The 115,343-nt window shown below is 46.0% G+C and carries 102 protein-coding genes (2 of these 102 cut by a window edge); 101 read left to right on the top strand and 1 reads right to left on the bottom strand.

The features are described 5' to 3' along the window. The 55 genes from fliE to ACWQXP_RS02665 form a co-directional block, all read left to right on the top strand. Positions 1-17, top strand: the 3' portion of a protein-coding gene (gene fliE / locus ACWQXP_RS02395) for a flagellar hook-basal body complex protein FliE (RefSeq protein ID WP_454061239.1). The gene continues 289 nt to the left of window position 1, outside the view; 17 of the gene's 306 nt are visible here — the last part of the coding sequence; its start codon lies off the left edge, out of view; it ends in the stop codon at positions 15-17. Between the two features lie 155 nt (positions 18-172). Further along, positions 173-1,801: a flagellar basal-body MS-ring/collar protein FliF gene (fliF, locus tag ACWQXP_RS02400; RefSeq protein WP_454061240.1), complete on the top strand. Its 1,629-nt coding sequence runs from the start codon at positions 173-175 to the stop codon at positions 1,799-1,801. A 1-nt stretch (position 1,802) separates the two neighbouring features. Beyond that, positions 1,803-2,798 (top strand): flagellar motor switch protein FliG, encoded by a 996-nt coding sequence (gene fliG, locus ACWQXP_RS02405; protein ID WP_454061241.1) that lies wholly within the window; start codon positions 1,803-1,805, stop codon positions 2,796-2,798. Beyond that, positions 2,779-3,483, top strand: a complete 705-nt coding sequence (locus tag ACWQXP_RS02410) for a FliH/SctL family protein (RefSeq protein ID WP_454061242.1) — start codon at positions 2,779-2,781, stop codon at positions 3,481-3,483. The genes fliG and ACWQXP_RS02410 overlap by 20 nt, the downstream gene beginning before the upstream one ends. Continuing rightward, a complete protein-coding gene (locus ACWQXP_RS02415; RefSeq protein ID WP_454061243.1) occupies positions 3,452-4,804 on the top strand; it encodes a FliI/YscN family ATPase in 1,353 nt (450 codons plus the stop codon). Before ACWQXP_RS02410 ends, ACWQXP_RS02415 begins: the two co-directional genes overlap by 32 nt. After that, on the top strand, positions 4,801-5,244 hold the full coding sequence (locus tag ACWQXP_RS02420) for a flagellar FliJ family protein (protein WP_454061244.1): 444 nt from the start codon (positions 4,801-4,803) through the stop codon (positions 5,242-5,244). Before ACWQXP_RS02415 ends, ACWQXP_RS02420 begins: the two co-directional genes overlap by 4 nt. Positions 5,245-5,773: 529 nt before the next feature. Then, positions 5,774-6,385, top strand: coding sequence for a hypothetical protein (locus ACWQXP_RS02425; RefSeq protein WP_454061245.1), 612 nt, complete (start codon positions 5,774-5,776; stop codon positions 6,383-6,385). Between the two features lie 38 nt (positions 6,386-6,423). After that, positions 6,424-7,845 (top strand): hypothetical protein, encoded by a 1,422-nt coding sequence (locus ACWQXP_RS02430; RefSeq protein WP_454061246.1) that lies wholly within the window; start codon positions 6,424-6,426, stop codon positions 7,843-7,845. 61 nt (positions 7,846-7,906) lie between these two features. Then, positions 7,907-8,581, top strand: a complete 675-nt coding sequence (locus tag ACWQXP_RS02435; RefSeq protein WP_454061247.1) for a flagellar hook assembly protein FlgD — start codon at positions 7,907-7,909, stop codon at positions 8,579-8,581. A 53-nt stretch (positions 8,582-8,634) separates the two neighbouring features. Continuing rightward, positions 8,635-9,969 carry a flagellar hook protein FlgE gene (locus tag ACWQXP_RS02440; protein WP_454061248.1) on the top strand — a complete coding sequence of 445 codons (1,335 nt, stop codon included), beginning with the start codon at positions 8,635-8,637 and terminating at the stop codon, positions 9,967-9,969. Between the two features lie 856 nt (positions 9,970-10,825). Then, entirely contained in the window at positions 10,826-11,329 is a 504-nt protein-coding gene (locus tag ACWQXP_RS02445) for a flagellar basal body-associated FliL family protein (protein ID WP_454061249.1), read from the top strand. A 97-nt stretch (positions 11,330-11,426) separates the two neighbouring features. After that, the gene (gene fliM / locus ACWQXP_RS02450) at positions 11,427-12,410 is read left to right on the top strand and encodes a flagellar motor switch protein FliM (protein WP_454061250.1); all 984 of its coding nucleotides are present in this window, start codon (positions 11,427-11,429) and stop codon (positions 12,408-12,410) included. A gap of 48 nt (positions 12,411-12,458) precedes the next feature. Continuing rightward, complete coding sequence (fliN, locus tag ACWQXP_RS02455; protein WP_454061251.1) at positions 12,459-12,887, top strand: flagellar motor switch protein FliN; 429 nt, start codon at positions 12,459-12,461, stop codon at positions 12,885-12,887. Between the two features lie 90 nt (positions 12,888-12,977). Next, positions 12,978-13,385, top strand: coding sequence for a flagellar biosynthetic protein FliO (locus ACWQXP_RS02460; RefSeq protein WP_454061252.1), 408 nt, complete (start codon positions 12,978-12,980; stop codon positions 13,383-13,385). A gap of 19 nt (positions 13,386-13,404) precedes the next feature. After that, positions 13,405-14,199, top strand: coding sequence for a flagellar type III secretion system pore protein FliP (gene fliP, locus ACWQXP_RS02465; RefSeq protein ID WP_454061253.1), 795 nt, complete (start codon positions 13,405-13,407; stop codon positions 14,197-14,199). Between the two features lie 87 nt (positions 14,200-14,286). After that, positions 14,287-14,556 carry a flagellar biosynthesis protein FliQ gene (fliQ, locus tag ACWQXP_RS02470; protein WP_454061254.1) on the top strand — a complete coding sequence of 90 codons (270 nt, stop codon included), beginning with the start codon at positions 14,287-14,289 and terminating at the stop codon, positions 14,554-14,556. A 142-nt stretch (positions 14,557-14,698) separates the two neighbouring features. Next, positions 14,699-15,484, top strand: a complete 786-nt coding sequence (gene fliR, locus ACWQXP_RS02475; protein WP_454061255.1) for a flagellar biosynthetic protein FliR — start codon at positions 14,699-14,701, stop codon at positions 15,482-15,484. Further along, positions 15,477-16,556 (top strand): flagellar biosynthesis protein FlhB, encoded by a 1,080-nt coding sequence (gene flhB / locus ACWQXP_RS02480; RefSeq protein ID WP_454061256.1) that lies wholly within the window; start codon positions 15,477-15,479, stop codon positions 16,554-16,556. Before fliR ends, flhB begins: the two co-directional genes overlap by 8 nt. A 44-nt stretch (positions 16,557-16,600) precedes the next feature. Further along, the gene (gene flhA / locus ACWQXP_RS02485) at positions 16,601-18,673 is read left to right on the top strand and encodes a flagellar biosynthesis protein FlhA (protein ID WP_454061257.1); all 2,073 of its coding nucleotides are present in this window, start codon (positions 16,601-16,603) and stop codon (positions 18,671-18,673) included. Next, positions 18,654-19,994, top strand: a complete 1,341-nt coding sequence (flhF, locus tag ACWQXP_RS02490; protein WP_454061258.1) for a flagellar biosynthesis protein FlhF — start codon at positions 18,654-18,656, stop codon at positions 19,992-19,994. The genes flhA and flhF overlap by 20 nt, the downstream gene beginning before the upstream one ends. Then, positions 19,991-20,932 (top strand): MinD/ParA family protein, encoded by a 942-nt coding sequence (locus ACWQXP_RS02495; RefSeq protein WP_454061259.1) that lies wholly within the window; start codon positions 19,991-19,993, stop codon positions 20,930-20,932. The genes flhF and ACWQXP_RS02495 overlap by 4 nt, the downstream gene beginning before the upstream one ends. Further along, a complete protein-coding gene (locus ACWQXP_RS02500) occupies positions 20,929-21,708 on the top strand; it encodes a sigma-70 family RNA polymerase sigma factor (protein WP_454061260.1) in 780 nt (259 codons plus the stop codon). Before ACWQXP_RS02495 ends, ACWQXP_RS02500 begins: the two co-directional genes overlap by 4 nt. 209 nt (positions 21,709-21,917) lie before the next feature. Next, on the top strand, positions 21,918-23,144 hold the full coding sequence (locus ACWQXP_RS02505; RefSeq protein WP_454061261.1) for a PP2C family protein-serine/threonine phosphatase: 1,227 nt from the start codon (positions 21,918-21,920) through the stop codon (positions 23,142-23,144). 142 nt (positions 23,145-23,286) lie between these two features. Then, positions 23,287-24,234 carry a response regulator gene (locus ACWQXP_RS02510; RefSeq protein ID WP_454061262.1) on the top strand — a complete coding sequence of 316 codons (948 nt, stop codon included), beginning with the start codon at positions 23,287-23,289 and terminating at the stop codon, positions 24,232-24,234. A 172-nt stretch (positions 24,235-24,406) separates the two neighbouring features. Beyond that, positions 24,407-26,695, top strand: a complete 2,289-nt coding sequence (locus tag ACWQXP_RS02515) for a sensor histidine kinase (RefSeq protein ID WP_454061263.1) — start codon at positions 24,407-24,409, stop codon at positions 26,693-26,695. Positions 26,696-26,970: 275 nt separating this feature from the next. Further along, positions 26,971-27,255 carry an STAS domain-containing protein gene (locus ACWQXP_RS02520; protein WP_454061264.1) on the top strand — a complete coding sequence of 95 codons (285 nt, stop codon included), beginning with the start codon at positions 26,971-26,973 and terminating at the stop codon, positions 27,253-27,255. Between the two features lie 110 nt (positions 27,256-27,365). Beyond that, positions 27,366-28,508 (top strand): methyl-accepting chemotaxis protein, encoded by a 1,143-nt coding sequence (locus ACWQXP_RS02525; protein ID WP_454061265.1) that lies wholly within the window; start codon positions 27,366-27,368, stop codon positions 28,506-28,508. A gap of 110 nt (positions 28,509-28,618) precedes the next feature. Further along, positions 28,619-28,990 (top strand): response regulator, encoded by a 372-nt coding sequence (locus tag ACWQXP_RS02530; protein ID WP_454061266.1) that lies wholly within the window; start codon positions 28,619-28,621, stop codon positions 28,988-28,990. 363 nt (positions 28,991-29,353) lie between these two features. Next, entirely contained in the window at positions 29,354-31,459 is a 2,106-nt protein-coding gene (locus tag ACWQXP_RS02535) for a chemotaxis protein CheA (RefSeq protein ID WP_454061267.1), read from the top strand. Between the two features lie 105 nt (positions 31,460-31,564). After that, positions 31,565-32,086 carry a chemotaxis protein CheW gene (locus tag ACWQXP_RS02540; RefSeq protein ID WP_454061268.1) on the top strand — a complete coding sequence of 174 codons (522 nt, stop codon included), beginning with the start codon at positions 31,565-31,567 and terminating at the stop codon, positions 32,084-32,086. Between the two features lie 9 nt (positions 32,087-32,095). Further along, the gene (locus ACWQXP_RS02545) at positions 32,096-35,083 is read left to right on the top strand and encodes a methyl-accepting chemotaxis protein (RefSeq protein ID WP_454061269.1); all 2,988 of its coding nucleotides are present in this window, start codon (positions 32,096-32,098) and stop codon (positions 35,081-35,083) included. Between the two features lie 95 nt (positions 35,084-35,178). Further along, positions 35,179-35,754 carry a c-type heme family protein gene (locus tag ACWQXP_RS02550; protein ID WP_454061270.1) on the top strand — a complete coding sequence of 192 codons (576 nt, stop codon included), beginning with the start codon at positions 35,179-35,181 and terminating at the stop codon, positions 35,752-35,754. A gap of 347 nt (positions 35,755-36,101) precedes the next feature. Next, a complete protein-coding gene (locus ACWQXP_RS02555; protein ID WP_454061271.1) occupies positions 36,102-36,641 on the top strand; it encodes a c-type heme family protein in 540 nt (179 codons plus the stop codon). 531 nt (positions 36,642-37,172) lie between these two features. After that, entirely contained in the window at positions 37,173-37,664 is a 492-nt protein-coding gene (locus ACWQXP_RS02560) for a DUF420 domain-containing protein (RefSeq protein ID WP_454061272.1), read from the top strand. A 94-nt stretch (positions 37,665-37,758) separates the two neighbouring features. Then, entirely contained in the window at positions 37,759-38,577 is an 819-nt protein-coding gene (locus ACWQXP_RS02565) for a CheR family methyltransferase (RefSeq protein WP_454061273.1), read from the top strand. 133 nt (positions 38,578-38,710) lie between these two features. Next, the gene (cheD, locus tag ACWQXP_RS02570; RefSeq protein WP_454061274.1) at positions 38,711-39,319 is read left to right on the top strand and encodes a chemoreceptor glutamine deamidase CheD; all 609 of its coding nucleotides are present in this window, start codon (positions 38,711-38,713) and stop codon (positions 39,317-39,319) included. A gap of 88 nt (positions 39,320-39,407) precedes the next feature. Beyond that, positions 39,408-40,469 carry a protein-glutamate methylesterase/protein-glutamine glutaminase gene (locus ACWQXP_RS02575; protein ID WP_454061275.1) on the top strand — a complete coding sequence of 354 codons (1,062 nt, stop codon included), beginning with the start codon at positions 39,408-39,410 and terminating at the stop codon, positions 40,467-40,469. A 972-nt stretch (positions 40,470-41,441) separates the two neighbouring features. After that, a complete protein-coding gene (locus ACWQXP_RS02580; protein WP_454061276.1) occupies positions 41,442-44,252 on the top strand; it encodes a chemotaxis protein CheW in 2,811 nt (936 codons plus the stop codon). After that, positions 44,253-44,705 (top strand): chemotaxis protein CheW, encoded by a 453-nt coding sequence (locus tag ACWQXP_RS02585; protein ID WP_454061277.1) that lies wholly within the window; start codon positions 44,253-44,255, stop codon positions 44,703-44,705. Between the two features lie 121 nt (positions 44,706-44,826). Next, entirely contained in the window at positions 44,827-47,313 is a 2,487-nt protein-coding gene (locus tag ACWQXP_RS02590) for a methyl-accepting chemotaxis protein (RefSeq protein ID WP_454061278.1), read from the top strand. Positions 47,314-47,388: 75 nt separating this feature from the next. Next, entirely contained in the window at positions 47,389-47,754 is a 366-nt protein-coding gene (locus ACWQXP_RS02595; RefSeq protein WP_454061279.1) for a response regulator, read from the top strand. 88 nt (positions 47,755-47,842) lie between these two features. Further along, positions 47,843-48,955, top strand: coding sequence for a protein-glutamate methylesterase/protein-glutamine glutaminase (locus tag ACWQXP_RS02600; RefSeq protein WP_454061280.1), 1,113 nt, complete (start codon positions 47,843-47,845; stop codon positions 48,953-48,955). Positions 48,956-48,986: 31 nt separating this feature from the next. Beyond that, positions 48,987-49,817 (top strand): CheR family methyltransferase, encoded by an 831-nt coding sequence (locus ACWQXP_RS02605; RefSeq protein ID WP_454061281.1) that lies wholly within the window; start codon positions 48,987-48,989, stop codon positions 49,815-49,817. Between the two features lie 159 nt (positions 49,818-49,976). Next, entirely contained in the window at positions 49,977-50,366 is a 390-nt protein-coding gene (locus tag ACWQXP_RS02610) for a PilZ domain-containing protein (RefSeq protein ID WP_454061282.1), read from the top strand. Between the two features lie 206 nt (positions 50,367-50,572). Continuing rightward, positions 50,573-50,929, top strand: a complete 357-nt coding sequence (locus ACWQXP_RS02615; RefSeq protein ID WP_454061283.1) for an STAS domain-containing protein — start codon at positions 50,573-50,575, stop codon at positions 50,927-50,929. 78 nt (positions 50,930-51,007) lie between these two features. Continuing rightward, on the top strand, positions 51,008-52,309 hold the full coding sequence (locus ACWQXP_RS02620; RefSeq protein ID WP_454061284.1) for an HD-GYP domain-containing protein: 1,302 nt from the start codon (positions 51,008-51,010) through the stop codon (positions 52,307-52,309). Positions 52,310-52,321: 12 nt separating this feature from the next. After that, positions 52,322-55,285, top strand: coding sequence for an ATP-binding protein (locus ACWQXP_RS02625; protein ID WP_454061285.1), 2,964 nt, complete (start codon positions 52,322-52,324; stop codon positions 55,283-55,285). Positions 55,286-55,359: 74 nt separating this feature from the next. After that, positions 55,360-56,280, top strand: a complete 921-nt coding sequence (locus tag ACWQXP_RS02630) for a response regulator (protein ID WP_454061286.1) — start codon at positions 55,360-55,362, stop codon at positions 56,278-56,280. A gap of 102 nt (positions 56,281-56,382) precedes the next feature. Continuing rightward, entirely contained in the window at positions 56,383-56,607 is a 225-nt protein-coding gene (locus ACWQXP_RS02635; protein WP_454061287.1) for a helix-turn-helix domain-containing protein, read from the top strand. A 797-nt stretch (positions 56,608-57,404) separates the two neighbouring features. Further along, entirely contained in the window at positions 57,405-57,791 is a 387-nt protein-coding gene (locus ACWQXP_RS02640) for a chemotaxis response regulator CheY (protein WP_454061288.1), read from the top strand. Between the two features lie 57 nt (positions 57,792-57,848). Further along, complete coding sequence (locus tag ACWQXP_RS02645; protein ID WP_454061289.1) at positions 57,849-58,466, top strand: protein phosphatase CheZ; 618 nt, start codon at positions 57,849-57,851, stop codon at positions 58,464-58,466. 102 nt (positions 58,467-58,568) lie between these two features. Continuing rightward, positions 58,569-60,497 (top strand): chemotaxis protein CheA, encoded by a 1,929-nt coding sequence (locus ACWQXP_RS02650; protein ID WP_454061290.1) that lies wholly within the window; start codon positions 58,569-58,571, stop codon positions 60,495-60,497. Positions 60,498-60,622: 125 nt separating this feature from the next. Continuing rightward, complete coding sequence (locus ACWQXP_RS02655; RefSeq protein WP_454061291.1) at positions 60,623-61,564, top strand: chemotaxis protein; 942 nt, start codon at positions 60,623-60,625, stop codon at positions 61,562-61,564. 32 nt (positions 61,565-61,596) lie between these two features. After that, a complete protein-coding gene (locus ACWQXP_RS02660) occupies positions 61,597-63,708 on the top strand; it encodes a methyl-accepting chemotaxis protein (protein WP_454061292.1) in 2,112 nt (703 codons plus the stop codon). Positions 63,709-63,757: 49 nt separating this feature from the next. After that, entirely contained in the window at positions 63,758-65,422 is a 1,665-nt protein-coding gene (locus tag ACWQXP_RS02665) for a methyl-accepting chemotaxis protein (protein ID WP_454061293.1), read from the top strand. Between the two features lie 47 nt (positions 65,423-65,469). On the opposite strand, the gene ACWQXP_RS02670 is transcribed toward ACWQXP_RS02665, so the two are convergent. Next, positions 65,470-65,739 carry a hypothetical protein gene (locus tag ACWQXP_RS02670; RefSeq protein WP_454061294.1) on the bottom strand — a complete coding sequence of 90 codons (270 nt, stop codon included), beginning with the start codon at positions 65,737-65,739 and terminating at the stop codon, positions 65,470-65,472. Positions 65,740-65,894: 155 nt separating this feature from the next. Here ACWQXP_RS02670 and ACWQXP_RS02675 point away from each other — a divergent pair, with 155 nt between their 5' ends. The 46 genes from ACWQXP_RS02675 to ACWQXP_RS02900 form a co-directional block, all read left to right on the top strand. Then, positions 65,895-67,055 (top strand): protein-glutamate methylesterase/protein-glutamine glutaminase, encoded by a 1,161-nt coding sequence (locus ACWQXP_RS02675; protein WP_454061295.1) that lies wholly within the window; start codon positions 65,895-65,897, stop codon positions 67,053-67,055. A gap of 85 nt (positions 67,056-67,140) precedes the next feature. After that, positions 67,141-67,599, top strand: a complete 459-nt coding sequence (locus ACWQXP_RS02680; RefSeq protein WP_454062974.1) for a chemotaxis protein CheW — start codon at positions 67,141-67,143, stop codon at positions 67,597-67,599. Positions 67,600-67,618: 19 nt separating this feature from the next. Further along, a complete protein-coding gene (locus tag ACWQXP_RS02685; RefSeq protein WP_454061296.1) occupies positions 67,619-68,383 on the top strand; it encodes a flagellar motor protein in 765 nt (254 codons plus the stop codon). After that, on the top strand, positions 68,343-69,158 hold the full coding sequence (locus ACWQXP_RS02690; protein ID WP_454061297.1) for a flagellar motor protein MotB: 816 nt from the start codon (positions 68,343-68,345) through the stop codon (positions 69,156-69,158). Before ACWQXP_RS02685 ends, ACWQXP_RS02690 begins: the two co-directional genes overlap by 41 nt. A gap of 332 nt (positions 69,159-69,490) precedes the next feature. Beyond that, a complete protein-coding gene (locus tag ACWQXP_RS02695; RefSeq protein WP_454061298.1) occupies positions 69,491-70,210 on the top strand; it encodes a flagellar hook-basal body protein in 720 nt (239 codons plus the stop codon). A 105-nt stretch (positions 70,211-70,315) separates the two neighbouring features. Then, complete coding sequence (gene flgG, locus ACWQXP_RS02700; protein WP_454061299.1) at positions 70,316-71,107, top strand: flagellar basal-body rod protein FlgG; 792 nt, start codon at positions 70,316-70,318, stop codon at positions 71,105-71,107. A 3-nt stretch (positions 71,108-71,110) separates the two neighbouring features. Continuing rightward, the gene (gene flgA, locus ACWQXP_RS02705; RefSeq protein WP_454061300.1) at positions 71,111-71,860 is read left to right on the top strand and encodes a flagellar basal body P-ring formation chaperone FlgA; all 750 of its coding nucleotides are present in this window, start codon (positions 71,111-71,113) and stop codon (positions 71,858-71,860) included. Beyond that, positions 71,857-72,564, top strand: a complete 708-nt coding sequence (locus ACWQXP_RS02710; protein ID WP_454061301.1) for a flagellar basal body L-ring protein FlgH — start codon at positions 71,857-71,859, stop codon at positions 72,562-72,564. The genes flgA and ACWQXP_RS02710 overlap by 4 nt, the downstream gene beginning before the upstream one ends. Positions 72,565-72,662: 98 nt before the next feature. Beyond that, on the top strand, positions 72,663-73,760 hold the full coding sequence (locus tag ACWQXP_RS02715) for a flagellar basal body P-ring protein FlgI (RefSeq protein ID WP_454061302.1): 1,098 nt from the start codon (positions 72,663-72,665) through the stop codon (positions 73,758-73,760). 88 nt (positions 73,761-73,848) lie between these two features. Next, complete coding sequence (locus ACWQXP_RS02720; RefSeq protein ID WP_454061303.1) at positions 73,849-74,208, top strand: rod-binding protein; 360 nt, start codon at positions 73,849-73,851, stop codon at positions 74,206-74,208. An 83-nt stretch (positions 74,209-74,291) separates the two neighbouring features. Further along, on the top strand, positions 74,292-74,612 hold the full coding sequence (locus ACWQXP_RS02725) for a flagellar biosynthesis anti-sigma factor FlgM (protein WP_454061304.1): 321 nt from the start codon (positions 74,292-74,294) through the stop codon (positions 74,610-74,612). Positions 74,613-74,638: 26 nt separating this feature from the next. Beyond that, positions 74,639-75,130: a flagellar export chaperone FlgN gene (gene flgN / locus ACWQXP_RS02730; RefSeq protein WP_454061305.1), complete on the top strand. Its 492-nt coding sequence runs from the start codon at positions 74,639-74,641 to the stop codon at positions 75,128-75,130. Between the two features lie 6 nt (positions 75,131-75,136). Then, complete coding sequence (flgK, locus tag ACWQXP_RS02735) at positions 75,137-76,795, top strand: flagellar hook-associated protein FlgK (protein ID WP_454061306.1); 1,659 nt, start codon at positions 75,137-75,139, stop codon at positions 76,793-76,795. 59 nt (positions 76,796-76,854) lie between these two features. Further along, positions 76,855-77,982 carry a flagellin N-terminal helical domain-containing protein gene (locus ACWQXP_RS02740; RefSeq protein ID WP_454061307.1) on the top strand — a complete coding sequence of 376 codons (1,128 nt, stop codon included), beginning with the start codon at positions 76,855-76,857 and terminating at the stop codon, positions 77,980-77,982. A gap of 231 nt (positions 77,983-78,213) precedes the next feature. Next, positions 78,214-79,173 carry a GGDEF domain-containing response regulator gene (locus ACWQXP_RS02745; RefSeq protein WP_454061308.1) on the top strand — a complete coding sequence of 320 codons (960 nt, stop codon included), beginning with the start codon at positions 78,214-78,216 and terminating at the stop codon, positions 79,171-79,173. Then, positions 79,173-79,565: a hypothetical protein gene (locus ACWQXP_RS02750; RefSeq protein WP_454061309.1), complete on the top strand. Its 393-nt coding sequence runs from the start codon at positions 79,173-79,175 to the stop codon at positions 79,563-79,565. Before ACWQXP_RS02745 ends, ACWQXP_RS02750 begins: the two co-directional genes overlap by 1 nt. Before the next feature lie 180 nt (positions 79,566-79,745). Beyond that, positions 79,746-80,225 carry a flagellar assembly protein FliW gene (fliW, locus tag ACWQXP_RS02755; RefSeq protein WP_454061310.1) on the top strand — a complete coding sequence of 160 codons (480 nt, stop codon included), beginning with the start codon at positions 79,746-79,748 and terminating at the stop codon, positions 80,223-80,225. A gap of 121 nt (positions 80,226-80,346) precedes the next feature. Continuing rightward, positions 80,347-80,598 carry a carbon storage regulator CsrA gene (csrA, locus tag ACWQXP_RS02760; RefSeq protein ID WP_454061311.1) on the top strand — a complete coding sequence of 84 codons (252 nt, stop codon included), beginning with the start codon at positions 80,347-80,349 and terminating at the stop codon, positions 80,596-80,598. A gap of 234 nt (positions 80,599-80,832) precedes the next feature. After that, entirely contained in the window at positions 80,833-82,086 is a 1,254-nt protein-coding gene (lhgO, locus tag ACWQXP_RS02765; protein WP_454061312.1) for an L-2-hydroxyglutarate oxidase, read from the top strand. Positions 82,087-82,215: 129 nt separating this feature from the next. Further along, entirely contained in the window at positions 82,216-82,872 is a 657-nt protein-coding gene (locus tag ACWQXP_RS02770; RefSeq protein WP_454061313.1) for a hypothetical protein, read from the top strand. A gap of 12 nt (positions 82,873-82,884) precedes the next feature. Beyond that, complete coding sequence (locus ACWQXP_RS02775; RefSeq protein ID WP_454061314.1) at positions 82,885-85,674, top strand: glycosyltransferase family protein; 2,790 nt, start codon at positions 82,885-82,887, stop codon at positions 85,672-85,674. Then, positions 85,643-86,689: an NAD-dependent epimerase/dehydratase family protein gene (locus ACWQXP_RS02780; RefSeq protein ID WP_454061315.1), complete on the top strand. Its 1,047-nt coding sequence runs from the start codon at positions 85,643-85,645 to the stop codon at positions 86,687-86,689. The genes ACWQXP_RS02775 and ACWQXP_RS02780 overlap by 32 nt, the downstream gene beginning before the upstream one ends. After that, on the top strand, positions 86,667-87,785 hold the full coding sequence (locus ACWQXP_RS02785) for a DegT/DnrJ/EryC1/StrS family aminotransferase (RefSeq protein ID WP_454061316.1): 1,119 nt from the start codon (positions 86,667-86,669) through the stop codon (positions 87,783-87,785). The genes ACWQXP_RS02780 and ACWQXP_RS02785 overlap by 23 nt, the downstream gene beginning before the upstream one ends. Then, positions 87,782-92,023, top strand: a complete 4,242-nt coding sequence (locus ACWQXP_RS02790) for an FkbM family methyltransferase (protein WP_454061317.1) — start codon at positions 87,782-87,784, stop codon at positions 92,021-92,023. The genes ACWQXP_RS02785 and ACWQXP_RS02790 overlap by 4 nt, the downstream gene beginning before the upstream one ends. Positions 92,024-92,719: 696 nt before the next feature. Then, a complete protein-coding gene (locus ACWQXP_RS02795; RefSeq protein ID WP_454062975.1) occupies positions 92,720-93,652 on the top strand; it encodes an NAD-dependent epimerase/dehydratase family protein in 933 nt (310 codons plus the stop codon). Then, positions 93,639-94,136: an NUDIX domain-containing protein gene (locus tag ACWQXP_RS02800; RefSeq protein ID WP_454061318.1), complete on the top strand. Its 498-nt coding sequence runs from the start codon at positions 93,639-93,641 to the stop codon at positions 94,134-94,136. Before ACWQXP_RS02795 ends, ACWQXP_RS02800 begins: the two co-directional genes overlap by 14 nt. Then, positions 94,120-94,944, top strand: coding sequence for a nucleotidyltransferase family protein (locus tag ACWQXP_RS02805; protein ID WP_454061319.1), 825 nt, complete (start codon positions 94,120-94,122; stop codon positions 94,942-94,944). The genes ACWQXP_RS02800 and ACWQXP_RS02805 overlap by 17 nt, the downstream gene beginning before the upstream one ends. Before the next feature lie 44 nt (positions 94,945-94,988). Beyond that, the gene (locus tag ACWQXP_RS02810) at positions 94,989-96,053 is read left to right on the top strand and encodes a GHMP family kinase ATP-binding protein (protein ID WP_454061320.1); all 1,065 of its coding nucleotides are present in this window, start codon (positions 94,989-94,991) and stop codon (positions 96,051-96,053) included. A 94-nt stretch (positions 96,054-96,147) separates the two neighbouring features. Further along, on the top strand, positions 96,148-97,299 hold the full coding sequence (locus ACWQXP_RS02815; protein ID WP_454061321.1) for a DegT/DnrJ/EryC1/StrS family aminotransferase: 1,152 nt from the start codon (positions 96,148-96,150) through the stop codon (positions 97,297-97,299). A 45-nt stretch (positions 97,300-97,344) separates the two neighbouring features. Continuing rightward, positions 97,345-98,877, top strand: coding sequence for a B12-binding domain-containing radical SAM protein (locus ACWQXP_RS02820; protein ID WP_454061322.1), 1,533 nt, complete (start codon positions 97,345-97,347; stop codon positions 98,875-98,877). Between the two features lie 17 nt (positions 98,878-98,894). Then, positions 98,895-99,770: a transketolase gene (locus tag ACWQXP_RS02825; protein ID WP_454061323.1), complete on the top strand. Its 876-nt coding sequence runs from the start codon at positions 98,895-98,897 to the stop codon at positions 99,768-99,770. An 11-nt stretch (positions 99,771-99,781) separates the two neighbouring features. Then, complete coding sequence (locus tag ACWQXP_RS02830) at positions 99,782-100,735, top strand: transketolase family protein (RefSeq protein WP_454061324.1); 954 nt, start codon at positions 99,782-99,784, stop codon at positions 100,733-100,735. Further along, positions 100,735-101,676, top strand: coding sequence for a phosphoglycerate dehydrogenase (locus ACWQXP_RS02835; protein ID WP_454061325.1), 942 nt, complete (start codon positions 100,735-100,737; stop codon positions 101,674-101,676). Before ACWQXP_RS02830 ends, ACWQXP_RS02835 begins: the two co-directional genes overlap by 1 nt. Continuing rightward, a complete protein-coding gene (locus ACWQXP_RS02840; protein WP_454061326.1) occupies positions 101,673-102,563 on the top strand; it encodes an NAD-dependent epimerase/dehydratase family protein in 891 nt (296 codons plus the stop codon). The genes ACWQXP_RS02835 and ACWQXP_RS02840 overlap by 4 nt, the downstream gene beginning before the upstream one ends. A 15-nt stretch (positions 102,564-102,578) precedes the next feature. Continuing rightward, entirely contained in the window at positions 102,579-103,205 is a 627-nt protein-coding gene (locus tag ACWQXP_RS02845) for a D-sedoheptulose-7-phosphate isomerase (RefSeq protein ID WP_454061327.1), read from the top strand. A gap of 295 nt (positions 103,206-103,500) precedes the next feature. After that, on the top strand, positions 103,501-104,532 hold the full coding sequence (locus ACWQXP_RS02850; protein ID WP_454061328.1) for an SDR family oxidoreductase: 1,032 nt from the start codon (positions 103,501-103,503) through the stop codon (positions 104,530-104,532). Between the two features lie 2 nt (positions 104,533-104,534). After that, the gene (locus ACWQXP_RS02855; RefSeq protein ID WP_454061329.1) at positions 104,535-106,070 is read left to right on the top strand and encodes a PfkB family carbohydrate kinase; all 1,536 of its coding nucleotides are present in this window, start codon (positions 104,535-104,537) and stop codon (positions 106,068-106,070) included. A gap of 111 nt (positions 106,071-106,181) precedes the next feature. Further along, entirely contained in the window at positions 106,182-107,186 is a 1,005-nt protein-coding gene (locus tag ACWQXP_RS02860) for an NAD-dependent epimerase/dehydratase family protein (RefSeq protein WP_454061330.1), read from the top strand. Between the two features lie 37 nt (positions 107,187-107,223). Further along, on the top strand, positions 107,224-108,261 hold the full coding sequence (locus tag ACWQXP_RS02865; protein ID WP_454061331.1) for a thiamine pyrophosphate-dependent dehydrogenase E1 component subunit alpha: 1,038 nt from the start codon (positions 107,224-107,226) through the stop codon (positions 108,259-108,261). Continuing rightward, a complete protein-coding gene (locus ACWQXP_RS02870; RefSeq protein ID WP_454061332.1) occupies positions 108,258-109,316 on the top strand; it encodes an alpha-ketoacid dehydrogenase subunit beta in 1,059 nt (352 codons plus the stop codon). Before ACWQXP_RS02865 ends, ACWQXP_RS02870 begins: the two co-directional genes overlap by 4 nt. Positions 109,317-109,327: 11 nt before the next feature. After that, positions 109,328-110,359: a GDP-mannose 4,6-dehydratase gene (locus ACWQXP_RS02875; protein ID WP_454061333.1), complete on the top strand. Its 1,032-nt coding sequence runs from the start codon at positions 109,328-109,330 to the stop codon at positions 110,357-110,359. Positions 110,360-110,408: 49 nt separating this feature from the next. After that, the gene (locus ACWQXP_RS02880) at positions 110,409-112,172 is read left to right on the top strand and encodes a thiamine pyrophosphate-binding protein (RefSeq protein ID WP_454061334.1); all 1,764 of its coding nucleotides are present in this window, start codon (positions 110,409-110,411) and stop codon (positions 112,170-112,172) included. 25 nt (positions 112,173-112,197) lie between these two features. Further along, a complete protein-coding gene (gene panB / locus ACWQXP_RS02885; protein ID WP_454061335.1) occupies positions 112,198-113,154 on the top strand; it encodes a 3-methyl-2-oxobutanoate hydroxymethyltransferase in 957 nt (318 codons plus the stop codon). Then, positions 113,144-114,400, top strand: a complete 1,257-nt coding sequence (locus ACWQXP_RS02890) for a methyltransferase domain-containing protein (protein WP_454061336.1) — start codon at positions 113,144-113,146, stop codon at positions 114,398-114,400. The genes panB and ACWQXP_RS02890 overlap by 11 nt, the downstream gene beginning before the upstream one ends. Positions 114,401-114,422: 22 nt before the next feature. Then, complete coding sequence (locus tag ACWQXP_RS02895; protein WP_454061337.1) at positions 114,423-115,199, top strand: SDR family NAD(P)-dependent oxidoreductase; 777 nt, start codon at positions 114,423-114,425, stop codon at positions 115,197-115,199. Between the two features lie 100 nt (positions 115,200-115,299). Continuing rightward, on the top strand, positions 115,300-115,343 hold the 5' end (the start) of the coding sequence (locus tag ACWQXP_RS02900) for a class I SAM-dependent methyltransferase (protein WP_454061338.1). It continues 577 nt past the right edge of the window; only the first 44 of its 621 coding nucleotides appear in the window; the start codon lies at positions 115,300-115,302; its stop codon lies beyond the right edge, outside the window.

Raw genomic sequence — 115,343 nt, forward strand, 5'->3', positions numbered from 1 at the left:
TCAGAATGCAAGTGTGAGTTCTGTCACGTGTATGAGAGACATTGATGCACCTAAAGAGTGTGAAATGAAGTGAGCAACATTAAACGTTACAGAGGTATATACGATGCTGCACCCTTCACCATGATGATGGTGCGCGTTCCTCTCTACTATCTACTTCTTTTGTATTTGAGTTATGGCTGAAGAAATTCAACGTCCCAAGACCCTCCCAGAAACTATTCTTCATAATTTCCAAGCGCTCAGCATGCCTCAGCGTGTTGGGTTGGTGGTCTTGTTGGCCTTGGGTATTGCCGTCATTCCTGTTTTGGGATTAATGGGGAAAGAGCCAGATATGGGAGTGCTATTTGCCGATTTAGAACGAGAAGATGTGCAGGCCATTGTGGCGAAGCTTGATAGTCAGAAAATTCCGTATGAATTATCAGAGGGTGGTGACACGATTAAAGTTCCGAGTGAACAAGTTCATGAATTGCGGTTGCAAATGGCCTCGAGTGGGTTACCAGAAACCGGTGGTGTGGGTTTTGAAATTTTCGATCGTGTCGGGTTAGGCGTCACCCAATTTGTACAGAAAATGAACTACCGTCGTGCCTTGCAGGGTGAGCTGGCGAGAACGATTTCGCAAATACGTGAAGTCGAACGGACACGGGTACATTTAGTTCTTCCGGAACGTCGATTATTTACTTCTGATAAGCAACCAGCTCAGGCTGCGGTCGTATTGACCTTACGGCGAGGAGCGGCCTTGTCGCAAGGACAAGTACAAGGTGTCACGCATTTGGTATCGAGTAGTGTCGAAGGGCTGACTCCAAGTGATGTCACGGTTGTGGATAGTCATGGGCAAGTGTTGAGTAAGACGGCAGGACAGAAAGATTCGCAATTGACCTCGACGCAAGTGGACATGCAGAGAAATGTCGAGCACGATCTTGAACAGAGAGTGCAGACCATGTTGGATAAGGTCTTAGGTCGAAATAAGTCTGTCGTTCGTGTTTCATCGGAGCTAGATTTTCGTCAAGTAGAAGTGACGGAAGAAACTTATGATCCAGAAAGTCAGGTTGTTCGAAGTGAAAATCGCAGTCAAGAAAAAGTCATAGAAGATTCCGGCCCTTCAGGCGTACCTGGTGTCAGGAGTAATGTGCCGAATGATGGGGACGTGACAGGGGGAAGTGGAAGACCCAAAGAGGCCAAACGTAAAAATGAGGTCCTCAATTATGAAATGAATCGAAAAGTGAGCAAAATTGTTGAACCCACAGGCTCCATTCAACGTTTATCTGTGGCGGTGTTGGTAGATGGGACGTATGTTCCTGTTGAGGGCGCAGATGCTGAAGCGAATGCCGATGAAGCCGAATTGAAGTATGTTCCTCGCTCTGAAGAGGAAATGAGTAAGCTCGTGGATATTGTAAAGAAAGCTGTCGGGTTTTCAGAATCACGTGGTGATGAAATCGAAGTGGTCAATACCCCGTTTGAGGCGACCCCGTTGACGGAAGGTGATGAACACGTTGCGACAGTGGTGCACTCATTCTTGGCGACATGGGGAGGGTTGATCAAGCCCGCGGTCTTTCTGGTACTTGGATTGCTCGTGTTACTACTCGTGGTGCGTCCTATGGTGACGAGTCTCATCACTCCTCCATCTGAACCGGTACCTGTTCCGCAAGTCGGGTTGCCGGCAACCGTCGCCGAATATGAGGCTGAAATTACAGAAACGCCTGAAGAACATGCCATCAAATTAGCTTCGGATAATCCAACAACAGCGGCGCATGTCATCCGTACATGGATAAAGGGGGAGCAGGAAGACAAGGCGGAGAAAGCCTAAGATGGCACTGGTATTGTCTGGCTATGAAAAGGCGGCGATTCTGCTTCTAGCCATTGGTGAGAATGCAGCAGTCGAAGTATTAAAAGTTTTGGATCAAAAGGATATTCGAGCTATTGGTGCGTATTTAGGGGGCATGGTGAATGTTGGGCAAGATGAACACCGCACGGTGTTGCGAGAGTTTGTTCAACAGGCAGGGGCATCAGGTCTTTCTGTTGAAGGAAAGACATATCTTTCTAAAATTCTCAATTCTGCCCTCGGGAAGGATAAGGCCAGACGAATTCTCAGTTCATTGAATACGTCAGAGAATGCAGGATTTGAAACATTAAAATCCATGGATTCTGCCTCCATTGCAAATATGTTGTCGTATGAACATCCTCAAACCGGTGCGCTGATTCTCTCGAACCTCGAGTCGGATCAGTCAGGTCAGGTGCTCGCGCTCTTGCCTAGCCATAAGCGCGATGCCATTGTTTATCGAATGGCAACGACGGAAGAAGTTTCGCCCAATATGCTCGAGGAATTAAACGGTGTGCTTCAAGATGAACTTCGTGCTGGCTCGTCTAAAAATGCCGTGGCTGTTGGGGGAACAGGGTTAGTTGCCGAAATTCTTAATTCCGTCAAACGAAATGTTGAGGGTGAAATCATGGCGGCATTAGAAGAGAAAAATGCGGAAATTGCCGAAGAGATACGCTCCAAAATGTTCGTATTCGAAGATCTTGAGGATGTGGATGATCGGGGTATGCAGGAAGTCTTGCGTGATGTTAGTAAAGAAGAGCTGATCCTGGCGTTAAAAGCCGTTGATGATGGGCTTAAAGAAAAATTCCTGAAGAATATGTCGAGTCGTGCGGCTGAGTCGTTGAAAGAAGATATGGAAAGTCGAGGTCCGGTGAAATTGAGTGATGTCGAATCGGCGCAGCAGAATATTTTGAAAATTGTCCAGAAAATGGCTGCTGAAGGTCGCGTGGTGCTTGGAGGTAAGGGTGAAGAGCAAATGGTCTAAGGTGATCAAATCTGAGAATCAACGACTGGCCGTCCACTCCTTCGAGATGACCGAACTCATACCGATGTTCATGAGGAACATTGGTCAGCATCACGTCTCGAAAGAGGAACAAGAAAAAGTCGAAGAGGTGGAATTGCCACACGATTGCTCGGCTCTTCAAACACAGGCATTTGAAGCAGGACGAGTCGCTGGGATTGAAGAGGGGACACTACAATGTCGTCAAAAAGTCGAACAGGAAACAGAGCGAGCGCTGATGTTGGTTGGGCAGGTTGAAGAGGCAAGGGCGAGGATGTTGCACCAAGCCGAATCAGATTTGGTTGAGTTAGCCTTGGCTATCGCGAAAAAAGTCATTCATCGTGAAGCGTCCACGCATAAGGATATTGTGCTGGAACAAGTTGGTCATATCTTAAAAAATCTTGCAACTTCCAGTGGGGTGTGTCTGTATGTTCATCCTGACGAAGTTGAGTATCTTCAAACCATGCAGTCGCATCTCATGACTCATGATGGGAATAGCCCTGCCATTCGAATTGAAAGTGATCCAGCGATGGAGTTGGGGGGATGTCTTCTTCAAACGGAAGGGCTGTCCATTGATGCTGGCATTGAATCACAGTTAAAAATTATTGGTGAAGCGTTACAGCCACAAAGTGAGTCAGATGAAACTGTCGAGCCTTCTTCCACGTCTTAACGAAACGGATCCGATTACCGTGTATGGACGAGTCGTGAACGCTGTCGGCTTGACGGTGGAAGGGACAGGACCACCAGTCTCTGTGGGACAGAGTTGTCAAATTGTGAAAGAAACTGGAGAACTGCTCACGGAAGGTGAAGTAGTTGGGTTTCGACAGGGTCGTGTGATGCTCATGCCATATGGAGACATGCAAGGCATTCGCGCTGGAGACCGTATTGTCTATGAAGCCAAGGCTTCACACGTTCGAGTCGGACCACGGTCTCTGGGCCGTGTCTTAGATGGGTTGGGTCGTGTGATCGACGGGCGAGGTCCGATTCCTCAGACTGAGACCTATCCGTTAGTGGGACAGATTCCTACGCCATTTGAGCGTGATCGAATTGCCCAACCTATGGATCTCGGTCTTCGGTCGATAAACGCCTTACTGACCTGTGGTGTTGGCCAGAAGCTTGGCATTTTTGCAGGAAGTGGAGTGGGGAAAAGTGTCTTGCTTGGCATGATCAGTCGTCATGCATCAGCTGACGTGAATGTGATTGCGCTAATCGGTGAACGTGGAAGAGAAGTCAAGGAATTTATTGAGCGAGAGCTTGGCTCTGAAGGGTTGCAGCGGTCAGTGGTGATTGCCGCCACCTCTGATCAATCTCCGCTTGTTCGATTACGCGGTGCCTTGCTTGCGACGGCGATTGCAGAATATTTTCGTGATCAGGGGCAGCATGTCCTCCTCATGATGGATTCCGTGACTCGATTAGCCCATGCACAGCGGGAGATTGGGTTGGCCGTCGGAGAACCCCCAACGGCCAAGGGGTACCCGCCATCGGTCTTTAATCTTCTCCCAAAAGTCTTAGAGCGTGTTGGCCCGGCTCGAGGTGGTTCGATTACCGGTTTGTATACGGTCCTCGTCGATGGTGATGATCTGACTGATCCAATTGCCGATGCCGTTCGAGCGATTTTGGATGGACATATCGTGTTAGACCGAAATTTAGCAACTCAAGGTCATTTCCCAGCGGTCAATGTTCTGAGCAGTATTAGTCGTGTGATGTCCGATGTGGTTTCGTCCGAGCACCTTAGTGCAGCCCGGTCGTTTCTTGAAATCATGGCGGTGTATCAAAATTCAGAAGAATTGATCAATCTGGGTGCGTATCAACCGGGTAGCAATGTCAAATTGGATGTGGCGATCACGATGCGTGATCATATTCGTCAGTTTTTAACGCAGCAGCGAGAGAATCGAGTCAGCATAGAGGAAAGCGTTCAAGCGCTCTATGAATTGTTGGAACACGCGAAGCAAGTCTCTTTAGCGCATGCGAGTGAGAAAGGCCGAGCATGAATTGGACCACGTTACTACGATTTCGAAAGCAAGTTGAAGATGTGATTCGAGAAGAAGTGATGTTCGCAGAATTAGAGAAATCACGTGAAGAGGCCAAAACACAACAATTGCGAAATGAGATTGATCATTTGGCTGTGTCCTTAGATCGAAGTCTACAAAACGGAGTAGATACGATATTTGCCGAGCAGCGGTTTCGATGGCTTGATGAAACGGGGGGGCTGTTGGAGAGGCAAGCGAGGAAGATGCAAGAGATTGATCATAAGCTTGGAGAACTGAGGAAACGCTTGCAAACGGCGCATCATGCCCGACGGGTGGTTGAAATTGTTATTGAGAAAAAAGAGGCCGCCTATATGAAAAAACTTGCCAAACAGGAGCAGGCGATGATGGAAGAGGCGACAGCACATAAACATGTGACCATGGCCCGTGAAGGGTGGCTATAAGGAACACGGAGTCTCTCGTTTGTTATTGTTTTAATTTAATAGACAATAGCGTATGGCTGATCTAGGTCTCACTTCACTCAAAACAAATTTCACCTGGTTTCCGGCGAGATCATTTAACTCTCGTTTGAGAACTGATCAGCGAAGTATGGGCAAGAGTGGGAAGAATGACTATGAAAAATCGCCCAGGCTCCTGCGGGAACGTGACAGGACCTACTGGGTTCAAATTTAGACCGTATAGGCAAGAGCAGGAGTAGCGACTATGCAAAATTCGCCCAGGCTCCAGCGGGAACGTGACAGGACCTACTGGATTCAAATTTAGACCGTATAGGCAAGAACAGGAGTAGCGACTATGCAAAATTCGCCCAGGCTCCAGCGGGATCGTGACAGGACCTACTGGGTTCAAATTTAGACCGTATAGGCAAGAGCAGGAGTAGCGACTATGCAAAATTCGCCCAGGCTCCAGCGGGATCGTGACAGGACCTACTGGGTTCAAATTTAGACCGTATAGGCAAGAGCAGGAGTAGCGACTATGCAAAATTCGCCTGGTAGAAAAAAAATGCCGCGTTCTTTAATTCTTCCTTGGTGGGTTGTTGTGATGGTCCTGGGGGGAACTGCGGTAGTTTCGGTTTCCTACTCAGTGGGTGAAGAACATCAAGTGACTGAGGAAACTTCTCAGGAAAATCAAAGCGTTGAATCCATAGAGCCGAATGAAGAAGTCAGCGAAGAAACATCGCTTGTTCAACAACTTCAAAATCGAATTCAGGATCTTGAAGAGCGGGAACAGCGTTTGCAGCAAAAAGAAGCACGATTAGAGGGACTTCAACGTGATGTTGAGGCATTAGCTGAGCGTCAAGCAAAAGAAGCTGAACGATTAAAGAACAAGGCTGCAATACTTGATGGAAAAGAAATTCAAGAACCGAAAGACGATCCGTCATTGGAGCATTTAGTCAAAGTCTATGGGGCTATGGACCCGGAAGAAGCGGCGCTCAGGATTGAGAAAATGGATGAAGGGTTAGCCTTGGAAATTCTCTCTGGAATCAAAAGTAAGAAAGCGGCGGTGGTATTGGCTGGAGTGAATCCTGAAAAAGCGGCAGCGCTTTCACACGGCTTGCGAAATTTTCATAGATCGGCCAAAAAGTAACTGACAATGTGTTTGATGAGTATAGGTATGAAAGAACGATGACAAGTCCATTCCTTCCCATCATTCCGAATCCCCAAGCTGTTACGTTGGGGAATCCAGAGTCAGGAATGAGCGGTTCAGCGATTGAACCTTCCGGGCAAGGTGATGGGCAAGTTACGTTTTCTGATGTGTTGGGTGACACTCAACAGGTGTTGCAGGAGAATGAACAGTCGTCGCTCCTGCCTTTTGAGGACCAGTCGCTCTTCTTTGAACCCATTTTCAATGATCAGGAAATTCTCGATGAACTGGCTTCTCACGGATTGATCCTGACCGAACATCATGGGACGTTTTCGTTTCAGTTAGTATCGGCAGGTTCAGTGAATGGACTACCAATTCAACATTCCTTAGATGTTCTTCAATCCTACAGGAATACGTCTGTGAAGGCTGGCATTCAGGGAGATGGCCAAGCTGTCGTTGAGCAAATTCAAGGCATTCTTAATCGCTTACACAGTCTCGGGTCCACCGCAGGACAGATTGGTTCATCGATACAAGAAAGCATAGTTCGTCAGATTGCAGAGCCAAGCTCTGACTTATCTATTTCTGTCCAAAATCTAGCACGTTTGAATGAGAACGCGGGAGCTGTGTCCCAAGGCGTCGACGGTGGGGAATTGCGGGTGCGACCTCTATTGAATGAACTTTCTCAGTCTGTTCTTGATGCACGTCCTTCTTCTGTCTCTGCGGCTACGGCATTGACCAACCCTAATCTCGATGCTCAACGGCTTGTTCCTACGGTTGAAGGAACCGGTGTGAATCCTCAGACGATTGTAGAAACTCTTACAGGCGGGACACGGCTTCCGGCTTCACACGATGAACTGACTCATGGTCTAACTCGAGTGGAAAGTGAGAGCAAACTGATTGGATCACTTGGTACGTCTCAAGGTACGGAAAGTCAATCAGGGCATTCGGGAACCGGTTTACCGTTTGGTCATCATACCGGTACAGGGCAAGGTCAGTTCTTTGATTCGACCTCCAGTAATCTGATGTCGGCTAGTCAAGGGCAGATGGTTGCCAAAGGTGGAAGCTTTGATGAGCGACTTCAGTTACTGAATACCGCGGTGCCGCACCGTTTACAAATTGATGTGCAATTATCCGAAGCCTCACGAGTACAGGTGGATGTGGGTGTTGCGCAACGACAGGTGTATGCTGGAGTCCTTCTTGATAACCCCGTTCTACGTGCACTGGCGTCCCAAAATGTACAAAGTTTAGAGGATCAGCTTGGACGAGCAGATATGGAATTAGAGGAATTTGAGGTGCATGAAGAGAACCAACACTTAGACGAACAACCTGGGCATGAGAGTTTTAGAGAGGCTGGCAATGAGGGCCGAATCTTAGAAAATGTAGGAAATTCTACAGGCTCACATGAAATGGGCAATCCTCGAATACCCATGCCGCAAGGTCGAGGATGGCATATGGTGGCCTAAGTACACATGTCACAAAGACAACGGTACTCAAGATTATAGTTGATAGAAGGAGAACTGATACATGGATGCAATCACACCACTGTTAGAGACGCCGCCTCGCCCAGTGAATTCCATTACGGCTGAGAATGTTCAAGAATTAGGGCGTGATGTTTTTCTGCGTTTACTTGTATCTCAATTAGAAAGTCAGGATCCCACAAATCCCGTCGAAAATGAAGATTTCATTGCACAGTTGGCACAGTTTACGTCGTTAGAGCAAACCACCAATATCAATGAAAACTTGGAAAGTCTTATTGGTCAAAGTTCCCAACAGTCAAAAATGGATTTAGTGAATCTGATTGGTCGGGAAATCAGCGCGCAAGGGAATGTCCTGTCGTTACCGTCAACAGGAGACGCGACGTTGTCGTATGTCCTAGAAGAAAATGCAAGAACGGTACAGATTGACGTCTTGAATGAAAATGGAGGAGTGATTCGACGATTCAATAATCTCGGTTCGCAAGAGGCTGGTCCTCATCAGATTATCTGGGACGGGAACGATCAGAATGGTGATCGTGTTGAAGCTGGGACGTATAGTTTTCTTCCGAAAGCGATCAATCCAGAGGGTAAAGAAGTACTGGCGACGACGTTCATGCGTGATATCGTCAAAAGTGTGATGATCAGTGAAGAGCAACCCCTCATTACGCTTGGGAGTGGAAAAACATTGTTATCGAATGACATCTTGTCTGTTCAAGCTCTGTAATGCGTTTATATATGAATCATGTTTCATTCTTATCGTAGAAGGAGTTAACGCGTATGGGTATTACCTCAGCATTTTTTACAGCAACGAGTGGGATCAATGCGACAAGTCGAGCCTTGAGTGAAATAGGTAACAATATCGCGAATGCGCAAACGACGGGTTATAAAACTCGAACAGTCTCCTTTGGTGATCTGTTCGGAGCCTCGTTTGGCGGTGGAGGCACGACGAATTCGTTGGTCGAAGGTCGAGGGGTGCGGGTCTTAGGGATTGATCCGAGCTTTAGTCAAGGCTCATTGCAAACGACGCCCAATGCTTTAGATTTGGCCATCGATGGCGACGGATTCTTTCACGTGAAGGACGACAATGGAGATAGTTTTTATACGCGGGCTGGGCAGTTTGGCACTGACGCATTAGGGAACGTTGTGAATCCCTCAGGCCTCATATTGCAAGGCTATCAAGTGGATGATGATGGTGTGATTACGGGTGGGATCGGAGACCTTGTCTTAACTACGACGCAAGAAGTTGGAACGGTGACGTCAGAGGTGAATATGTCGGGAAATCTCAGCGCTGGAGCTGCTATATCAACTTTCGATATTGATGATCCTATCACTACTTCGGCATTTAGTACCGGGTTTGTACTCTACGATTCACTTGGATTTGGTCATGACGTGACCATGTACTTTAACAAGACAGCAAACAATGCTTGGCAATATAATATTGTGGGAAATGCCTCAGAATTTACCGTAGTGCCGGCCTCAACATCTGCTGATGGAAATAGTGAGCTCATAGCAACAGGAACGCTGGGTTTTACGAATGGAGGTTTATTAGATACTGAAGGAGCGGTGACATATTATAATGCAGCGCCAGGAACTGGATTGACCTTCACGAATGGAGCGGCGGATATCGCTGCTGCCGACCTGAGTTATGATTTCGGTACCAGTGTGACGACGAATAGTGGTTCAGGAACTGATGGAATGCTCCAACAGGGAGGGAGTTCTGTGATTCTGACCCAAGATCAAAATGGGTTTGCCAATGGAACCTTAGCTGGCACATCCATTGGAGAAGATGGAGTCCTTTTAGGTCGATTTTCCAATGGAACAACGAGAGCCATTGGCCAAGTGTTGCTCACTCGATTTAGTAATCCTGATGGATTGCAACCAATTGGTCGAAACCTATTTCTGGAAAGTGCCGATTCCGGTGATCCATTAAATGGCCAACCTACGACGGGTGGGTTTGGGCAAATCTTTGCCAATACTCTGGAATCGTCTAACGTTGACCTGGGTGATGAATTGGTGAATATGATCACGATGCAACGAGGGTTTCAAGCCAATGCACGAATCATCACGACGACAGATACGCTCCTTGGAGAACTTGTGAATTTATCACGATAACGGTGATCAGTAAGAAGTGAGACGTTCGAGGAGGGACTCTCCTTTCTTTTGGCGTCTCACTTCTTACGGTGTTTCGGTGATCAGTTTCTGTTTTGAACGCTTATACCTGCCTAGTTCTTGCCTAGACTTATTCTCACTCATCCTCGCAGATTACTTCTGATAGTTTGATATCCATTTGGGTGTTCTATTGCTTTTGTTGTTTTGATCGGTATTTTGAATATGATAGTTGGTAGTCTGAAGGCTATTGCAAGTAATCTTGATGAGGTTTTGTAGCTTCTGAGATTTTGATTAGAGGTGTTCTTGAACACGGTTGTTGAGTATTGAAGCCGAATTGAAGAGCAGTTTACATTGATGTCCCACTCTTCTCGTTGCTTTGATTACAGGTGTTCTTGAACACGGTTGTTGAGTATTGAAGCCGAAGTGAAGAGCAGTTTACATTGATGTCCCACTCTTCTCGTTACTTTGATTACAGGTGTTCTTGAACACGGTTGTTGAGTATTGAAGCCGAAGTGAAGAGCAGTTTACATTGATGTCCCACTCTTCTCGTTACTTTGATTACAGGTGTTCAAGTGTCAGAGATCGCTGCTTTTTGCTGTCGAAATTGACAGATTTGCCTTGTTGAGCCGAGGTATTAAAGGATTATTTTTTGAAAACCCGTATGAGCGTAAAAGGTCTGAAGTGTTATTTAACTATCGTTTCCCATTGAAAACTATCAGTTTTTACTTCTTTCTTGTCGTGTCATCATCACGATTCTGAGAACGAAACATCACTTCTTGAAAATCCTTGGCATGAACGTTGCTGACTTTAGGGAATGGGAAAGTCACAGAAAATAGTCATCTGTTAGTGAGGGGTCGCCATGGCCGAGGACCAAAAAGCTGATGAGTCGGGAGGTGGGGGAGGATCAAGTAAAAAACTGATGATCCTCATTATTCTTGCAATAGCCGTGTTAGGAGCTGGTGGTGGTGCGGCATGGTTTATGATGGGCTCTGGTGAAGAAGAGACACATAAGACTGAAAAAAAACATGAGAAAGATTCCGGTGAAGCACATGGAGATGAGCCTGGACCTATTGTTGAACTTGAACCCTTTGTGTTGAATCTGGCAGATCGAGAAGAGCTACGATATTTAAAGATTTCCATTAAGCTCGAGTTAGACCGTCCTGAAGAACAGACAGATTACCCAGTCAAAGTCCCCGCGATTCGCGATGCGTTATTGGTCTTACTTTCGAGTAAAGATTCTCACTTGCTACGCACGACGAATGGGAAACGTCGGGTCCGAGATGAAATTCTTTCACGTGCAAATGGGGTCATGAATAAAGGCGAGATCTCCAATGTCTTTTTCACAGATTTTGTCATTCAGTAACGAATGGTCACGATGATTCAAGTCGTACGCTATGGATGCTTAAGGGTTGTGTGAGGAGGCCTTGTCGATCTTAATATGTTCCCCTGAATGAGTCATTATGGAAAACATTTTATCTCAGGATGAAGTTGATGCCCTCCTTCGAGGTGTGACGGGTGGGGAAGTCGAAGACTCTTCCCCTGAACCCGAGGAGCCACAAGAAGGTCCTGTTCCATATGATCTCGGAAATCAAGAGTGGATTGTTCGTGGGCGTATGCCCACACTTGACGTGATTCACCAGCAATTTTCACGTCTCTTCAGGTTGTCGTTAGGTGAGGTGTTACGAAAGACGATTGAAGTGACGGTGACCAATCAATCCGTGTTGAAATTCAGTGAATTTACTCGTCGATTACCTGTCCCCGCGTATTTACAAGTGATCTCGATGGAACCATTGCGCGGGTATGCGATGGCCGCGACTGATGCCGCGACCGTGTATTTACTGGTTGATCATTTTTTTGGGGGAGCAGGTCAGACGCATGTCAAACCGGAAGGTCAGGATTTTACGTTAATCGAACAACGTATTATGCGAAAAGTTATGTTGATGGGATTGGCGAATCTAGAAAAGGCATGGGAACCGGTGCATAAAGTGAATATCAAAGCTGTCCGGTCGGAAATGAATCCGCAACTGGCTTCGATCGTCCTTCCATCGGATATTGTCATTGTGATTACAATCGGAATCGAGTTAGGTGACGCTGTCGGTGATCTTCATCTTTGTATTCCCTATGCCATGATGGAACCGCTTCGTGAACGTCTGCAAGTGAGCTTTCAGAGTGATTTTTATGAAGTCGATCAAGGTTGGGTCAATCGATTCTCTGAACGTCTTCGAGAAACGTCGGTGACGATGTCGGTGCATTTAGGATCGACAAGAATCTCGGTTGAAGACTTGATGAACTTTTCGGCAGGCGATGTCATTGTCTTAGAACAACCCACAGATGAACCCCTGATTGGAACAATTGAAGGTGTTCCAAAATTTTATGGATTTCCAGGTACGACCAAAGCGTCGCAATCATTTCAGATTAGATCAATGATCACACCGAAAGAGTAACGTTGATGTCGCATGTTCAGCCACATGTCATAAAAAGGAATTCCTGGTATGAGTGAAGAGAACCCAGAGAGTGAAGAGTCTTTCGATCCAGACATGGATGCAGAAGCGGAAATGGCAAAGGCCATGGCTGAAGCAGAAGCGGCACAAGTGCCGTCATCATCTCCGAGTCCTCCAACGACCGGAGTGATGCCCGCATCAGAAATGGATGAGCATATGGATGCAAGTCTCGATCGAATCCTGGATATACCCTTAGTCATTTCCGCACAACTTGGAAGTGCAAAAATGTTGATCAAAGAGCTTCTTCAATTGGGGCCGGGTTCTGTGGTTGAGTTGGATAAGTTGGCAGGTGAACCGTTGGAAGTCTTAGTCAATGAAAAACTTGTGGCACGGGGTGAAGTGGTCATGGTGAATGAAAAGTTTGGTATCCGATTAACGGATGTGGTGAGCCAAACGGAACGTGTGAATAATCTCTCTTGAACCTTGCGACATCACATAGGCAATTGAACATGTTGATTATGAGGTGCGAACAACACGTCGAGTTGTGGAGAACCGGTAACGAGGTTTTGCATGGATCTAGCTGATCAAGCATTAAAAATGGCAGGGGCTCTCGCAGTCGTCATTACCTTACTTCTTGGTGGTATGTATTTCTTGAAGCGTGTGATGGGTGAATCACCCGGCCATTTGAGTAAGTCGATGCTTCGACTGCTTGGCGGCCTTCGATTAGGTCAAGGCAAGGCGATTATGCTTGTGGAGGTGGCAGGAGAAATCCTCGTGCTCGGGACGACTACACGTGATTTGACATTGTTATCACGGGTGACCAATAAGGATCAGATTGAACAGCTTCGAACGACTTCTAGTAATCCAATTGAGGGGCTTGGACTATCCACTCTAGGCTTGTGGAAACGGGTAAGTCATGTCTCTACTCCGATACAGGATAACCCCGAGCCAGGGACTCGACCGTGCTCGTCTATTTGATGTATTCCCAACTATCACGATGAATGATATCCGAAATATTCTCTCAATCTATCGTAAGCTGAATGTCTCCAAGAGTTTCCTGGGGTTGAGTTGCATTGGAATGATGTCAGTGGGAACGAATGTGTACGCACAGGTCAAGCAAGATCCGCTCTTAAGTTTTCAATTATCGGGGGGAGAGGGGGCCGAACCTTATACGATCGGGATTAAAATTCTTGTTTTGCTCACAGTGCTGTCTTTGGCTCCAGCGCTGTTGACGTTGTTAACCTCTTTCACCCGCTTAGTCATCGTGTTGGGTTTGCTGCGCCAGGCCATGGGTACGATGCATGCACCTCCCAATCAAGTCATCATTGGTCTGGCGTTGTTTATGACCATGTTCATCATGATGCCTGTGTGGGAAGAGATACGTGTTCAGGCCATTAATCCCTATTTAGAGCAGCAAGTCGAACAGGAGGTGGCGATGGAACGAGCGATCGCACCGATTCGAGAGTTTATGCTGCGTCAGGTTCGTGAAAAGGATCTGACGTTATTCGTGGAAATGGCTCAGATCGAAAAACTTGAAGGACCAAAAGATGTCCCCTTGCATGTGCTCATTCCGGCTTTTGTGACCAGTGAACTTCGGACAGCATTTCAAATAGGATTTCTTATTTATGTTCCATTTTTAGTTATCGATATGATCGTGGCGAGCATTCTCATGTCGATGGGGATGATGCTGCTTCCCCCAGTCATGATTTCCTTACCATTTAAACTTGTTTTGTTTGTATTAGCGGATGGCTGGTTTCTCATTATTGGTTCCTTGATGAAGAGTTTTCAATAAACATGTGTCAGCGAGACCGTGTGACGTGTCAGAACTGAAAGATTCGGCCCCGATTCTTTCTTAACCATTCTTAAGACCAACAGAGTTATGACGCCAGAAGGAGTACTTGACATTGGGACATCCGCGATTCAAACGATTCTCCTCGTTGCCGGGCCAATGCTTGGGCTGAGCCTCGTGGTCGGGCTGATGGTCAGTGCGTTTCAAGCGATGACCCAAATTAACGAAGCGACCCTCACGTTCGTGCCGAAAATCGTCACGGTGTTTCTCGTTGTCTTGGTTGGGTTTCCTTGGATTTTACAAACTATTTTAGGGTTCATGTTATCAGTGTGGACGCAAATCCCTGATTTTGCACGGTGAATGTAATGATTTGTTAATGAGAGGAATAGCCAAGATGAAAGATGATGAACGTGAAACCCAAATGACAATTAGAAATGTTCGTGTACCTTCGGCCTGTCGTTCTCATATTGTCCGGCATTGGGTTTGTGATGTTTGATCTGAGATGATCAACTTTGAATTTGCGGTTCAAGAACTCTGGAGTTTTATTGTCGTTCTTGTACGGACGGCCGCTATTTTGTCTGCGTTGCCACTTCTAGGCGGTCGAAATGTTCCCACTCGAATCAAAGTCACGATGGCGGCCGGTATTGCCATTCTTCTCACTCCCATCGTGAAGATTCATTTTGAACCGAACTGGCTGGAGCCACTCACCCTCTTAATGGGGTTGACCGCAGAGTTATTAGTCGGATTCACCTTAGGACTAACCACGCGATTACTCATGGCCTCGGTAGAATTTGCAGGGCAGGTGATGGGGTTTCAAGTGGGTTTCGGGTTTGCTCAAGCTGTGGACCCAGCGACACAACTTCAGACCCCCGTATTTGGACAACTCCTGACCGTCATCGCCACCCTGTTGTATTTCCAACTCGACGGTCATCACCTGATCTTGTTGGCGTTAGGCAGTAGTTTTAACTTAATTCCACCATTTGGAGCTCAGTTACAGGTGCCTCTCATGGTCGACATGATTCAACTCATACAGGAGATGATGTTCACCGGGCTGAAATTAGCCTTCCCGGTGATTGCGGCGACATTTTTGATTCATTTGACGTTGGGAATTTTGGGACGCTTAGTCCCTCAAATGAATGTCTTGATCACAAGTTTTCCCATTACGATTTCTATGGGTCTTCTGGTGTTGGGTTTCGGGCTCCCACTCATGGCGCTGATCCTTCAACAGTCCATACTGGGAATGGAAGCCGTGCTGTGGGATATTCTGAAGGAGTTGGGTCGTGGCTGAAAATAAAGAAGGCCAAGAAAAATCAGAACAACCGAGTGGCAAGCGTCTTGAGGACGCACGCCGCAAGGGGCAAGTGGCCACGACCAAAGAGTTGGCCCCAATTGTTGTTTTGTTCGGTGGCGCTGGCATGATTTCGTTGTGGGCTCCCACAGCGTGGCGACAACTTCAACTGAACAGTCAACAGTGGTTTGAAATGATTGGGACTTATCAGATTACCCCCGAATCTATTCATGACTATGTCCAGATGATTGTGGGGCAAGCCTTCTTGCCGCTTTTGCCGTTTGCATTGATCATTGTGGCTCTTGGCGTGACGGCCTTAGTCATGCAGACCGGTCCTCTGTGGATCGAGAGTGGCTTACAGCCAAAAATATCAAAGCTTAATCCGGTGAATGGACTCAAGAAAATTTTCTCTCTTCGTGGAGTCGTTGAACTGGTTAAGTCGTTGTTGAAAGTTGGATTGATTGCGTCGATTGTCTACGCCATTGTCTCCCCGAATATGAAAACACTCACGCAATTGCAAATTGTCAGTCTTGGAGATTCGTTAACGACGACCTGGGAACTGGCTCTTCAAATTATTTTCTGGGTTGGTGCCGTGATGTTGGTGTTGGCGATTATCGATTTTATCTATCAGCGCTGGCAAACGACCGAAGATTTGAAAATGACGAAGCAAGAGACCAAAGATGAATCGAAAGATGTTGAAGGTGACCCACAAGTTCGTTCTCGACGAATGAGTTTACAACGGGAACGGGCACGACAACGCATGATGCAGGCCGTCCCGCAAGCCGATGTGATTATTACCAACCCGACTCATATTGCCGTGGCGTTACGATATGACTCGGCGACCATGGATTCTCCGTCAGTCGTGGCAAAAGGTGCCGGTGTATTAGCGGAAAATATTAAAAAGATTGCTCGCCATGCGGGTGTGCCCATTATTGAAAATCGTAGTTTGGCTCGCGGACTCTATCGGATGGTGAAAGTGGGAGACGTGATTCCGGGAGATCTCTACCGTGCGGCAGCGGAAGTCTTAGCGTATGTCTATCGGCTGCGACAAGGCCATGACCAGGCCGGATAAGGACAACAATGGCATTTGATAGCAAGTCACTCAAGGAGCAACTGATGCCCTCGCATTACGGGGATATGCTTCTCCCCATTGGGGTGGTGGGTATTCTCCTGATTATGCTATTACCGCTTCCCTCACTCCTCCTGGATTTGTTTCTTTCCTTTAGTCTGGTTATGGCCATTCTAGTGCTCTTGGTGACTATGCATGCCGGTCGTCCAGCAGACTTTTCGGTGTTTCCTGCGGTGCTTCTTCTGGGGACATTATTTCGTCTCGCTCTCAATATTGCCTCAACTCGTGTCATTTTGTTGAATGGTCATGAGGGTACAGAGGCTGCAGGAGAGGTGATCCGTGCATTCGGAGACTTTGTGGTCGGGGGAAACTTTGCAGTCGGGCTCGTCGTTTTTTCTATTCTGGTGATCATTAACTTTGTCGTGATTACCAAAGGTGCAGGACGTATCGCTGAAGTGGCTGCACGATTTACCTTAGATGCCATGCCTGGGCGGCAAATGAGCATTGATGCCGATCTGAATGCCGGGATTATTGATGAAACTGAAGCCAGGAAGCGTCGGGAACTCATCTCACAAGAAGCCGATTTCTATGGATCCATGGATGGGTCAAGTAAGTTTGTTCGAGGCGATGCGGTCGCGGCCTTACTGATTATTTTTATCAATATTGTTGGGGGACTCTCAATTGGAGTGTTGGAGCATGGGATGTCGATCATGCAAGCGGCCCAGACGTTTACGCTGTTAACCGTAGGCGATGCGGTTGTGGCTCAAGTGCCGGCACTCATTATGTCGACGGCTGCCGGTATTATTATTACACGTGTAAGTACCAAGACGAGTTTAGGGCGTGACCTGACTGATCAGATTCTCTTTAACCCACATCTCATTGCCGTTGTATCGGGAATCTTTGTGTTTCTCGGGATTATTCCTGGCCTTCCGCATTTGGCGTTTTTGTCCTTGGGTGGGTTAGCGGGAGGGCTGGCCTATGTTTTATGGCACAAAAAGACGACGGAGGAAGAAACGCCAAAACTCACAACAGCCGACGCCAAAAAACCGCCAACTCCAGAGACCGAATCTATCGAAACGGTGACACCGCCGGACTTACTTGAATTGCATGTGGGATATGGGTTGGTTTCGTTAGTCGATACCGCACAAGGGGGCGAACTTCTTGATCGTGTGCGAGCAATCCGCCGACAAACGGCACAAGATTTGGGTTTCGTCGTTCCATCGGTTCATATTCGAGACAATCTCCAATTAAAACCACATGAATATAGTGTCTTGTTAAAGGGAATACAGGTGGCGAAAGGCGAACTTCTGCCGCGGCATCTTCTTGCAATTAATCCAGGTTCGGCCAAAAAAGGCATAGAGGGGAAACCGGGGAAAGATCCGTGTTTTGGTTTGCCTGCAATATGGATAACTCCTCAAGATAAAGAACGCGCTCAGATGGATGGCTATACGGTTGTTGATGGCGCGGCCGTCATTGCGACACATCTGACAGAAATCATTCGTGCCAGTGGGCATGAAATCCTTGGTCGTCAAGAGGTCCAGAACTTGCTGGATAATCTTGCCAAGGTGTACCCGAAAGTCGTGGATGACCTCATTCCGACTCAAATCTCTTTAGGAGCTGTGGTGAGAATACTCCGTAATCTCTTACGTGAACGTGTTTCAATTCGTGATTTGCGAACGATATTAGAGTCGGTGGCAGATTATGCCTCCCAGACAAAAGATCCAGATTTGTTGACAGAATATGCCCGGCAAAATTTATCTAGAACGATTACGAATCAATATGCCACCCCAGAGGGTATGGTCCATGTCATTAGTTTGGATCCCATGCTGGATCGACGGCTGGTGGAGTCTATCAGTCCGGGACATGGAGGTGTGGCCGGATTTTCGCCATCACTCATGAGCCAATTGATCGAATCGATCAAGAAAGCCATTGAGCGCACCGTGAGTCAAGGATATCAACCCATTGTCTTATGTTCTCAGGCCATACGGAGTTATATGTATAAAATGGTATCTCCTGGTCTACAAACATTAGCGGTCCTTTCGCCAAATGAAATTGATGGGAAAGCTAAAATTCAAGCCATCGAAGTTGTGAGGTTGCCACATGAAGCTGAAACGGTTTGAAGCACTGACATTACAAGGAGCTCTGCAATCTGTTAAAGCTGAGCTGGGTCCGGATGCCGTGATTGTCTCGACGCGTCGCATTCATAAAGGTGGCGGGTTATTTGGATTGTTGAGTCAACCAGTCGTTGAAGTGACGGCAGCGGTCGATCGCGGGAAAAAGCAAAAACTGATCGAAACAGGCATTCTTGACCGGATTCGTCAGACGGAACAATCTATGGATGTCAAAACCGTCAGTCCTCCTCCGCAGAGTGAACCTCTTTCTGCGTCAAAGCCACGAAATACGTTTGAAGATCAGTTGCAAATGGCAACTCTGTTAGATCCCTTTACGGAACAACTCACAGCCGTTCGTGAGGAATTGCAACGATTGCGAGCAGAGCGAGAGGATCCCGAATCGGTTGTAGGACCGCTACGACAAGAACTCGAAGGGCTTCGGATTATTGTCGGAGAAGCTTTGGGAGATCGTATGCGGAAGCAGGTCGATGCCTTACCGGGTGGTTTGACTGTCGAGTATGAACGACTGATCGCGCAAGGGATTCAACCGCCGTTAGCTCATGAATTGTTGCGGGCTGTCGCCGAAACGCTTGGAACATCACGTCTTGACGATCGCGACGCGGTATCAGAGATTTTACGAGAACGGATGGAACAATCGATTTCAGTATCTGGATCACTCCATCCGACTAAAGGTATTCAGCAAGTGGTGATGTTGGTTGGGCCAACGGGAGTGGGGAAGACGACGACGGTGGCTAAGCTTGCCAGTTGGGCGACACAAGCGGAGCAGCCTCGAAAGACCGTACTCATTACGCTCGATACCTATCGTGTCGCTGCAGTTGAACAACTTAGAGTTTTTGCGAAGATCCTGAAAATTCCCTTAGAAGTGGCCATGTCTCCCCGTGATCTTACGGCCTGTATCAATCGGCATCAAGAAGCTGAATTGATTCTCATTGACACCTCGGGACGAAGTCCACGAGATCGCACAGGGCAGGAAGAGCTGAAAGCTATTGCTCAGCAACAACTCAAGATTGAGACTCATTTGGTGTTAGCCGCGCCAACAACCGAATCGGTTCTTCATGATGTGATCCAGCAATATCGAACCATTCCCATTCACCGATTGTTGTTCACCAAACTCGACGAAGTTGCGCACCTCGGAAAATTGTTCAATCTGTTGCACTATACCGGACTACCGCTTTCCTATGTCTCGATGGGACAACGTGTGCCAGAGGATTTAGAAGTCGCCACTGGTAGACGTGTTGTTGATCTGGTAAGTGTTCACCCTCAACAACAGCCTGTGGAACATTCCACAGTGTTAGGAGCTTCTTCGTGATTGATCAGACGCCCCAACCAATGATTCCAAGTATAAAACGTCGACAGCCGCCAGTCGTGGATCAAGCCAGTGGCTTGAGAGCGGTGTTGCAACCTGACCTTCCTCAACATCGTCCGGTACAAGTGGTTGCGGTGAGCTCAGGGAAAGGCGGAGTTGGAAAAACCAATGTGGTAATCAACTTAGCGGTCGCTTGCGCCCGGCAGCGCCGAGAAGTTCTGGTCTTGGATGCAGACTTGGCATTAGGCAATGTTGATATTCTCTTGGGGCTGGCTCCCACGCATACGATTGAAGATGTTCTCAATGGCGATCGGACATTAGAGGATGTCATGGTAAAAGGGCCGGAAGGCATTCGTATTCTGCCTGCTGCTTCAGGCATACAAGAATTATCGAATTTAACGTATGAACAGCAACTATTGCTTCAAACAGGTTTTCTTCAATTGGAACAACCTCCGGATCTGCTCTTCATTGATTGTGCGGCAGGTATATCGGCCAATGTGCTCTATTTTAGCATCGTGGCTCATGACACGCTAATCGTGGTCACTCCAGAGCCGAGTTCTCTCACGGATGCCTATGCGCTCATCAAAGTCCTGTCAACTCGGCATCAACAACGGCGGTTTCGACTTCTGGTGAATATGGTCCGAAAGCCTATGGAAGGTAAAGACGTCTTTCGAAAGTTAAGTTTAGTGACTGATCGGTTTCTCAATGTTTCATTGGATTATGTTGGATGTATTCCTTTTGATGACTGTGTCCCCCTTGCGGTCTCACAACAACGTCCAGTGATTGTGGCTTTTCCGAGATCGACCGCGAGTCGAGCCTTCACCAGAGTTGGTACAGAGGTGGGGCAATGGAAGCAGGAGCATCCTCTGAGAGGAGGATACCAATTGTTTGGGGCCGCGGGTCTTGGTCCGCTACATGAAGAAATGGGGAAAATAGCATGAAGCGTGCAATTGTTGAAAAAACACCAGTGACCACCAAGAAACCTATTCCGTCAAAAATGATATTGGAGGGGGATGAGCGGGAACAACTCATCCAAGACTTTGTGCCGGTCATCAAGTATATGGCGTTACGGTTGGCTATCCGGGTGTCAAGCGGATTGAATGTTGAGGATTTGATCAGTGCTGGCACCGTTGGCTTACTTGACGCAATTACTAAATTTGATCCGTCACGCGAAATTAAGTTTCGAACGTATGCCGAGTTTCGTATTCGAGGGGCGATGTTAGATGAAATTCGTGCCATGGATTGGGTTCCTCGGTCGATGCGGGAGCGTATTGGCAAAATTCAACATGCCGCGAATGAATATACCAAACGGAAAGGTCGTCCACCGACGGAGGCTGAGTTAGCCAATGAATTAGGGATTGAGGCAGAAGAAGTTGATGAGACCCTGTTGCAAGCTAAAGGATCGGTGGTGCTGAGCCTAGAAGATTTGGGAAGTCATGATGATGACTCTCACCCCATTCTGGATGCGTTAGCTGATCGCGATCATCCTAATCCGCTCGAGTCGCTTCTTTCCGAAGATACGAGAAAAGTCTTAGCCGAAGCGATCGACCGTCTTCCAGAGCGGCAGCGTTTGGTGTTGACGCTGTATTATTTTGAAGAATTAACGATGAAGGAAATTGGAGCAACTCTTAGTGTCACCGAGTCCCGTATCTGTCAATTACATGCACAAGCGATGATACGTCTTAAAGCGTATCTTCATAATCGGATGTCGCGGTAATGACGTTGTGTTTCGTTTGTCCCTCTTCATAAATTTTTCTTCACTTTCTCCATACCATCTCAGTCAGTTTCCTCTTGAAACAGATCTTTTACCCGTTAGGGCAGAGACTGGAACCACTGGCCGTCTCATTCACGGATACGACGTAGACATTTGAAGTTTTCGAATTGCCAAACCGAAGAGAATCCATAGATCTCAGGAGGTTGTCCGCTATGTCTACGCCAGAAATTCCCCATGCCCTCGAACAGTTTGTTTCCGACGTTTCCAGTCTTGAAGGAGAACAGAGACGCACCATTTTGCTCGTTGAAGATGAAAAGGTTGTGCGGATGGTGACCAAACGACGACTTGAGCGCCTAGGTTATCATCTCATTGAAGCAGAAAATGGGCGTCAAGCATTGACACTATTAGAATCTGAATCTGTTGATTTGATTATTTCCGATTGGATGATGCCAGAGATGGATGGTCCGGCGCTGTGTGAGGCTGTGAAGTCGGATGAACGATTTCATTCCATCTATATTATTTTAATGACGGCACTGGATCAGCCTGCACAGATTGCCGAGGGATTAATCCGTGGTGCAGATGATTTTTTGACCAAGGCCGCCACGGAGGAAGAGCTGAATGCTCGAGTGAAAGCCGGCTTACGAACCTGTCATCTTATTAAGAAGTTAGCACATTCTCATAAAGTCATTTCCCAGCAACAGGCTGAGTTGGATACTGAGCTTCAATCAGCCGGAGAGTTTGTCATTTCATTATTGCCCGCACGAGGGAGCCCTGTCCCAAACGTACAGGTGGGCTGGCAGTATTTACCTTGTTCGCGTTTAGGGGGTGATTTGTTTCAAGTGACTCCTTGGGGTGAAGAACATCTCGGGTTGATGATCCTTGATATGTCTGGTCATGGAATTGGCCCGGCGCTCCGCGCGGTATCACTCGCGATGATGTTTCGTGATGAACATATCGCCCGGCAACATCCGTCCTATGATCCAGGCGAAATTGTCGAACGTCTGAATCGAGAAAATCCATTAACGGATCAAGGGGAATATTTTACCATTTGGGTGGGAAGTCTACATTTGCCCTCGTTACAGCTTCGTTATGCTTCAGCCGGTCATCCTGGGGCCATTGTGACGAGGTCGGGAAAAGTCTCCGACACATTAGGTGTCAAAACCTGGCCGGTAGGGTTTGGATTAAAAGAGTTGTACGAAAGTCAGGAATACTCCCTCAAGTCTGGAGACCGTCTCTATCTGTTCAGCGATGGGATCTATGAAGTGATGTCCCCTGATGAGAAATTATGGGACCGGGATGGCTTAGAAGCGGCTTGTCGAGCCGTTCATGGAAAACCCATGAGTCGAGCGATTGATTGGGTCATTCAACAAAGTCAAGCCTGGCAAAAGCAGAAAATCTTTAGTGACGATGTCGCCTTGGTCGCGATAGAAATTGAATAAGTTCTCGCGATCGAGAGATGTGGAGAATGCGAATCGCCGTTAGATCACAAAATTGTCATTGATTAGAAAACCGATGAACGATCTTTTATGACTCGATTTGTCATCGTTTATGTTGTGTGCCACAAAAACAGGATAACAATCTATGCGTCTCTTACTTGTAGATGACGATTCCGTCAATCTTCAAATTTTACGAGAGTATTTAGAAGAAGAAGGGTATTCACTCGTTGAAGCGCACGACGGTGAAGAAGCCTGGGCACTCCTAGAAGCGGAAGGTGACTCATTTTATGCCGTACTCCTTGATCGAATGATGCCGAAGTTAGATGGTTTGACGGTGTTGAATCGGATGATGGCGCATGAGAAATTAAAAGACATTCCTGTCATCATGCAAACCGCAGCAGGCGCAGTCTACGAGGTGCAAGAAGGCATTGAGGCCGGCGCTTTCTATTATCTAACCAAACCTTTCGATCGGGCGATGTTACTAGCGATTGTGGCCTCAGCCATTCGGAAGGCGGTGAAACTTCGTGAAGTGCAAAATGATTTACTTCGACAGTCACGGTCAGTTCGAAATATGCAGACGGGGACGTTTCGCATACAGACGCTGGAAGATGTCCACAACCTGTCCGTTCTTCTAGCGAATGCCTGTCCAGATCCAGAGCGGATAGTGATGGGGTTGAATGATTTACTCATGAATGCGATCGAGCATGGCAATCTCGGTATTTCCTATGACGAAAAAACGCAGTTGCAAGATGCAGAGGAGTGGGAGGAAGAAATTCATCGTCGCCTCGCTCGGCCTGAAAACATGAAGAAGTTTGTCGAAGTGACGTTTCAACGGTATGAGGAAGAAATACATATGGTGATTATTGACCAAGGGGAGGGATTTGATTGGACTCAATACGAAAATTTTAGTCCAAATCTGGCTTTGGCCAGTCATGGTCGCGGCATTGCGATGGCGAAAGCGTTGTGTTTTGATCAGCTTCATTATCGTGGATCCGGGAATGAAGTTCTCTGTGTCATCCGTACTCCACCCTGTCCTCATCAGACGAAGCACAACCACGTTCCATCCTTTGCTTCATCAGCGATTCCTTCTTAGTTTCAGACAGACTAACCGTGTTTCTGACGAAAACGATCTAAAGCGAAATGATAGTCGCGACATGAGTGCCGAGAACATAAAGGGCTCTACGGTTCATACTTGGCAATAATCTGATGGGTTGACGAAAGAAAACCATATATTCATTCAACGCAATGTTTACAAAGACATGTATATGATGACCTCTCTTTTACCACGAACAATAGGGTGGTTTACCGTCATTAGTATGGTGTTGATCTGTGTGATCGTGTTGCTGTGTGTCATGGCCGGGTATTGGATCAAAACCGATAGGATAGAACAGGGAGGGAAAGTCTTAGCCACGACAGCTGCGGCCTTAGGAAAGCGCATCGATCGTATCTTATTTGAACGGTACGGCGATGTGAGAGTCATGTCTTCAAGGAAGGATCTTGGAAGTGGACATGCCCCGTCTATCACGAGGATTTTGCGGGATGTCCAAAGTTCGTATGGTCGCGCCTATGAATTGATTGGCGTCACGGATCGTGATGGGCGAATCATTGCAAGCACAAATGACTCATTGGTCGGTGTCAATATTAGTCAGAGTTCTCTTTTTAGGGCAATTCGTCAAAGCGGAACAATTCAGATGGACGATGCATCGTATTGGAAATGGTCACCGAATACGCTGGCGGTGATGATCGGTGCTCCACTTTTGACGCAAGGTGATAATGCCCAGAGGCGTGGCATGGTGTTTACGTCTGTGCCATTGCTGTATCTGACTGCTGAATTTAAAAGGCAATTGGATGTGTTGCTTCAGCACACGTCTCAAAGAGCAAAGTTTGAGTGGCAGTTGTTGCGCCATGACGGAGTCGTCTTGGTTGATTCTATTGATGGAGAAGACGGAACAGTGAATGTTCGTCAATTGAGTCAACCTTCAGCGTTGGCTGTGAGTCGTGGAAAGTCAGGTTTTCTTCTTGAACCCGATCATCGGCTAGATGTCGAGATCTTGACTGGCTATGCACAATTGACTGGCCTGGAGGAGTTCCAGGGGTTCAAGTGGGGAGTGCTACTTCGCCAAGATGTTGGAGACGTGTTGGCACCAGCGAGAGACTTACAGCAGAAGTTGCTGTGGCTAGGATTATCATTTCTGTTTCCGCTCTTAGTGATTTTACTGTGGAGTCGTCAACAGTTTCAGAAAGCCCATAAAAATGAAAAGGATATTAATCGAGAAATTCAACGGGTGGCTGATGAGTCGCAGTCTATCGTTGAAGCGTCTCCTGTGGCCATGATTGTGGTGACTGAAGATGGCCGCATCGAGCTCATGAATCATGTGGCAGAGCAAATCTTTCAATATTCACAACGTGAATTACTTCGAACATCAATTGAAAACCTTATTCCGAAACAAGATCAAATGCTAACGGATCAAGCCGAACTTGTCGAGAAAACGTGGTGGCAAGACCTGTTGCCGGAGCGTCCCAAGGAGCTGGTCGGACTGCGGAAGGATGGTTCGAAATTCCCAATCGAAATACGAATGAATCGACTGGAGGCCAAAGAATGGAATTACCCGAAGGACGAGAGTCATGCACCAAAGGTTTTAATTGGTATTCTTGATATCACTGAACGAAAGCAAGGAGAACGAGTCCAGGAGCATCATCTCGCGAATTTAGAAGAACTCGTTCGAGAGCGTACCTGTGGTCTGCAAGAAGCTAAAGAGACTGCCGAGAAGGCCAATGCGGCGAAATCTACATTTTTAGCCAATATGTCGCATGAATTGCGAACCCCCATGCACGCGATTCTCAGCTTTGCATCGCTTGGTGTGGAACGATATGACCGTGCACCTCCCGAGAAAATTTTGTCCTATCTCTCGCAGATTAAAGAAAGTGGAAATCGTCTGTTATCGCTCGTAAATGACCTTTTAGACCTTTCAAAGCTCGAGGCGGGCAAGATGTCATTAACATTTCAAGATGTGGACATAACAGCGCTGTGCCTTTCACTTCAACGTCAAATGGAACCATTGTTACAGGCCAAAGGTATGCAGTTGAACATTATTCAGGATCCAGAGGTGACGACCATTGTGGCTGATTCAGATCGAATCACCCAAGTGCTGTGGAATCTTGTGTCGAATGCCATCAAATTTAGTCCATCGGGAAGCCGAGTCCGTGTGTCGTGCGATCCAATTCGTGTGCGTCATGGACGTCGAAATTCTGACGACACCTATGTTCCTGGTTTGAAAGTGACAATCCGGGACGCTGGTCCCGGAATACCTGAATATGAATTAGCGACGATTTTTGACAAATTTGTGCAAAGTAGCTCAACCCAAACTGGTGCAGGGGGGACAGGATTAGGACTTTCTATCTGCCATGAGATTATTCAGGGACACGGTGGCGTCATTTGGGCAGAGAACCATTCTGAAGGTGGTGCGGTTTTTCATTTTACGATACCTCTCAATCCATGTCAGGTGGGATTCAACAGTTCAGTCCCTCCCGAGGAATTGACGCCTGTGGCATAAGGAAAAGAGTTTTTTCCCTTGATGGAAAGGAAACCTTGCATAAATCATCTTAAGTCTCAGGTGTAAATACCGATAATTTCCTTGAATTGAATAAAGTAACCAAAAATACGTAACAGAATTCAGTTGAGTTTTGATGAAACGTCGAATCCCACAGTGGAATAATCTTCGATCAATAATCAAGTCCAAAAGTACTGGAAGTCGGGGATATTCGAGATCTTTCCTCTGCACAATCTTTCTGCATGCGATCAAAGCCAAATTTTCTGATGGAGTCGAACATGGAAGTGACCGAACAGTTAGATCGGCATGTGTTACATCCGGAAGGCGATCTCACGATCTTTGAAGCCGCAGAGTTTCGTGAAGCCTTATTAGCGTTGTCGAAGCATGAAGGCCCCCTGGAACTCGATGTTTCTGGGGTTGAGCGAGTGGACTCTTCAGGTATTCAACTTATGATTGCGGCCTCTCATGATGGCCGCTTGGCGATGACAGGGATGACTGCCAGCTTACGTGAAAAGATTGCAGGGATTGGGTGTTCCCATTTTGTCAAGCATCTTGAGAAATAAGAGAGACGACAATTAGGAGGAGGAGAACTGATGAGAACGAATGTCAATCGCAATCACTTCATACTCCACATCATAAGCTTTGGATCTCTCTCCAGAAATGGAGGTGGGCAATGAGCCCAAGCTGGTGGTGGGTACTGGGTGCATTGTGTACAGGCGTTCTCGTGGGATACGTCGGAAAGAGAAACCCCTCAGAGTCTTCGTCTCGTTGTGATGAACACGTATCGCATGAAGCATTGGAAAAAGAAATACATGTTTCCAAAAGTTGGCAAGCCTTTGGCCGAGCACTTACGCCACTTCTTCCCGTGTTTGTCGGACAAATGAAATCGGTGATTCAAGAGACAGAAGAAGCGGCCTCTGGTCTTATTCAGCGATTTCAAAAAATCGCGACCCGTGCTCGTGAGCAAGCATCCGAAGCCGAAGCCCTATTAGTAGCTGGTGAAGCGATCGATTCCTCAGGAACGGACTTTTCAGTGGAGGCAATCTTGAATGAGACGAAAAAGACTATGGACATGTTTGTGGCTCAGGTTACCTCGACCTCCCAGATTACCATGAGCACAGTTCCCGTGATGGAAAAGGCTGTGGGAACCACATCGCGTATCGCGAATGTGGTCGAAGAAGTTGAATTTATTGCCGATCAAACACGTCTTTTAGCGCTCAATGCGGCGATCGAGGCCGCACGAGCTGGAGAACATGGAAGAGGATTCGCTGTTGTTGCCGATGAAGTTACCAAGCTGGCCAATCGGTCAGGACAAGCTGCTGAGCAGATTCGCACATTGGCCACTGAAGTGAAAGAGACAACGGAGTCTGCCATGAATGAATTGCAGTCATTGGTAGCTATTGATATTTCAGACACGCTCGAGGCTCAACATCGTGTCATGGAAATGACCAAAGTGATGGTCAGCAAGAATCAGGAACTTAAAGACAATATGGCCGTCAATACGGGACGAGCAAAAGAATTGGGCAGTGACATTTCCCAAATTGTGATGTCCATGCAGTTTCAAGACATCACGCGGCAAAAGTTAGAACATGTCTATCAACCACTAGAACTCATTTATGGTCCATTACGAGAGTTTCAAGGAAACGATGACTCCACAGAGTTTCCAGACGAAATCTTCCATCGTCTCAAAGAATTAGAAAGTTTATATACGATGGAGTCAGAGCGTATGTTGTTGAAAGCGGCCAAAAAAGGGCAAGAGACCGTTGTCGTTGGAACGGCGACGGCGTCGAAAGACGACAGTGTGACCTTGTTTTAAAACCAAAATGAAAAAAATGATTTGTTCGGTAAGCGTGAGTCAGAGTGAACATGTGAGAGGGATTGAGCAGAGTATGTCTGAGAGCGAAATTAACCGAAGTGAGGTAGGCCATGAGTAAGACGGTATTGGTGGTTGATGATTCAGTCTCTATGCGGCAAATGGTGACATACACCTTAAAGGGGGCAGGTTTTGAAGTGGTGGAGGCTGGGGATGGTCAGGAAGCCGTGCAGAAGCTCAACGGTGGGGCCAAGCCCAATCTCGTGATCACCGATTTGAATATGCCGAATATGGATGGCATTTCTCTCATTAAAGCTATTCGAGGTATGGCGGCACATAAGTTTACACCGGTCTTGATGCTGACGACTGAGTCGGCTGCCGACAAAAAAAAAGAAGGACAGAGTGCTGGGGCAACGGGCTGGATCGTCAAGCCTTTCAATCCTGAGCAAATGTTAGCCACAATTGGAAAGGTGCTGCCTGCATAAAGTGAGTGGCGTCATACATTACATAACCGACGTGCATCGAGTGATCAACAATGATTCATTCAACGCATGCGGTAGAGATGTCAAGCCATTCCCTTGCTTGCTTCTCCGTATCTTCCTTCATCCTTTGAAAGAGTCAGTTCAGTCCACTCAAAAAAGACCTTCCTCATCATCGAGATCCGTTCCAGGGCGCACAGAGAAAATACAGATGACACGCCGACATTTTTGCAGCCATCTATGCTCATGCCAAGAAGATTTGGTCATATATCAAGCGCAACCTGTTGGGAATTATCACATTGTGGTGCAGGGGAGCTGGGCTTGACCCATCTCTTCACATTTTTCCACTCATGAATCTAGAGGTTCATCATGGCTGTTGATCTTTCTCATTTTCAAGATTCATTTTTTGAAGAATCGGCTGAGCACGTTGAAACGATGGAGACTGGATTATTGGATTTGGAACAGCGGCCGACCGATCTTGATTTATTGAATAGGGTTTTCCGTGCGGCACATTCCATTAAAGGCAATGCGGGAATGTTCAATTTTACTGCGATTGGTGGTTTGACCCACAAGATGGAAAATATCTTGGATAAGCTTCGCAATAGTCAAATGGTGGTGACGAAACAGATCATCGATCTTCTCTTGCAGGCATTGGATGGTTTGAAAACATTGTTAGAAGTTGCACGTGGTGGCGATTCGTATGATGAAGCGGCGATTCAGGAAATAGAAGAGCAGCTTGTCGCCTGCTGTAATGGTGAGACGGTTGATGAGTCATCTCCTTCGATCAGTGAGGCCATCGTTAGCCACGAAGCTTCTTTATCACGTCATCGTACAGTATCAATTTCTTGGAAGCCACTACCTGAACTGTTTCAGCGAGGGTTGGATCCTGCACAGTTATTCCGAGAACTACAGGAACTTGGAACCGTGCGAGAAATGACGGTCCAGACAGATGCTCTTCCTCCGTTGGAGGATATGGATGCGGAATGTTGTTATCTGGCTTGGAAAATCGACATTGAAACAGAGAAGCCACTTCAGGATATCGATGAAGTATTTGATTTTGTCCGAGATGGCAGTGAACTCACAATCACGGATAGTGTGAAAGATACGACCGAGGGCTACAAGACCATTGGTGAAATTCTTGTCGAGGAAGGTGCTGCGTCGCCGAAGCAAATTGAAACGGCATTGGCTGCGCAGAAGCCGTTAGGTCAAATATTAGTCGATCATAAGAGTGTCACACCGCAACAAGTCAATCAGGCGCTCACCAAGCAACAGCAAATGAAGAAAGGTGAAGGTGCCTCGATTCGAGTGGATACAGAAAAAATTGACAAATTAATCAATTTAGTTGGGGAATTGGTCATTACCCAATCCATGATTACGGATCTTGGTGAGAAATTTACAATGAGTCAATTGCCTGTTCTCCAAGAACGCATTATTCAACTTGAGCGGAATACGCGTGAGTTGCAAGAACGTGTCATGTCGATACGGATGGTGCCCATTGGTGCCACGGCCTTCAATCGATTCCCGCGATTGGTTCGTGATCTTGCAGGGAAAAGCGGGAAAAAAATTCAATTGCTGATGTCTGGAGAAGAGACAGAATTAGATAAAACACTGATTGAAGCCATTGGCGATCCATTGACTCACCTCGTGCGAAACTCTGCCGATCATGGTCTTGAGGGTCCGGAAGACCGAGTTGCAGCAGGAAAACCCGAACTCGGGACTATTCGGCTGAACGCGTTTCATGACGGTGGCAATATTTGTATTGGCGTAGAAGATGACGGTCGTGGACTGAATAAGCAAAAAATTCTCAAGAAAGCGATTGAGAAAGGTTTCATTGCTGATGCTGACCAACTCTCCGATGATGACATCTGGCAGCTTATTTTTCGTCCTGGTTTTTCTACGGCAGACAAGATCACCGATGTTTCCGGTCGTGGCGTCGGGATGGATGTTGTGAAACGGAATATTGAAGCGTTAGGCGGGAGTGTAAGCATCCAATCGACTGAGGGCCAAGGGTCGAAATTAAAACTGAAACTTCCGTTAACCTTAGCCATCATTGACGGAATGACCGTTCGCGTCGCCAATGAAAACTATATTATTCCTCTTATTTCCGTCACTGAATCCATTCGCCCAAAACCGTCAGATTTGCAAACCGTGGTTGGGAAGGGTGAAGTGTTTAATTTGCGAGGAGAATGGGTGCCAATGGTTCGGCTGTATGAACTGTTTGGTGCTCAACCTGAATTTACCGATCCTGCACAAGCCTTATTAGTCATCGTTGAAGCCGAAGGAAAGCGCATCGCATTATTTGTCGACGAACTGACCGGTCAACAACAAGTGGTGATTAAAAGTCTTGAGCAGAACTTTCGGAAAATTGAAGGCATATCCGGGGCGACGATATTAGGAGATGGTCAAGTGGCCTTGATTCTGGATGTCCCGGGTCTTGTCAAACTTTCGAAAATGGCCTCAGTGGTCGCAGCCTGAATACATGAACGCGACACAAGTCATACGTGAAAATTCAGAGATTGCCAGGACTATCGATCCGCACGTCTTCTTTTTCACGACTCATTATTCCTAGAGGAGGATCCCATGTCCACAGCAGAAGCAGAAGTGACGGAAAGTCAAAATGGATTAAACGTCGGTAGCCAACAGTATCTGACGTTTGATTTAGCTGAAGAACACTATGGTGTGGATATTTTAAAAGTTCAGGAAATTAAAGGGTACACCGCGGTGACGAAAATTCCTAATACGCCAGTTTATGTTAAGGGTGTGCTGAATCTTCGTGGGACAATCGTGCCCATCATTGATCTGCGATTGAAATTTAACATGGAATCCACCGAACCCACGGCGTTTACGGTTATTGTCGTCGTCAATGTCCAGGAACGCGTCATGGGATTTTTGGTTGATGCGGTGTCAGACGTCTTGGAATTGGCAAGCAAAGATATTCAACCGCCTCCTGAGCTGGGGAAGCGGGCCGATATTACGTTTGTCTCCGGAATTGGCAATACTAACGATCGTCTCGTGACCTTGCTTGATATTGATCGGGTCATGGCTGAAACGGAAGTGGAGGCGATCAGGTCAGGTGGGTCAGAGCGAGAAGCAAAGGAATAAGAGATACATATGAAAACTCTGTATGGTGAAACGAGCCAATCACAACGAAATCGAGGGGGTGAGGGTGCCATGAAACAGATGATGCAGACATTTCTGAGTTGGGGGATAGCCGCAAAGTTGGTGACGTTATTTCTTGTGTTTGGAGTCGTGCCCATGTCGGCCGTCGGGTTGATCGCTTACAATGCTGGTGAGGATATGAAGGCCGGTGTGGGGCTTCGTTTTGCGACGGCTGCAGAAGATTTAGCGAATAAAATTGATCGAAATCTTGCAGAACGATATGGAGATGTCCAGGCTTTTGGGTACAACGATGCCGTACACAGAATCTCTCAATGGTATGACCCGACCCCGTACAATACCGTGAGTCAGGTCATGAATAAATATGCCCAGGCGTATGGGATCTATGACTTATTGATCATGGTGGATACCAGAGGCGATGTGATCGCGGTGAACAATACGGATTCTGCAGGCAACCCGATTAACAGTCAATTCATTTTTGAACAAAATTATAGTCAGTCACCATGGTTTAAGGCCTTATCCATGGGCGAGTACACGACGAAGCAGCCGTTTACCGCTCCAGGAAATGACACCGTGACAGGAACGTTTATTGAGGATACCCATTTGGATTCAGACGTTGCGAAAGCGACTGGGAAAGATGGCTATGTCATGGGATTTTCAGCTCCGGTTTATGGCCAGAATGGAGAAGTGGTTGCGTATTGGTCGAATCGGACTAGTATGCGAGGGGTTGAGAAGATGTTTCAAGATACCTACAGAGCCTTGAAGTCTCAAGGATTTCCAGGATCCGAAGTGACGTTATTAGATTCCAGGGGACGAGTGCTCGTTGATTATGATCCAGGCACCCATTCCTCTGAGGAAGTCGTTCGAAATTTTGATGAATTGATGAAAGCGAACCTTGTTGAAAAAGGGGTGATGGCGGCTCAAGAGGCCATTGCTGGAAAGACGGGGAATGTGACGGAAATTCATGCAAGAAAACAAATAAATCAAGTCGCGGGCTACACGCATTTGAAAGGAGCGATGGGATTTCCCGGAATGAATTGGGCGATTATAGTGCGCGTGCCTGAAGAGGAAGCTCTGTCCGATGCCAATAGCGTGCAATCAAGTGTCATGCAAACCGGATTGATTTGCTTAGCCGTCATTGCTCCGATCGGGTGGTTTGTCGGAAGAAAAGGGGCACAACAGGTTGTTCGAGTCCAAGCGGCTGCTGAAAAAATGGCTTCCGGTGAATACGATGCTCGGGTAGATGTGAAGTCCAGAGATGAAATCGGACAATTGGGAGATGCCTTTAATCAGATGGCGTCGGAAATTCAAGGGAACATTACCAAGCAACAACAGGCCGCCAATGAGATGTCACGAATTAAGACAGCTTTAGATAATGCCAGTACGAATGTGTTGGTCTGTGATCGGAACTATGAAGTGATCTATCAAAACCATGCATCGGCTAAGACTCTGAAAAAACATGAAAGCGACATTCAGAAAGGGATACCAGGGTTTGACGCGTCAAAAATGGTTGGGTCGAATATCGATCAATATCACAAGAATCCCTCGCATCAACGGAGATTATTAGATGACCCACGAAATCTTCCTCATCGCGTTGAAATTCAAGTTGGACCATTGATGTTGGATCTGAATGCGGCAGCGATTATGTCTGCCGACGGTGAATATCTGGGTAATGTTCTCGAATGGGCAGACATTACGGCGCAAAAGAAAGCAGAAAAAGAGGTCGATCAACTGATTGGAGCCGCTGCGGCCGGGGACTTATCAAATCGTATTGATGCAGAGCAGTTTGAAGGATTCTTTAAAAGCCTTTCAACGGGAGTCAATCGTCTTCTTGACGCCATTGTTTCGCCTTTGAAAGAAGCCACAGAGGTTCTTCAATCTCTCTCCGAAGGACATTTGTCCAAAACCATGGATGGGAATTATGAAGGCGAGTTTAACAAGATCAAGCAAAACTTGAATACCGCCATCAAAAATCTGACTGGTATTGTCTCCGCAGTTCGAGAAGGCGCAGATAGTGTGAGTACAGCGTCACAGCAAATTACCAGTGGTAACGAAGACTTGTCGCAACGGACCTCACAACAGGCCTCGGCATTGGAAGAGACGAGCGCCTCGATGGAAGAAATGACGTCGACGATCAAGCAGAATGCGGATAATGCCAAGCAAGCTAATCAATTAGCGGTGGCGGCTCGCGAAGTGGCAGAAAAGGGTGGCTCGGTCACGGAACGAGCAGTCGAAGCGATGAGTGAAATCAATAAGAGCAGTAAGAAAATTGCCGATATTATTAACGTGATTGATGAGATTGCCTTCCAAACAAATCTCTTGGCATTGAATGCGGCAGTTGAAGCGGCTAGAGCAGGTGAGCAGGGTCGTGGCTTTGCCGTGGTCGCGTCAGAAGTCAGAAACCTAGCTGGGCGATCAGCTACAGCAGCCAAGGAAATTAAGACGTTGATTAATGAATCGGTTCAAAAGGTTGGAGACGGAAGTGACCTTGTGAATCAATCTGGACAAACCTTAGAAGAAATCGTGAATTCTGTAAAACGAGTAACCGATATTATCTCTGAAATCAGTGCAGCTTCGCAGGAGCAGGCGGCGGGTATCGATCAGGTCAATAAGGCCGTCATTCAAATGGATCAAACCACGCAACAGAATGCGGCTTTAGTGGAAGAAACCACCTCGGCCTCTCAGTCAATGCGGCAGCAAGCGGGAGAACTGTTGACGCAGGTGGCCTTTTTCAAGACCGATGACTCTGGAGCTGGTGATTCGAAGGTGGGGTTGGGAAATCTCCAATCGACTCGTGTGGCGAGTACTCGGGCAACGTCAAAGTCTTCAGGTGGTCAACAGAAAAATTCTGTCCAGACAGCGAAGTCAGTATCGGGATCGAGCAAATCGAAGTCTTCGCCTGAACCGGAGACGGCAGGAGTGGGTTCTGGCAATGGACATGACCGTCGGCAACGAGATGATGATTTTTTTGAAGAGTTCTAAAAAATATCCAGTATGAAATGTGAGGAGTAAGATTGCAGAGCATTCTTATTCCTTACGCGTCACTCCTAACGATACGCATATAGAAAGGAAGTCTGATGAGAATAACACTACCAATGAAACGTTGGATTGGCATGAGCAGTATCATGATAACACTTGTTGCTGGCGCGGCTTTGATGTTTTCAAGTGGACAAGCCGCGATGACGAAAGACACGAAACTCGATCGAGATGCCATGACGAAGTATATTTTGGCCACCGTCAAAGCGGCGCGCACAATCTATACCCAAAGTGTCATCCGCAAAGTCAAAGCGTCTGGCATGAAAGCCTCGGAAGACTGGGTCAAAGAAGATCACGCGGTGATGTTGCCGGCACAGTTCGTCAAAGCGTTAGGATATGAAATTCAAGGCTATGAATTATCGCTTGTTGGGACGGATCCACTCTATAAAAGCAACGAACCCAAGACTCCGACGGAAAAAGAGATGTTGTCTCGGCTGGCAAGCGGGAAAGAGAACATGGTGACCTTTCAAGATGGGACGCAGTATAAAGGGATGTCTGCAGACTTTGCTATTTCTCAAAGCTGTGCCGATTGTCATAATCAACACCCGAACACCAAAAAACGTGATTGGAAAAAAGGTGATTTCATGGGAGCCATTATCATCCGTATGCGGGGGTAAGTTCATTACAGCGAATCTAATTAACTTCCAGTCGCTTAAAATAAGTCAACTCAGCGCGAAACATCGCTTCATACGTACGGAAACTAATTGGAACGGCTATAAGAGAATCAAGGGAAATGGTGGGGAGTAGGGCATACGTGGTCACGACTCCTCACCTTTTTTTTACGGCTTACCCTTCGCGTCTTTCGGCTCGTATTCACTGGTTTTTTGCACGATTAAACTCTGACGATCATTCTCGTCATTTTCCTCATGATTGACTTCCTTCACTCGGAGAGCTACCCTGCACATTGATCTAGGGGTATTTTCTTAGCTGTTATTATCATTTTTACTCTAATGGAGGGAGTGTTATGAATAATTGGTTGAGATTTTCGACTGGGTTTTGTGCCGTGACGGTCTGGGTTGTCATGTTGGTTTTACCTGTTCAGGCAGGTGACATCAGCAAAGGCCAGGCTGCCGAATTTATTCTCGCAACGGCAAAAGCTGCACGGACGGTGTATGTGCAAGACATTATTAGTAACGCGAAAAAAGGCGGGGTGAAGCCCAATGAAGATTGGGCGAAGGCCGACCATTCGGTGATGTTGCCAGCGCAGTTTGTCAAAGCCGTGGGTTCGAAGGTAAAGGGTTTTGAATTAGGATTGGTGGGAACAGATCCTCTCTACCCCACGAATTCGCCGAAGACTGATGCTGAAAAAAAAGCACTTAAAGAACTTGCGAGTGGCCAAAAAGATGTTGTAACTTTTGAGGATGGTGGGCAAACGATTGGAATGTCTGCCGATTTTGCGATCGTTGATGGTTGTGCCGATTGTCATAATCAACATCCTAAAACAACTAAGAAGGATTGGAAAAAGGGTGATTTTATGGGTGCGATCGTCGTTAGGATGAAATAGCGTACCCAAAAGAGGTGTTAGTACAAAGAGCGTAGGGGAAGAGACATTCCCCTACGCTCTTTTTTTGAAAAAATCTATGAGGAGTACAATTCTGCTGAGAAAGTATTTCATCGTAGCTAAGGCCGTTTCAGTAATACCGAATCGGTAGAATACCAAGTCGCTAAACTTTGATATCCACTACGTGATATACAAGTTCAATTGCTGTCAGAGAATCCATGCGTGTATAACTTTCCGATGCTTGAGGCGTAGTCCTATGTTGCTAGGCGACCTATAGTCAACACTTCAGAGGCTCTCAGGTCTCACCATTGGCAACTCCTTCAACCCTGCGAGCGGTATGCACCCACCGTCGCCTATATTTCGGTTTTCTAGCCTTTTTCATTCCTCCATTTAGCTCTTCTCGTCTTTGCTGATCATCAGTTGAGATCGTTCATTATTTATTGATACTGACCGATAAAGATAAAGCATTCACATGCTTCCAGAGAATTTCCGGTTACGCGGAATAACCGGTGTTGGTCTGTATAGCCACAGTCTATGTCTGTAACTCAAATTATTTCAATGAACGCTCATGATGTGATGTGGTATGGCGTTCTGTTGACCATGACTGTCGCTTATCTGATGGCACTGTGGGGCGCGCGTGCAGCCAAACATCATAATGTGCCGCAGCATGCCCAGTGGATGATCGCGGCATGCACGTTGGTTGGAGTATGGCTTCTCGGATATGTCACGAAACAAGTGATGTTCGGACGAGATCAATTCCTCGGGACCTCAGAGGAATATTGGCAATATTATATTCCGGTACTTGTTATTCATACGAGTTTAGCCGTTACGACGATCGGATTGGGAATCGCGAATCTCTATACCGGCCTCACAGGTCTTCGATTCGGAACAGGAGTCGGGGCTATGGTCAATGGTGTGGGTCGTCATCGAATGCAAGGCAAGGTCTTAGTCGGTACATTTTCTGGAACAATTGTCACGGCATATGTTGTGTACGTCATGTTGTTTCGGTGGGTGCCGAGTCAGTAGCCATTACGCTAATGATAGAAGGTACGTGATAGGCTGGAAAGAAGAATGACAAGATACGTAACGACACTAAGCAATGTCTAATCGGTGAGCAACGATGAATGTAACAATTACTGATACCGAATATAGTCAATTCCAAAAATTTATTTATGAGCAGGTCGGGATTACGCTGAGTGGAGATAAAAAGACGTTGATTGTTTCACGACTCGGAAAACGTCTTCGGACGTTAGAGTTGTCATCGTATCAGGAGTATCTTGATTATGTGCGTGGTGATGCTGGGCAAGAAGAATTAACCAACTTGTTAGATCTCATCTCAACGAATAAAACTGATTTTTTTCGGGAACCGGTTCACTTTGATTTTCTTCGAGATAAGATCCTTCCAACATTAGCTGCTGTGCGCCAAATTCGAATTTGGTCATCCGCGTCGTCTTCGGGAGAAGAGCCGTATACGATTGCCATGACGTTGTACGACTCAGTATTAAATCCTTCACACTGGAGTTTTAAGGTGTTGGCTTCTGATATTTCGACTCGCGTCCTGGCAAAAGCGGCGGCTGGTGTGTATGAAGACGAACGTATCGAAGGCCTAGCACCAGAATTGGTACATCGACATTTCCTGAGGGGGAAAGGCGAAAAGGCAAACTATGTGAAAGTCAAACCCCATATCGCGAATGTTGTGCGTTTTTGCCGTATCAATCTGATGGATGACACCTTTCCCATTCGCACTCCGTTAGACGTAGTCTTCTGTCGAAATGTCATGATTTATTTTGACCGCGAGACACAGTCCCGTCTTGTCCGTAAGTTTTATCGATACCTGAAACCTGGCGGATTTCTCTTCATTGGGCATTCTGAGAGTCTGCAGTGGGTGGAGCACGAATTTACTTATATTGCGCCGACGATTTATCAAAAAACGGAATGATAAAACTAAACTGTCCTCGGTGGGATCGGTGACAAACGGCAGGCACAGGATAGTGTCCCACAGATAGTCATTCTGCACATTTTTGAAAATCTGCTGAGAAGAATGTCAATCATCTAACATTTGGAACATAACGATGCCTCAAAGTTCAACGATGGAGTTTGGACATATTCGACGGATGAAAGACATTCGATTTCCACATGAAGTGGCCGTGATTTTACCCGGGGAATATTTTCTGAGCGAGACCCCTATGGTCGTCTATACCGTATTGGGTTCGTGTATATCCGTATGTCTTCGAGATCCACAAGCAGGGGTTGGTGGGATGAATCATTTCATGTTGGCCGCGCCCAGTGGGAGTCACGATAACGATAACTGGTCCGAATCCGGACGTTATGGCAGTTATGCGATGGAAATGTTGATTAATGGAATTCTTAATCGTGGAGGCCATCGAAAACGTCTAGAAGCTAAAGTCTTTGGTGGTGGAAAAATCTATGATGGCAGTATGGATGTTGGTGCGAAAAATGCGGCCTGGGCTTTGGCCTATCTTCAGCAAGAGGGGATGCCAGCCGTGAAAGCCGATGTTGGTGATGTCTGTCCTCGCAAAGTCTATTACTTTACGAACACGGGAAAAGTCTTGATGAAAAAATTGGACCGAGTACAATCACAAAAAATTGTTCAACAAGAACGACAGTATGAATCGACGCTCAAAAAGGAACCTGTAGCTGGTGAGGTTACCTTGTTCTAAAGGAGTAGAAGCAAAGTTGTCCCGCTGGGGACTTCGAGCCAGGGTGTGGGGCTATGTGGTGTTGCTTGCCGATAAAAAGGAGTGATGTATGAGTCAGAAAAAAATACGAGTTCTGATTGTGGATGATTCTGCCTTAATTCGAGGAGTGCTGACAGAGTTATTAACACAAGACCCTGATATTGAGGTCGTTGGGACTGCGACTGACCCATATGCGGCACGTGATAAAATCAAAAGCCTCAATCCAGATGTTCTTACGCTTGATGTGGAGATGCCGAAAATGGATGGCTTGACCTTTCTTCAGAAAGTCATGGCTGGTCACCCGATGCCTGTCGTCATGGTGAGTTCACTGACTGAGTCAGGTTGTGAAACCACCTTGCGGGCTTTGGAACTTGGAGCCGTCGATTTTATCACGAAACCTAAAATTGATGTCCAGCATGGGATGGAGGAACTGGCTGAGAAGATTACAAGTAAGATTAAGGCCGCGGCGGCAGCGACGGTTCGAAAACGTACGCCTTCAGAAGTGAATCCCGAGCGTCTTCGTGAGTTAGCCACTCAGTCTTCAATGATTAAAACGACGGATACCATTATTGCTATTGGCGCTTCGACTGGGGGAACGGAAGCTTTAAAAGAGCTTCTTGAAGTCCTTCCCTCCAATGTTCCACCGATTGTGATCACACAGCATATGCCTGAACGTTTCACTAAAACCTTTGCTGATCGCTTAAATCAGGTATGCCAAATCAGCGTGAAAGAAGCTGAGGATGGAGATAGTCTAATCCCTGGGCAAGCTCTTCTTGCGCCAGGGAATTACCACATGGAACTCCGTCGAAGCGGCGCACGGTATCAGGTAACGTTGAATCAAAACCCTCCAATTAATCGACATCGCCCTTCAGTCGATGCGATGTTTCGTTCCGTTGCGAATTATGCTGGGGCCAATAGCCTTGGGGTGATCTTGACAGGGATGGGGAATGATGGTGCGGCGGGAATGCTTGAAATGAAAAAAGCTGGTGCATTTAATTTGGCCCAGGATGAAGCCTCGTGTGTCGTTTTTGGGATGCCGAAAGAGGCAATCAAGGCGGGAGGCGTTGATAAAACTCTTGCATTAGCTGATCTTCCCGCGGCCATGCTCTCGCATCTTAAAAAGGTGTCGTAACGGTCTGGAGGAGAACGTGGCCTCCCAAAAGGAGACCACATACTATTCAAGGCGTATCGTGTGGAGAGTTGTGACAGGACATTACGGTTTGAATCTTCTGTTCCAGGACCATACATGGATTATGTGAGTCTGGTTAGCCGCTGACATATTCATTTTATCTGACGATGGCCATGAGTTGATATCTTCGTGAAATATTTCGAACTGATAAAGACTTTTCTCGTATGCGTTGATTCGGTCGTGACAATCTGTCACTCAGTTCAATTCATTGATATATCCGTGAAAGATGCTTGATTCTTGAATAGAAGATTTACGAGCGAGACAATCCTCATTCGTTCTTAGCTCTGGCCCTTTCTCCCCGCATCAGATCGTTCATTTCTTCTTGATCTGGAAGATTCACCGTCTTGAGCTGACGCCGAATATTCTAGTGATCGTCTGTGGCATTCTTTTGACTCGGAGAGCTTTGTTCTAATCATAGGAAATATTTTCCCAGCATTGTTGTATAGAAGGAATTATAGCAAATCCAATTACATTCCAGTTGATGCGGAAAAAGGAAGCCTAGGCGAGGATTGTTGCATACCGCTCGCAGGGTTGGAGTGGTTGCCAATGGTGAGAACGGTTTGCCTCTGGAGTGTTAATTATCGGTCGTCTAGACTGCGCCTCAAGCATCGGAAGATAAACCCGTTTGGATGTACTGAGAATGATTGACGTTTTCTCTCACGTATTGGATATCAATATTGTACAAGTTGGCGCGTTATCGTTTCGGTATAACTGAAACGGCTATACGTGAAGAATCTGCATATTTTTGCAAGATCTTTAACTTTGTATGATTTTTCTCCGAAAGAAACAACAGGAGCCGTATTGGCATGATTTGCTTGCGATTATAGGTGTTGACACTACTCAGAGCACGCGGGACTGCTTGTCGGACTGGCATAGGCTGTGAATTGGCATGACGTCTGAAAGAGATTACCTTTGATGAATCGCATGGATACCGCAGTTGTCGAATTCTTGATCGAAAGCGATGACATTTTGAGTCACCTTGAAAAGGACTTGGTCCATCTCGAGGCGACTCCTAACACACGACTCCTCTCAAGTATTTTACGCGCGATTCATACCATCAATGGCGCCTCGACATTTCTTGGATACACCAAGCTGGAAAGCTTGACGTATGCTGGAGAAACGCTTGTCAATCTTGTGCGTGATGGTGAATGTGCCCTGACGTCCAAGGTGGCAAGTGCTCTGATGGAGATGGTCGGTGCCATTCGACAAATGCTGGAACGAATCGAGCAGGATGGGGTGGATGGAAAAAACGACTACTCGGAACTGAAGGACTTATTGCAAGCCTTGCAATCAAAAGGGACTGAGAGTGTTGAGGTTGTCAGTGACGATTCAATTGAGGAGACCTGCGAAAGATCGATGCAGTCAGAGGACCCCGTGTTGGTAGATTCCGCTGATGTCTCTCTCGTCAATGAACCTGTTCGGTCTAATCCAGAGCTAGATGAAGCGGTATTAGAATTTCTCAGTGAAAGTGATGAAAGTCTTGCGCAGGTTGAATGCGATCTTGTTGGTATAGAAAAAACCCCTAGCCAGGAGACGCTAGCCGGTATATTTCGTGTGATTCACACGATCAAAGGAACCTGTTCCTTTCTGGGTTATGCCAAATTAGAACGCCTGACACACGTGGGCGAATCATTATTGAGCCTCATCCGTGATGGGAAGTTGTCACTGACGGTGGGCAGGGCGAGTGCTCTCCTCTCACTTGTCGATGCGATTCGAACGATGCTTTCAAGTATTGCACTGTATCGTCATGACGGGACAGACAATTACGAAGAACTGAAGGCCCAACTTAGCGCGCTTCAAAAAGATGACTCTGATTTATCAGCGAGTGACTTGTTCTCGGTCCCTGGTTGTCTGCCGTCATCATATTCTTTGGAATTTCAAATAGACCCTCATGCTTCCGATCCTGCAATATCACCGCCCGAAGATCGTGAGAATTCTCGCCGACAGCCAACAATGAGAATCGAAACGACGGAACAGACAATGCCTGTATCAGATGAGGCGCGCAGTCACCGAACGCGGGAATCCACAATCAGAGTGGATGTCGGTTTATTGGATAGTTTGATGGCCACGGTTGGTGAGCTGGTCGTAACTCGAAATCAAGTTTTTCAAAACTTTGGTATACAACAAGACCGGACATTCATGGCGACGGCACAACGTTTGAACATCGTTACAGCGAAGTTGCAGGAAGGTCTCATGAGGACACGAATGCAACCAATTGGCAATATTTGGAGCAAGTTCCCACGTGTGGTTCGTGATTTAGCACTTGCCTGTGGAAAAGAGATTCTCATTGAAATGGAGGGGCAAGAGACCGAATTTGACAAAACTTTACTCGAAGCCATTCAAAGTCCGTTGACACATCTTGTGAGGAATGCGGTTGATCATGGCATTGAACTTCCAAATGTTCGAAAGGAAAAAGGAAAACCTCCTGAGGGACGGTTGTTTCTGCGGGCGTATCATGAAAGTGGGCAAGCCCATGTTGAAATATCTGACGATGGTGGTGGGATTCATACTCAACATGTGGCGGAAATGTCCATTGCACGTGGTGTGGTCACTCGAGCACAGGTCGCTCGGATGCGTGAGAAAGATCTCTTGCAACTCATTTTCTTTCCTGGGTTTTCTACGCTATCCACAACCACACATGTCTCCGGACGCGGGGTCGGCTTGGATGTGGTGAAAACCAATCTTAAAAAAGTCGGGGGAAGCATAGATGTTTCGACTAAATGTGAACAGGGTACCACATTTAAACTCAGCGTCCCGTTAACTCTGACAATTATTCCTGCATTGATGGTGCAGGTTGTTCAGGAACGTTTTGCGATACCTCAGGTTCATCTTCTTGAATATATTCGCGTTGATACTGAACTTGATGCTCATTCGATTGAATGCCTGCATGGGGCATGGGGGTATCGCTGGCGCGGACAACTCTTGCCTCTCATTTATTTACGTACAGTATTGAATTTAGACTCTTCAACTACAGAGAGAATACCAGAGCCGCATTATTCAGACGTAGCTAATATTGTGGTGCTTCAGGCTGGTCGGCATCGTTTGGGTGTGGTCGTGGATACCGTTGATGATATTGAAGAGATTGTTGTCAAACCACTTGGGAAACCTCTGAAAGGTTTAGATGTCTACGCGGGGATGACCATCATGGGTGACGGGCGTGTCGCCCTGATATTAGATGTCATGGGACTGACTCGTGGTGCGAACCTTGTTTTCGGTCAGAATGAGGAGTTCCCTATTGTACCGTCAGAGCATGATCAGAAACAGGCCACGACAGAGAAGTTACAGTCATATATCTTAACAAACGTTGGTATGGATGGTTGTGTGGCCATACCTGTAGACAGAGCCATGCGAATAGCAGAAGTCAAGAAACACCTCTTGGAAATGGTTGAAGCGCAAGAAGTCGTGCAGTACCAACATCAGATGGTTCCGGTTGTTCGAATATCTTCAATTTTGTATATGAACAGAAAATCATTATCAGATGAACGTGAGGTCTACCAGATTGTTTTCATGGAAAAAGAGGGAAAGCCTGTGGGAGTTATTGTCGATCACATTAGTGACATTGTTCAGATCCCAATCGATGTTCAAACATCATCATCGCGTCCTGGAATTTTGAGCTCAGCGATAATTCAGGGAAACGTCATCGATCTGTTGGATGTCGATTTTGTCATGAATACCAGAATAGATAAAACCAGTATGCCCTTGGTTTCTGAATGTCAGGAGTCGTGAATGAAGCCAGAGACACAACAGTTTTGTACATTCAAAGTCAATGATTGGTCTTTTGGTGTTGATGTCCGTGACGTTCAGGAAGTCATTCGTGATCAAGTGATGACCAATGTTCCATTGGCTTCAGATGTGATTTGTGGACTCATGAATCTCCGAGGACAGGTGGTCACAGTTCTTGACCTTCGGCGTCGATTCGAGTTGAACGATTCTTCTTTAGATCGCTCTCCCATGAATGTCGTTATTCGAATCGATCGTGAGTTCATCAGTCTCCTTGTCGAGGAAATCGGTGAAGTCGTAAAAGTTCCTGATGAAGCGATTGAACCTCCACCTTCAACCATTGATAAGAAGGTTCGAAGATTCATCTCTGGAGTGTATCGATTCGATAATCACATGTTGCAAATTTTGGACTTAGAAAAAATCATTAACCTTTCTCATAACCAAAAAATGTTAGCGTGAAATTCCGTGAGTTCTCAGTCGAAAATTTAAAGTGCACAATACAGTGTCCATATGAAGCCGGAGAGTCATCAAATGTGATCACGTGCTGTGATGACATGGTATTTGAATAGGAGAAGAAAAGATGAGTCGAGTTGAGAAATCTGCACGCCATTTTGGTATTACAGCAAAACTCATTGGTCTGTGTGTCATATTCGGAATTGTCCCAATGACGGCCATCGGATGGATTGGATTTGAGGCGGCTCATGATATGGAAGAGGAGGTCGGGAAAAAGTTTCAGGTTGTCGCCAAAACGATTGCTGACAAAATTGATCGTAATCTCTTCGAACGATATAACGATGTTCAAGCCTTTGCACTCAATGAATTGGCGCAATCACACATGCATTGGGGAAGTCCAGCCATCGCACAGGATGTGACGAAAGCCATGAATCACTATGTGGCCACTTATGGCGTCTATTATCTCACGATCATGGTTGATACAGCGGGGTACCCCATTGCTGTGAATTCGAAAGATGCTGGAGGATACCCAATTCCCACTGCGCACCTTCTCAAAAAGAATTATCGAGCGACTCCTTGGTTTCAAGCTATGTCAAGGAAAGACTATACCGAAAAGATGGCATTTACCGCACCTGGGAATGATCGGTTAACAGGGACGTATATTGAAGATGTGCATATCGATACAGACGTGAAAGATGTCTATGCCGGCGACGATGGATTGACGATCGGGTTTTCCGCACCAGTGTTTGACCAAGAGGGAAATGTTATTGCGTATTGGAGTAATCGGACCAAGTTTGCACTCGTCGAACAGATTATTCAAGATGCGTATCAGGAATTGAAACATGAAGGATTTTCGAGTGCGGAATTGACGGTCTTAGACGGTCAAGGTCGAGTTCTTGTGGATTATGATCCGGTCGGACATGGAACCGAAGAGATCGTTCATGATTTGAAAAACGTGATTCTCAAATTAAATTTAGCGCAATCTGGAGTCAACGTTGCACAGAAGGCCGTGGCCGGGCATTCTGGTTACGAAAACGCTTTACATGCACGTAAACAAATAGTTCAAGCTGCGGGGTATACTCATTTGCAGGGAGCTTTGGGGTATCCGGGAATGAATTGGGCTGTCCTGGTCCGGACTTCAAAAGAGCAGGCCGCAATCACATCGACACAACTCAAAACTTCGATCATGATAACGGGAGCCGTGTGTTTGTTCCTCATGCTGCCGCTAGCGTGGTGGATTGGTTATAAGGGGACCGAACGAGTCAAACACATTCAATATGTCGCAAAAAAAATGACGACAGGAGACTATAGCGTTCGCGTACACAATCGGTCTTTAGACGAAGTGGGAGATCTGGGAAAGACATTTAATCATATGGCCGAACAGATTCAGCATAGTACAAGAGAAATGTCTCGTATGAACTCAATTGTGGAGCAAGCGCCTATCAATATTATGTACGTCAATCGAGAATGGACGATTCAATATATGAATCCAGCTTCGAACAATACCTTGAAAAGGATTGAATCGTATTTTGCATTCACAGCTGACCAGATGATTGGTCAATCCATTGAGACGTTTCATCAAGACTCTGATTATCAACAATGGCTTTTGGATATTCAAAAAAAATCTCCAAGTCCCACTCAGATCCAAATCGGTCCTGAAATTTTAGAAATTCTGATGAGTCCAATTTATGACAATTTTCAACAATATCTTGGGGCGATGGTGTCCTGGAGCATCATTACTCAAAAGTTGGCTGTTGAACGTCAGATCAAAGACACGGCAGCGTATGAGAAGGAGCAAGCGGAAAAGTTGAAGGAAGGGGTCGCGGAAATCGCTTCTATTGCGATGACCTTAGCCAGTGCCGCAGAAGAATTGAATGCGGTGAGCAGTCAAATAGGAGGCAAAGCCGAAGAAACTTCGAGTCAGGCTCATATTGTATCAAGTGCCGCAGAAGAAGTGAGTAAAAACATTCAATCTGTGGCGATCGGTTCGGAAGAAATGAGTGCGAGTATTCAGGAGATTTCGAATAATACGAACAACTCTGCACGCGTAGCGGCAGAGGCCGTGAGGGCTGCGGAAACGACCAATGCGACGGTCGCGAAGCTTGGTCAAAGTAGTGCAGAAATTGGAAGTATTATGAAAGTGATTACTTCGATTGCAGAGCAGACGAATCTCTTAGCCTTGAATGCCACGATTGAAGCCGCACGAGCCGGTGAGGCAGGGAAAGGCTTTGCTGTTGTGGCCAACGAAGTCAAGGAACTTTCAAAAGAAACAAAACAGGCAACGGAACATGTCAGTCATATAATTGACATGATACAAACAAACACCAAGGACGCGGTGGAAGCCATTGGTCAAATTAGTGAAATTATTCAGCAAGTTCATGATTTTCAAAACACCGTTGCCAGTGCAGTTGAGCAGCAAACCGTGACGACCAACGAAATGAGTCGCCATGTGTTCGAAGCCTCAAAAGGTGGAGCCGCGATCGCAAGTAATATTGCTCAAGTGGCCCAGGCCGCGACCAGTACGAATAAAGGTACACAACAAACAAAAGCGGCTGCCGAAGAGTTGGCACAAATGGCAGCGAATCTTCAATTGGTCGTAGGTAAGTTAACGTAGCATGGATTGCGCAATATATGTGTCAATGAATAAGTGGAATTGCCCAAATGAGCAAATTCGTTGAGGGAGGTCTGTATGAAGGCGTTAGTCATTGATGATTCAAAGGCCATGAGAATTATTCTGAAGCAAATTCTTGAGTCGATTGGAGGAAAGATTGAAGAAGCAGAGAGCGGGAAGGAGGGCATCGAAAAGTTGAAAATGATGGAGCAACCCGATGTTGTGTTAGTTGATTGGAATATGCCTGAAATGAACGGATTGGATTTTGTTCGAGCTATACGATCTGAAGGTCCTTATCGAAACACTCCGGTGATGATGGTGACAACAGAAGCTGAGGCCTCTCAAATAGAAAAAGCTTTGGTGGCTGGTGCGAATGAGTATGTCATGAAACCGTTTACGAAAGATGTCATAGAGGAAAAGCTGAAGTTACTTGGCATCAAGTAATTGGTCTGGAGATCACTAATCACATACGGGAACTTCACCTTGCGCTTGATACATTATGGAATGTAGAGAAGCAGACAAATGTACGGACATGTCTAAAATTCGTGTCTTAATTGTTAATGGTGCAGTGTTTATGCGTCGCATCATATCTGATGAAATCAAGCAAGACGAAGAATTAGAAATTGTCGGAAATGTTGCGAATGGAAATATTGCGTTGTCACTAATTGAGCATGTGACCCCAGATGTGGTGAGTATGGATATTAACATGTCCGCCGTGGATGGAATCGCGGTGATAGGAAAAATCCGAAATCGTTACCCACATCTTCCCATTATTATGTTCAGTACGTTAAGTCAGCGTGCCGCACGTGATACGCTTGAAGCGTTATCGTGCGGAGCCAATGATTATGTCGCGATTCCGATAAATAGCCAGCGTGTGGCAATCGCGAGGGAACGAGTACGAGAAGAACTGATCCCTAAAATTAAATCTCTCTGTTCCAAATCTCGTCATTCAGCACCGTCTGTGCCTAGCTTATCCCAAGAGTTCATCGTCCCATCAACCATTTCAGTTGAGAAGGCGACGCGACAGACACGTGTGGACGTGTTAGCCATTGGTGTCTCAACTGGAGGTCCAAATGCCTTGGCAGAAGTGCTTTCGCGGCTTCAAAAGGATTTTCCTGTTCCCATTGTCATCGTTCAACATATGCCACCAATTTTTACCAAAAGTTTAAGCGAACGATTGTCGTTAAAATGTGCCATGCCTGTTCACGAAGGTATCGCTGGGAAGTCTTTACTTCCGGGGCATGCCTGGATAGCGCCTGGAAACTACCACATGACTGTGGTGCGAAAAGGTTGTCGAGTTGAACTGGCGATCAATCAAGGACAACAGGAGAATTCTTGTCGTCCGTCTGTGGATGTCTTATTTCGTTCAGTGGCTCGAGTCTTTGGCCAGAGTGCTTTGGCGCTTATTCTCACTGGAATGGGAAGAGATGGTCTTCGTGGCTGTAAAATGATTCGAGTAAAAGGTGGTCAAATCCTTGCTCAAGATGAATTGAGTAGTGTGGTGTGGGGGATGCCTGGTGCTGTGGTTCATGCCGGTCTGGCTGACAACGTTCTCCCACTTTCAGAAATGGCGAGTGAGATCCAACGACGGGTTCAGATGGAACGTTCCGAGTCCACGGTGCAAAGTCACCTGACAACTTCATGAAATAGCGTTATCTTAGGATTCTAGTATCTATATGTCCCAATCCCTTTCCGAAACTGAGCTGCAATTTGTTCGTGAGCTTGTGCGAGAGCATTCGGCCATTGTGCTTGAGCCCAAAAAAGAATATTTAGTTCGAGCCCGACTTCAACCTCTTGTTAAAGAGGAAGGACTCGCGTCGATCTCTGATCTTGTCCGTCAGTTACGCCACACTTCGTATGGGAAACTTCACCGGCGTGTGATTGAAGCCATGACCACGAACGAAACAAGTTTTTTTCGTGATCTCACACCTTTTGAAGCGTTACGAGATGGGGTGCTTCCGGAATTAATAAAAAAACGTGAAGAGAGCAAATGTTTGAATATCTGGTGTGGGGCAAGCTCCAGTGGGCAGGAACCCTATACCATGGCGTTAGTGATCCGGGAAGCACTTCCGGAGAGTGATGTGTGGAAGATTAAATTCTTTGCGACTGATATTTCCACGGCAATGCTCCTTCGTTGCCAGGAAGGGAAATACAACCAGATGGAAGTCAATCGTGGCCTTCCTGCAAAGATGTTACTGAAATATTTCTCGCAAGAAGGTCTGAGTTGGTATGTGAAGGAAGAGCTTCGAAAGATGATTGAGTTTAAGACCATGAATTTGGTGGGAACGTGGTTGCCATTTCCGAAACTCGATATTGTGTTTTTACGGAATGTGCTTATTTATTTTGATGTCGAAACCAAAAAGAAGATCTTAGCCAAAATTCGAGATCATCTGAGCCCTGATGGGTACTTATTTCTAGGTGGATCAGAAACCACTCTCAATCTTGACCACGCGTTTGAACGAGTATCGATCTGTGGGACTTCGTGTTATCGGCTTCGTTCGGTGTAGAAGGATGCAGATGACATTCATTTGTTGTGAAGAAGCATTCGGGCATTGGGCTTACACGGGCGAGTGCATGACGATTCACCTACCAAAGACAACTGATGTGCGTAACGGTGTGACAACAACCGTTACGCAAGATTTTCCAAAAGAAGGAGTGTGTGTGAAATGAGTGATATGCCTTGTCGTCGAGAATTTACTCGAGTAGATGTGAATCTGGAAGCGGAGTTGCAATCGGGTGGCCCCAAGCGTATTAAAGGTTGTCTGAGTGACATTAGTCTCAATGGACTTTATCTCGAGTGCACCGAGCAACTTCCAATGAATTCAGACTGTCAGGTCGCGTTGATACTGGATGGAGGGATTGGAGATCTCTGTATTCACGCGACAGGTATCGTCGCACGCGTGGATGACTCAGGGATTGCGATTCGGTTTACGCATATTCTTGGAGAAGAAAGTTTAGCTCATCTTCGTAACCTCGTCATGTTCAATAGCCATGACCAGGTTCCACACGTGGAACAGGAAATTCATGAACATATTGGTCTTAAGCCAAAAGATTAAGTTCTGAAAAGACCTTGTTCTTTGTTCGTAGAAATACGTGCGTTTTCTTCCATCCCATAGACCTTTTACTAAACTTTTGTGTTTGTTGTCCGATAACAAGAATAGGTTTTGACCGTGTGTGTTGTAGTGACGATATCGAGGTTTTAGAAATCCACGTTTTCGTGTTTGATACTTTTGAGATGTTCTATAGTGTAGAGGAGGGTAAGATGCAAATTACTGAACAGCAAGAGGATTCAGTTGTGGTTCTTGAATTAGAAGGTCGGTTCGACTTTGGCGCAAGAAAGGTCTTTAAGGATGCGGTCGAACGACTCCAAAAAGAAGGGTGTTCACATATTATTATTAATATGGAACATGTCTCATTTGTTGATAGTTCGGCCTTAGGATTATTGGTTATCGCGCATCAAAATTTGAAAGTCAAACATGCACAGTTAAGTCTAGTGAATCCGCAACCATATGTTCGGCAAGTGTTAGATCTTGCGAATGTCCCCAAAATGGTTCAAATATTTCCTACACTCCTAGACGCTAAGCGTGTATCTTCGAGTCCTGCGCCGGTCAGCTCGTAAGGTCGTTGCTGCCGTTTTCTGACAGTATGATTCATACGAACTACTTACTGATCGTGGGTTTAATACGTCTAAGATTTTATGACGAAGGCCTCATCTCCTCCTGTCCGCCCTCCTACTGCCTCCACGACGAAACGGATAGCCACGAGCCAGCTTAAGTCTGGAATGTTTTTAGTTGGCGTCTATCAGTCTTGGTGGAAATCTCCATTTTTCCGACATAACCGTCTGCTCAAGACACAAAAAGAAGTTGATCTTCTTCTCAAGTCTGATGTCAGGGAAGTCATGATTGATCCTTCCCGAGGATTGGATGTGAGTGAAGAGCATGGAGGGCAATCTGATGAGTCTCATGCTGCGGCTCAACCACCAGAGGTTGATGGTGTTTCACGTAAAGAAAGGTCTCTGGAAGGAGATATGCCCTCTTCTTCGCCACTTTCTCCGCAAGAAGCCTCGCTGAAAGTCAAACACGATGCCATGATCGCTATGGAAAGTGTGTTTGAAGGCGTGAAAACTGGAGCAAGCATTGATCATCCCAAACTTCAACAGACAATGCAGGCACTCTTAGAACAGGTATTCGCTCAGGAACAAGCAATGTCTGAAGTGTATTTGATGCAAAATCTCCAACAATTCGACAAGACTTTATACGGTCATGTTGTTGATGTGGCGATACTTTCACTCATGGTTGGTATTCAACTTGGATTGAATGAAAAGGCCTTGGAAGTTCTGGCTCTCGGCGGATTGCTTCATGATATTGGGCATATCCGAATCCCGCGTAACTTGCTAAGACGAAAACATGAGTTAGCAGGACATGAACAAGTGATTTTTGAACGTCATGTCGAACGCGGTCTGGCCATCCTAGAGCAATGTCCATCGATTTCATCTGACGTGCAACGAGTGGTGGCAGAACATCATGAACGGCAAGACGGGTCTGGTTATCCCTACCACAGAACAGCTGATGAGCTGTTAATTCTTAGTGATATTATTGGATTTATCGATCAATTGGATGCTCTTGTGAGTCACTGGGGTCCTCCACCAGATCTTCCAACCGTGTTAGCTATTCGAAAGCTGTACATGGCTGCCAAAGGTGGAAAATTGCGCACAGAGTCTGTTGAAGCCCTTATTCGTTGTTTTGGCGTCTATCCACTCGGAAGTCTTGTCAGTCTGTCAACAGGTGAACGGGCTGTGGTTGTTAAATCAAATTCTCTCGAACGGTTAAAGCCAATAGTGAATATCATTAAGGATCAACAAGGAAATTTCTACGATCCCCCTTTCATCGAAGATCTAGCCTTAGCTCATCCATCCGCACGAGAACGGGTGATTCTTGATATTCTTAATCCTATGAGTGAAAAGATTGATATTAGGAAGTACTTTTCCACGATTACATAAAAGTTCTACAAGATGAATAACCCTACTTCGTCCGACAATCAGCAATTTGAATATGAATATCGTCGACAAGTTTCGATGAATCATGCCTTATTGAAAGCACTTACGGTGGGAGTTTGTGTGATCAATGAATCTGGTCAGATCGAGATGTTGAATGATGCTGGGTGCCGTATGTTGGGATGGAGTGAGGCAGCAATTCGTGGTAGGAACGCTCATGAAGTTTTTGAATGCCTTGTCCATGAATCGGAGCAGGATGTGGGCTCTTGCCCTGTTAGCAGATGTGAACAAATCCATTCAATCGTGTGGTCGCCTCGAACACGATTGCGCACTCGTTATGGCGAATGGTGTTGGGTTGAACTGTCGAGTCTCGTATTGGATGATGTTGGTGGGACAGGGGTGATGATGACATTTCGTGACCTCAGTATGGAAGTGCAATTACGAGAAGATTCGCATAAGCTAGCTTCGATTCCTGAAGAAAGTCCATTTCCGATCATCGAAGTTGATGGGACAGGTAATCTGTTGTATGCCAATGCGGCTATGATTCAATTAATGTATGAGGTGGATGATGACGATTCAGAATACTCTGCTGCATTTCCTGTGCATTTTCTTAATTTGATACAGGACTGTTTGAATACAAATACGATACGCCGAGATATCGAAGTTGATGTAGGGCAGCATCGGTATGCATGGGTGTTTAGCCCGCATCCAGCGCTAGGATTAGTTCGTGGGTTTGGTCTGGATATCTCGGAACGAAAGTTAGCCGCTGATGAGTTGTCAGCATTTGCAACGATGCTTGAATCGAAAAATCGAGAACTTGATGAAGCCTTGGTGGAGGCGGAAGCCGCGACAAAAGCCAAAGCTTCGTTTTTGGCGACGATGAGTCATGAAATTCGAACTCCACTGAATGGGGTCATCGGCATGACGGAAATGTTGTTACATTCATCCTTAACAGCGGAGCAAGTTGAATCGGTGTCATTGATTCGATCATCAAGTGAAACCCTTCTGACCATTATTAATGATATTCTCGATTTTTCCAAAATTGAAGCTGGGAAGCTTCATTTAGAAATTGTCCGTTTCGACGTTCGGCGGCTTCTTGACGAAGTCCTGGATGTATTTGCTCAACGAGCCCACAAAAAAAATCTAGATTTGGCTTGTGTCGTTCATCCTGATGTGCCTGAAATACTCATTGGCGATCCGAATCGTCTTCGCCAAATTCTCACAAACTTTATTGGGAATGCGATAAAATTCACCGATCATGGAGAGGTTCTGGTCGGAGTGGAACGGACAAGTCATGAGAATGTCGCGACAGCGAGTGAGGTGTCAGCCGAGAAATCTCCTAATACGGTAGACCAACCTTCATTGCTGACTCCTGTGAATATTCTTTCTGCTTCACCTTGTTTGTCTTTACGGTTTTCAGTCAGTGACACGGGAATTGGCATATCTGAAAAGGCACATCCGCAATTGTTTCAAGCGTTCTCTCAGGCCGATGTCTCCACGACGAGAAAATACGGCGGAACTGGTCTGGGATTGGCTATCTCCCGTCAGCTTGTTGAGTTGATGCAAGGTGTCATTGGTGTCGACACCGCTGAAGGGGGAGGCTCGATATTCTGGTGTCAGATCCCTTTTAAAGTGGATGCTGAGGGTGCTTCACCCAAGGTTGTGCATTCTTTTCTGCTCAAAAAGTCTCGTGTCTTATGCGTTGGTTGTCCTTCTGCCACTTTGAAAATGCTTCAAGGTATGTTTCTGGAGTTAGAGGTGAGGTGGGCGAGCACGGTAGATTGCACGCAAGCTCGTTCATGGTTACGTGCGGGTACAAAGGACTCGCAGCCGTATACCACAGTGTTGATTGATTCCCTCCTTTCTGATTCGTATCGAGAAAGGTTTATCAATGCGGTGAAGTCGGACCCACTTCTCCAGTCTGTTCAATTTGTCCGTCTTGTGTCGCGAGGGCTGCCGATGTCTGATCGAACCGGCACTGATGTGGTGGGTGATTCCATATTGACTAAGCCGGTGCATCGTGCTCAATTAATCCAATGCCTGGAGAAGACGAGAGAGCATTCTCCAGCGCTTCATGATCTTTCGAATGACACGTCTGAAATATTACCTATATTTTCGGGCCTATCGGTATTAGTCGCAGAAGATAATTTAGTGAATCAAAAAGTCGTATCTTGGGCACTGAAGAAAATCGGGTGTCATGTCACATTGGTCGGAAATGGTCGTGAAGCTCTAGAAGCGAGTGCGGGTGGAGGCTATGATGTCGTCTTCATGGATTGGCAAATGCCTGAAATGGATGGATTGGAAGCGACGCGTGCGATTCGCGCGCGTGAAGCGCTAGACAAAGAACAAGCGACGAGCGACGAGCAACGAGACACCTCTCACGTGCCGATCATCGGTATGACGGCCAACGCTATGAAAGGCGATCAAGAGCAATGTTTGCATGCAGGAATGGACGATTATATGGCGAAACCCATTCGTGCTCATCAGCTCATGGCCATGCTTCGTAAATGGAGGCCGAAGTTTCAGGCATCGGTGTCGATGGGTTCTGAGGTGATGGAAGGTTCTGTGGCTACGCTGGATGTGACTCAGACGACAACGGGCATACCGTCAATGGACTCTCAAGTCCCGATGATTCATGAAGATACTTCTGTCGTCTATGATGTGAAAAAAGCCCTCGAGGGGTTAGATGGTGATTGGGCGCTGCTGAAGAGCCTGGTGATAATTTTTCTTGATTCGGGCCCTAAGGTTATGCGATTGATTCACGCTGCCTGTGATGCACAAGCGTATGATGTGCTCTGGAATCATGTCCATCAACTCAAAGGTTCATTAGGAGCATTGCATGCTCTTGATGCGGCCAATGCATCTGCACGCTTGGAAAAGGTTGCTCGTTCTCGCGATAGTCAAGCTTTAGACCGCGCGTACGCAGACCTCGCGCAACAATTTAATCGTTTGCTTCCTGCACTACGAACCCTCGTGTCTTAAGAGAGTATCGCGGATCGTGTCAGTAGTTCTTCTGTGGTTTCTCCGTAATGGTAGATGACTGTAATGGAGCGTGAATGACTATACCGTACGGCCGGGAACGAATTCTCATCGTTGATGATGAAGAATCGATTCTTGATGCCATGGCCGAAGCGATTCGTTTCTTGGACTTTTCCGTCATCACTGCGAGAAATGGCGATGATGCGTGGGAGAAGTTTGAAAAAGAACGTCCCGATGTTGTCGTGACTGACGTGCGAATGCCCCAGCGAGATGGTCTCACGCTGACAACTCAAATTAAAGCCTCCCAACCTTCGTGCCCCGTGATTGTTGTCACAGGATTTGGCAGTGAACAGGCTGCTGTGGCCGCATTAAAGGCTGGCGCGTCAGACTATCTGGTGAAGCCTTTTCAACTCAGCGAGCTTCGGAATGCTGTTGATCGAGCCTGTTCACTCTTGCGGGCCCGGTGGGCTGATGAGTATGTGCAGGCCATTATAGATGATATCACGAGTCATCTCGTGATTAATAATCTTCCCGAGATGCTCGGAAGCGTCGTGAATCTCGTCATCAGATCCATGGTTGGATCTCTTTCTGGGCAACAATTGCTCAGTGTTCGAGTGGCGTTACACGAATTACTGATGAATGCCATTGAGCATGGGAATTTACATATTACCCCTGAAGAGAAAATGCGTGCGCTAATGGACGATAATTATGAACAATTATTGCAAGTGCGCCGAGAGGATTCTAAATATAAAAAACGACGAGTTCGACTCTCATACACACATGATGTGAACTTGGGAAAAGTTGACATTCGAATCGTTGATGACGGTGACGGATTCGAGTGGGAAAAGTTATTAGGCCGAGATGTTCAAACATTGCCTCAAACCGCAAGGTCAGGACGTGGCATTTTCTTGGTTCAAACCCTTGTTCCGAGTGTGATGTACCATGGAAAGGGCAATGAGGTCACCTTTAGCATGTCTCACACAAGTGTTCGACAATAAATTCAAACAATTGTGGTGTAGTTTCTTCTAAAAGTTCTCAAGTTTATGAACATTCGCTCCGATACGAAAAGCATTAGCAACCATATGCAACGAGGTATCCTCATGAATGATTTGCTCACGTTACACGAAGTTTCTACATTTTTAAAAGTTCCGAAGTCAACGATCTACAAACTGGCGCGTGAACGACGGCTGCCTGGTCATAAAGTTGGCAAACACTGGCGTTTTGTCAAAGAAGAAATTGAAGCGTGGGTTCAAAATGCTGGAATTGAAGAGGCTGTTGGTGCCGTGCATCAGAATGGTTCACATGATCGATTTAGCTTGAACTAAACAGCGTGGAACGTGGATTGCGGACTTTTTGAGTTCTAGTTGATCGTGACATGGCTGATGATCTATCTGTTTCGTCTTTCCATCCTGTCTTCATAACCTGATTCGAGCGAGGGCTTATCAAGCCCTCGCTGAATACCCTCCAGTGTATTCCGATGTGATCCTCATTAGAACAAAATGAAATCTGTGTGCCGTCTACAAGTTTGATTTCTGATTGACCCGTGATGCCTTTCCCCAAGTTCACGAGGCAGAATTGAATCACCTGACTGGAATGATGGCTATTCATTTGAACAATATCCAGACAGGTGGAGATCTTGTGATGGAAAAGCCTTTCTCATCTCTCTGGAGGTGCTCCCGTGGTTCTTCTGACATGGATGGGTGACCTTTGGGAAAGCATTGTCAATATTGCTTTATGTGAAGATCCAGTGTTCGAACTATTCTCAAACTGTTGCTTAAGAAAAGCGATATATTTACCGATCCTCAACATAAGGTTCACTATCTTTACGAAAGCGAAAAGTATTTTTACGTTTCATTTTTTTGGCGATTCTCGTTACTAGGAAGTTGACCGGTATTGGAAGGGAGCCTGGATGACATGGGGTCTGGCAGGGTGGAGTTGTGGGAAGGAAATATGTATGTCATGACTTGAGAAGTCTTCTCCGTGTGCGAATGTCCATAAAGAAAATACTGCATGAGATGAAAGAATGAAAAGTGTCAGACTGAACGGGAATAATAGCGTCCGTGCTCACCTGTGTTTTCAGTCTGTTCAAGATATCACGAGTTAAAGAAGGAGGGATGTGATCATGCTAGACACGAGTATGAAGGTGTTAGTTGTCGATGATATGTCAACGATGCGTCGTATTGTAAAAAATGTGTTGAAGCAAATTGGCTACTCAGATATTGCTGAAGCGGAGAACGGCCAGGATGCACTCACGAAACTCAAGGCTGGAGGATTTGGCCTTGTCGTATCTGATTGGAATATGCCGGTGATGCCTGGCATTGAGCTATTGCGTAATGTGCGAGGTGATGCCAATCTGAAGTCGCTTCCCTTCCTGATGGTGACGGCTGAAGCGCAAAAAGAAAATATTATTGAAGCGGTGCAAGCCGGTGTCAGTAACTATGTCGTGAAGCCGTTTACGGCTGAAGCCCTTCAAGAAAAATTGGAAAAGATTTTTGCGAAAAAGTCCTAATGCTGATTCCCCTGGTCGTGATGCCGGTATAGGTCGTAGCCAATAAAGGAGATCACTATGTTAGTAGATCGAGGCTTTGAAGACACAAATGAGCCGACAACGGAAGAACCCGACCAGTCTATTTATGATGAATTGGGAGAGTTGACAAAATATGTGGAAATGATGACCCGTACAATTGGGGAGATGGAAGTTCCTGTGGCTTCAACATCTGATCAGTTGCCGGATGCGACGGCTCACTTAGGAGAGTTGGCGAAGATTACAGAAGAAGGCACGCACAAAGTCATGACGATTACTGAAGAGATGACGGAAAATCGGGAGCGGTTGAAGGCGATGGTGCAGAATATGGAAGGAGCTACGCCGGACGAAATGACCAAGAAGCTTAAAATGATGTCTACGCTATTGGACGCAGATGAAGTCCGTATTACCAATATTACCGTTGCTCTTGGTTTTCAAGACATCGTCGCTCAACGGGTGGCAAAGCTTGTGACGGTACTCGATGAAGTTCAACACAAGTTATTAAAACTTGTCGTGGTGTTTGGCCTACAACACAAGAAGGGTCAAACCAAAAAAGAAGGACGAGGGTACGACATGTTGCATCAACTTGAGGCTTCGAAAAATACGGCACTCAAGCAAGACTTTGTGGATGACATTCTTTCAGAATTCGGATTTAACTGAAGAGCGGGAAATGTGGATAGTAAGGATCGACGGTTTTTATGAAAACATCTTCTCATAGTATGTTGTGACGCCTTACTCTTCACTGACAATACGGAGTTTTTGATGAATGATGAGATGAAAGAAATTTTGAATGATTTTCTGGCCGAAGGTTCCGAAATGTTGGAAGCTCTTGATCAGCATTTCGTGAAGCTGGAGGCCGATCCAAGCAATGCCGACTTGTTGAATGAAATATTTCGTGCCATGCATAGCATGAAAGGGTCTGCAGGATTTCTTGGATTTAGCAATTTAGTTGAAGTGGCTCATCAGGGTGAGAGTCTTTTGAATAAATTGCGTCAAGGCGAAATCGATGTATCTCCTTTCATTATCGATATCATTCTCGAGGCCGTTGATGTTGTGAAACTGCTACAAGAAGATATTCGAGATACCGGAGAAGATACGCATGTTGATACCAGTATGATCGTGAATAAGTTAACTCTGACGATTGAAAGCTCTCCGGTTCTTGGTGCCGAGCGTTTCAATGCTGCCGTGACAGACGAAGCGAGTTTGTCGAGTGCCAGACCCGCTTCGCCGCTTGCTGACGATTCTTCATCTGAAGTGAAAGTGGAAAATGTCAGTGAATCTTCTGATGAGACTTGTCCCATTGAATCCTCCACATGTGTGAATATTGAAGAGTCTAGTAACGCGTCGGGGGTGAGTTCTAATACAGCATCACGAGAGCCTGAACCAGAAGCTGATTTGTCAGTCATGTTGAATAAGATTAAGGATGTGACCAGTCGTTCTATTCAGGCGGCGAAGCCTGCTCAGGGGAAAACGAATACAGGAAAAGAAGAAGATCAGACTGTGCGTGTTGAAACGCGACGTCTTGATCACGTGATGAATCTGGTTGGAGAGCTTGTCTTAGGTCGTAATCGATTAATGAAGTTAGGCTTTGGTCTTGAGGAGCAGTTTGAAAATGAACCCCATGTTCGTGAGTTAGGGTTAACATTAGCTCAATTGAATCTTGTGACATCCGATCTGCAGCTGGCCGTCATGAAGACACGTATGGTGCCAATTCGTAAAGTGTTTGCAAAGTTTCCACGTCTTGTCCGTGACGTTTCGAATAAACTGGGCAAGCAGGTTCGTCTGGAATTGTTGGGTGAAGATACTGAAGTTGATAAGTCGGTTGCCGATGAACTTGGTGATCCTTTAGTCCATTTAGTTCGAAATTCAATGGATCACGGATTAGAAACCGCATTGGACCGGCGTGATGCCGGAAAAACATCCGAAGGATATGTCCGACTTGCGGCTTCACAAGAAGGCAATAGTATTGTAATACGAATTGAAGATGATGGTCGAGGGCTTCAAGTCGAAAAAATTAAGGCCAAGGCCCTTGAACGCGGCCTTGTGAGTGAAGCCGATCTGACATCAATGGGACCTCGAGAAATGATGAATCTTATTTTTCTCCCGGGATTCAGCACGGCAGATCAAGTCAGTGATTTATCTGGTCGTGGCGTAGGCATGGATGTGGTTCGTACCAATATTAGTCGGATGAACGGCAGCATTGAATTAGATTCAGAGCCGGGGCATGGTAGTCGCGTGACGATTAAACTTCCATTAACGGTTGCCATTATTCAAGCCCTGATGGTTGAAGTGGAGTGTTGTACATTCGCGATTCCATTGGCCTCCGTCATTGAAGCCGTCAAGGTGACGAAAGAAGAGATTAAAACGATCAATGGGCAAGCAGTATTAAATCTTCGAGAGCGTATTCTTCCACTTATTCATCTTTCAGAGAAGTTTCAAATTCCTTGTTCGTCTTCACCTGAAGAATGTTATGTCGTGGTGATTGCCATCGGAGAACGATATTTTGGTGTCGTGGTCGATCGGTTGCGAGCGCAAGAAGAAGTGGTCATTAAATCGTTAGGCGAGTTTTTGTCTGAAGTGAAGGGTGTGGCGGGTGCAACGATCACTGGGGATGGCAAGGTGGTCTTGATTCTGGATATGGCCGATCTCGTCGAAGAAATACGTGGTGCCGCGTTGGCAATGATGGGATAAGCGATTGATGATACCTACGGCAGTAATATGAACGGGAAGGCTGTAGGAAGATCAAAAGATATCTTAAGCCGGCTCGTGGTACGTCTCACATTTGACGCCTGACGATTTTCATAGGGAGTACACGCATGTCGAAATGGATGGCGGAAATTGATCAACGGACGAGATTGGCTGGAGCCAATAAGATGGAACTGTTGATGTTTCATCTTGGAACCGATGAAATTTATGGGATTAACGTCTTTAAAATTCGTGAGGTCATGAAGATTCAACCGATGACGAAAATTCCAAATTCTGATTCCCGAATCTTAGGCATTGTGAATCTTCGTGGTGAAAATATTGCGATGGTCGATCTCAAGCAAGCGATTGGGTTAGGTACGTTGGACCACGAAGGCGCCAAACTGATTATTACGGAATATAACGATCAGAAGCAGGGATTTCTCGTGTCGGGCGTTGATCGGATTATTCGAATGTCTTGGGAACGTATTCATACTCCGCCGCCCATGCTGCATTCCAGTCGTCAAGGCTCTGTCACAGCAGTGACCAAGTTAGACGATGGTCGCATGGTCTTGATTCTTGATGTCGAAAAGATTCTCATTGAATTGCATCCGACATTATATGATGACATGTATGGAAGAGTCGAAGTGTTTCCTGGATTGACGGGTAAGCGTCTTCTTATCGCCGATGACTCCTTGGTGGCACGGAAACAAATTGCCAAGACGTTAGAGCGCTTAGGGGTGGTATGGGAGGAAACCTGTACGGGAAAAGAAGCCTTGAATCGATTACGAGCATTCGCTCAAGATGCGGAGGCAACAGGACAGTCATTGGCCACGTATATTGATGCATTATTGACAGACATTGAAATGCCGGAAATGGATGGATTTTCTCTGACTAAGCACATTCGTCAAGACCCTCGTTTTGCTGGATTGCCTATTTTAATGCATTCTTCGTTGTCGGGTAGTTGTAATCTTGATAAGGGCAAATCTGTTGGGGTGACAGATTTCGTGACAAAATTTGATCCAAATGTGTTACGGGAAAAATTGATTCAACATGTTGCAACGTCGGGTGGGTAAGCCCGCGACGTTGTGACGATTAAGGGGAAACGATGAAGGTTTCAATGTATCGCATTTCAACGTGGACGTTAACCTCCAAATTGGTGGTTCTCCTCATTGTTTTTGCCATGATTCCCATGATTGTCGTGGCCACGATCGGCATATTTGCGAGCCATCAAATTGAGGATGTCGTGGGCAAACGTTTGGCCAGTATGGCGCTTGGGTTAGGTGATAAAATCGATCGGAGTCTTTTTGAACGATATAGTGATGTCCAGGCATTTACGCTGAACCATGTGGTCCAGGAACGAGAGTCTTGGTATCAGACAAATGAGGCGAATAACGCAATCGCTCGGACCATGAATGTGTATACCGCGAATTATAAAATATATTCATTGTCTATTTTGGTTGATTTGCAAGGAAATGTCATCGCGGTCAATAGCCGTGATCGTCATGGGGAACCGATTGATTCCGCATTCCTGTATACAAAAAACTATCGCAATAGTTCATGGTTTGAAGCGTTGGGACAAGGTATCTACACGACAGCGATGCCATTTACAGAGAGTGGAAACGACCAGTTAAACGGAACCTATATCGAAGATGTTCATATCGACAAGGATGTGCAACGTGCGTATGGGAACCCGACAATGTTGACTCTCGGATTTTCATCGCCCGTCTACCAGAATGGCGAAGTGATTGCCTATTGGTCCAATCGCATAAATTTTGAAGCCATTGGAAATCTCATTCAGCAAGCTTATTTAGAATTGGAAGCCTCGGGGTATCCGTCTGCAGAATTAACGGTGTTGGATGGTAAAGGGCATGTGATTGTTGATTATGATCCCAGTACACAAAAGACAAAAAATATTGTGAATAATTTTGACATTCTTTTCTCGTTAAACCTTGTTGAGTATGGTATGCCGGCAGCACAACATGCCGTGAATGGTAAGACTGGGTATGATGAAGCGATGCATGCACGTAAGCGAGTCGCGCAAATCGCCGGATACACGCATTTAAAAGGTGCGCTTGGGTTCCCCGGCATGAATTGGTCAATCTTAGTTCGGGTTCCCGTCGATGAGGCGCTCGCTCAATCGCTTGGTATTCAACAAAATATTTTGATCGCTGTGTTCATCTGTTCAGTATTAGTGGTTTTGGCTGGTATTGTCATTGGTCGAAAAGTTGTCGCTCGTCTGAAGCCTATAATGGAAATTGTTGATCTTGCGTCCAAAGGAGACTTTTCACAACGAGTGTCTGTGACGACGCATGATGAACTTGGACAGATCGGCCTTGAATTCAATAAGTTTATTGATCATCTGAATCAGATCTTAAAGCAGTTTAATCACGTGGTCCAAGCTGTGGCAGCTTCATCCGAAAAACTTTCAGCGAATGGTCAAGAGGTGGCACATGCAAGTCGGGAACAGGCGAGTCAAGCGACACATGTGGCAACAGCCGTTGACGAAATGTCGGCGACGGCTGGTGAGATGGCTCGGAATGCACAGGTGCTGGCCAGTGCCGCTCAGGAGGTGAATCACTCAGCGGTGAAAGGTGGAGAGATTGTTGCGAACTCGATTCGTGGCATGGAGACGGTGTCAGCAACGATGCAAGCGTCAGCCGACCGGATTAATGCGTTGGGAATACGTTCGCAAGAAATTGGTGAAATTATTGGTGTGATTGAAGATATTGCCGATCAAACAAACCTGCTGGCATTGAATGCGGCCATCGAAGCAGCTCGTGCTGGTGAGCAAGGTCGTGGCTTTGCGGTTGTCGCTGATGAAGTCAGAAAACTTGCTGAACGAACAGGGAAGGCAACCAAGGAAATTGCCGGTGTCATTGAAATGGTACAAGTCGGGACGACTGAAGCGGTTAAATCCATGGAGTCGGGAACCGCCGAAGCACAAAATGGAATGCTCTTAGCTCGTGAGGCTGGTGAGCGATTGAAAGAAATTGTTGAAGGTGTTCAACGCGTGGCAGATATGATTCATCAAATTGCTGGATCAACTGAAGAGCAATCACTGGTTTCGGACCAAATTGCACAGAATATTCAAACCGTGGCGAGTCTTAGTCAACAAAATGAAGGCAGTGTTGGGCATGTCGCGTCGGCAACGGGTGATTTGGCACGCATGGCGTCGGAGCTTCAGGAGTCAATCGGACGTTTTCGATTAACCCACTAATTCGTATGGATGGGAAGACTTGTTGTTCTTACATGAAAGGAATTCGGGCATGAAGATCGGGATGAAGTTGGTGTTATCGCTCGGGTGCATCACGATGGTGTTGACCTTCATCTCTCTTCTTTTTCTCTACAATCAAGAGGAAAGCCGATTGTATGCCTTGCTGGAAGAACGAAGTAAAATGGTTCAGACTCAAATGGAGGTCACGCGTGCCTATATTGCCAAGAACTATGTTGGCAAAATGAAAAAATCGAGCATCGGGTCGGAGATAATGGTTGTTCGTGAACATGGAGTGAATCCTCAGGCAATCCCATTTCCGGCCACGGCCACTCAAGAAATTGGGAAAGCCCTCAGTGAGAAAGGAATTTTTCAATCCCGGCTCATCAGTGATCAACCGATGAATCCTGCCAATGCTCCAACAGACGAATTTGAACGAAAGGCTCTAGAGGCTGTTATGGCTGGTGCCGACTTCTTTTCTTCAGAAGAAATGTTGAACGGCGTGTTGACGTACCGTCGAGCGAGTGCTGATAGAGCCTCAGAGTCTGCATGTGTGAATTGCCATATTGATAAGCAAGTGGGAGATGTGATCGGTGTACTGTCGGTGTCTATGCCGATGAGCCAAGCGTACGATGATATGAAGGCCGCAATGATACGAACCGGTGGATTATTGGCGACAATTCTTGTGATCTGTGTGGCTTTTGTCTATGTGTCAATCCAAAAGCTTGTGTTAACGCCGCTCCGAAGTTTGACTGCGATCTCAAAAGATATTGCGCAAGGTCAAGGCGATCTGACGAAACGAGTTCCGATTGTGAGTCATGACGAAATTGGTGAACTGGGGCGATACTTCAATTTGTTTATTGAGAAAATTCAACGCTCGATGGGAATGGTCGCAGAAGCCACCAGTCGTATTGTCTCGTCAGCGACCGACCTTTCAGCAACTTCAGAAGAGTTGTCGCAAAGTTCGGAGGGGCAAAACTCACGGATGGTGCAGTCGACCTCTGCAGTTGAAGAGATGACGATGACCGCAAGTGAAGTCGCACGTAATTCTACGGAAGCAGCTCGCCTGGCCAAAGATACGTCAGAAACCGCTCGAACTGGGCATGAGGTCATGGTGCAAACCGTAGCTGGTATGCAGCATGTCTCCGAAGCGGTGGGACAATCATCAAATATTATCATGACGCTCGGAAAGTCCTCTGATCAAATAGGCGAAATCGTTCGTGTCATCGAAGATATTGCCGATCAGACGAATTTGCTTGCTTTAAATGCCGCGATTGAGGCGGCTAGGGCTGGGGAGCAAGGTCGTGGCTTTGCGGTTGTTGCTGATGAGGTGAGGAAATTGGCTGAACGGACCACAAAAGCGACTAAAGAAATTGGCGATATGATTCGACAGATTCAGGATGATACCAAAAAAGCCGTTGCCTCTATGGAAGATGGGACGCAACGAGTGACTGGTGGTGTGGAGTTAGCCAACAAGACCGGTGAAGCGCTTGAGACGATACAGGCCATGGTGGATCAAACGACGCAAATGATTCAACAAATTGCCGATGCGGCAGAAGAACAATCTTCTGCCACTCGGCAAATTGCTAGTGATCTCGACGCAGTAGCACAAAGTTCGAAAGAATCAACATGTGGTGTTTCTGAGTCGGCGAAGGCCAGTCATGATTTGAGCGTACTTGCCATGGAGTTGCAGTCATTAATTGGTACGTTTCGTATCTAGAGAATAGTCGATCTCTGGTGCTTGGCTGTAGATATTTTCCCAGGTCACTAGGATGCTTTGGAATCAGGTGGTAATGGAGGGTCAGGAAGCGATGTTGGTTTGTTTTCCTGTCGTTGATTCACGGTACGTTCAAGTAGACCAACCGAGTCTTTCAGGAGGTCTGCAGCGCAAGAGAGTGTGACGTGAAGTTGTTGCATGGCATCGCTCCATCGACCCTCTTTCTGCAATTCCTGGAAACGGCGATGTTGTTCTTGGAGGATCGCCTTTTTGGCATCAAGCATGAGGCGTTCAGCTTCGGTACTAGGATGACGGTTCATGGATATTTCCAATCGTTAATATAAATATTTATGATAGTAGGCAGACTATCAGAGGCTCAAATGGCCTTTCAAGAATCCGTTTCCGCACATTCTTTGTGGTTATCTGTTGATAGATGAAGTTTATGAATGATGAGGTGTGAACAGTGGAAGATCGGGTGACAAGGGATTCCAAAATTCGTGTGCTAGTTGTTGATGACTCGACGTTTATTCGTCAGGCCATCGCTCGTATGCTTTCCAAGTCACCTGATGTCGAAATTGTGGGGCAGGCACGAAATGGTGAAGAAGCCATAAGCATGGTGAAAGAATTATTGCCAGATGTGATGACATTGGATATCGAGATGCCCAGAATGAATGGATTGGATGTGCTTGAAATTGTGATGCGAGAATACCCGCTTCCAATCATTATGGTGAGTTCCTTGACGGAAGATTCTGCGAAGGAAACGCTTCTGGCTCTCGAATTAGGTGCCGTAGACTTTATCTCCAAGCAACTCAATGGTTCTTTGTTAGAAATTTCAAAAATTGAAAAAATCTTGTTGGAGAAAATCAGAGCGGCGTCCTGTTCGCGCGGTAAAGTTTCTGGACTAAGCAGAGAGAAGAGAGACCTGCAGAACCGAAGAGGATCTGTCGCGGGTTCTCACGTTGAAGGTCGACCAAGGAAAGCAAATGCTGAAATTTCTCATGCCCCGCAAGATTCGGCTAATTCGTTAGTCATCATTGGGGCTTCCACGGGTGGTCCCAAAGTGATTCAGGAAATGTTGATGGAATTTCCTTCATTTCTTCCTTGTGGAGTGATTGTCGTTCAACATATGCCGAAATTTTTCACCAAACCATTTGCCGAACGTTTAAATGAACAATGTCCATTGAGCGTGTGTGAGGCGAAAGATGGTGATCTTGTTCAAGCAGGAAAAGTCTTTGTTGCACCTGGCGGTCGTCATCTTTCCATGGAACGAGTCGGGACACGCCCCCAGGTTTCGTTGCGAATATCATCTGAGCCAGCCAATTTGCCATATCGACCATCGGTTAATCTGGCGATGGATTCCGCTGTCAAAAATTTTGGATCCTCGCTTATTGGCGTGGTGCTGACAGGGATGGGAAACGATGGGGCCATGGGGATGCAAGCTATCAAAGCTACAGGTGGCTGTACCCTTGTTCAAAATGAAGAAACATGTATCGTCTATGGGATGCCAAAGGCTGTCATTGATGCAGGGAATGCAGATGCGGTGGTCCCCATTTCACGTATGACCTCAGAAATTATGAAACGAATTTTCCGCATATCAGAACGTAACTCCGTACGACCGATGGAAGTGTATGGATAAGAGGGCCGTGGACTGAATGGGAACTTTATTAGAATGCGACGGGGTGTGATTGATGTCTAAACAACAGATGCAGGCTATGATGGCCATGGATGAGTTAGTCGAAGAAGGTGGTGCCCTTCTTCAGCTTGTGAGTTTTCATGTCGGGGATGAAGAGTTTGCCATCGACATTCTTGGTGTACAAGAAATCATTCGAATGGTGGAGCTCACGCCCGTTCCCAATGCACCCTATTTTGTTGAAGGGGTGATTAATCTTCGTGGAAAAGTAATTCCCATTTTGGACTTACGTTCACGATTTGGGCTGCCCCCGACTGAACGCACAAAGGACACCAGGATTATCGTTGTCGAGATTGAGAAAACGGTTCTTGGATTTGTGGTGGATTCTGTCGAGGAAGTTCTCCGGTTACCGGAACGTCTGATTGAGACACCTCCCAGTACTGGTCGTGGTGGAAGTGCTGAATTTCATAGGGGCGTTGGTCGAGTAAATGGACGTTTGTTGATGTTACTTGATCTTGGCCAAATTCTTGGTGTGGGGACAGGCAGTTAATTTTTTAGGATCGTAAGCCATGGATATACTGACAGTCGTTGGGCTCGTGGTCGCAGCCGTTTCAATTCTTGGTGGACAGGTGCTAGAAGGTGGCCATATTAGCTCAATCGTCCAGCCCACCGCCGCACTAATCGTATTTGGTGGAACGATTGGGGCGGTGATGATCAACTATCCGATGTCCATTTTCATGAAAGCCATGAGTAGTGTGGGGATGGTGTTCGGTAATGTCTCTGTCGATCAAAAAGGGATTATCGCACAGATTGTCGAATTGGGAAATGTGAGCCGGAAGCAGGGGTTATTAGCGTTGGAAGGACAAATTAAAAGTATTACGGACCCGCTCATGGCGAAAGGGGTTCAGTTGGTGGTTGATGGTACGGAGCCTCCCAAAATTCGAGAGATTCTTGAAGTAGAAGTCGGTATGTTTGAAGAAGAATATACCTTGGCAGGCAAGGTGTGGGAAGCGTTTGGGAGTTATGCTCCAACCGTTGGCATTCTCGGAGCTGTGATGGGCTTGATTCATGTGATGGAAAACTTAGCGGACCCTTCTTCGTTGGGCGGTGGTATTGCCGTGGCATTCGTGGCTACGATTTATGGAGTGGGAGGGGCGAATCTCATTTTTCTTCCCTTTGGGGGAAAAATCAAATTAAAGGCCAAAGAGATGATTGTTGGAAAACTCATGGTGATTGAAGGGCTTGTCTCGGTCGCGCAAGGGGAGAATCCTCGCATGATAGAGGAAAAGTTGAGTGGATTTCTCTCTGAAGCCGAGCGGAAAAAAGCTGGATGAGTCGTACCCCATACATGAAGAGGTCATTTCGTTGAAAAAGAAACACGAAGAACATGAAAACCATGAACGCTGGCTGGTGTCGTATGCTGATTTTATCACGTTACTCTTTGCGTTCTTTGTGGTGATGTATGCGGTATCCTCTGTCAATGAAGGAAAATATCGGACGTTGAGTGAGTCGTTGGTTAGTGCATTCAGCAATCATAAGCCAGTGGGAAGTCCAACGATTGTTGAATTGCCATTTGCCAAACGTAAAGAAGTACTGACAAAAGAACAGTCGAAAATTAAACTAAACGTTCGTGCGTATGTAAAGATTGCGAACGCGATACAGAGCACGAAACTTCCAGATGGGGTATCAGTGACGTCAGGGAAGCGAGGGTTGAATATTCGTATTTCTGATGACGCATTGTTTGCTAGCGGAAGTGCCAGTATTCGTCCTGGGGTCAAGGAATTTTTAGACCTGATCTCGGGATTGGTGAAAGATCTGCCCAATTATATTAGTGTCGAAGGTCATTCTGATTCTGTCCCAATTCGTGCTGCGGCTTTTCCTTCGAATTGGGAGTTGTCGGCCTCACGGGCAAGTGTTCTCGTTCGATATTTTACCGATGTTCGCGGTTTAGATCCTCAGCGATTTTCCGCCATAAGCTATGCTGGCTATCGTCCTGTCGCCTCGAATGATACGGCCAAAGGTCGAAGCGCCAATCGTCGGGTTGAAATTGTCATTCTTCGCCATACCCATGCCCCGACGCTGCCACGAAATCCCTTCGTCAATCCCTAATATATCGATACCTGCAGACACTTTCTCCAAGAGCTCGCGTTTTGTGTAGACCCTTTCTCTCATGAATCGATGTGGCTTGATGGGTAGACAAGACCCTTGAGTCGGCAAGTTTTTCCTCATGAATGATTAAATACAAAATACATGTCAGAATTCACATTAGAAGAAACCCACGTGTGATTCTGGAGGTATTGGACTGTATGAAGACATTTGCCTAATCTTTCACGACTTTCTTACCTCTTTTCCCATCTCTGTCCCTTCATCTTTCATATTTTTCTACCTTGGCATGTCCGTTGCTTCGATAGTCTTCAGAATAATTTTCTCAGGAGAAGACTATGAATCGTGGTATTTATCCGCCGTTAGCTGGGGCTATCTCTTTTGAACGACGGTTGGAAGTGCTTTCTCATAATATAGGCAACGTCAATACTACGGGGTATAAGAAAGACAAACCTGTGTTTGAAACCATTCTGGGTAGCGTATCTGGCCGGCCAATCGCAGGCATGGATTTGTTTCCTCGCGTTGGGAGAATTATCCCGGAAGTTGCTCAAGGCGCACTCGAACAAACTGGTAGAACATTGGATGTCGCACTCAACGGACCAGGATTTCTGGTGGTCAAGACGGCTGATGGCGATCGGCATTTTCGAGGTGGGCGTCTCTTTCAAAATGAAAATGGTGAAATCATCACTCACACGGGAGACCCAGTATTAGGGAAAGCGGGATCAATTAAGGTTCCACCGGGAGAGGTTGCTATCGATCGAAATGGTGAAGTGAGTGTCAATAATACTGTTGTTGGCCAATTACGAGTTGAAACACTTCCCCCAACGACGACTCCTGTCAAGGCTGGCGATTTATACTGGATTATCCCAAAACAAGTTCAAGTTGCGACGAATACCTCGATTCAACAGGGAATGTTAGAGAAATCCAATATTAATCCGGGCATGGATATGGTGGAGTTGATTAAAGTGACGCGGGCGTATGAGCAAATGCAAAAGGCCATTCAGACGATGGATGAATTAGCCAGTCAAGTGATTCAGGTCGCGCGGGTTCAAGGGTAAGCGATGGGTGATGCGTGGGTTTTCTTGTGAAGAATGTTTCCCATGAGTTTGAGAATGCAATTGAGGTCTTGAGTTGATGTCTGAAATGTCAGAGGAGAAATCAATATGATTCGTGCCATGCATACCGCGGCGACGGGCATGTTTGCTCAGCAATTAAATATCGATACGATTGCGCATAATTTAGCCAACGTGAATACAACGGGGTTCAAGAGAGGACGTGCAGAGTTTGCCGATTTACTCTACCAAATTCAACGATTACCAGGGTCTAGTGCGTCAACGGTTGGCGTGTTTCCTGTGGGAATTCAGGTCGGGCTTGGCGTTCGTCCCGTGACCGTATCGAAAGAATTCGTTCAAGGAAACCTAAAGCAAACGTTTAATGATTTGGATCTGGCAATCGAAGGACGCGGAATGTTTCAAGTGACCCGTCCTGACGGCACGACCATGTATACCCGGGGTGGTTCGTTTAAACAAGACAGTACTGGGACTGTCGTGACGGGAGATGGGGATACGCTCGTTCCATCAATCACAGTTCCTTCAGGTACTTTGAAAATTGACATTGGTAAAGATGGCACCGTCTCCGCTCTGCTGCCTGGTGTCGCGACCTCGACACAGATTGGGCAGATCCAGACCGTTCGATTTGATAATCCTGCTGGTCTTGTCGCTCAAGGTGATAATTTGTTTATTGAAAGTGCGGCTTCCGGTCCAGCCCAGCAAGGGACTCCAGGATTTTCGACAGGTTTTGGCCTCATTCAGCAAGGATTTCTCGAAACCTCGAATGTCAATATCGCTGATGAAATGGTCAATATGATCATTGCGCAACGAAGTTATGAACTGAATGCCAAGGCCATTCAAGCGTCAGATGACATGATGCAAGTGGCGAATAATCTAAGGCGGTAAGATATGAAGCGAACCCTGATGTGTAGCTTGTTCCTGAGTCTGTACTTGAGTGTGCCGAATATTGTCTCTAGTGAGTCGGTCTTTGCTAAGACCGTAGGCCCACAGACTGAGATTCAGCAGGTGGAGGTGAGACAGCTCCAGCAGACGATTATGAATGAACTGCAAGCACATATTGATTCGAAAAATATGAATTTAGAGGTTCAGGTATTGTTTCCCAAAAAGTCCATTGAAGTACCTGTCGGACGCTTGGTGTTGGATGTTCAGAATGATCGATTTAGCCATTTAACGGGCCGTCGGGCGTTTCGTGTGCAAATCACGGTTGATTCTCAATTAATTAAGACTGTGAGTGTGGTGGCCTCAGTGACCGCTCGTGTTGAGGTGATGACGCCTGTGCGTTGGATTAAGGTCTACGAAGTGTTGGCTTCAAAGGATCTCATGAAAAGATCCGTGAATCTTCGAACATTGAATCAAGATGTTCTGATGGATCCCAAGAACATTATTGGAAAGCAAGCCACACGTTCTTTGCCGCCTCATCAACCGCTTCGGTCTTCGTTTGTCGCTGAGCCACCGCTCGTTCACAAAGGCGATCGCGTAATGATTGAGGTAAGGCGTGGAGGGCTTTTTGTTCAAACGCTCGGTGTGGCGAAAGCTTCCGGGCAATCTGGAGAACTCATCACGGTCATGAATCAAACATCGGGTCGTGATGTTCTGGCTATGGTACGGTCTGCAGGAGTCGTCGAGGTCAGATTTTGAGTGCCTTTCACACACTGAAATGTCCGAAGCCACGTGTGATTCTTATTGTGGGGTTGATAACAATGGTCTACGGATGCGCGGCTCCGCCCCAGCCTACTCAGAAAGTTGAAGACGAGACATTTGAGCAACCGCCTTTGACGCTTCCTGAAACAACAGGTTCGTTGTGGCAAGAAGAAAATGGCCGTGCATATTTATTTGAAGATCGACGAGCGAGCCGTATTGGTGACATCGTGATAGTTGAAATTGTCGAACAGCACCGAGGGTCCAAGTCGGCGAATACCACGGCTGACCGTGAATCGACTTATAGAAACTCGATTGGTGGTTCGATCTTCGGTTTTAATAATTTTGCCTCGACCTTCATAGAAGGACTCGGTCTTGATTCGAGTACGGAAAATGAATTTGAGGGCAGTGGGTCAACAAGTCGTGAAGACACCTTAACCGGTACGATTGCGACACGAGTGACCGAGGTCTTGCCAAACGGAGACCTGAGGATTACGGGGCGAAGAGAAGTGACGGTGAATAGTGAAAAACAGACAATGATTCTGAAGGGGATTGTCCGACGTATTGATTTGGACACGACTAATACTGTTATTTCTTCTGCGATTGCTGAAGCCAAAATCGAATACACCGGACTCGGCGTGGTGGATGATGTGCAACGCCCGGGTTGGTTAGTCAGAATTCTCGATTGGATCATTCCATTTTAATGATCGTGAAAGGTCATTGATACACTATGAGACGTTGTGCGAGTAACGGTTGCTCAGGTAACTCCCGATCGTCTGTGGGCTTTGCCCAAGCGATGCTCATGACATTTCTTTGTATTCTCATCCCTCTGACGGGAGATGCGGCCCGGATAAAAGATATTGCGTCGATTGAGGGAGTACGTGAAAACCAACTAATCGGCTATGGATTAGTTGTTGGTCTGGATCGTACCGGGGATTCCGTCGTCGGTGGGCAGTTTACGGCTCAGGCCATTCTTTCCATGCTGAATTCGATGGGCATTAATCTCAAAGTGAATCCGATTCAGTTACTTACAAAAAATACCGCTTCTGTCATGGTGACGGCCAAACTTCCACCATTTGCTCGACCTGGAATGAAATTAGATATTCAGGTTTCTTCGTTGGCCAATGCGAAGAGTCTTAAGGGGGGAACATTATTGCTGACCCCATTAAAAGCTCCAAACCAGCAGGTGTATGCCGTTGCACAAGGTCCGATTTCTACTTCTGGGTTTGAGGCTGGTGCATCCGGTACATCGGTGACTAAAAATCAACAGTCTGGTGGGATTGTCCCGAGTGGAGCCATTGTTGAAAAAGCTGTGGATCTGAGCATTGAAAAGTGGAAAGCCTTTTCGTTGAGTATCCGGGAAGCTGATTTTACAACCTCGCTTCGTGTCGCGGATGCTATTAACACCCATTTTGGGGCAGGAGTGGCGTTGCCGGTGAGTTCCGGTCAAGTGAAGGTTGTGATGCCAAAAACATTTCAAGGCAAAATTGTTCAATTAATCGCGGCTGTGGAAGGGCTGGATGTGGATGTTGACGTTCGGGCCAAGGTTGTGGTGAATGAACGGACGGGAACGATTGTCATGGGTGAACATGTGCGATTATCGAGTATGGCCATATCGCATGGAAGTTTGACGATTAAGATCAAAACGGAATTTGATGTCTCGCAACCAGAAGCACCAGGCCTCATTGGTGGTGCTGCTGGTGAAACAGTTGTGACCGCTGAATCTGAGACGACGGTTGAAGAAGAATCGGGACAGGTTATTCAAATTGATCAATCGGTCACGTTAGGCGATCTCGTCAAAGCCTTGAATTTTATCGGTGTCTCTCCGCGGGATCTCGTGGCGGTTCTGACAGCAGCCAAAGCGGCAGGTGCACTTCAGGCCGACATGGAGATGATTTAAAAAACGGAAAAATGAAGAAACGAGGAGTACGAGATAAACATTGGAAGGCAAGTTCGAAGGTCGTGAGTGACGAAAGGAGTTTTGAATCGTGGTAGACGGAATGATCGGTCCGACACATATTTCGCCCATTGACACGCTTGAGACCGCACGGCTTGAGAATCTTCAGAAGTCGCGCAATCCTGAAGACGTACGACAGGCCGCCCAAGAGTACGAAAGCTATTTCTTAGCCTATCTAATGAAAGCGATGAGAGAAACGGTTCCCAAGGAGAGTTTGACGGCCAATCCTATGGGGGAGACGTATCATTCGTTTTATGATGAAGAAATCGCGAAAAGAGCTGCACAATCCGGGGGAATAGGTCTCGCTGACTTTATGCTGGCTTCATTGGCGGAAGCACCTTCTCAACCTCTCCCACCTCAATCGTTATCGCAGGCTTCTCTCAAAACCTAGTCGTTCGTCATTGTTTGTCGATAACTAGTTAAGTTCTGGCTCATAGTCTCCGATATAGTGTTATAGAAGGAGGCGAGGTACTTATGACTATTCCCAGTCTGGATCCGACTGGTGAGCTGGGTCGCTTGTTTACCGCAATCCAGCCTAAAGCGGTTGCCCCCAATGATCAACGTCAGTCGAACCACGTGTCAGGAGGCCGCACGTATGATGATGTGGCCCTGTCGACCTTTGCTCAAGAAGTTCGAGATCTCACAAAGCAGGGAGTGCAAGAGCCCGATATTCGTCCTGATCGAGTGCAGGCTTTGCGGGAAGCTATTGAAAACCATCAGTCACTGGCCAGTTCTGAGCAGGTTGCTGATGCGTTGTCGCGTGACACGATACTCAATGCGCTGGCTGTCTCCTAACTCTTCGGAACTGAAAGGTGTGTCTAATGGCATCAACAAGCGGCTGGGAGCGGCTTCGTCTCCTTTTTCAAGATGAGTGTCTCGCCTACGAGCATTTAACGGAATTGCTTCATGAAGAACGGTCAGTTCTATGTCAGTCTGACTATTTGGCGCTACTCGATGTCTCTCGCCGGAAAGAAGTGGTCTTGATTCGCATCCGATCCATAGAAGAGGAACGTGTGGCATGTGTGAAGAAGCTACAACAGACTATGGCCTTTGAAGAACCGCTGGCTTGGGTGGCTCAGTCGACCTGGCCTGAGGCTGCACCTGCGCAACAGGCGTTGAAACAACTTGTCGCCGTTGGTCAACAGGTCAAAGCCCTCAGTGAACAGAACACAGGATTAATTAGTCGAGGACTTCAAATTGTGCGTGATGCGATGCATGTTGTGCATGAAGGGTTAGGCGTAAAACCGTTGTATGGGGAATCTGGGTGTTTAATGTTTTCCTCAGCGACCACTTCGCTGAATGTGGAAGGATAGGGACGAATGGCTGGGATTGGACAACTATTTGAGATCGGAAGGACCGGAATCCGTGCGCATCAACAGGGTTTGGCCACGGTGTCTCACAATATCAGTAACATCGAGACTAAAGGTTATTCCCGTCAGGAAGTCGTCCTTGAAGCCGCATCACCCGCGAATGGTCAAGAAGCGTCTGGTGTACGAGTCAACGATATTCGACGAAATGTTGATGTATTTCTCGAACGACAAATCACGAAGTTGAAGGAAGATGTGGGACGACTTGATGCACGACACAACTATCTGCTTCAAGCCGATGGGGTATTTACTGAGGGTGACAGTAATGGAGTCGGACATGGTTTGACTGATTTTTTCAATGCCGTACGAGATGTGGGCACAAACCCTGAAGGGGCCGTTCAACGAACGGTGCTGCTGGGAAAAGCCGATTCGTTGACCGATGAAGTGAATCGGGCTGCAGGGACGCTCGATCAAATTCGTCGGGATGCTGATGGAGAGATTGCTCGACATTTGACGACGGTCAACGGATTAGCCTCGGAAATTGCGACATTGAACGATTCGATTTATCACGCGGAAGCCAGCGGCGGGGCCGCTCACGATCTCCGTGATCAACGTCAAGTACGTGTCAATGAAATGGCCGAACTTGTTGAGGTGTCGGAAGTGGAAATGCGAGATGGGTTAGCGATCATGGTTGGTGGTCATCTCTTAGTCAGTGGAAATCACGCCAATACCCTTGTCCAAACTCCAGATGCTGATAATGCGCCGTTTAATGATATTTCCATCGTTCGGAGTGATGAGACAACTTTGGCCATCACTTCGAGAATCAATGGCGGACGGGTTAATGGTCTTGTGACGCTTCGTGATACGGATATCGTTAATTTCGAGGATCGCTTAGATCGTTCCGTTGCCGTGTTGGTGAACGAATTTAATCAGCAGCACGAGGCCGGCTATGATCTCGATGGTGACACTGGGAACCTATTCTTTTCGGCACTCAGTCCTGAAGCTCCTGTGGCGAATGACCTGAATGCCGGCGGAGCGGCAGGAACCTCAGTGGCGGTCTCCACCGCGAGCTCTTTGACATTTAGTAATTATGAAATTGCCTTTACCAATGCCACGACTTTTAATGTGCGTGATACGACAAACGGAACTACCGTCCTCAGTGGTCAACCCTATACGTCCGGCAATAACATTGTGTTTGACGGTCTGACGGTGGTGATTACCAATGACACTGGAGCCCCTGCTGCCGATGATGTGTTTACGGTGAGTGCGCATAAAGGGGCGGCTGCCGATCTAGCTGTGGCTATTACCAATACCGATGACATTTCTGCATCCTCCACGGCGGCAGGGGTGCCTGGAAACAATTTGAATGCTTTGGCGCTCGTGGATATTCATACGGCAAGACAAAACACATTAGGTAGTACAACGCTCAATGATTATCATGCGATTACTGCAGGTAATGTTGGTAGTACAACACGCGAAGTCAGTTTTTCCCTGACGGCGAAAGAAGCTGAAACGGAACAAGTCGAGACATTTCGTGAGGGGGTGTCAGGGGTGTCCTTGGATGAAGAATTGACCCATCTCTTGAGTTTTCAACGAGCGTTCGAGGCATCGGCGCGCCTGATTAATGTTGCGGATGAATTGCTGCAAACGGTGCTGGCGTTAGGCCGATAAGTCCTATTGATGTTTCATGAAGATGAATCGTTAATTGAAATTCCGTTGGAGTGTATGCCATGCGAGTCACAGATCGGCAACAGACACAGGCATTATTGACGGCTGTGCAGAATGTACGGCAGGGTATTTTTGACCGGCAAGAACAAATATCTTCCGGGAAACGAGTGAATCGGCCTTCTGACGATCCGGCGGCGACTGAGCGAATTAGTCAGTTCAAAAATACTCTACAGACAACGGACCGGCGACTGTTTTCCGTCAATGAAGGCATTGGACGTCTTTCGATTTCCGAAAGCACGTTTGTGACGGCGGGCAATGCGATCCAGCGAGGCCGGGAGCTCGCTATTCAAGCACGAAATGATACCAACTCCGATGTGGAGCGGGCCAATATCGGAAAAGAAGTCAACCAATTGTTTCAATCGCTTTCTGGCCTGGCGAACACCCAAGTAAATGGTCGTTCCATTTTTGCTGGTCATGAAACGCAGGTCGATCCCTATGTCCTGGGCTCGGTCACTACATCATTGGGTGCGAATAATGCTGGCAGTGGAACCGTGTCGGGTGTTGTGTCAACGGCAGCGGCGCTTGAACCTCATCTGTATGAAATTCAATATAATGGGACGAACTTTGATGTGTTGAATCTGACAACCGGAGAGACTGAAGTTTCTGGAGCAGGGAGTCCGCTGGCTTTTGACGGGTTAACCGTGACCTTAGGGGGCGCACCATCAGCAGGTGATGTCTTTTATGCCAGGTCAGGGTATACCTATCAAGGAGATTCGAACGATGTCGCCGTCGAAATTGGAGACGGCAAAACTGTGAGTTCCAATGTGGCCGGTGATCGAGTTTTTTCCGGACCAACCGTGGATCTTTTTACCGTCTTTCAGGATTTTCATCAAGCCTTAGCGACGAATGATGTCGATGGAATTGAAACGGCTATTGCTACTCTTGATACGGCTTTATCTCAAGTGAACAACGCTCGGGCTGATGTGGGGGCACGAGTGAATCGATTAGATACGGTGAAGGAAAGTTTGAGTCTCGTTCATCTCACGATTGATTCACTTCGATCCGATTATGAAGATGCGGATTTTGCCAAGGTCGCGACAGAACTTTCCTCATTTCAAGTGAACCTTCAAGCTTCGTTGTCTGTACTCACTCGTCAATTTGAAACCAGTCTTCTTAACTTCCTTCGTTAAGCGATTGTATCTCGAGATCTCTGTTTTCGCTCCTTTAGATTCCGGTCTTCTTCTCCGATAAGTCCAATACAGACATTAATTGATTAATGCATGAGTGATACAGTGAAACCATTCCCGAAGTGTATCGTGAGGTGCTATGTCTCACTGACAGCGCATTGGGACGTGGATTTCTATCTTTCCTTCTGCTGTCTTTCTGAAACTTGATACGTCATTCTCAAAGGAAAAGGTTGTATGCGAGTCTTAGTGGCTGATGATGATCCTCTGACATTGCACATGGTGGTTTATCGTATGCAACAGTGGGGACATGAAGTCGTCACGTGTAGCGATGGTGAAGAGGCCTGGAAAATTTTGCAGTCTGATGATCTCCCACAGGTGGCCATACTTGATTGGATGATGCCTGGGCTTGATGGTGTGCAGGTGTGCCAGAAAGTTCGAGCTCGCTCAGGCGATCCATACGTGTACGTAATTTTATTAACGGGGAGAGATGAAACCCAAGATCTGATTGCCGGGCTTGAAGCTGGGGCAGATGATTATTTGTGTAAGCCGTTTCATTTGGGCGAATTGGAAGCACGGCTTCGTTCGGGAAAGCGGATCGTGGATTTACAAGCCCAGCTCATTGCGGCTCGCGAGACACTGCGAGTCCAAGCCATGCAAGATCCCTTGACCAAGTCATTAAACCATGGTGCCATTATGGATTATCTTCATCGGGAATTGGCACGTGCTCAACGAGATAGCCTTCCATTAAGTTTGATTATGGTCGACCTTGATGAATTTAAACAGGTGAATGACACTTATGGTCATTTAGCTGGCGATTATGTGTTGGTCGAGACGACCAGACGGTTTCATGAGTGTCTTCGCCCTTATGATGCGATTGGACGATATGGGGGAGAAGAGTTTCTTATTGTCCTGCCCGGGAGTGACGAGTCGACCGCGATGAAGCAGGCGGAGCGGATACAAGCCTCTCTCCTGGACGAGCCAATTAGGGTTTCCGATTCTGCCATTGCCATTACGGTGAGTCAGGGGGTCACCACATGGGAGCCGCCATTTTCTGATGACGTCCGGTCGCTCATAAACGCAGCGGACAATGCCTTATATTTAGTAAAGAGTAGTGGACGGAATGGGATCGAATTCATTGAGTACGATCAGGTGAGCCAGCCTGAGAATATGATTGTTCCAAGGCATGATTCATAATGGTGAACATACTGGTTATTCATCAGGATCCTCTGCAGTTGTCTCTTCTCAGTATGCTTTTGGAATCGCCAGATGAGGAAATTATCAGCTGTGGTTGTCTGGAGGATGCCTTGAATGTCTGTGGCGTTCGAGCCGATATTGACGGAGTTGTCATCGATCTACAGACGCTCAAGGGACATTCGTGGCCGTTTCCCCAAGAACGTCAATGGTCACCATATCAAACAATGACGACGTTGGCCATTTCTTCTCACTATCCCGAATCTGAAGCCGAACGCATTTGTGAGGAGTTTCATGTCGGTGGGTATCTGGCGTTGCCCGTGAAACCTCAACGGTTTCGTCAATGTGTACGTGTCATGTTACAGCAAAAAAGTGCCTCAGCTATGGTTTATTGATCGTTAATGTTGCTCCAGCAATAAGAATTGCTCTACATTAGAGGGCGCGTAGGGAGAATAACCATTTAACTTCTTTGACATAACGACCGATAAATTATAGATAAAGCCGCGATATGTATGGGAAGAAAGAATTCAAACTACGCTTGTCCATACATGATATCATGTCAATAGAGGAATATTATGAAGGTGGTAACCAGTCGTTTTGGCGAAGTTGAGGTAACGCAAGAGTCTATAGTGACGTTCCCTTCTGGGCTGGTGGGATTACCCAATCATTCCCGCTACGTGGTGTTTGACGTTGAACAAGACTCGGAGTACCAATGGCTTCAATCACTCGATGATGAGACCTTAGCCGTTGTGATGTTGCCAGCGGATGTCTTAGAGCCTGACTTTGCTCAGCATATTACAGCAGAAAGTGTGATGGATTTGGATCTGAAGGGTGATGATCAAATTTCTATTTCAGTGATTGTTACGATTCCTCCAGGAAGACCGGACCAAGCAACTGCCAATTTTCGTGCGCCTATTGTGGTAAATCTCAGTACCAGAATTGGAAAGCAAATTATTCTGCATGAATCCATACCCTTGCACGTTCCGCTCTTACCGGATGGGCAAGAAGTGGAAGAGTCGGCCAGTGTTTGTGTCCAAGGGGCGATGAAGACTTGAGTGAGAGTGTACTAAATATTGATCTGGACGTGACGATAGTGTGTCTACAGTGTAATCGTGTTTTGAATTATACGGAAAAGAGATGTTCGGCTGAAACTTTGCAGCGTGCCATGGAAGGCTGATGTTAATACTCACAAGAAAAAAAGATGAAGCTATTCGGATAGGCGAAGATATTCGAATTGTGCTCGTGCAAGTGAAAGGTGGGCAAGTTCGAATCGGTATTGAATGTCCCGCAGACACGAGAGTGCTGCGAGAAGAACTTTATGAAGCGGTTCGACAAGAAAACTTAAACGCGATTTCCGCTGACCCGGAACAAGCTCGAACTCTTCCTAAACAGACAAAATTCTCCCAACGAAAATTACCTCCAACTTGAATCCGTTCCTCTGAGTGTTTTTCTCCTTGTTCTTGTTTCCAGCTTGTATGCCATATTCCTTGTTTCGTGATGAACTTGTATGATGCCGAGTTTCTCCGACATTTCCTACCCTCCTGTATAGGCAGAAATTTCCCTCTCTATCAGTGATTTCACGCTTTCACCTTTTGTGCCGCTAAAACATTAGTCAAATATCCATGTCCTTAGTGGCATAGGTCTTGAATCGTTTTGAGCGGGATGATCCATAAAACGATTGATGTCATTATTATTGGAGGTGGGGTACTGGGGTGTGCCATTGCACGTAGCTTGGCCGCACAACGTCGAACGGTTGTACTCCTGGAAAAAGAACCTGATGTTGGTCTTCACGCGAGCGGACGAAACAGTGGAATTGTTCATTCCGGATTTCATCAAGAGCCTGGATCGTTAGCTGCGCGTCTCTGTGTCGAAGGTCATCATGCCATTCGGAAATATGCTGAGTCACGACGGATTCCATATGCGCAAGTTGGTACGTACGTGGTGGCATCGGATGAGTCACAAGTTTCAGTGTTGGAAGACTTAAAGGGAAGAGGGGATCGAAATGGCGTGCAAGATTTGCAACTCATTCCCGTGTCACACGCAAAAAAGAATGAAGCAAGTCTTCATGGGCATACCGCATTGTATTCTCCGACTGGTGCCATTATTGATTCACGAGGCCTGACGAAGGCTCTTGCGGATGATGCGACCAGGTCTGGTGCTCAGATCCAGTATTGGCAAGAGGTTGTCGATATTCAGGAACGTGAGGACGCGGTCCATGTTTTCACGCTTGATGGACAGTACACTTCAGAAATTGTCGTCAATTGTGCGGGTTTGCAGGCAAATCGCCTCGCGCATGTGTTGGGAGTCGGTAACGAATATTTTATGATACCGTTACGCGGAATTTATTTTACTATTACGCGATCCGGCCCTCCGTTAACTCAGTCGATCATTTATCCCATTCAAGATTTCTCATCGCCTTTTTTGGGTGTGCATATCACGCCTACCGTTCATGGTTCTGTCCTCGTCGGGCCGAGTGCGGTTCCAGACTTTGAACAGGAAGCCTATCAACGGAGACATCGTCGTTTCGGCGCTATGGCAAGATTAGCGAGTCGGCAAGCAGTCTGGAAATCGGTATTTCGAAATCGTAAGCTGCTTCGCCTTGCTTGGAAACATGACAGCCATATCTTGACACAACAGTATTTCTGGAAAGAAGCCTGTAAGGTGGTGGAAGGGTTACATCTGGAAGACTTATCGCTTGGCAGCCGAGTCGGTATTACTCCACAGTTAATCCGATCAGACGGGGAGTTCGTTAACGATCTGGTGGTTGAATCAACTGCGCGGTCCATTCATGTCTTGAATATGGTGGAACCGGGAATGACCTGCGCCTTATCGTTTGCCAAATGGTTGACTGATCGTATGCAAGGAGCCGGTCAGGGAGCTAAGTTTAAGACCCCTTCGTTAGCGAGTGTTTCATAATGAACCCTCAGTGAAATCGCCACATCTGTTGGAATTTTATGCGTAGTCGAAGGGACTTGTACATGTATGATGTATCTCTTATAGGAAATAATAGAACATGCAAGAGTAGACCGAGTTATTGAGGATCGAATGTGGAAAAAAGATATTGAGATCATGGCTCATCTGCATGAACGATTTCATTTTCAGGGACCATTATTGGACGCTGGGGGTCTAGAAAAACCCTGTATTGCCGACTATGAAGTCTCAGCGCAAAAAGCTCATAGAATTTCTACCCTAGTAAATGGTCAGTCTCGAAATATTGTGGTGCCCCATGCGAATCAACTTGATCGGTATGTCAATATCGCGAGGCCTTGGAGTTTCATTGATCCCAACTATCAAATCCTTAATCCTGAATCTGGTGATCCGGCCATAGAGGATCTTCCGCAACGTTATTCGGAAGCATTTAATATGGTGATGTTGGTTTCAGTGCTGGAGCATGTTATTGACCCCTTTGTCTGTAGTGATGCGCTTTTTCAAATTCTTCGTCCCGGTGGATATCTCTTCACCTCTGTCCCGTTTATGTTTCCTATTCATGATACGCGAGATAATTGGCGCTTTTCGCCAGATGCCTTGAAAACCATACACACCAAATCAGGGTTTGAACATCTCGAAGGGAATTTTCACGTTCAATATCATGCAGGGCATGGAATTGCTGATCCTGCAAATCCAGACATATCTATTCCAATATTGGGCTCTTATGCGTTTTGTCAGAAGCCCTTTAAAAAACCGAGAGATTACTTTTCTTGAATGACCATTGACATGTCACAGGGAAATTTCACTAGGAACATCCCGGAAATCATAGAAGGTGCCGTCAAGGCCTTCCATGAAACCCCAATGCCTCTGTCGGCCTGTTTGAAGCTACGAAGACTCTTGTCAGAACAACAGTCATGCCCTGATTTGCTCATGCCGATTCCAGGGAAGACCATTGGGTCGGGAGAGCAACTTACATCTCAAAAACTTCAATCGATTCTTAAGGGGATACGATTAGGCGAGTGGTCTTTAGACGTTGAAACTATTGAATTCTTGTTCGTGGATGTTGCCAAAAGACAACCCAAAGCTATCTTGGAGTTTGGTAGTGGTGTCAGCACGATTGTCTTAGCACAGGCTATGGCTGCTTTATATCCTACGGCTTCCTCTCCGGTAGTTTATAGCATTGAACAAGACGTTAGTCATCTTAACAATACTATCGAGCTTTTAGAAAAATATCAGTTAGCGAAGTTCGTGAAAATATTTCACGCTCCTCTTGGGTTGCAAGTGTTGGATCAAATTTCTACCAATTGCTGCCTGTTGCCCATGTCAGAGCTTCAAAGTTTTTTAGGTAATATCCAAATAGATTTTCTGTTAATTGATGGACCAGCTGCAAATTATGGAGAGAGAATTGGTACTTTGCTGTTGGTGCAAAGTTTATTAAAACCTGGTGCTGTGGTGTATATGGATGATGGTTTGCGCGATAGCGAGTTAGCTATCACTGAATGGTGGAGTCGTTATGGTTACTTAGAAGTCGAGGGCATTTTATGGATTGGAAAAGGGCTCATGGTTGGACGAATTCCGCATCAACCATTAACGCAGTGTTCGTACGCACGGGAATTTTTAACATGGATTGGAAGGGAGTCCCAAGGTGAGCAATCGAATGATTTGTTATCTCTCCCAACGCAGTTTGTTTCCCAATATATAAATGAAAATTATGTGGAAAATGTAAAAGGTCATACAGGAGTTCAAGTCGAGAATCAGATAATCAGATCATCTCGAAATACTAAGGCTCGATGTGTCTTTCTCAATACCTATTATCCAGGGTTTTTGGAGGCGCACTATTCTAAGGCGTTAGATTTACATTCTCGTTCGTATCAAGCACAAAAAGATTCCTTGCAAACTGAGTATTTCGGAGACAGCAATTTTTATTCTCATGCTTTAATACAAAGTGGATGGGAGGCACATGATCTCATCGTGAATTGTGCCTCGCTTCAACAGGCCTGGGCATTAGAAAAGAATATTGCAGGTCAAGGATTAGAAATTGCTGTCGAGCAGATAAAGGAAATTGCTCCAGATGTTATCTATTTGCAAGATTTAAATCTGGCGACGTCTGCATTCATCTCTGCGATACGCCCATTGACAAAATTGATTGTAGGACAAATCGCTTCGAAAGTACCTTCACAGATCGATTTAAAGCAGTTTGATATTTTATTTTCGTCTTTTCCTCATTTTGTGAATGAATTTCGGAAAATGGGTATCTCCGCATATTATCAACCTTTAGCTTTTGATCCTCGGGTAATTCAGGAACACATGCAGACGAAGAGAACACATGATGTGACCTTTGTCGGGTCTATTTCAGCAGATCATAGCCGACGGATGGAGTTCTTGGAACAACTCCAAGGGGCTGTGGCATTTAAGTGCTGGGGATACCAAATGTCCCCTCTTACTCCAGATTCTCGGATGTATCGGCAGTATTGCGGAGAAGCTTGGGGGAAAGAGATGTTTGCTCTTCTTCAGGATTCATTCATTACTCTGAATTATCATGTTGATGTAGCAGAGAATTATGCCAATAACATGAGACTGTTTGAAGCGACTGGGTGCGGGGCTCTCTTGATTACCGATTACAAAGAAAATCTACAAGATTTATTTGATGTTGGTCGAGAAGTCGTTGCGTATCGATCGATAGAGGAAGGCGCAGAACTTATTCGATTCTACTTACATCATCAAGATGAAGCGAAGAGGGTTGCCCAAGCTGGACAAGCTCGGACCTTGCGTGATCACACTTACTCAATACGTATGGCTCAGACAGCAGAAATCCTTGACCGTCATTTACGATATCAACGTGAGTCTGCTGACTTATCTTCATCTGATTTGTCCCGTATTTCTTATGGGTATGAAACTATCGAAAATTCACAAATTACAGTCTCGATGAAAAATGCTTGGAAAGATCAATCTATTCCAGGCAAGCAAAGAGCATTGGTTCAAACTGAACTTCGCGCTATGTATTCTGGTAGATCTCCTCTCGTCTTTGATGTGTTAGCAGATTGTCTTCGGCCTTATGTGATTTCCAATTCCTCGATTCTTGAAATTGGTTGTGCGAGCGGTTACTACTATGAGGTCTTAGAGTATTTGTTGAAGAAACGGATTAGCTATACCGGTGTCGATTATTCCGATCCTCTTATTTTAATGGCAAAGGATTATTATCCCTCCGCTGATTTTTATGTAGCGGATGGCGCTTGTCTTCCGTTTGAAGATAACCAATTTCATGTTGCGATATCCTCCTGCATTCTTCTCCACGTTCCTGAATATTATGAGCATATTCGTGAAACAGCTCGTGTCGCTCAGAATTTTATTGTGGTCCATCGGACCCCTGTATGTAAGCAACATCCGACTCAGTATTTTCGAAAGTATGCCTATGGTGTTGAAACTGTAGAGCTACGCTTTAATGAAAAAAAAATTCTTGAGGAATTTTTTGATGTGGGATTTAGCCTGATACATGCACTGGAGTATGCTTCTGTTCCCGATTCAGACCACTATGATGTCACCTATGTATTCAGAAAAACACCACAATCAATTTAAGAAATTTACATCCAAGCGTGTTCTCATTACCGGAGGGCTCGGGTTCATAGGATCTAATCTTGCCATTTCCCTTGTGAAGCTTGGAGCTCAGGTGACGATCGTGGATAGTTTAATCCCCGAATACGGTGGGAATCTTTGGAATATTCAACCAGTACGAGAGCAGGTTCACGTCAATATCTCCGATGTACGAGATGAACATTCGTTGAAACATTTAGTTAAAGGGCAGGATTATGTCTTTAATTTGGCGGGGCAGACGAGTCATCTCGATTCCATGACAAATCCCTATCAGGATTTAGAAATCAACGCACGTGCCCAACTATGTATTTTAGAGGCCTGCCGCCAACAGAATTCTGATGTGAAAATCGTGTTCGCCAGTACACGCCAAATGTACGGAATACCAGAATATTTACCTGTTGATGAACGGCATGTCCTTCAACCGGTCGATGTGAATGGGATCAACAAAATGGCTGGGGAATGGTATCACCTTGTCTATCACTCTGCCTATAGCATTCGATCGGTGGTCCTTCGATTGACCAATACCTATGGACCGAGAATGAGAGTGAAAGATGCGAGGCAAACGTTTTTAGGAATATGGATCAAACATATCATCGAAGGAAAACCTATTGAGATTTTTGGTGATGGTAGACAAGTCCGAGACTTTAATTATGTCGATGATGTTGTTGAGGCGCTGTTGCTCGCTGGTCTTTCAGAAGAAGCAAACGGCGAAATTTTCAATTTAGGTTCCGATGATCCCATTTCTCTGACTGACACAGCTGACCTTCTTCTTTCCACATATGGGAGTGGAATCAAAGACTATATTCCATTTCCCCCGGACCGAAAAAATATCGACATTGGTGATTATTACGGAGATTATCGAAAAATTCTGATTCGTCTAGGGTGGAAGCCCAGAGTGTCATTACATGAGGGTCTGAAAAGAACACTGGTCTATTATCAAGAGTTCGCGGAGTCATACTGGGAACAAGGTGCCATTCATGCTTGTCATTCCGTTCGCTAATCCCAAGGCTCAATATCTTGCTAGGAAATTAGAGATTGATGCGGCTATTTCTCGAACACTTGAGAGCGGCTGGTACATCTTAGGTCAAGAGGTTGAACGCTTTGAAAGAGAATTCGCGAAATTTCTTGGGGTGAACTTTTGTGTCGGTGTGGGTAATGGTACCGATGCTCTTGCTCTTGCCTTACTAAGTGTTGGCGTGAATCCAGGGCATGAAGTGATTACGGTGGCGAATACGGCTATCGCAACCATTGCGGCCATTGAACAGATTGGCGCTATTCCTGTTTTAGCAGATGTTGATTTGCAGACGCGTTGTCTTGATCCCAAGACGATCGAAGGACTCGTGACTTCTCGAACGAAAGCTATTGTTCCTGTGCATCTTTTTGGACAGCCGGCACCTATGGAAGATATTAATGCCCTGGCATGCAAATGGGGTCTCAAGGTTGTTGAAGATTGTGCGCAGGCACATGGAGCAGAAATTCTTGGAAAGAAGGTTGGATCCTATGGGGATGCTGCCGCATTTAGTTTTTATCCTACGAAGAACCTTGGTGCTCTTGGCGATGGAGGAGCCGTTGTCACGAATTCAGAGGAAACAGCTGAAACCGTAAGGCAGATTCGTGAGTATGGTTGGACAACACGATTTGTGAGCAACCGGCCTGGAGTCAACTCCCGGTTAGATGAAATACAGGCAGCGGTTCTTCGAGTCAAACTGCCTTTTCTCGACTCAGATAATGCTCGTCGACGAAGTATTGCGCAACGATATGAAAAGGCCATCAACTCTTGTTTACTGGTGTCGCCAAAGAGTATTGATGGAACTCTGACGGCCATGCACCTGTGCGTTATTGAATGTCAGGATCGTGAAGGCGTAAAAGAGTTTTTAGAAAAAGAAGGAATTGGGACAGCAATTCATTATCCAATGTCTGTTCATGAGCAACCGGCCTATACCGGAAGGTTACGAGGTGAAGAGTATTTGCCTTGCACTGAATTATTGTCCAAAAAAAATCTCAGTTTGCCAATGTATCCTGAACTAACAGAACTGGAAGTGCGTCATATCTGTTCCGTTTTAACACAGTGGTGTAGGACTGAGGGGCATGCATGAAGCGATATTATTGTACCTACTTTGATAAAAACTATTTAGTTCGAGTTCTGGCACTCCTTGAGTCATTACATCGTCACGAACAAAATCAGTTTACTCTGTTTGCGGTGTGTATGGATGAGTTGAGTCGTGCCATTTTAGAAAAAATGAATTTGGAGAATGTCATTTCGGTTCCACTGCATCAAATTGAATACAGGGATGATCGGTTGGTATCCACAAAAAGTAGTCGCTCATTAGTCGAATATTATTGGACAACGACACCGACTATTATTTTATATCTTATTGAACAGTACCCTGAGATTGACGTGCTGACGTACGTTGATGCAGATCTGTTTTTCTTTTCATCACCGGACCCTATATTTCAAGAGCTTCATCAGCAGTCGATTCTCCTTCATGAACATCGATTTTCTTCTTCCTTGCTGCATCTAGCTCAAAATAACGGAAAGTATAATGTTGGGCTACTCTGTTTTCGAAATGACACTCATGGTCTAGAAGCTCTGAGATGGTGGCGGGAACGATGTTTAGAATGGTGTTTTAGCCGCTATGAGGATGGCAAGTTGGGTGATCAGATGTACCTTGATGATTGGTCAACCAGATTTCAACAGGTCGTGGAACTGCAACATATTGGAGGCGGACTTGGTCCATGGAATCAGGAGCAGTACGCCATTAGGAAAAATGAGTTTGGTGAGGCATGCGTCAATGATCTTCCGGTAATTTTTTATCATTTTCATGCTTTACGTTTTGTAAGTCCCGAATTAATTGTTCCGGTAGACCATCTCCATTATCCGATGAATCTTTCGGTTCTTCAAGTTTGTTATCTCCCGTATATTTCTGCACTTTCACAAGCACTGAGAAACCTGACAACAATTTCTCCTGAATTTACTTCCGGACTGCGAAGTGAGGAAACGATTTCTACCGCTCATTGTATTTTTGCAAAGATTGAATTGGCGAATGCTTTGAAGTCAAAAAACATTCCTCAAATTCTTATCCCAATGGATTCTGAGTGGAATTGCTATTGTCCAGAACAAACTGCTGGTGTGCAAGAGCGTGTCGATGCAGGGCTGCAAGAGGAGACCTGTCCTACTGGAAGAGAACAGAACACCATTGAATTCAAAGAGACGCCAGTCGGGGATTGCTCACGCTCCATCTATCAAACGATCCAAGATCAATATGAGTTATTTCGTACGCTTCAAAACAATCCTCTTGTTCACACAGTTCACACGATCTACATCATTGGTGCTCATTTGTTTCAAGAGCAAGCGATGCTACAGCGTCTGTTGCCAAATCTTCACCATATCTATCTTTTTGAACCCATTCCTGAGTGTTATACCTATCTCAAGAAAATCACCGTTCACGATTCACGAATCCAAGTGTTTCCCTATGCGATTTCACAATCTGATGGGCCCGTCGAGTTTTTTCTGACTGACAACCAAGGTGAGTCAAGTTCATTGTTGCCTATGGGGAAACATCGAGAAATCTTTCCTTCTGTACATCATATCAACACAATAACGATTGAAAGTCGTCACTTAGAACATGTGATACAAGAGTATAACCTCGTAAAGCCTGACATGCTCTTTCTTGATGTTCAAGGGGCCGAATATCAAATTCTTTCTTCCTTATCCGAGGATTTACTTTCACATATTCAGCTTATCTACGCTGAAGCGAGCCTTGAAGAATTATATGAAGGGTCAAAGACGTTACAAGACCTACGCAAAGTCCTTCATGAACATTTTATCTTTGCTGGCTATGCTCCTATGTCGGAGCAGACCCCGACTCATGGCAATGCGTTATTTACCACTCGAGAAACAAAAATAATAGGTGAGGGAGTTGCTCTAGTATCTACCGAAAAGAGTGAACCCTTAATCTCAGTCATTGTTTCAACCTATAACGCATTTGAATTTATTCGCGAATGTCTGGATGACCTGGAACGGCAATCGCTAGCAGAGCAAGTGGAAATTATTGTTGTCGACGCGGCATCGCCTCAACAAGAAAAAGATATTGTCCTGGAATATCAAGAACGCTATGGCAATATTGTGTACATACGAACTCCCGAACGAATTACGGTCTATGCAGCTTGGAATTTAGCGATTCGAGCCGCTCGTGGAAAATATATTACTCCATTTAGTACGAATGATCGTTTGAGAAAAAATGCCTATGAAATTTTGGTGAATGTGTTAGAAGAACATCAAGAAATTCCTTTGGTCTATGGAGATACCTATTTGACTAGGATTCCGCATGAATCGTTTGAATGCCATACGCGTTCCGGTAAAACCCAATGGCCTCCATATAGCTTTGAAGACCTTCTCAATAATTGTCGAGTGGGTCCTCATCCTATGTGGCGGAAAGACATTCATGACACAATTGGTTATTTTGACGAACAGTTTCGAGCGGTCGGTGACCAGGATTTTTGGCTGCGTATTGGTGAACAATATAATCTTATGTATATTCCAGAAGTCACAGGTTTGTATTGGCTCTCACCTGATGGGTTGTCAAACCAAGATGATATCGTAACCCCAGAATTGAATTCAATTCGACGAAAACATCGAGAGCGATACGCGCTACGCATATCTCAGACGCAAGCCGTGAACTTCGACTGTTCTATTGTAATCCCAGTTTACAACAAGGTTGACTTAACCAAGCAATGTCTAACTCAATTGGCAATGGTGACGGATGGAGTGAGTTATGAAGTAATAGTAGTAGATAACAATTCCACAGATGGGACAGAGGCTTTCTTAGAAACCTTAGAAGGAGATGTACAGATTATTCGAAACACAGAGAATTTGGGATTTGCCAAAGCCTGTAATCAGGGGGCGAGAGCTGCTCGTGGCAAATATCTTGTTTTCCTTAACAATGACACGATTCCGCAACGCGAATGGTTGAGTGTTTTGGTCAAGGAAGCTGAGGCCGATAACGATATTGCGATTGTCGGCAGTAAACTGTTGTTTGAGGATGGGACTCTTCAGCATGCAGGAGTTGTGATTTCTCGTTGTTTACTGATCCCATACCATATCTATGGAAACTTGCAGGGAGATGTAAGGTGTGCAAATCATCGACGTGAGCTTCATGCAGTGACGGCAGCATGTATGCTAGTCAAACGAAAATTCTTTGATGAGGTTGAGGGATTTGATGAAGCGTACAGAAATGGATTTGAGGATACTGATTTATGTTTGAAAATTGGTGAGAAAGGCGGAAAGATTGTGTATCAGCCGGAAAGTTGGATGTACCATTTAGAGAGCCAAAGTCCTGGAAGAAAGGAATATGAGGAAGACAACGCCGCTCTCTTTAAAGAGCGATGGGATAAAAAGTACATAGTTGATGAAGATTGTATTGCGATTGAAGATGGGATGGCCGTGCTGTTGACTGAGAAGGATGGAAATTTCTCTATATCCTACAGGATGTTAAAGGATGAAAAGGAGTACGCAAGTTGGGCTAAAGTCGCTCAGCTTCAACGTTTCCTTCAAGAATTCGGACGTGAGAACAAGTCGGAAATTAGAAGAGAGTCCCTCCTCAATGAAATTCGTCAATTGGTTTGTGATCTTGAAGCGTGGCCGAAAGACTCGTCTGTTGTCGTCTGGATAGGGTCGATATGTGATACCTTAGGGTTTCATGCACTTGGCGATATGTTTTTTCGGCAAGCTCTACATGTGGGAGAATCTCAAGACGCGCGTTCCAGGTTAGTTCGTCTTGCACTTAATCAAGGAAATTTGGAAGAAGCGAGTTTACATCTTTCTGCTCTCTTAGAAGTCGCACCAAACGAAAGTTTCGTCCTGCATCTGCAAGGAGTATATTTCATGCAATGTAAAAACTTTGTCGAAGCCAAGGAATCTTTTGAGAAAGTTATCACGAATGATGGCGATCGAATAAAAGCTCAACTCGGAATGGGGATGGCTTACGTAGGCATGGGAGAGACGAGGAAGGCATGGGATGTTTTCATAAAGACGGTCTATGAGCGTCCTGATGATACCGAGGCGATAAATTGGGTGCTTCGCACTGGCACGGAGTTAGCTGACTGGGAATCGTTGTCGACAATGCTCTCGCGATTTCTTGAACGAAATCCGGCAAATGGTGACATGCGGTTTGCGTTGGCCAGTGTGAGCCTTCGTCTTGGAAAGGTAGATGATGCTCAAGCCCAGTTGAACGCATTACAGCTTCTTCACCCTGATCTTGAAGGCCTTGCTGACTTGAAGAACGCGATCCTTAGTTTTGATCCCCATACGGTTCCCGTTGCTATCCACGGGTAAGTGTCGTACCTAAAACGGACATGTTGTTGTGACAAATACCACTATAGCTTAACTCTCTGATCGAGTTGACCGACGGTTCACGCGCCTTCCCTCAGCTCCTAACATGTTTTGACTTCGTCCTCAGTCCTAAAATCTTTTTGTATTCTCCTTATAGACATCTGCTTGTACATCAATCCTGCTTTTGCGCAGGGACGCATAATGTAGGAAAGATCGACTTGCTCCTTGTGTAAGCTAGTCTATTTTCCTAGTAACTAGGAAAAAATTGCCGACTTTCGAAATAAGAAGGATAAGTGTACGGATGAATAAGAAGTCTATTCCTTATAAAAGGTATTATTTATTGGCATATTACTTGAATGAATTCATTGTTTACTGTCACATAAAGCCTGAGGAGTCGAAGTCGAACACATACTTGTCAAGTCAAGTAAGTCTCGATGTTGTGTATTTTTCAAGCTCATATAACCTCTCAAAGGCTTGTAGATAATAAGTTGAAATTCTTGTTGTGTGTGATCGTGCAAACTATTCATGTCTTGAATCTGCTCATATCAGAAGTGACCTGTGAATCATTGTGAGCAAGTGGATCAGAAATTGTATCCAAGAGGAACGGAAGGGGTTCAACCTCAAGGCTCTCTCGATTGCTGATGTCTTATTATGCAGCCTGCGTCGAGGAAGCCTATATAAAGGACGTTACATATGCCATTGAGGGTACTCGTCACAGGGGGAGCTGGTTACATTGGTTCAATTTTGGTTCCAGCATTGCTGGAGCAAGGCTATCATGTCACGGTGTTGGATAATTTCCTGTATCGACAGTCCAGCCTAATGGAGTGCTGCGCGAATGCGAATTTCACGGTTATTCGTGCCGATTGTCGTGATGAACGTGTACTAAAAAACATCCTTAAAGATAAAGATTGTCTTATTCCACTGGCTGCATTGGTGGGTGCTCCGTTGTGTGAGCAAGATCGCCTGGGGTCGCAATCGACCAACTTCGACTCTATACAGCTACTTTGTCAGTTGGCATCACCTTCGCAAATGATTCTCTTCCCTGTCACCAATAGTGGCTATGGAATTGGTGAAGGTGGCCAGCACTGCACGGAAGAGTCTCCGTTACGTCCGTTGACTCTTTATGGGGAAACAAAAGTGAAGGCCGAAAAAGTTGTTCTTGATCGAGAGGCAAGTCTGACATTTCGTCTCGCAACGGTGTTTGGTTCCTCACCAAGAATGAGAATGGATTTACTGGTCAATGATTTTGTGTATCGCGCCATTCACGATCGTGCGGTTACGATATTTGAAGGACATTTTAAGAGAAACTACATTCATGTCCGAGATGTGGCAAGGGCATTCATCTATGGTATCGAACATTTTGATTCGATGAAAGGGCGACCATATAACTTGGGATTGGATGATGCCAATATTTCAAAAATTGAACTCTGTCAAAGGATTCAAAAATATCTACCAAACTTTCTCTACCTTGAGGCTCCCGTTGGAGAAGACCCAGATAAACGAGATTACATCGTTTCAAATGCCAGAATTCTAGAAGCCGGCTTTACGACTAAACGGTCATTAGATGATGGAATTTTAGAATTAAAGAAGTGCTATACGGTGTTGAGGAAAAATTACTATGCCAATGTCTAATGAATCTCTGTCCACTACCGCATATCCCCCAATGTTCGCACAATCCATGGGTCCTAATACGATTGTGCGACTTGGTGTTGGTGTGGTTATCCGTGACGAACGAGGGTGGGTACTCTTGGAGCAACGATCCGATTGTGGATGGTGGGGAATGCCAGGAGGGAGATTGGAGGTTGGCGAGTCGATCACACAAACAGCCGTGCGCGAAGTGAAAGAAGAGACCGGCTTGGACGTTGAAATTATTCGATTGATCGGGATCTATTCAGAACCACAAGAACGAATCGTGACATATCCTGACACGATAGATGGTGTGCAGCTCATTGATGCGGTTGTAGAAGGACATATATTATCGGGAACACTCACCTGCAGTCATGAAAGTTTTGATGTGAGGTTTTTCTCACCACATGCACTACCTGAAGAGTTAATCCCGCCCTCACGCATTCCACTTCGTGATGCGCTATTAGGAGACTATGCCCAAGTTCGCTAATCTCGCCGTTAGAAATTGTGGTGCCATGTCAGAATATATTGAACACATCTCGTCAATGCAAGAAGAGGCATTAAGCACTGATGTGATGATCTTGTGTGGCGGACTAGGGACACGGCTCAGAACGGTGGTGAGTGATCGTCCCAAATCGATGGCAATCGTTGGGGGTCGTCCATTTTTGGAGTGGTGGTTACGTCGGCTCCACAAGGATGGATGTCGCCGTGTGATTTTGTGTGTTGGTTATATGGGAGACTCGATCCGTGAGTATTTTGGTGATGGGGAATGTGTAGGGCTCGCCCTGGAATATTCTGAGGAGCAAGAGCCGCTGGGGACCGGCGGCGCATTACGGCAAGGAGTGTCCTATTGTCAAACGGATTCAATCCTTGTTCTGAATGGTGATTCTTGGTGTGATGTGAATCTTTCTCAATTGCTTGAGTGGCATTCTACCAAGAAAGCGGAAGGTACTTTGCTGCTAATTCGTGTTGATGATCATACAAGATATGGACATGTTCGAGTTAGTCAATACAGTGAGATTATAGAGTTTGTAGAAAAAGGCGAGGGTCAAGCCAGAGCTGACTTGGTGAATGCCGGTATCTATGTCTTCTCGCGGCAACTTCTTGCCACGATCCCTCGATGTGGAGCTATTTCACTTGAACGAGAGGTTCTTCCCGGCTGGGTTGGACGAGGTTTATGCGGGTATACGGGAAAAGGCAATTTTATTGATATTGGTGTACCGGAGTCCTATGCAGAGGCAGATCTTATGTTTTGGAACAAGCGTGATCACATTGGAAAATTTGCCCTGAAAAACTAACAGTCATCTGACTGAGCGGATAAACACATGTTGAGAATCACCTCATGATCATTAGTCGCACACCATTTCGAATTTCATTTTTTGGCGGAGGGACTGATTACCCTGCTTGGTATCGAAAACATGGAGGAATGGTGTTGGCTGCTACGATTGATAAATATTGTTATCTATCGTGCAGATACCTTCCACCTTTTTTTGAGCACCGGATTCGGATTGTCTATTCCAAAATCGAAAGCTGTCAAACAATAGATGAGATTCAACATCCTGCAGTGAGAGAAGTTCTTCGGGCATTGCACATCGATCAGGGTGTAGAAATACATCATGATGGTGACCTCCCTGCTCGTAGTGGAATGGGGACGAGTTCGGCCTTTACCGTTGGGCTTCTTCATGCCTTGTACGGGTTAAAAGGGTACATGCCGACTAAGCAACAACTTGCGATAGAAAGTATCGCCATTGAGCAGGATCAACTCAATGAAACTGTCGGATCTCAGGATCAGGTTCTTGCGGCCCATGGCGGATTAACTCAAGTGACATTTCAAATGAATGGTCAAATCTCAGTAGCGCCGGTCGTGTTGACCCAAGAACGGATTGTTGAACTGAACTCTCATCTTATGCTGTTTTATACCGGTTTGAAACGCACAGCTGCCAATGTGGCTGAAACATATGTCCATGACCTCGAAGCGAGAAAACGCCAATTACGTATCATGAAGGATCTTGTCGATGAGGGTCTGTCGATTCTCAATAGTGGATCCAATCTCAATGGTTTTGGAGAGTTACTTCATGAGGGTTGGATTGCGAAACGAACATTGAGCGCTATGGTGTCAAATAGTGAGGTTGATTTGATATATGAGCGAGCACGGAAGGCTGGTGCTCTAGGTGGAAAGTTAACGGGGGCAGGGGGCGGAGGTTTTCTTCTTCTGTTTGTATCTCCAGATTGTCAGGAAGATGTTCGAAAGGCTCTGCAGGATCTTATCTGTGTGCCTTTTAAGTTTGATTTCACCGGCAGTCAAGTGATCTTTTGTGACCGGGAAGAAGACTATTCTTCTTCTGCCCGAGCACGTCAAATGGCTCCACGCCCGATGTTTAAAGAGGCGAGTCTCGTTCGGCCTTAGAGTCTATCCAATTATGACAACCATGTATTCGAAAACTCATGTAGCCCCATTTCCTCACACAGGGACCTCGAGGCCAAGCTTACGTTGGCCATTGATGCAAAACAATATTGAACGTGTTGATTTGGATGCATTGATTAGCTATTTGCGTCAAGAGGACCCAATATTAACACAATCAAAACAGGTCGAGGCGTTCGAACGCGAATGGTCACATTGGCTAGGTGTCAAGTTTAGTGTTTTTGTCAATTCAGGGTCCTCGGCCAATCTCTTGACGCTTGCGGCTCTTCGAGAACGAATGGGGATTGGTAAAATTATTGTTCCGACCTTAACGTGGGTGTCCGACATTGCCTCTGTCATTCAGAATGGGTTCGATCCAGTGTTTGTCGATATAAATCCTCATACATTAGGGATGGATACTGAACAGGTTCTGGCAAAAATTACCTCTGATACACGAGCCGTATTTTTAACACATGTCTTGGGATTTAATGCCTTGACCGAGAAGTTGCGCGATGTACTATGTCAGAAAAATATTCTACTCATCGAAGATGTGTGTGAATCTCATGGCACCACGTATCGAGGACGTAAGGCTGGTAGCTTTGGAGTCATGTCGAACTTCTCGTTCTATTACGCGCATCATATGAGTACGATCGAAGGAGGTATGATTTGCACGAATGATCAGGAATTGTATCAAGTCTTACGTATGCTTCGGTCTCATGGGATGGTGCGAGAAGCTTCGTCAAAGGAACTAAAGACTCAGTATGCGCAACAGTATCCTGATTTGAATCCAGATTTTATTTTTTCCATGCCTGGCTACAACGTGAGGAACACTGAGCTCAATGCTGTCTTAGGCCGTTCACAGCTCAAGAGGTTGGATGCGCGTAATTCTATTCGAACGGAAAATTTCGTAACGTTTGTTGAAAACCTTGATGAAGAAAAATACCAAACAACATTTTCCGTCGAAGGTAGCTGTAATTATGCCCTGGTTCTTGTGTTGAAGCAGCCAGATGAAAGTTTACGTGATCGAGTCGAATTCGTATTGCGAGAGTGCGGAGTCGAGTTTCGCCGGGGAACGTCTGGAGGCGGCAATCAGTTACGCCAACCCTATATAAGAAGACGCTTTCCGGAGAATGAATTTCTTAAGTTTCCCTATGTGGAGCACGTGCATTTCTTTGGATTCTATATTGGAAATTATCCTGAATTAAATAAAGAGAAAATTCTATCGTTGTGTTCGATATTGAATGAACTCTAATGATATGCACTGCAATATATATTGGTATGAGAAGGGGAGTGACTGATGAGGTATAGATCGTGTCTTGATGTAGTGTTGATTAATCCTGGTAATCGAACGCAAATTTATCAATCCCTCGGATCGAGCCTGTCTGCTCTTGAGCCTCCAGTATGGCCAGGCTTAATGGCGACGTTTCTGAGGAAGCGAGGATATACGGTTTCGATTATCGATGCCAATGGAGAAACGCTTTCTCCGATGGAGACTGCGCAACGTGTTTCTGATTTGAACCCACAATTGGTCGTTGTCGTGGTCTATGGGCATAATCCTTCGGCGTCGACGCAGGTCATGCCCTCGGCGGGTGCCATTTGCACCGCACTAAAAGACATACATCCTGAACAGAAAATTTTGATGCTTGGTGGCCATGTGTCGGCATTACCCGAGCGGACATTGCGTGAAGAACATGTTGATTATGTCTGTGGGGGAGAAGGCTTGTTCACTATTGCTGAACTTATTGAGCTGCTCAGAGCCCAAGGTGAAGCAGATATTCGCAAGGTTCATGGTCTCTACTATTGGGACGATGGCCATATTGTGAAAACAGAACCTGGAAAGAATCTCGATACGCTTGATGAAGACATGCCAGGATTAGCGTGGGACTTACTGCCGATGAACAACTATCGAGCGCACAATTGGCATTGTTTCGGGTTTGTAGATCAACGTGAACCGTATGCTTCGGTTTATACGACACTTGGGTGTCCCTATCACTGTACCTATTGTTGTATTCAAGCGCCATTTAAGGTGGGAGAATCTGCGTTAGGATATGTTGAAAACGTCAATAGTTATCGTTTTTGGAGTCCGGAGTCGGTCATTGCGCAAATTGATGTGTTGGTGAATCAGTATGGTGTGCGCAATATCAAATTTGCCGATGAAATGTTCGTTCTAAACAAGCGTCATGTGAATACTATTTGCGATTTGATCCTTGAACGAGGCTACGACTTAAACATTTGGGCCTACGCCAGAGTCGATACGGTTAAAGATGATATGGCAGAGAAACTCAAACAAGCGGGTTTTCACTGGCTGTGTTTTGGGATTGAGGCTGGTAGTGGACGAGTAAGAGATGAGGTGTTGAAGTCGTACAAGCAGGACCTCGTGTATAAAACTATCGAGCATGTGCGAGCTGAGGGAATTAATGTCATTGCCAATTATATTTTTGGGCTACCAGAAGATGACCATGAAACCATGCAAGCCACGATGGATCTTTCGTTAGAACTTAATTGTGAGTTTGCGAACTTCTATAGCGCGATGGCCTATCCAGGTTCAGGTCTCTACAACCAAGCGATTCAACAAGGGTGGGCATTGCCCTCAAAATGGTCTGGATATTCACAGCATGCTGTCGACTCACTGCCTCTTCCGACCAAGTATATTTCCGGGGAAGAAGTCTTAGCGTTTCGTGATCAGGCCTGGCAGCAGTATTTTGAGAGTCCCCGTTACCTTTATATGATCGAGCAAAAATTTGGTATCGATACCCGAAAGCACATACAGGAAATGGCTTCGTACACGCTGGAACGACAGTATGTGGTCCCGGTGGGAGCAGTGAAGTGAAAAGTCAGGAGAGGGAAGTGAGACAAGATGCGGAGGATGTACAACGAGCGACGAATGAAAAGATGGATATTGAAGAACTGAAGAGTAAGTCACAGTGGTTAAGGCAGGAGCTGTTTGAATTGGTGATGCGGGTCAAGAAAGGACACATTCCATCTTCGTATTCCTGTGCAGAGATGGTATTGGCTCTCATGTATGGTGGTTATTTTCATGGTTATCCTAACGATCCTCGTCATTCGGATAGAGATCGGCTAATCATTAGCAAAGGACATGCTGCGATGGTGTTATATCCTATTCTTGCCGACCTCGGATATTTCACGACTAACGAACTAGAGAAATTTACGAAACCTGATGGTCTTCTGCGCATGTATGCGGATCATAGTATTCCTGGCATTGAGTCGATTACAGGCTCATTGGGGCATGGACTCGGTATCGGCTGCGGGTATGCCTATGCGGCTAAACAGGATCACAAATCGTATCGAACATTTGTCGTGGTTGGGGATGGTGAATGTTATGAAGGGTCGGTCTGGGAGTCGGCGATGTTTGCCGCTCATCATCAACTAACGAATCTAGTGGTCATTGTGGATCGCAATCGACTCTGTATTATGGAAGAAACCGAGCGATGTATGAAATTAGATTCATTGGAAGCGAAGTGGGAAGCGTTTGGTTGGGAGGCGATGTCGATTGACGGACATGCCTATCGTGAAATTCTTCCAGCATTGACACAAGCGACGTCGAATCACTCAGGAAAACCTTTTGCGATTATCTCGAATAGTGTCAAGGGGAAAGGGATTTCCTTCATGGAAAATCAAGCTCTCTGGCATAACAGAATGCCGAATGACGATGAGATGGAGCAGGCACGAAACGAACTGTTGAGCAATTGCATTGTGAACTAAGGGACCTTTCCATGACGACTGGACAAGAACTTCCCAGAGATGTCTTCATTGAGGCCATTCGACAAGAGTCGGCACACAACAAGGAAATCTATTTCATGAGTGCAGACTTAGGCGCGAAAGCTCTTGACCGTTTTCGTGTTGAGGCCAACGCTCAGTTTATTCATGCTGGCATTTGCGAGCAAAACATGATTGATGTCGCGGCTGGGTTGGCATTAAATGGGAAGACGGTCTATGTCTATGCCATGGCGCCATTCGTGACTTTGCGCTGTTATGAGCAAATAAAAGTGGCCATTGCATCGATGGATCTTCCGCTGACGATCATCGGAGTTGGGGTTGGCTATGGTTATGATGATGCTGGTCCGACGCATTATGCCACGGAGGATGTGAGTTGCATGCGTGCGTTGGGAGGCATTGAGATAATCACGCCTTGCGATACGGAATCGGTTCTCGCGACAGCGAAGCTTACGTATTCTCAACCAGCATTACGCTATGTGCGTTTGGATCGCGTTTTTCTGCCACCAGTTTACATGCCTGGGGAGACCAAGTTTTTGTCTCAGGGAATGGTCGAAGTTGAACAAGGTCGAGATGTCTGCATCATTACGGCTGGTTACATGATTCGGAAAGCATTAGAGGTCAAGAAAAAACTCGTTAGTTTAAATATTCATGCAGGCGTGATTGATCTCTATCGTTTGAAGCCACTTAATCTTGAAATATTGAAATCGATAGTGATGCGTTATTCGCGTATCGTCACGCTTGAAGAACATTTTCTGAGTGGAGGACTTGGGGGAGCGATTGCTGAAGGATGCTTCGATGCCGATCTTCGAAAGCCGGTGCTCCGTCTAGGCATCCCTGACCATTATCATTTTGAAAATGGTGGAAGGGAGTATTTACATCACCTCGCTGGACTTGACGTTGCCACGGTGACGGATCGAGTTGCACACTTTTGCCAGAAAAGTGGTGAATAATGCCTGCCGATACAGTCATAGCAGTGACGTCTTCTTCATTTGCAAGCGATTCGTATCTTCGTGAGCAGCTTTTACATTTTTTTCCCAACAGCCTATTGAATTGTGAAAAACAAAAGTTGTCTCGTGAGGCTCTTATAAAATTTCTCAAGCCTGCTGATGGCATCATACTTGGCACTGATCAGGTTGATGCGCAACTGTTAGAGTCGTGTCCTCGACTCCAATTTGTTTCGAAATATGGAGTTGGGATGGATAATATTGATCGAGCTGCATGCGAGGCTCGTGGTGTTCATATCGGCTGGACTGGTGGAGTGAACAGGTTGTCGGTCGCTGAACAAGTTCTGGGGTTTATGTTGAGTCTTTGTCGAAACCTGTATCAATCCTCTGTCAAATTGAAAACCGGGACATGGGAGAAGCAGGGTGGCGCACAGCTTAGTGGGAAAACCATCGGTATCGTCGGCTTGGGTCATATTGGGAAGGAACTCGTTCGCTTGCTACAACCCTTTTCGTGTCGTATTTTGGTGAACGATATTATCGATCAATCGGCGTTTTGCCTGCAGTACGCTCTGGAAAAGGCGTCATTGACGGAGCTGGTGTCGGAGTCCAATATTGTGACCATCCATACCCCGTTGACAACAATCACTCGACATCTCGTGAATCTTGACCTGCTTTCTTGCATGAAACCAAATGCGTTTTTAATTAATACTTCACGAGGGGGCGTGGTGAATCAACAGCATCTCAAGGAGTCACTGAGGAAAGGGCTAATTGCTGGCGCGGCCATTGATGTGTATGAAGATGAGCCAGCCTCAGATCCAGAGTTGTTGGAGTTGCCGAATGTATTTTGTACTCCCCACATCGGAGGAAACTCAAAAGAAGCCATACGCGCTATGGGTTGTAGTGCGATAGAGCATGTCAAAACCTTTTTTCAGGTGAATGAATCATGAATATTTTGATTCTTGGGGGAGCAGGGTTTTTGGGAAGTTACGTTGCTGATGAATTTTTGAAGCGCGGCCATGCCGTGACAATTTTTGATAAGCGCTCGTCTGACTATCTTCAATCTGAGCAGAAGATGGTCATTGGCGATTTACTCGATCGGCAAGCCGTTCATGACGTGGTGAATGGACAAGATATTGTCTACAATTTTGCTGGATTTGCCGACTTGAATGCCTCGATTAATAATCCATTACCGGTTCTAGAACTTAATATCTTAGGTAATGCCAATGTTCTTGATGCCTGCGTGACGCATTCAGTGTCTCGATTCGTCTATGCCAGCACGGCCTATGTATTTTCGTCAAAGGGATCGTTTTACGGTGTGAGCAAACGCTGTTCGGAAAAAATTATTGAAGAGTTTAGCCGACAATTTGGACTTGATTACACCATTATTCGCTATGGCTCTGTTTATGGACCACGGTCAGATTCGCAAAACCGCATTTATAAATTGATCAAACAGGCTTTGCTGGAAGGAAAGATAACCTTTCAAGGAGACGGAGAAGAAGAGCGGGAGTACATTCATGTCCAGGATGCTGCCACATTAAGCGTACAGATCTTGACCGAAGAGTATCGCAATCAACATGTCATGCTTACTGGTGTTGAACGGTTTAAGTATTCGCAGTTGCTGAATATGATTCGGGAAATGATGGATGATGGCATAAATATTGAATATCTTCGCAAGGAATATCATGGACATTATGTCTATACACCCTATTCATTCATACCAGAACCAGGAAAGAAGATGATTTGCAATCCATTTATTGACTTTGGCCAAGGGTTGCTTCAGACAATTGGTGAAATCCACGAATCGTTACAAGCCGAATCTGTCATACCCCGGTAATCTTGTGAGCGACTTATGAGCGATCGTCAATTTCTCGACGCATATTATAAAAAGTTCGAAGAACACTTGATGTCCGTAGATGTCCATGCTCAATTGATCGCGTTGAAAGATCTCATTCTATCCTCGCAGGTCTTGGGGAAAAAAATGATTATAGCTGGAAATGGGGGGAGTGCAGCCATTGCGAGTCACTGTGCCATTGATTTTACAAAAGCTGCCGGCATGCGTTGCGTGAGTTTCAACGAATCCTCATTGATCACTTGCTTTGCGAATGATTATGGGTATGAACATTGGCTGGAGAAAGCCTTGGAGTTTTATGCGGACGATGGGGATCTGGTGGTCCTGATCAGTTCCAGTGGACGTTCGATGAACATGGTTCGGGCAGCTGACTATACGACTCAACGCGGGCTTACTCTCGTGACCTTTACCGGATTTTCTGCATCTAATCCGCTTCGATCTCGTGGAGATATCAATCTCTGGCTCAAAAGTCGATCTTACAACCATATTGAAACGTTTCATCAGCTCTGGCTACTCTCGGTTTGTGATCTCATCGTTGAAATGAGGCAGCCAAAGCCTCTGACGAAAAAGTCACTTTCCCGCCCTACACTTCGAACGATAACCCTCCCAGTCGATTCCGCTGCCTAATCATTCCCCAGGGATTCAAGTTTTCAGTTTGTACTGTGCCATTGAACGTATCCCTACACTTCCCTGCCAGTCTGTCTTCCAGTCCGTCAATGTCTTGACGTCTGTCAAATTTTCTCATAATTGCTCAATCAAACCGGCTACTGTCTTTGTTGATGAAAACTGTTTGAAATCAATACGTTAAGCAATCGATTGTGAGAGGTCTAGGTTTTGCTTAGTCATCGTATTCAGGGCATATGGCGTCATACGCGATTTATGAACCTGTTTGGATAACAATCAACCGGAAAACGACTTGACCATGAAACATGTATTAGTGACAGGAGGGGCTGGGTTTATAGGGAGTCATCTTGTTGAGCGACTCGTTCAGGACGGTCATCGGGTTCGCGTTCTCGACAACCTCTCTACTGGACGCCGTGAAAATTTAGAGCATGTGAAAAAATTGATAACCAGTGTTGGGCAGATAGATCTGCAAGAGGGTGATGTAACAGATCTAAATGACGTGACTCAAGCACTGGATGGAATAGATTGGGTGTTTCACCTTGCCGCATTAGCAGACATTGTCCCATCTATTGTCAATCCTATGGCTTATTACCAAGCCAATGTATCCGGGACGGCCATGCTTGTGGAAGGTGCCAGAAATGCCGGGGTCAAACGATTTATCTACACGGCCTCTTCTTCATGTTATGGCATTCCAGATGTCTATCCCACACCGGAAATGTCCGTCATTCAGCCACAATACCCTTATGCCCTCACAAAATATCTTGGCGAACAATTGGTGATGCATTGGGCTCAAACATATGGACTACCTGTGGTCTCGCTTCGCCTCTTCAATGTATATGGTCCTCGTGCAAGAACTGCCGGGACCTACGGCGCGGTGTTTGGTGTGTTTCTGGCTCAGAAACTCCAACGGAAGCCCTACACCGTTATTGGGGATGGTTTGCAAACTCGTGACTTTACGTTTGTGACGGATGTCGTTGATGCCTTTGTAAAAGCCGCAGAATCTGATTATGCCGGAGAAGTATTTAATGTTGGATCGGGTGGCACCTATAGCATTTATCGTTTGGTCGAGTTACTTGGCGGAACGACCATCTCTATTCCTAAGCGACCCGGTGAGCCGGATTGCACGTTTGCGGATATTCAGAAAGCAAGAGAGAAGCTAGGATGGTCACCGAAAGTTACGTTTGAAGAGGGTGTCAGCATGATGCTCCAGCACATTCATTCATGGGAAGAGGCTCCGGTGTGGAATCCCATTTCCATTGCCAAAGCTTCGGCCGACTGGTTTCGGTATCTGGGTCGAAAAACAAGTAAACGGGAGAGGTGTGAAGTCTAGTTATGGCGAGTGTGGCCATTCTGAAAAAAACGCAGTCCCTTGAAGATTTAGAATTGCTCCTTCGAGACGCTCGTGCTCAAGGAAAGACCATCGTACACTGCCATGGCGTCTTTGACTTACTCCATGTCGGGCATATTCGACATATAGAAGAAGCAAAAGCATTAGGGGATGTGCTGATTGTGACGGTGACTCCCGACCGCTATGTGAACAAAGGCCCTCATCGTCCAGCATTTCAGCAAGATCTTCGCGTGGAAGGCATCGCGGCTTTAGATGCAGTGGATTATGTTGCGATCAATCGTTGGGAGACAGCAGAGAATGCAATCAAAGCTTTGAAACCCGATATTTATGTGAAGGGGCCGGACTATAGTCAGGGACGGCCAGACTTAACCGGTGGGCTGGCAAGAGAAGAGTCTGCTGTACAATCAGTCGGCGGGCGCCTTGAAACGACGAATGATGTGCAATTTAGCTCCACGAGTTTACTCAACCGTTATGTACCATTATTTCCATCTGACTTAAATGGGTGGCTAACGAAGTTTCGAGAAAAGTATACCGCTGGAGACATCATCGAATATCTAGAACGTTTGCGTTCTCTTCGCGTTCTTGTGATTGGAGAAGCGATCATCGATGAGTATGTATATTGCCAGGCGCTGGGGAAATCTTCAAAAGAACCTATTTTGGCCATGCAGTATATTTCAAAAGAAAAACAGCTCGGAGGAAGTTTAGCCATTGCGAATCATTTGGCAAGTTTCTGTGATCAAGTTGAACTCGTAACTTCTTTAGGAACGATTCAGCCACATGAAAAATACATTCGGCAGAATCTGAAGTCTAATATCATTCCAAGCTTCGTCTTTAAGTCTGGCTCTCCCACCATCGTCAAGCGTCGGTTTATCGAGGAATATCAATTTGCCAAACTCCTAGAAGTATATGAAATGAATGATGCGGCTTTGACCCAACGAGAAGATGACGAATTGTGTGGGACGCTTGCAACCAAGCTGGTAAATTGTGATGTGGCTATCGTGGCAGACTTTGGGCATGGGTTGTTGTCACCATCTGCCGTTCAACTCGCAGGAAAACAAGCTCCATTCTTAGCCGTGAATACACAGGTCAATGCGGCAAATGTGGGATTTCACACCATATCCAAATATAACAGGGCAGACTATATCTCTATACAAGAAAAAGAAATTCGTATGGATCAACGAGATGCTCGTGGAGATCTAAAACCAATGATTGAAGGTCTCTCGAAAGATCTCAATTGCCCATCTGTCATGGTGACACAAGGGAAAAAGGGCACCATGTTATATCACCAAGATGATGGATACTTTGAGAGTCCGTCGTTGGCCGTAAAGGTTGTAGACCGAATTGGGGCTGGCGATGCCTTGTTTGCATTAACAGCACCGTGTGTGGCCACAGGTGTTCCTTCGGATGCCGTTGGATTGATCGGGAATTTGGCAGGAGCGCAAGCGGCGATGATTGTGGGTAATAGTGCTTCACTTGATCGAGTGCAATTAGTACGGAGTATTGAGTCACTTTTAAAATGAAAAATGCAAAGTGCCAATTGAAAAATGAAGTACATGAAAAAGGAATAGTTTTTCATAACTGTAATTTCTTACTTTTCACTTAGAAACTTACAATTCTCAAGGTGGAACGAGATGTCTGAACAGGCCAAAAAACAAATTCTTGTCACTGGGGGTGCCGGGTATGTGGGGGCCGCGTTAGTCCCACAATTATTGAGGGAGGGCTATCGAGTAAAAGTGTTAGACCTTTATCTATATGGTGGTTCGGCCCTCGAGGGAGTTCGTGGACATAAGAATCTAGAGGAAATTCAAGGCGATATACGAAGCATGCCACTGCTTGAGCAGACGGTTCCAGGTTGCGATGGGATTATTCATTTAGCATGCATTTCTAATGATCCTAGTTTTGAACTGAATCCATTATTGGGACGATCAATTAATTACGATGCATTTTCAGGATTAGTTGATTGCGCGAGAGAATGTGGAGTTCGACGTTTTATCTATGCTTCGTCATCTTCGGTGTACGGTGTGAAAGAAGATGAGAACGTGACAGAAGATCTCACACTTGACCCTTTGACAGATTACTCAAAATACAAGGCGTTGTGTGAAGAGGTACTCCTGAGAAAACAGGGGCCAGGGTTCGAAGTAGTGATAATTCGTCCTGCTACGGTCTGTGGATACTCCCCTCGTCTCCGGCTAGATCTCACGGTGAATATTCTGACGAACCACGCTGTCAATCATCGAAAGATTACCGTGTTCGGTGGGAAACAGAAAAGGCCAAACATTCATATCCAAGATATGGTTGAGGTGTATACGCAATCGTTGAACTGGGCAGCAGAGAAAGTCGATGGTCAGATTTTCAATGCTGGATATCACAATCATTGTGTATCAGATATTGCCGATATGGTGAAGGCGACAGTTGGACCAGATGTCGATATTGTTCACACAACGACAGATGACCATCGTTCGTATCATATTTCCTCAGAAAAAATTTCACGCGTTCTAGGGTTCACCCCGAAACATTCAGTTAACGATGCGATTGGCGACTTAATGACGGCATTTCAGGATGGGAAGATCCCCAATTCCTTTGAGGACAGTCGGTATTTCAATATTAAACGTATGAAAGAAGTCGAACTTGTCTAAAACGAGAATTCAGACTCCCATATTTAAGCATAAATCGGTGGCTACTCCAAATCGAATACAGGGGACAGATGAATCACTGACCTCGAATCGTCTCCAACAATTGTACTGTGAAATGCTTCGAATCCGTATGGTTGAAGAGCGCATTGCAGAATTATATGGGGAAAAGAAAATGCGGTGCCCCGTGCATTTGTGTATCGGACAAGAAGCCATTCCTGTTGGAGTCAGTGCAATATTGCATCGAGATGATGTTGTATTAAGCGGACATCGGTCGCATGGTCACTACCTTGCCAAGGGTGGGAATCTCAATCGGATGTTAGCTGAGATCTATGGCAAGGAAGGTGGATGCGCCAAAGGTAAGGGAGGATCCATGCATTTGGTGGATCGTACTGCAGGGTTTTTGGGTGCGACACCCATTGTGGCAAGTTCAATTCCTATTGCTGTTGGTGCGGCTTTTGGTGCCAAGTTACAAGGACTGAACCTAGTTACCGTGGTGTATTTTGGCGAGGGAGCGACTGAAGAAGGAACATTTCACGAGAGCGTAAATTTTGCCGTACTCAAGAACCTTCCTATCGTGTTTGTCTGTGAAAATAATTTGTACTCAGTCTACTCCCCCCTTTCCGTTCGGCAACCGAACGTACGTGATATTGTGGCGCTTGCCGAATCCCATGGATGCGAGGGCAAGCGGATTGACGGTAATGATATTCGCGTCATGTATGAATCGTCTTCGCAGGCTGTGTATAAAGCAAGGAACAATGGTGGGCCAACGTTCCTTGAATGTGAGACGTATCGGTGGAGAGAACATTGTGGGCCAAATTTTGATAATGACTTAGGTTATCGTGCACCGTCAGAATTTGAAGAATGGAAAGCAACATGTCCCCTCGAAAAAACAAAAACGTACTTGTCTCAGCTCGATGCATGGAGTTTGTCTTGGCATCAAGACCAGGTCGAGCGCCTCTCCTCAGAGATTGAATCGGCTGTACGGTTTGCTGAGAAGAGTCCGCTTCCATCAAAAGACCAGTTATTTCAACATGTGTTTGCTATCCCGTCTTTAGCATCGGAAGAACAAGCCGCATGACTAGACAACTAACGTACGTTGAAGCCATTCGAGAAGCCTTAGACCTCTGCTTAGCCCATGATCCGAATGTGTATGTGATGGGGCTGGGTGTGCCCGACCCTAAAGGGATTTTCGGAAGTACTCGTGGACTACAAGAGCTGTATGGTGAAAATCGAGTCATGGATATGCCGACATCAGAAAATGGGATGACCGGTGTTGCACTGGGTTCATCACTCATGGGTATGAAGCCTGTTCTCACTCATCAACGAATGGACTTTGCCTTGTTAGCTATTGAACAAATGGTGAATCAGGCGGCGAATTGGCATTACATGTTTGGCGGTCAGCACAGCGTTCCGTTGGTCATCCGACTCATGATTGGCAGGGGGTGGGGACAGGGGCCTCAACATTCCCAAAGCTTACAAGCGTGGTTTGCGCACATTCCTGGTCTCAAAGTGGTGATGCCCACGACGGCCTATGATGCAAAGGGATTGCTTATCGCGAGTATTGAAGATCCGAACCCAGTGGTGTTTCTTGAACACCGTTGGCTTCATGAGGCGATTGATCATGTGCCGGACGGACTCTACCGTGTTCCGTTTGGAACAAGTCGAATTCTCAGAAAAGGCGCTGATGTGACGATCGTCGCAACATCCTACATGGCGCTTGAAGCCATACGGGCGGCAGATATGTTAGCTGAGGATGGGATCGAAGCTGAAATTATAGACGTTCGGAGTTTACGTCCATTAGATGATTCCCTCATCCTTGAATCCGTTCGCAAGACAGGACGTCTCATAGTGGCAGATACCGGATGGACCTCATTTGGTGTCTCGGCTGAGATCGTTTCGCTCATTGTTGAAAAAGCTTTCCACGAACTTCAATGTCCGCCTAAGCGAATCGGTTTGCCTGATTGTCCGACTCCAACTTCTCACGCATTAACAGAGCATTATTATCCCCGAGCCATTCACATCATGAATGCGGCACGTTCCTTAATGAATAAGCAGGAAATATCAGAAATGGATTTGGGTGGTTCTCATCATCCCCTTGATGTACCAGACCACAGCTTTGTTGGTCCATTTTAGGAAAGGTTTTTATGGATAAGGGACAACTGAAAAAAGATGTGAGTGATCACCCTCTGCGAACGATAGCGGTCATTGGGAGTAATTCTTTTTCAGGAAGTGACTTTATTGATCTGCTGTTAGAAGATCCTCGCAACAGGGTGTTAGGTGTGAGCCGATCTGCAGAGAAAAGTGCCACATTTCTTCCATACAAACGACATGATCGATTCAAGTTTACCTTTCATCAGATGGACCTGAATAAAGATAGTCATCGGATTATTCGACTTTTTGATTCGATGAAGCCGGATTATATCGTGAATTTTGCCGCACAAAGTGAGGTCGCACCAAGTTGGCAGCATCCAGAACAATGGTTTCAAACCAATGCTGTAGCGCTTGCCAAGCTCACTAATGCACTCAAAGAACGTGAATATCTGAAGCGATATGTCCATATTTCGTCTCCAGAAGTGTACGGGACTTGTGAGGGCCGTGTGACAGAATATGCTCCTCTCAATCCTAGTACACCGTATGCAGCTTCGAAGGCAGCAGGCGATCTTTATCTTTTTACATTAGTGAAAAACTACAACTTCCCACTTGTCATGATTCGGGCCACCAATGTGTATGGCGCCTATCAACAGCTTTTCAAGATTATTCCCAGAACAATTATTTCGTTAAAGATGGGAAGGAAAATTCACTTACATGGGGGTGGGCAGGCTGTGAAGTCCTATATTCACATTCGCGACGTATCGCGAGGCGAGTTGTTGGCTATGGAACAAGGTCAGCTTGGAAAGATTTATCACTTTTCCCCTAAACGTGGGATTGCGGTGAAAGATGTTGTTCAACAATTGTGTCACATATTCGGGAAAGACCTTTCGCAATCCACGGTTACTGTTGAAGAACGATTGGGCCAGGACGCCGCGTATGAAATCGACTCAAGCCGAAGTCGTGAAGAACTGGGATGGTCTCCACAGATTACATTCGATGAAGGCTTAAGGCAAACAGCAAGCTGGATAAAAAAGAACTGGCAGATTATTTCCAATAGTTCCTTGGAATATCAGCATGCGGCCTAAGCCATCCTTATCGACTATCGACAAGGATTCGAGGAGTAGAGGGTAAGCAATGAAACTTTCGGACTATGTGGCAAACTTTCTAGCAAATGAAGGCGTGAAGCATGTGTTTTTAATCTCAGGTGGTGCAGCAGTGCATCTTGTCGATTCAATTGCAAGACATCCTTCGCTGACCTATGTCTGCACGCAACATGAACAGGCTGCAGCAATGGCTGCCGATGGGTATGCGAGGGCCCGCGGTAATCTCGGGGTTGCACTGACGACAAGTGGGCCAGGTGCAACCAATTTGTTAACTGGAGTTTGTTGTTCATATTTTGATTCGATTCCGACCTTATTGTTGACAGGGCAAGTCGCACGTCATCGTATGAGAGGTGCTTCTGGCTTGAGGCAAAAAGGATTTCAAGAAACAGATATAGTATCTATTTTTCAACCGGTCACAAAATATGCTGTACAGGTCACTGATCCACTCCAAATTCAATATGAGTTGCAGAAAGCCGTTATTATCGCTCGTGAAGGGAGACCTGGGCCAGTCTTAGTCGACATTCCTGATGACCTTCAACGAGTGGAGATTTCTGTTGAAGACTTAGATACGTATCACCCTGAGAATGCTTTAACTTTTGCAGGAAGTCGGAGTGAGTGGGGTAACCCGTTCAAGGAGCTATTAGTAAATTCAAAACGTCCAATTCTTATCTACGGTGCGGGTATTCGTCTGGGAAAGGCCGAGAAACAGGCACGAGATTTCGCCATCAGAATGGGCATTCCTGTCCTGCTAACTTGGGGCGGTACAGATCTTCTCTCATCCAATGATCCGATCAATGCGGGTCGGCTTGGAGTATGTGGTCCACGGGGAGGAAACTTTGCTGTTCAGAATGCGGATTTAATTATGGCAGTCGGAACAAGATTGAACCAGATGGTGATTGGAGGTCGAGCAGATCTGTTTGCACCCAATGCGCGAAAGATCATGGTGGATATAGACCCTGAAGAGTTAGGGAAGTTTCAAGAGAATGAAGTCAAGATTGACTTAAAAATTCAGGAGTCTGCTCTGAAATTTTTTGAAACGTGTCATAACTTCAATTTGAATTGTAATAAAAATAAATATGACACATGGCGGTCTCGTATCAGCCAATGGAATAAGCAATATCCCATATGTCCAAATGAATATCATTTGCGTGGCAAGGATGTTGATGCCTATGTATTTTTAGCGAAGTTATCAGAGCAGCTCAAGACGAAAGACATTGTCATCACTGATGCAGGAGGAAACCTAAGTTGGACCATGCAAGCGATAGGTGTAATGGCTGAGCAGCGTGTGTTTTCTGCGTGGAATCATTCTCCGATGGGATACTCGCTTCCAGCGAGCATTGGGGCCGCTTTTTCTTCTGGAAGACGGGTGATCTGCATTATTGGAGATGGTGGTCTGATGATGTGTCTCCAAGAATTGGCGACTGTTGTGCGCTATCAACTGCCCATAAAAATTTTTATCTTCAATAATCATGGACATGGTATTCAAAAGCAAACCTTAAATACGTGGCTGGACTCTCGTTACGAAGCGGTTGATGAAAAAACAGGATTGTCTTTTCCTGATTTTCGGAAAATAGGGGCAGCATTTCGAATGACGACGAGCACCATTCGAAATCATCAAGAGCTGACGTCATCGATCGTCACTGTCTTAGGCGATGATGGGCCTGAGTTATGTAATGTCGAGATCTGCCCAGAACAACAAATAACACCTATGTTGAAATATGGTGCAGGTTTAGAGGATTTGGATCCTAAGATTACTTCTCACGAATTAGAAGAAATTATGAGTGCCCGCGCATGAGCGTAAGGAAAGGATGGGGAATGCTATGAGTCAGACTGGTCATCCTATAAATGGAAGGATTCCTCCAGCGAATGGGGATGGAACGGCAGGGCGTGGGAGAGCACGGACGACTTTAGTGACTTTAGAAAGGAAAAAGGTACAACAGGAGAAAGTCGTTGCTGTCACCGCATACACCTACCCTGAGGCCCTCTTAGCAGATCGTGCCGGTGTGGATATTGTGTTGGTAGGAGATTCTCTTGGTATGACAACTCTTGGATACAAGACCACGATTGCGGTGACCATGGAAGATATGATTTCTCATTGTCGTGGGGTGTGGCGAGCCAATAAGAAAGCTATGCAGATTGGTGATATGCCCTTCATGTCATATCAACCATCTAATAAAGTTGCTGTAAAAAATGCTGGACGGTTTTTGCAAGAAGGTGGGTGTGATGCGGTTAAAATTGAAGGTGCGATGCTCGATCGAGTGAAAGCCATTGCTGATGCAGGAATCGTCGTCATGAGTCATCTTGGGCTGACTCCACAGTCGCGCGCACTACTTGGTGGGTATCGAGTTCAGGGAAAGACAAAATCAGATGTCGATAAAATTTTAGAGCAGGCTTTAGCCCTTCAAGAATCAGGGTGTCGTCTGTTGCTACTCGAAGCGGTTCCCAGAGAGTCAGCTGGGTATATTTCAGCCAATCTTGATATTCCAGTGTACGGTATTGGAGCAGGGGAGATGGTGGATGGGCAGTTAGTGATCCTGCATGACTTGATCGGAATGTTTTTTGAATTTAAATCAAAGTTTGTTAAGCGATATTGTGAAGCTGGAAAGCTCATTGAAGAGTCATTATTACAGTATGCAGATGAGGTTCGGAATGGAGAGTTTCCAGGACGCGAAAATTGTTATGAAATTAAAGATGGAGAATTAGAAAAACTCTTGGCAGACCCTAAATGGAAATATGTCACTGAAGATAAAGGTTCCTTACTTCCACATGCTTGTTAAAGATTCACCGAAAGTAAACGTCAGTGCTTGGGATGAATTGAAATGTATTTCCTATAAAGTGAGGAAGCATTGTCCTGTCTGTCTGAGTCCGTTTGTGTCTCCTCTTCTTGACCTTCCTGGCCTTCCTTTAACGGAACTGTATTGCTCCGAAATCCCTAAAGAAAAAGTGGGATTCGTCGATCAAGAATTTCATTTCTGTCATAAATGTAGTCATGGCTCATTGACTCATGTTCTTGACCCTCAAGTGGTGTATGGCCCCAAGTATTCATTTCGTTCATCGACAAGTCAAACGGCGGTTCAGGCATTGGACTATTTTTTAAATTTTATCAATAAATCAGTGGAAGACCGTACATTCGATGTAGTTATCGAAGTTGGGTGTAGCGATCTCAACCTCCTTAAAAAACTAAGAGGGCGAGCTTCACGTTTGGTTGGAATCGATCCGGTATTGTCTTATGAGACCTGTCATGAACCTAATTGTACTCTCATTGGGGATTTAGTCGAGAACGTCAATATTCGTGAAATTTCTGAAGAGGAAAAATGTCTGATTGTAAGCAGCCATACTCTTGAACATCTTTCTAACCCTAAACAGCTCATTGAGAAACTCCTCTTAGAATCTCATGATGACACTATCTTTTGTTTCCAATTTCCTGGGTTGGAAAGTTTAGTGGACGATTGGCGATTCGATCAAATTTTTCATCAACATCTTAATTATTTCAGCTTGCATTCATTCAGTTATCTGCTTGGGTCGTTAGGAGCAGAACTTCTTGCCTATGACGTGAATTACGACCATTGGGGGACTCTGCTAGTCGCCTTTCAAAAAAAAAAGCAAATAAATAATACGGAAGCTCGCAGATCACTTGGATTGAGAAAATTGCAAGAAAAAGACATCCTCAGGAAGCATTCGGAATTTCGGATGGCAATGGTATGCACCAATCAACGCCTGAAGAGGTTCAAGGATTCGATGCGGGTAGGGTATGGCGCTTCCCTTATGTTACCAGTTCTGAGCTATTACCTTGGAGATGATTTGTCGTGCTTGGACTACATTATCGACGATGATCTCCAAAAAACAGGGCAATACTATGCGAACATGCCGGTCTCGATTAAGCATTCATCTGAGTTTACATCATGGGAAGACTCTGTGTGTTTACTCACATCTGTTGCGTCTCGCTCGAATGTGAGGCCGATGTTAAAAAAATTATTTGACCTGAAGGTCCGTGACGTCATCGTGCCCCTTAGTGTTCTGTAAAGTCAGCTGATTTGGAATAAGAATGAATCTTGGAATTCAAGGAAAGTTAGCCGTAGTGACTGGAGCAAGCCGAGGAATTGGACGAGCTATCGTAAATGTGTTAGCAGCCGAGGGCACAAAGGTCATAGCCATTGCTAGGAATAAACAGGATCTAGAAGCACTGTTGCAGGAAGTGCGTGATACAGAACAAAAGCATCACAGTATTGTCGCAGATTTGATGGAGGCGGGTGTTCCTACTCAGACGATGTCTGCTATTCAACGTAATCATGGCGAGCCTGACATACTTGTAAATAACGTCGGGGGCACACTGGGAGTCAATGATCCGCTTTGCTCTCTAGAAGATTGGAGCAAGGTATATAGATTTAATTTGGAAATAGCGTTGGAAATGAATAATGCGGTGATTCCAGACATGAAAGACAAAGGATGGGGTCGTATCGTAAACATAGCCTCTACGGCTTCACTCGAAAACAATGGCCCCGTCACCTATTGTGCCATCAAGGCGGCCTTTGCTGCCTATACTCGATGCATGGCGAGAATATTGGCACCCGACAATATTGTTATGTCTGCAGTACTTCCTGGAGTCGTTGTGACTGAAGGCGGACATTGGGAGACTGCACAACGAGAACGTCCGGAACATGTTGAGAAGTATATTGCGGAGCGCTGCCCATTAGGGAGGTTTGCAGTCCCAGATGAAGTAGGACATTTGGTCGCGTTTCTCTGTTCCGAATTAGCAAGTTTTTGTCAGGGATCTCTTGTGCCAGTTGATGGAGGACAAAGTCGGCATTTTTTTTCTCAATGAATAGGAAAACAAGCAAATGTTAATGAGCGCGCAGGTAGAGACGAAAGAGCCGCAGAATCAGTTTCAAATTGAATCATATCGTTCTAAAGGAGCAGTTCAATTGGGGCCATGGACGAGCCATATCTGGCGCGATGACCCACGGCA

It is taken from the genome of Candidatus Nitrospira salsa, assembly GCF_965152625.1.

Bases quoted from the DNA above. Each gene is read 5' to 3' on its own strand.
- ACWQXP_RS02875 (WP_454061333.1), top strand. From the start codon at position 109,328: ATGGATAAGGGACAACTGAAAAAAGATGTGAGTGATCACCCTCTGCGA.
- ACWQXP_RS02855 (WP_454061329.1), top strand. From the start codon at position 104,535: ATGGCGAGTGTGGCCATTCTGAAAAAAACGCAGTCCCTTGAAGATTTA.
- ACWQXP_RS02625 (WP_454061285.1), top strand. From the start codon at position 52,322: ATGAATAACCCTACTTCGTCCGACAATCAGCAATTTGAATATGAATAT.
- ACWQXP_RS02715 (WP_454061302.1), top strand. From the start codon at position 72,663: ATGACATTTCTTTGTATTCTCATCCCTCTGACGGGAGATGCGGCCCGG.
- ACWQXP_RS02565 (WP_454061273.1), top strand. From the start codon at position 37,759: ATGAATGTAACAATTACTGATACCGAATATAGTCAATTCCAAAAATTT.
- ACWQXP_RS02725 (WP_454061304.1), top strand. From the start codon at position 74,292: ATGACTATTCCCAGTCTGGATCCGACTGGTGAGCTGGGTCGCTTGTTT.
- ACWQXP_RS02515 (WP_454061263.1), top strand. From the start codon at position 24,407: ATGATGACCTCTCTTTTACCACGAACAATAGGGTGGTTTACCGTCATT.
- ACWQXP_RS02520 (WP_454061264.1), top strand. From the start codon at position 26,971: ATGGAAGTGACCGAACAGTTAGATCGGCATGTGTTACATCCGGAAGGC.
- ACWQXP_RS02890 (WP_454061336.1), top strand. From the start codon at position 113,144: ATGCTTGTTAAAGATTCACCGAAAGTAAACGTCAGTGCTTGGGATGAA.
- fliN (WP_454061251.1), top strand. From the start codon at position 12,459: ATGAGTGAAGAGAACCCAGAGAGTGAAGAGTCTTTCGATCCAGACATG.
- flgG (WP_454061299.1), top strand. From the start codon at position 70,316: ATGATTCGTGCCATGCATACCGCGGCGACGGGCATGTTTGCTCAGCAA.
- ACWQXP_RS02600 (WP_454061280.1), top strand. From the start codon at position 47,843: ATGTCTAAAATTCGTGTCTTAATTGTTAATGGTGCAGTGTTTATGCGT.
- ACWQXP_RS02800 (WP_454061318.1), top strand. From the start codon at position 93,639: ATGCCAATGTCTAATGAATCTCTGTCCACTACCGCATATCCCCCAATG.
- ACWQXP_RS02815 (WP_454061321.1), top strand. From the start codon at position 96,148: ATGCAAAACAATATTGAACGTGTTGATTTGGATGCATTGATTAGCTAT.
- ACWQXP_RS02820 (WP_454061322.1), top strand. From the start codon at position 97,345: ATGAGGTATAGATCGTGTCTTGATGTAGTGTTGATTAATCCTGGTAAT.
- ACWQXP_RS02655 (WP_454061291.1), top strand. From the start codon at position 60,623: ATGTCGAAATGGATGGCGGAAATTGATCAACGGACGAGATTGGCTGGA.
- ACWQXP_RS02790 (WP_454061317.1), top strand. From the start codon at position 87,782: ATGAAGCGATATTATTGTACCTACTTTGATAAAAACTATTTAGTTCGA.
- ACWQXP_RS02680 (WP_454062974.1), top strand. From the start codon at position 67,141: ATGGATGAGTTAGTCGAAGAAGGTGGTGCCCTTCTTCAGCTTGTGAGT.
- ACWQXP_RS02670 (WP_454061294.1), bottom strand. From the start codon at position 65,739: ATGAACCGTCATCCTAGTACCGAAGCTGAACGCCTCATGCTTGATGCC.
- ACWQXP_RS02830 (WP_454061324.1), top strand. From the start codon at position 99,782: ATGACGACTGGACAAGAACTTCCCAGAGATGTCTTCATTGAGGCCATT.
- ACWQXP_RS02635 (WP_454061287.1), top strand. From the start codon at position 56,383: ATGAATGATTTGCTCACGTTACACGAAGTTTCTACATTTTTAAAAGTT.
- flhF (WP_454061258.1), top strand. From the start codon at position 18,654: ATGAAGCTGAAACGGTTTGAAGCACTGACATTACAAGGAGCTCTGCAA.
- fliG (WP_454061241.1), top strand. From the start codon at position 1,803: ATGGCACTGGTATTGTCTGGCTATGAAAAGGCGGCGATTCTGCTTCTA.
- flgA (WP_454061300.1), top strand. From the start codon at position 71,111: ATGAAGCGAACCCTGATGTGTAGCTTGTTCCTGAGTCTGTACTTGAGT.
- ACWQXP_RS02560 (WP_454061272.1), top strand. From the start codon at position 37,173: ATGTCTGTAACTCAAATTATTTCAATGAACGCTCATGATGTGATGTGG.
- ACWQXP_RS02895 (WP_454061337.1), top strand. From the start codon at position 114,423: ATGAATCTTGGAATTCAAGGAAAGTTAGCCGTAGTGACTGGAGCAAGC.
- ACWQXP_RS02665 (WP_454061293.1), top strand. From the start codon at position 63,758: ATGAAGATCGGGATGAAGTTGGTGTTATCGCTCGGGTGCATCACGATG.
- ACWQXP_RS02605 (WP_454061281.1), top strand. From the start codon at position 48,987: ATGTCCCAATCCCTTTCCGAAACTGAGCTGCAATTTGTTCGTGAGCTT.
- panB (WP_454061335.1), top strand. From the start codon at position 112,198: ATGAGTCAGACTGGTCATCCTATAAATGGAAGGATTCCTCCAGCGAAT.
- ACWQXP_RS02870 (WP_454061332.1), top strand. From the start codon at position 108,258: ATGACTAGACAACTAACGTACGTTGAAGCCATTCGAGAAGCCTTAGAC.
- ACWQXP_RS02585 (WP_454061277.1), top strand. From the start codon at position 44,253: ATGAAGCCAGAGACACAACAGTTTTGTACATTCAAAGTCAATGATTGG.
- ACWQXP_RS02435 (WP_454061247.1), top strand. From the start codon at position 7,907: ATGGATGCAATCACACCACTGTTAGAGACGCCGCCTCGCCCAGTGAAT.
- ACWQXP_RS02540 (WP_454061268.1), top strand. From the start codon at position 31,565: ATGTCCACAGCAGAAGCAGAAGTGACGGAAAGTCAAAATGGATTAAAC.
- lhgO (WP_454061312.1), top strand. From the start codon at position 80,833: ATGATCCATAAAACGATTGATGTCATTATTATTGGAGGTGGGGTACTG.
- flgK (WP_454061306.1), top strand. From the start codon at position 75,137: ATGGCTGGGATTGGACAACTATTTGAGATCGGAAGGACCGGAATCCGT.
- ACWQXP_RS02615 (WP_454061283.1), top strand. From the start codon at position 50,573: ATGCAAATTACTGAACAGCAAGAGGATTCAGTTGTGGTTCTTGAATTA.
- ACWQXP_RS02640 (WP_454061288.1), top strand. From the start codon at position 57,405: ATGCTAGACACGAGTATGAAGGTGTTAGTTGTCGATGATATGTCAACG.
- ACWQXP_RS02545 (WP_454061269.1), top strand. From the start codon at position 32,096: ATGAAAACTCTGTATGGTGAAACGAGCCAATCACAACGAAATCGAGGG.
- ACWQXP_RS02785 (WP_454061316.1), top strand. From the start codon at position 86,667: ATGCTTGTCATTCCGTTCGCTAATCCCAAGGCTCAATATCTTGCTAGG.
- ACWQXP_RS02660 (WP_454061292.1), top strand. From the start codon at position 61,597: ATGAAGGTTTCAATGTATCGCATTTCAACGTGGACGTTAACCTCCAAA.
- ACWQXP_RS02740 (WP_454061307.1), top strand. From the start codon at position 76,855: ATGCGAGTCACAGATCGGCAACAGACACAGGCATTATTGACGGCTGTG.
- ACWQXP_RS02555 (WP_454061271.1), top strand. From the start codon at position 36,102: ATGAATAATTGGTTGAGATTTTCGACTGGGTTTTGTGCCGTGACGGTC.
- ACWQXP_RS02590 (WP_454061278.1), top strand. From the start codon at position 44,827: ATGAGTCGAGTTGAGAAATCTGCACGCCATTTTGGTATTACAGCAAAA.
- ACWQXP_RS02880 (WP_454061334.1), top strand. From the start codon at position 110,409: ATGAAACTTTCGGACTATGTGGCAAACTTTCTAGCAAATGAAGGCGTG.
- ACWQXP_RS02415 (WP_454061243.1), top strand. From the start codon at position 3,452: ATGAAACTGTCGAGCCTTCTTCCACGTCTTAACGAAACGGATCCGATT.
- fliQ (WP_454061254.1), top strand. From the start codon at position 14,287: ATGACGCCAGAAGGAGTACTTGACATTGGGACATCCGCGATTCAAACG.
- ACWQXP_RS02695 (WP_454061298.1), top strand. From the start codon at position 69,491: ATGAATCGTGGTATTTATCCGCCGTTAGCTGGGGCTATCTCTTTTGAA.
- ACWQXP_RS02535 (WP_454061267.1), top strand. From the start codon at position 29,354: ATGGCTGTTGATCTTTCTCATTTTCAAGATTCATTTTTTGAAGAATCG.
- cheD (WP_454061274.1), top strand. From the start codon at position 38,711: ATGCCTCAAAGTTCAACGATGGAGTTTGGACATATTCGACGGATGAAA.
- ACWQXP_RS02550 (WP_454061270.1), top strand. From the start codon at position 35,179: ATGAGAATAACACTACCAATGAAACGTTGGATTGGCATGAGCAGTATC.
- flgN (WP_454061305.1), top strand. From the start codon at position 74,639: ATGGCATCAACAAGCGGCTGGGAGCGGCTTCGTCTCCTTTTTCAAGAT.
- ACWQXP_RS02505 (WP_454061261.1), top strand. From the start codon at position 21,918: ATGTCTACGCCAGAAATTCCCCATGCCCTCGAACAGTTTGTTTCCGAC.
- ACWQXP_RS02780 (WP_454061315.1), top strand. From the start codon at position 85,643: ATGTATTCAGAAAAACACCACAATCAATTTAAGAAATTTACATCCAAG.
- ACWQXP_RS02805 (WP_454061319.1), top strand. From the start codon at position 94,120: ATGCCCAAGTTCGCTAATCTCGCCGTTAGAAATTGTGGTGCCATGTCA.
- ACWQXP_RS02500 (WP_454061260.1), top strand. From the start codon at position 20,929: ATGAAGCGTGCAATTGTTGAAAAAACACCAGTGACCACCAAGAAACCT.
- ACWQXP_RS02745 (WP_454061308.1), top strand. From the start codon at position 78,214: ATGCGAGTCTTAGTGGCTGATGATGATCCTCTGACATTGCACATGGTG.
- ACWQXP_RS02525 (WP_454061265.1), top strand. From the start codon at position 27,366: ATGAGCCCAAGCTGGTGGTGGGTACTGGGTGCATTGTGTACAGGCGTT.
- ACWQXP_RS02860 (WP_454061330.1), top strand. From the start codon at position 106,182: ATGTCTGAACAGGCCAAAAAACAAATTCTTGTCACTGGGGGTGCCGGG.
- fliM (WP_454061250.1), top strand. From the start codon at position 11,427: ATGGAAAACATTTTATCTCAGGATGAAGTTGATGCCCTCCTTCGAGGT.
- ACWQXP_RS02510 (WP_454061262.1), top strand. From the start codon at position 23,287: ATGCGTCTCTTACTTGTAGATGACGATTCCGTCAATCTTCAAATTTTA.
- ACWQXP_RS02685 (WP_454061296.1), top strand. From the start codon at position 67,619: ATGGATATACTGACAGTCGTTGGGCTCGTGGTCGCAGCCGTTTCAATT.
- ACWQXP_RS02420 (WP_454061244.1), top strand. From the start codon at position 4,801: ATGAATTGGACCACGTTACTACGATTTCGAAAGCAAGTTGAAGATGTG.
- ACWQXP_RS02840 (WP_454061326.1), top strand. From the start codon at position 101,673: ATGAATATTTTGATTCTTGGGGGAGCAGGGTTTTTGGGAAGTTACGTT.
- flhA (WP_454061257.1), top strand. From the start codon at position 16,601: ATGCCCTCGCATTACGGGGATATGCTTCTCCCCATTGGGGTGGTGGGT.
- ACWQXP_RS02750 (WP_454061309.1), top strand. From the start codon at position 79,173: ATGGTGAACATACTGGTTATTCATCAGGATCCTCTGCAGTTGTCTCTT.
- ACWQXP_RS02845 (WP_454061327.1), top strand. From the start codon at position 102,579: ATGAGCGATCGTCAATTTCTCGACGCATATTATAAAAAGTTCGAAGAA.
- fliF (WP_454061240.1), top strand. From the start codon at position 173: ATGGCTGAAGAAATTCAACGTCCCAAGACCCTCCCAGAAACTATTCTT.
- ACWQXP_RS02810 (WP_454061320.1), top strand. From the start codon at position 94,989: ATGATCATTAGTCGCACACCATTTCGAATTTCATTTTTTGGCGGAGGG.
- ACWQXP_RS02595 (WP_454061279.1), top strand. From the start codon at position 47,389: ATGAAGGCGTTAGTCATTGATGATTCAAAGGCCATGAGAATTATTCTG.
- ACWQXP_RS02445 (WP_454061249.1), top strand. From the start codon at position 10,826: ATGGCCGAGGACCAAAAAGCTGATGAGTCGGGAGGTGGGGGAGGATCA.
- ACWQXP_RS02770 (WP_454061313.1), top strand. From the start codon at position 82,216: ATGTGGAAAAAAGATATTGAGATCATGGCTCATCTGCATGAACGATTT.
- ACWQXP_RS02650 (WP_454061290.1), top strand. From the start codon at position 58,569: ATGAATGATGAGATGAAAGAAATTTTGAATGATTTTCTGGCCGAAGGT.
- ACWQXP_RS02580 (WP_454061276.1), top strand. From the start codon at position 41,442: ATGAATCGCATGGATACCGCAGTTGTCGAATTCTTGATCGAAAGCGAT.
- ACWQXP_RS02835 (WP_454061325.1), top strand. From the start codon at position 100,735: ATGCCTGCCGATACAGTCATAGCAGTGACGTCTTCTTCATTTGCAAGC.
- ACWQXP_RS02425 (WP_454061245.1), top strand. From the start codon at position 5,774: ATGCAAAATTCGCCTGGTAGAAAAAAAATGCCGCGTTCTTTAATTCTT.
- ACWQXP_RS02530 (WP_454061266.1), top strand. From the start codon at position 28,619: ATGAGTAAGACGGTATTGGTGGTTGATGATTCAGTCTCTATGCGGCAA.
- ACWQXP_RS02850 (WP_454061328.1), top strand. From the start codon at position 103,501: ATGAAACATGTATTAGTGACAGGAGGGGCTGGGTTTATAGGGAGTCAT.
- ACWQXP_RS02610 (WP_454061282.1), top strand. From the start codon at position 49,977: ATGAGTGATATGCCTTGTCGTCGAGAATTTACTCGAGTAGATGTGAAT.
- ACWQXP_RS02440 (WP_454061248.1), top strand. From the start codon at position 8,635: ATGGGTATTACCTCAGCATTTTTTACAGCAACGAGTGGGATCAATGCG.
- fliW (WP_454061310.1), top strand. From the start codon at position 79,746: ATGAAGGTGGTAACCAGTCGTTTTGGCGAAGTTGAGGTAACGCAAGAG.
- ACWQXP_RS02630 (WP_454061286.1), top strand. From the start codon at position 55,360: ATGACTATACCGTACGGCCGGGAACGAATTCTCATCGTTGATGATGAA.
- ACWQXP_RS02620 (WP_454061284.1), top strand. From the start codon at position 51,008: ATGACGAAGGCCTCATCTCCTCCTGTCCGCCCTCCTACTGCCTCCACG.
- fliR (WP_454061255.1), top strand. From the start codon at position 14,699: ATGATCAACTTTGAATTTGCGGTTCAAGAACTCTGGAGTTTTATTGTC.
- fliP (WP_454061253.1), top strand. From the start codon at position 13,405: ATGAATGATATCCGAAATATTCTCTCAATCTATCGTAAGCTGAATGTC.
- ACWQXP_RS02575 (WP_454061275.1), top strand. From the start codon at position 39,408: ATGAGTCAGAAAAAAATACGAGTTCTGATTGTGGATGATTCTGCCTTA.
- ACWQXP_RS02430 (WP_454061246.1), top strand. From the start codon at position 6,424: ATGACAAGTCCATTCCTTCCCATCATTCCGAATCCCCAAGCTGTTACG.
- ACWQXP_RS02775 (WP_454061314.1), top strand. From the start codon at position 82,885: ATGTCACAGGGAAATTTCACTAGGAACATCCCGGAAATCATAGAAGGT.
- csrA (WP_454061311.1), top strand. From the start codon at position 80,347: ATGTTAATACTCACAAGAAAAAAAGATGAAGCTATTCGGATAGGCGAA.
- ACWQXP_RS02460 (WP_454061252.1), top strand. From the start codon at position 12,978: ATGGATCTAGCTGATCAAGCATTAAAAATGGCAGGGGCTCTCGCAGTC.
- ACWQXP_RS02645 (WP_454061289.1), top strand. From the start codon at position 57,849: ATGTTAGTAGATCGAGGCTTTGAAGACACAAATGAGCCGACAACGGAA.